Source organism: Mesorhizobium sp. M3A.F.Ca.ET.080.04.2.1 (genome assembly GCF_003952525.1).
Lineage (GTDB): Bacteria > Pseudomonadota > Alphaproteobacteria > Rhizobiales > Rhizobiaceae > Mesorhizobium.
Genome location: NZ_CP034451.1, coordinates 1,681,410 through 1,796,752, shown reverse-complemented (window position 1 = coordinate 1,796,752; position 115,343 = coordinate 1,681,410). Strand labels below are relative to the sequence as shown.

Sequence of the window (115,343 nt, the reverse complement as noted above, 5' to 3'; positions counted from 1 at the left end):
AGGCGACGGCCTGATGGACGAAATCGGACGCTGGGTGATCGAGGAAGCCTGCCGCCAGGCATTGTCCTGGCCTGCCTCGCTGACGGTCGCGGTGAACCTGTCGCCGGCTCAGTTCCTTAGCGGTTCGCTGACGGACACCGTTGCTCAGATCATTGACGATGTTGGAATTCGGGCCGAACGGCTCGAGCTTGAGATAACAGAAACGGTCCTCCTCGAGAAGACGATCGACAATATCGATACACTAAATACGCTCAACGTGTTGGGAATACGCATCTCGCTCGATGATTTCGGTACGTATTACTCATCGTTGAGCTACCTTAAGAACTTCCCGTTCGACACATTGAAGATCGATAAGTACTTTATCGCTGACCTGGAGACCGATCGCAAAGGCCAAACCATCGTCCGGTCGATCATAAATCTGGCGCACGGCCTGGGAATAAGCGTCACCGCCGAGGGCGTCGAGAACTCGGCGCAGGCAAAATGGCTGATCAAGGAAAACTGCGATTGCCTGCAGGGGCATTTCCTCGGACGGCCGCTCGGTGCGGAGGCGGTCGGCGAATTCATCCAACGGTCCCCGCTGAGGATGGGACGAGCGATGGAGGAGACCAACGGGGCGGGCTAGCGCTTGGCGCCCCGATGAAGTCGAGAGTCATAGAAACGATCGGGGCAGGTGCCGCGCCACTCATCCAGTGAGGCGGGACTTGCGGCGCCCGCCAGGGCTCGAATTCTAATGGAACAAGTGAGAATGTCGATGGGACCCGTTCATGACCTGGCTGGCGAGCCGACTTTTGATCCGATGATCCAGATCGACATGGAGATGGGAGCCTTTGTCTCCGCCTGGAAACACTGCGACTATGTCTCGACCTACATGGCCCGCATGATCAGCCAGAACAGATCGGATTCGGTTCGGCACTCGAATCTCTTTTCCTCCGCCGTCAACGAATTGCTGGAAGTCGCCTTTCGCACGCGCCATGCCGACGGCGAACTGGCATGCAGGGTCTCCCGCCAGGGCGCGACGGACAGGATCGAGCTGACATTCCCTTGCGTGCCGGAGGAGCGCCAGTTCTATGAAGAAGCCGTGGCGCAGGTCGCGGGATCCGAGATCAGGGAGCGATACCTCAACTCCGTGTCTGGCGATCTCGCTCCCAACCGGGAGGTCGTGCTCCTGGAACTGGCCATCGACTACAACGCGACACTCAGTGTGGAGGAGGTCGACGGTGATGCCATCAAGCTAGTCGTCGATCTTCCGCTTGAGGGCCTGTAAAATTGAGCCCCTACGACCTTCTCCCGCGTTTCAGGGCGCACTACGACGCGAACAACCAGGAGTTCTCCCTGTCGGGGGTGGTCCGACCTCAGGCGATCGATGAGCTTGGGTCCAGCCTGTCTTTGCTCCGCGATGCGATCAGCCGCGTGCGCGGCGTTCTCTACATCAATGTCAGGCGCCTGACGCAGATGAACAACGCCGCGTTCCACGCCTTTTCGCGCATCATCATCGACGCCTGCCGAGCACGGCCCGATCTCAGATTCGTCGTCGTCACTTCCAGCGTCGTTGGATGGACGTCACGAAAATTCGGTCGCTTGAGCAGGATCGAACCGAACATAGCGGTCGAGGAGTACGACACCGTATTCTATCCGGGGCAGAGCTTCCTCGAGGAAGGCGGATTCGTTCCCATCCTGCGCACGCAGACCAAGATGACCTGGCGCCACGAGCGCACCATTTTGCCGCGGCACGGCATGAAGCCCGGCATCGTCATGGCCGACATTTGCTGCGGGATCGGTGATTTCGCCGTGCTCGTGCAGAAGGAGTTCCAGCCCTCGCGGATCGTCGCCCTCGACCATTCCATGTCGAGCCTGGAATATGCCCGGCGCATGATGCGGGAGTTCGACATCCGCGGCATCGAATATACCTATGGCGATGCGTCGGAAATGCTGCTCGACGAAGCGCAGTTCGACCTGGTCACCTGCCGCCATTCGCTTCAGATCTTCAACCGACCCGAACTCATCCTCAAGGAGCTGTACCGCATTTGCAAACCGGGCGGGCGGGTCTACATCACCAATGAGAAGAATTCCCATTGCCTCGGCGAGCCGCGCGCCGAAAGCATTCGCTGGACCTACAACGAAGTGGCGGAGTTGTTCGCGCATTTCGAGATGGACGTCGAGCTCGGACCCAAGAGCCGGCGATACCTGGTCGAGGCCGGGTTCGAAGACATACGGGTCGAGACCTTCATGGTCACCAACCTGGACGGTGATCCGCAAGACTTCGCCGATATCATTGCAGCCTGGGCGGATGTCTATGCGGGCGACATGGCGACCAGACGCGGTGACGGTCCGGAGTTCGTCGCGCGGTTCCGGCAGGGTTTTCAGGACCATATCTTCGCTGCCCTCCATCCCAAGGGTTACGCGGCTTGGCCGATCTGGGTCGCGTCGGGGCGACGACCGCAATGACCGATGAGCGGACATCGCGCTTCGGCCTGCGCTCCTTTCGAGCGAAATTCGTGTTGGTCGTCGGTGGCGCGGTCCTTTTCGACCTTCTGGTGAGCGGTGGTCTGGCGCTTTGGAACGTCCAGAAGCTGTCGCGCGACGCCACGTCGGAAGTCGGTGAAGGCCTGACGACGGCAAACCAGGAATACATACGTTCCTACGCTCGATCGACAGCGTTGCGCGTCGACCTGCTGCTCGACCGGGTTCATGGGGACGTCAAGGCATTGGCCGGCGTGCTGCAGGCCCAGATCGACGATCCAGCCAGACAGCAGCAGGTCGGAGCGACGCTGGCGCAGCAATCGCCCGGTTCCGTGAAGGTCGTCTACGACGCGCACGGCGATTGGGCGCAGAACCTGCCGGGCGCGCCGTCGGTGGTAAGCGTGTGGGGCTACCTGCTGGGCGCCGACCACACGCCGCTGCCAAGCGTTCAGCAGGAAATCGATGACAGCACGGTGCTCGATCTCGTCGCGCCGACCCTCATGGCCAGCGGCTCGTCCAAACTGCAGATGTATTATATTGGTCCGAAAGAACGGCCGATCTTCAGGACTGTGCCGTATACCGACCAGGCGCAGACCTTCGACCGCCTCTATCCGGGCCACAACAAGGCGGAATTCTGGGAGTTCTTCTTTCCCGGGATCTACGGGTCGTGGCAGCAATGGGCCCGGGATCCGGCCTCGCGTCCGGTCCCCGACGACATTACCCAGACAGCGCCTTACACCGACGCGATCACGGGAAAGCTGATCGTCAGCTTCTTCCACCCGTTGTGGACGCGCGATCGCAGCGGCGTCGCCGGCACGGCGGGGGCTGACATCACGCTCGATCAGCTCGCGGAAGTCGTTCAAAGCGTGAAGATCGCCGAGACCGGCTTCGGCTTCCTGACGATGTCGAATGGCAACGTGGTGGCGATCAATCCGTCGGGGCAGGCGATCATCGGCCTGAAATCGTCGAGCGATGCGGGCACGCAGGGCGTCACCGGTTTGGAGCGGTCACTGAGGGGAAGCTCGCAGCCGGCGATCGCGTCGCTGCCTCTCGACCAGAAGAATGACGGCGTCATTCAGCACATCATGCTCGACAACAAGGGCGAACGCGTGCCCTACATCGTCGTCCTCAAGCAATTGAAGCCGACCAATTTGTGGAGTTCGGGCCCGATCAAGTCCGAGACGATGTCGGTCGGGATCGTCGTTCCCGAACGGGAGATCTATGCCGCCCTGTTCGCCGCGCAGGACAGCATTTCGCGCGCGACCAATCGCATCCTGCTGTTCCAGATCGCCGCGATCATCGTTTCGCTTCTGATAGTCTTTGCGGCCGTGCTCGGAATCTCGAAGCGGATCACCGCCGGCCTCAGGGCGCTTGCCAGCGCTGCCCAGCAGCTCCGCTCCAAGGACTATTCGGTGCGCGTGAGCATTCCGACGCGTGACGAGGTTGGAGCGGTGGGAGTGGCCTTCAACCGCATGGCCGAGCAGATCAGCTTCCACACGGAAAACCTCGAGCAACTCGTCGACGAACGAACCCGCGAGCTCGGCGACGCAAATCAGGAGATATCCGCGCTCAACGAAAAGCTGCGCGACGAGAACGTCCGCCTGGGCGCCGAGCTCGCGGTGGCCAAGCAGATCCAGATGATGGTCCTGCCGAAACCCTTCGAGCTCGAAGCGATCCCGGGACTGGAGATCGCGGCCTATATGCGGCCGGCCGACGAGGTCGGCGGCGACTATTACGACGTTCTGCAGAACGGATCGCGGGTCAAGATCGGCATCGGCGACGTGACCGGGCATGGTCTCGAGAGCGGCGTGCTGATGCTGATGGTCCAATCCGTTGCCCGCGCGCTGCAGGAGACCAACGAAGGGGATCCGCACCGGTTCTTGGATCGCCTGAACAGAGCGATCTACAAGAACATCGAACGGACCAACACCGGCAAGCATCTGTCGCTCGCCTTCCTTGACTTCGAGGATGAGCGGGTGACGCTGTCCGGCCAGCACGAGGACGTTCTCGTCGTCCGCGCGGCCGGCGAAGTCGAGCGTATCGACACGATCGATCTCGGGCTGCCGGTTGGCCTGGAAAACGACATCTCGCCGTACATCGCCACGCGTGACATCCTGTTCGGCAGTGGCGACGTGATCGTGCTGCACACCGATGGTGTGACCGAGGCGGAGGACCAGGACAAGAAACTGTTCGGCTTCGAGCGCCTCTGCCAGAGCGCGCAAAACCGTTACGGCGGGAGTGCGGAGGAAATCAAAACCGGGATCATCGAGGATCTGATGGCCCACATCGGCATGCAGAAGATCCACGACGACATCACTCTCGTGATCATAAGGCGCACATAGACATGACAACGCTGTTCGGTACCCCAGACATTGCAATCGGGATGAAGGAGAGCGTCAGCCGGGTGCGGCTCTTCGATGGCCCGCTCGACCTGAGCTGGCGTCACTGCGCGACCACGTCGGACTTCATCGCCGATCTCTTCGCGTTGCGCTTCCGTTCCTCCCGCAACGACTACATGGAAGTGCGGCACAGCATCGGATATCTGGTCAACGAGCTCATCGAAAATGCCGTCAAGTTTCGCGCGCCGGGCGAGATCGTGATCGAGGCGTCGATGGATCCGGATTGCTTCAAGCTCAAGGTGTCGAACGACGTCGTCTGCGAAGTCGCCTCTCAGTTCCAAAGCCTCCTGGCGGACATCACGGTTGGCGATCCTGGAGACTTGCTGATACAGCGCATCGAAGCGAACGCCGCGAATCCCGACTTCGGAGGCTCCGGACTGGGATTGCTGACATTGATGAGCGATTATGGCGCACGACTTGCTTGGATATTCAGCGCCGCCGACGAAAGCGATCGGATTTGCCTGGAGACGTATGCCTCCATACCGATCTCGCAAACTCACAACTAGATGAGATGAAGCCACTCAATGGAAATCAAGACGGACGATTACCGGGTTTGGAATGAAGGAAGCGATATCTTTTTCGACGGTGCGATGCGGCTTGCCAGTTCCGAGGCCGGGGCACCGGTCATGGCCTTGGCGAGCAGCGTTCTTGCCGCCAATCCCCTGTCCATTACGCTCAACCTGAAGGACCTTCATTTCCTCAACTCGTCCGGCATCAACATGCTGGCGAAGTTCACCATCGAGGTGCGCAAGCATCCCGATGTTCAACTCATCGTGCGCGGAACGCCCGACATACCCTGGCAATCGAAGTCGTTGCCGAATCTGAAGAAGCTGCATCCGGCCCTGGTGCTTTTGATGAACTGACCTGCGGTCGAAGACGCGCATCCAACCGGCACCTGAGGAGGTGTGCAGGCCGTCCTAATTTTCCGGGGCGGTCGCCGGCGCCGTGTAGCGGCGGCGTACGGCGTCGAGCACGCGCTTGCGGCTCTCCTCGGCCGAGAGCGCCTCGTCCTTCTCGGCCTCGGCCGTCTCGCGGGCGAGTTCCTTGTCCCTGATCTGCTGGCGGAACCATTTGGAATAATCGCCGGCGCGCAGATGATGCATCCACGTCTTGTCGTCGATCCCTTCCGCCATCTGCGCGAAGATGATCAGATTGTGGGCTCGCAGGTTCATCGCCTTCTTCGGCCCGGTGAAATAGAAGCTCCCGGCCTCGTCGAGCTCGCCTTCGGCATATTTGCGGCTGTGCCGCTTCAGCGACTGGCTGGGCTCGACCGCCTTGACGGTAAAAGGCTTCTTGCCGTCATGCGGCCGCCAGAGCAGCACGCGATCGCCCTTTGGCGCGGGAATGCTCTTGGGCGCATCCAGTCCGGTCTCCTTGCAGAAGGTCTTGATGACGCCCTTCGCCTTCGGGCCGAGTGCGATCACGGCCGTCACCAGGCGCAGTGCGTCCGTCGAGATCGCCTCCGGGTGCACGGTGATCAGGACGGTGCCCGGCAGCTCCAGCGAGAGCACCGCGCGGGTGTCCTCGCGCCGCTTCGGCAGCAGATGGTGCGCCTCGTCGATGATCAGCCAATGCGGTCTCGCGGTGCGGTAGCGAGCACTGCCGAGCCCGGGCAGCAGCTCGGCGAAGAAATCCGGCCGCTCGTCGACCTTCAGCGCCAGCCCTTTGACCACGACATTGGTGTCGGGCTTCTCGATCAATTCCAGCAACTGGTCCTTGCTCGGCGCGCTCGACCCGTCGCCCAACGGCACTGCGCCCTGCAGGCCGTCATAATCGCCTTCCGGGTCGAAGATGCAGAACTGCAGGCCCTGTTCCATGAGCCGCTCGGTAAGCGCCGTTGCCAGGGTCGATTTGCCGATGCCGGAGCTGCCGGCGATCAGGACCGTCTCGACGGGCGACAGGTGGACCTTCTTGCCGCGCGCCGTTCCCAGCAGGATGCCGCGCAAGCGTTTTCGGGCGATCAGATGATCGAGCTTGACCAGCTTGCGGATCAGCTCCTCGACCCCCTTTCCGCGGGTGCCCTTCGTGACGAGGTCGGCCGTGTCCTTGACAGCCGGCAGCGCATTGGCGACCGCGACGCTGCAGCCCGAAGCTTTGAGGAAGGCATGGTCGTTCTCCGCATCGCCGACGCCGACCACATTGTGCGGCGAGAGCCTGAGGTCCTGAAGCGCGGCCGCGAGCCCCGTTGCCTTGTTGATGCCGCTGGGCAGGATCATCACCGCGCCCTTGTTGAAGATGATCTCCAGCTCCAGCCCGAGGTTCTTGATGACGTCGAGGACCGTGGCCTGGTGCGGTTCCCATGTGGCAACGATCGAGCGCCCGACCGAGAGCGGCTTGACGCCGCGCTTCTTGAGCCTGTCGACGAGATCGGTGGACGGAGAGGGGCAGATCGTGCGCTCTTCCTCGCTCGCCGGCGTGTAGATCAGCGCCCCGTTTTCGGCGACGACCTTGTCGAATAGGCCGATCTCGGGAAACACCTCCTTGAGATCGGGCAGCTCGCGACCGGTGACCAGGATGAGCTTGCGGCCCGATTTCTTCAGCTTCTCCAGCGCCGAGACGGTGCTTGCGGTCACCAGCCCGTCATGCGCCAGCGTGCCGTCATAGTCGGTGGCCAATGCCATGAAATACATCGGTTTTGCCCTCTCCGCTGGCCGCGCTCGAAGAGCCGGCAGGAGCCGGCCTGACGAACAACAACGCCTATCTGCGGAAAAGGTTTAGGCCGGGGGGCGCATTCCGCACGTGCCCAGCAGGGTGCACCGAAATCGGCAGCTCATTCGAGCAATTCCGGGCAGAATGCGTAGCGGCTTTCCGCAAACCACGCGGTTAGAGCGCAGTCACGGCCCGGCGTTCAAGCGACGCTTCATGAGGAGAAGATCGCCGTCCTTACCGGCGGAATGCTCCTCGACGGTTACATCCTCGGGGTCATCGGCCCAGTGACGGCATCGATGAAGGCAGACATGGGCATGTCGACCGCCGACATGGGCCTGATCGCGTCGGCCGCTCTGTTCGGCATCCTGATCGGCTCGCCGCTGAGCGGCTGGGCCAGCGACAAATACGGCCGCAAGCCGCTGTTCATGATCGACATGGCGCTGTTCCTGATCGCGTCGGCGGCGCAGTTCTTCATCAACTCGGTGGAGATGTTGTTCATCGTGCGCCTGCTGATGGGCGTGGCCATCGGCGCCGAATACTCGGTCGGCTGGCCGCTGATGTCGGAGTTCGCGCCTGCCCGGCTGCGGGGGCGCCTTATGGGCGTCACGAACGTTGCCTGGTACTTTGGATTCATGGTCGGCTATACGGCGGGCTACATCCTCAATCTGCCGGCGCCACTGCCGTGGCGGTTCATCATCGGCACCAGCACCTTCATCGCGGCAGTCCTGTTCGTCGCCCGGCTCGGCCTGCCGGAATCGCCGCGCTGGCTGTGGAGCAAGGGCCGCAAGGACGAGGCCCGCGCCATCGCGCACAAATATCTGGAAAGTGCCGAAGACATGGCGGACATGGAGAAAGAACATGTGCGACAGGGCCGGTCCATGGATCTGTTCTCCACGAAATATTGGCGGATGACGGTCTTCGTGTCGTGGTTCTGGTTCTGCGTTGTCATGCCCTATTTCGCCATCGCGACCTTCGCCGACAGCGTGCTGGAGAAGTACGGCCTCAATGGCGGGCTCGCCGGCGGCGTCGGGCTGTCGATGGTCGCTATGGTCGGGTGCGCGGTCACTGTGGCGATGATCGACAAGGCCGGCCGCCGGCTGTTTACGGTACCGCCGCAGTGGATCACCATGGCGGTCTTCCTGATCATCGGCCTGTGGTCGGGTGCGCCGTCGGCCCTCGTGCTGGGTCTCTTCCTCGTCTTCTCGTTCTTGAATGCGATGAACGGCGTGCTGACGAGTATCTACCCTGGGGAGGTGTTTCCCACCGAGATCCGCGGTGTCGGCACCGGTTTCGCCGCCGCCGTCAGCCGTATCGGCGCCGGCATGGGGACCTTCCTTCTGCCACTAGGAGTGGAGCAATTCGGTGTTTCGACGGTAATGCTGATCGCGGCGGCCGTCGTCTTCAGCGGGGCCTGGGTGTCGCAACTGTGGGCTCCGGAGACAAAGGGGAAAAGCCTCAGCGAGATCGCCGCCACCTTTTCGCACTAACTCACGTCGGCTGGTCCCACGAACTGGGGCCGGGCTCTTCGCCAAATGGCCGCGGGGACATGTCGTCCTCGCGGCCGCCGGTAGGGCGAGAGCGGGTCAGCTTATGTCGCTGACCCGCTTCAAGTGTTTGTCCTTATACAGTTGCGGACGGAAAAAGCCGCTCCGCGCTTTTCCTGGAACTGTTCCAGCGTCACAGGGCCCGCGAAAGAGCAGATCAGCCGGCACGCGTCGGCGGCCTTCCGCGTCATTCAGCGGTCACGTTCGCATTTCTCCATCGTCGCTGCCTTGGCCCGCTCAGGAGGCCCCAGGCACAACGACCGTCATGAAGCGATAGCGTCGGAAGATGTTGGCTGGGGCGCCAGGATTCGAACCTGGGAATGTCGGTACCAAAAACCGATGCCTTACCACTTGGCGACGCCCCAACAGCCGGGGCATGCCCGCTGCGCGCGGCCTTATAGGACGTGCCGCAGCAAAGCTCAATGCTGTGATGACAATTGCACAGGCTGATTTGCGGTCAGAATGTCGCTTTGCCGCCGCAAGGACCTGATCTTCTATTCTCCCCACACGGCCAATTCATTGCCGGCCGGGTCGGTGAAATGGAACCGCCGGCCGCCGGGAAAGGAAAAGATCGGCTTGACGATCGTGCCTCCGGCACTCTCGACCGCTTCCAGCGTCGCCTCCAGGTTCTCGGAATAGAGGACCGGCAGCGGTTTGGCCGGTGCCTCGCCGGCGTCGGCCTGGAAGCCGCCGTCGAGCCCCTCGGCGAAGGCCGAATAGGTCGGACCGTAATCGGTGAAGGACCAGGAAAACGCGGCGCTGTAGAAGGATTTGACGCTGTCCAGCGTGCTGCCGGTCGCCGGCAGTTCCAGATAGTCGAGTTTTCCGTTGAGCTTCATCACGCCACTCCAACTATGTTCCTGTTATGTTCTATATCGTGCCTTTTTCGCCGGCAAGTCTTTTTGACGCAGCTTTTGATTAATCGATTGTAGTTGCGACGCCGGTTCGGCGACGCCTTGCCTTTCGCACTGCAGCATCCTATCGCTCGCATCGGAAGGGCGGGGAACCGGGCCTTGGTCCGGATGTTGTCTATTCCAGGGACTTGGAGGGCGTGCATGACCAAGTGGGTTTACTCCTTCGGCGACGGTGCTGCCGAAGGCCGTGCCAGCGACCGCAACCTTCTTGGCGGCAAGGGCGCCAATCTGGCCGAAATGTGCAACCTGGGCCTGCCGGTGCCGCCGGGCTTCACCATCACCACCGAAGTCTGCAACGCCTACTACGCCAACGGCCGCAGCTATCCGGACGGGCTGGAGGCGAACGTCCTGTCGGCGCTCGACCATATCGGCAAGATCACCGGTCGCCGATTTGGCGATCCCTCGAAGCTGCTGCTAGTGTCTGTGCGTTCCGGCGCCCGTGCGTCCATGCCCGGCATGATGGACACCGTTCTCAACCTCGGGCTCAACGACGAGACCGTCGAGGCTTTGGCCGCCGATGCAGGCGACGCCCGCTTTGCCTATGACAGCTACCGTCGCTTCATCCAAATGTATTCTGACGTCGTCATGGGGCTCGACCATGAAGTGTTCGAGGAAATCCTCGAGGACCAGAAAGCCAGCCTCGGCCATGAGCTTGACACCGAGCTGAGCGCCGTCGAATGGCAGGGCGTGATCGCGCTCTACAAGGCCAAGGTCGAGGAGGAGCTCGGCAAGCCGTTCCCGCAGGACCCGCATGAGCAGCTCTGGGGGGCGATCGGAGCGGTCTTTTCAAGCTGGATGAACAACCGCGCCATCACCTACCGCCGCCTGCACGATATCCCGGAAAGCTGGGGCACGGCGGTCAACGTCCAGGCCATGGTGTTCGGCAACATGGGCGACACCTCGGCCACCGGCGTCGCCTTCACCCGCAACCCGTCGACCGGCGAAAGGCAGCTCTACGGTGAATTCCTGGTCAACGCCCAGGGCGAGGACGTGGTCGCCGGCATCCGCACGCCTCAGAACATCACCGAAGCGGCGCGCATCGCCGCCGGCTCCGACAAGCCGTCGCTGCAGAAGCTGATGCCGGATGCCTTCCAGGCTTTCGTCGACATCTCCGACCGGCTGGAGAAGCATTACCGCGACATGCAGGATCTCGAATTCACCATCGAGCGCGGCAAGCTGTGGATGCTGCAGACCCGCTCCGGCAAGCGCACCGCCAAGGCGGCGCTCAAGATTGCCGTCGAGATGGCCAAGGACGGGCTGATCACCAAGGAGGAGGCGGTCGCCCGCATTGATCCGGCTTCGCTCGACCAGCTCCTGCACCCGACCATCGATCCAAAGGCCGCGCGTGATGTCATTGGCATGGGCCTGCCGGCCTCGCCTGGGGCCGCCACCGGCGAGATCGTCTTCTCATCGAGCGACGCGGAGGACGCCAAGGCGCAAGGCCGCAAGGCGATCCTGGTCCGTATCGAGACCAGCCCCGAGGACATCCATGGCATGCATGCGGCCGAGGGCATTCTCACCACCCGCGGCGGAATGACGAGCCATGCCGCCGTGGTGGCGCGCGGCATGGGCAAGCCCTGCGTATCGGGCGCCGGCTCGCTGCGCGTCGACTACAGGGCCGGCACCATGACCTCGATGGGCCAGACCTTCCGCAAGGGCGACGTCATCACCATCGACGGCGGCAACGGCCAGGTGCTGAAGGGCGCCGTCGCCATGCTGCAGCCGGAATTGTCGGGCGATTTCGCCGCCATCATGGACTGGGCGGATGCCGCGCGCCGCATGAAGGTGCGCACCAATGCCGAGACTCCGCTCGATGCGCGCATGGCGCGCTCGTTCGGCGCCGAAGGCATCGGGCTTTGCCGTACCGAGCACATGTTCTTCGAGGGCGACCGCATCGTCGCCATGCGCGAGATGATCCTGGCCGATACCGAGAAGGATAGGCGCGGCGCTCTCGGCAAGCTCTTGCCGATGCAGCGCTCGGATTTTCTCGAATTGTTCGAGATCATGGCCGGCCTGCCGGTCACCATCCGCCTGCTGGACCCGCCGCTGCATGAATTCCTGCCGAAGACCGAGGACGAGCTCGCCGAGGTCGCAAGGGCGATGAACGTCTCGGCGGACAAGCTCAGGCAGCGCACCGAGGCGCTGCATGAATTCAACCCGATGCTCGGCCATCGCGGCTGCCGGCTCGCCGTCTCCTATCCCGAGATCGCCGAGATGCAGGCTCGTGCCATCTTCGAGGCGGCGGTCGAGGCCGGCCGCAAGGCCGGCGCGCTGGTCGTGCCCGAAATCATGGTTCCCCTGGTCGGTCTCGTAAAGGAACTGGAATACGTCAAGGCGCGCATCGATGCGGTCGCCCAAAGTGTCATGCAGGAGACAGCCACCAAGATCGACTATCTCACCGGCACGATGATCGAGCTGCCGCGCGCCGCCATCCGCGCCCATATCATCGCCGAGGCGGCGGAATTCTTCTCGTTCGGCACCAACGATCTGACCCAGACGACCTTCGGCATCTCGCGCGACGATGCAGCTTCGTTCCTTGAAACCTATCGCCAGAAAGGTATCATCGAGCAGGATCCCTTCGTCTCGCTCGACGTGGACGGCGTCGGCGAATTGGTGCGGATCGCGACGGAGAAGGGCCGGTCGACGCGGTCCAGCATCAAGCTCGGCATCTGCGGTGAACATGGCGGCGATCCGGCCTCGATCCGTTTCTGCGAAGAGGTAGGCCTCGACTATGTGTCATGTTCACCCTATCGCGTGCCGATCGCCCGGCTGGCCGCAGCGCAGGCCGCCGTGCAGGTCGCAGGACAGGCATCGCAGCGTCGCTGAGAGGCCGCGGCGCGCTTACGCTTTCCTGGACAAAGTCACGCGAACCTGCGCGTGACGGCCCCGATGTCGACACTGTCTCCGCCCAGTTCTGCGGTCTCCAATCCGCCCGGTGAAAAGGAACAGACGTTGCAGGCTCCCCCCACCACCGTGCGGTCGATCCTGATAGTGCAGACCAAGTTCATCGGCGACCTCGTGCTTGCCTCGACGTTGGCGCGGAACCTGCAGCTCGAATATGCCGGTGCCCGGATCATCTTCCTTTGCGAAGCCCGCTTCGCCAGTTTTCTAACGGCCCACGACATCGCTGCGGAGGCCGTGACCTTCCGCCGCTCGCATATACGCGGCACCCCGTTGCGGCGCGCGCAGGAACTCGTTCGAACGGTGCTCAAACTGCGCCGCTACCGCTTCGACATGATCATCGACATCTCCGATTCCAAGACGTCGCGGTTCATCTCAGGACTGGTCAGCGCACCGATCCGCGTCGGATATCACCCACCCGAAAGGCCGTTGCGTTGGTTCGAGCGCCAACGTGCCAATGTCAAGGCAAAGCCGTTCGGCTATGGCGAGCAGCACTTTCTCTATCGCTATCTCTCGCCGCTGGAGGCGCTTGGCGTAGACCTGCGCGTTCGGGTTCCTGCCATCCAGCCGCTGCCGCTTGAGACAACACGGGCCTTGGCGTTGCTGGACACGTTCCATCTTCGGCCCAACGCCTATGTGGCGGTGCATGCCGGCGCAAGCTTCCCCGGGCGCCGATGGCAGCCTGAACGCTTTGCCGCGGCAATCGACAGGATTGCCGACGACAGCGGACTGGCCATCGTTCTGGTCGGCGGCCCCGACGAGAAAGACACGGCCGAGCAGATCGTCGGGGGCACCAAGACCCCGATCGTCAATCTCGTCGGTGCCCTCTCGCTCGAAACGCTCCAGGCTCTGCTCAAACAAGCGCGGCTATTTCTCGGCAACGAGAGCGGCCCGATGCACATGGCGGCTGCGGCAGGCACGCCCGTCGTCGGCCTGTTCGGCCTGACCAACCCTGTCCGCTGGGGACCGGTGGGCGCTCCCAGCATCTCCTTGCAGCCGCCCATGCCTTGCGACTGCGTCGGCGGCGACCTGTGCCGCCGCAAAGATCCAAGCCGGTCGTGCTGCGTCTGGCGTCTCGAAGTGGATCCCGTGGTCCAAGCGGTGGGCGAACTTCTGTCGCGAACCCCCGTTGCCGTGCGGCAGGCGAGCTGATCGCCGGGCAAATCGCCGCGTCGGCTCCTTTTCAGATATGAACCGTCCCGATTTTTGCCTAGATGCCGGTCTTGTTGACGGCCTCTTGCGGTCAGCGGCGCGACGAGCCGGGGTTTGGGAAGAATGACGGGTCTGCTTCGGAAATATCTGTGCGCGCTCGCGCTGTCGCTCGCGGTGGTGTCGGCCGGCAAGGCCGGGACGCTGCTCGAGCCGACCTTGCACGTGAAGCCGCAGGGCGGCGGCGGTCGTGTCGCGCTGACGCTGGACGCCTGCGGCGGCAAGACCGATACGCGCATTCTCTCCGCCCTGGTAGAGAACAAGATTCCGGCAACCATTTTCGTCACCGGCATCTGGCTGAAACGCAATGCCGCCGCTGTCGAGATCATGCGGGCGCACCCGGAGCTGTTCGAACTCGAAAATCACGGCGGCCGCCACATACCGGCGGTCGACACGCCGCAAAAGATCTACGGCATCCGCAGCGCCGGCAGTCCCGAGGCCGTTCTGGCGGAAGTCGAGTCCGGCGCCGCCGCGCTGGCGAGCGCCGGCGGTCCGGCGCCAAAATGGTTTCGCGGCGCCACTGCCGAATACAGTCTTTCGGCGATCGCCATGATCCGCAAGCTGGGTTTCAGGATCGCCGGCTTCTCGATCAACGGCGACGGCGGCTCCCTGCTGGGAGCGAAGGAAACCACCCGGCGCATCGCCGCCGCCAAGGACGGCGACGTCATCATTGCTCACATCAACCAGCCGATCCATGCGGCCGGCGAGGGCGTCGTGCAGGGCCTGCTCGCCCTGAAACAGAAGGGCATGACCTTCGTTCGCCTCGACGATGCCGAGGACGTGGGCAATGACGGCACTACCGACTGACCAGTTCCCTTCAGCCGGCCCGCGAACAGTCGCCTGTCATTGCGGCGTGGCTTCCACCGTCACCTTGCTCGCGTAGAACGCGCCATGATTGCGGATATCGAGCACTTCGTCGAAGGGCTGCTCATAGGCCCACATCGCATTCGTTCCGTTCTCTCCGGCGGGCACAATGCTCCAATAGCTGGCATCGCCCTTGTAGGGACAATGCGTCGAGTGCCCGGTCTTGGCGAGGTTGCTGAAATCGATATCGTCGAACGGAATGTAATAGACCGGGGCATAGGGCGGCTCCGACAGCAGCCTGGCCCGTGTCGACCTGGCGATGACCCTGCCACCTGCCAGCACCGTAACGCTGCCCCGATAGGTTTCGATGGTTATCAGTTTGTCGGGATTGCGCTGAAAGCCGGGTGCCGGATTGGCGCGCTTGTCCATGACGATCTCCTTTCCCGGCATAAGCTGTGTCGGACAAAGGACTTGCACAAGCCCGAGCCCCCTTCTTGCACCCGACGCGACGTCAGGCGGCGGCCTTGAACGCATCCATCAGGCCGGCATAAGCGGCTGCGATGCCGGCCACCGGGTTGGTGCTTCTCGCCGCCGTCTCGACCTTCAGCGCGCCGCCTGCGGTCGGCAGGGTGAGCAGGAGGAACTGGCGATTGCCGGCGTCGCCGATGCAGGCGGCGGCGACATGCTCGGTTTCGCCGGCGTTGTCGACGCACATCTTGAACAGCAGCGTGCCGCCGACGGCCTCCAGCGCACCGCCGACGACTTCGGCAAATTGGTCGTCGGAAACGGCTTTAGGGTCCGGCGTCAGATCGGCCAGGCTTTCGGCAAGCGAGCTTTCCAGGGTTTGGTCGTCGAGCTGCGGTTCCATGCGAACTTCTCCATTCGCCAATCTCACCCAGCCCGTTAACAAAACTTGACGTCGACGATGGCCGGATTATGGCGAATCCCGGGATGCTTCGATCCTGCCGCAACCTTGGACTTATGGCGGCTGGACAATCCGCCGGTTCGTCCCACAATGCGTGAAACAACGACGCAAAAGCGCAAAGGGGAGAACCGCGATGCTTGGATTGATGCAGGAATGGCCGCTGCTCTGCCATAAGCTCATCGACAATGCCGAACGGCAGCATGGTCGCCGCGAGATCGTGACGCGCTCGATCGAGGGTCCCGTCGTGCGCACCACCTACGCCGAGATCCACCATCGCGCCCTGAAGGTCGCGCAGCGGCTGGAGCGTGACGGCTTCAGCCTGGGCGACCGGATCGCGACCCTCGCCTGGAACACGGCCCGGCACATCGAGGCCTGGTACGGCATCATGGGCATCGGCGCGATTTATCACACCCTCAACCCGCGTCTCTTCCCCGAGCAGATCGCCTGGATCATGAACAACGCGGAGGACAGGGCGGTCTTCGTCGACCTTACCTTCGTGCCGTTGCTCGAAAAGATCGCCGGCCAGGTCAAGTCGCTGAGGCAGGTGATTGTGCTGACCGACGGGGCGCACATGCCGCAAACTTCATTGCCGAATGCGGTCGCCTATGAGGAATGGCTGGCCGAGGCCGACGGCGCCTTCGCCTGGAAGAGCTTCGACGAGAACACTGCCGCCGGCATGTGCTACACCTCCGGCACGACCGGCGACCCGAAGGGGGTTCTCTACAGTCATCGCTCCAACGTCCTTCATGCCATGATCGCCGCCATGCCGGACGCCATGGGCATATCCGCGCGGGACGTGATTCTTCCGGTGGTGCCGATGTTCCACGCCAATGCATGGGGCCTTGGCCAGAGCGGGCCGATGATCGGCGCCAAGCTGGTCATGCCCGGCTGCAAGATGGATGGCGCTTCGATCTATGAATTGCTCGACACCGAAAAGGTCACCTTCAGCGCCGCCGTGCCGACGGTCTGGATGATGTTGCTGCAATATCTGGAAGAGACCGGCAACAAGCTTCCCCATCTGAGAAAGGTCGTGATCGGCGGCTCCTCCTGCCCGCGCGCCATTACCAGGAAATTCCAGGACAACTACGATGTCCAGGTCGTGCACGCCTGGGGCATGACCGAAATGTCGCCGCTCGGCACGCTGTGCACCATGAAGCCGGAGTATGAAGGGCTCTCCGGCGAGGCGCGTCTGGATGTTCAGGGCAAGCAGGGCTATCCGCCCTTCGGCGTCGAGATGAAGGTGACCGACGACGACGACAACGCGCTGCCTTGGGATGGCAAGACCTTCGGGCGACTCAAGGTGCGCGGTCCGGCAATCGCGCGCGCCTATTACGGCGGCATCGGCGCCGAGCAGTTCGACGCCGACGGCTGGTTCGACACCGGAGACGTGGCGCATATCGACGCCAACGGTTACATGCAGATCACCGATCGCGCCAAGGACGTCATCAAATCGGGCGGTGAGTGGATCTCCACAATCGATCTCGAGAATCTTGCCGTCGGCCATCCCGACGTGGCGGAGGCCGCCGCGATCGGCGTGCCGCATTCCAAATGGGGCGAGCGGCCCCTGCTGGTGGTCGTGCGCAAGCCGGGCAAGGAGCCGAGCAAGGGCGACATCTTGGCCTTCATGAACGGCAAGGTCGCCAAATGGTGGATGCCGGACGATGTTGCCTTCGTCGGCGAAATTCCCCACACGGCAACCGGCAAGATCCAGAAGACCGCATTGCGCCAGCAATTCAGGGACTATCGGCTGCCGACGGATTGAGGATTGTTCATTCGTTCGCCTTCAAGCCCGAGCCAAGAGTGCGCGGCGGTTTTCAGTCCGGAGTTGCGTGAAAACAGACAGTTAGCGCAGTTCAGCAATTCCACGAAACGCTGAACTGCGCTAAGTCTCGACGCGGACTGGGGTGATGCGGCAGACGATGGCTACAATTCCTGAACGGCAGACGTCGAGAGCGGCCGGCTGGTCGCGGCGGATCGGAGCGTTCTCGCTCGTCCTGTTGCTGACGGTGGTTGCCGGCTACCGCCTCGACCTCGTCGACACACCGCCCTTTCTGTGGGTGCTGGCGCTCGTCGCGCTGCTTGCCGCGTTGGCGTTCCTGCTCGCGGGGCTTGCGCTGTCGAGGCTGTGGAATTTCGGCGATCGCGGCGGCCGCGATCTCAGCGTCGGCGCGCTGCTGGCGCTGCTGGTGCTGGCGCCATACGGCATCGCCGCCTACTGGGCGACGATCTATCCGCCGCTGCGCGACATCTCGACCGATCTCGAGAATCCGCCGGTGCTGGACACCAGCGACCGGACGAGCGACATGAACGCGCTGTCGTCGCCGACGCCCGGCGAGCAGGCCTTGCAGGCCGAGGCCTACCCGCTGGTCACCGGGCGCAGCTACAACCTGCCTTTCGAAACCGTGGTCGACGCCGCCGAAACCGTGCTCGACCGGCGCGACTGGCAACTGACCGCTCCCTATCCCGATATCAACGGCCAGAGCGAGGCGACGATCAACGCGGTTGCCAGGGGCTTCGCGATCGGTCTGCCCGCCGACGTCGCCATCCGCGTCACCGACGATGGCGATTCGGTCGTCGTCGACATGCGTTCGGCCTCGCGCTACGGCCGATACGACCTCGGCGACAATGCCGCCCGCATCACCGATTTCCTTGCCGAACTCGACCAGCAGGTCGCCGGCCAGGTGGGTGCCGCGCCGGCCGAATAGGCCAGCCGCGCAAAAATTGGTCAGCCAGGCTCGAAGATGCCGTCGATCGCCGGGTCGCCCGCGGTAGCGACCAGGCCGCGCGCCACCAGGTCCTCGAGATGGGCCAGCACCGACAGGCCGGCTGCTCCATGCAGTCGCGGATCGGTGTCGCGATAGATCGCCGCCACCATGTCCTTGATCGTTCGGTCGCCGTCGCGGATCCGTTCGAGGATCGCTCGCTCACGCATCTTGCGATGCGTCTTCAGCCCGCGCATGAACTTGCGCGGCGCGACGACAGGACCGCCATGGCCGGGCAAAAGCAGGCGGTCGTCGCGCTCGATCAGCCTGTCGAGCGATTCCATATAGTCCGCCATTGCGCCGTCGGGCGGCGCGACAATGGACGTCGCCCAGGCCATGACATGGTCGGCCGAAAACAGGATGCCGGTGCCTTCCAGCGCAAAGGCCGCGTGGTTGGCCGCGTGGCCCGGCGTCAGCACCGTTCGTATCGCCCAGCCATCGCCATGGGTGAGGATACCGTCGGCCAGCGCGACATCGGGAACGAAAGCCGTGTCGGCGCTGGCATCGAGCGGGTTGATCTCGCCGATGCGCAGCGCCCGCGCCGGGCGATGCGGTCCTTCGGCAAGCACGGTCGCGCCGGTGCGCGCCTTCAGCCGTGCCGCGAGCGGCGAGTGGTCGCGATGGGTGTGGCTGACGAAGATATGGCTGACCGGCCTGCCGCCGATCGCGGCAAGCAGCGTTTCGAGATGGGCGTCGTCGTCCGGTCCCGGATCGATCACCGCCAGTGTCTCGCGCCCGACAAGATAGCTGTTGGTGCCGTGGAAGGTGAACGGACTGGGGTTTCTGGCGGTGACGCGCAGCACATGCGGCGCGACGGTGACCGCCTGGCCGTAGGCCGGATCGAAGCGTGTCTCGAGTTCGAGCGTCATGCCGGGGCCCTGCTGCTGCGCGGCAAAATGATTGCCGCTCGGTACGGAAGCCAATATAGGAAAATCACAGCCAGCAAATCAGCCACTACGGGGAAGACCATGGCAACTGCAACCACGATGCGTCCGCTAGTTTCTCTCGCTCTGCCAGAGCAGGGGGCTGCAAGGCTTGGGACACAGCTCTTTCTGGCCATTGTCGGAACCATCCTCCTCACACTTTCGGCCAAGACGAAAATTGTGCTCGGCCCGGTGGATCTTTCGCTGCAGACGCTGGCCGTCCTGCTGATCGCGTCGGCCTTCGGGATGCGCTTGGCGATCGCGACGCTCATCCTCTACCTCGCCGAGGGCGCTTTTGGGTTGCCTGTCTTCCAGGGCACGCCGGAAAAAGGCCTCGGCATTGCCTACATGCTGAGCTCCACCGGCGGCTACCTCGCCGGCTTCGTAGTGATGGCCGCTATTGCCGGCTGGGCCGCGGATCGCGGCTGGGACCGCCATCCGGTCAAGCTGTTCGGCGCCATGCTGGTCGCCGAGATCGTAATGATGGCGATGGGTTTCGCCTGGCTGGCGACGCTCATCGGGCCGGAAAAGGCATGGCAGTTCGGCGTCCTGCCGTTCGTCGTCGGCGACCTGATCAAGGTGGCGCTTGCCGCCAGCCTGGTCCCCGCCGTCTGGTCGCTGCTCAAGCGCGCCTGAGATAAGGCAAAACCATCAAAAGGCCGGCGGGCGCTCTGTCCGCCGGCCTTTTTCATGGCGCGACGCGACGGCTTGTCCGCGCGGGTCGAAGAATCAGGGCGGACAATTGACAAGCCGGTGCGTCACTCCTAAGCACGGGCGACTTGATGGCTGGGCGGGGGCTTCGGCAGTTCAAGGAGAGCTTGTTGAAAGGAATTATCCTGGCAGGAGGCAGCGGAACACGCCTCTATCCGCTTACATTAGCGATTTCTAAGCAGATCCTGCCGATCTACGACAAGCCGATGATCTATTACCCGCTGAGCGTGCTCATGCTCGCGGGAATACGTGAAATCCTGGTCATTTCAACTCCGCGCGACTTGCCGGTCTTTCGCGACTTGCTTGGCGACGGCTCGGAGTTCGGTCTGAGCCTGGCCTATGCCGAGCAGCCGCAGCCCAATGGCCTGGCGGAAGCCTTCATCATCGGCCGCGACTTCATCGGCAGGGACGGCGTGTCGATGATTCTGGGCGACAACATCTATTTCGGCGACGGGCTGTCGCAGCTCTGCCGCCTAGCGGCGGCGCGTGAAACCGGCGCCTCGGTGTTTGCCTACCATGTCGACGATCCGGAGCGCTATGGCGTGGTCTCGTTCGACAAGGCGACCGGCAAGGCCCTGACCATCGAGGAAAAGCCGCAGAAGCCCAGGTCCAACTGGGCCGTCACCGGGCTCTACTTCTACGACAACGATGTCGTCGACATTGCTGGCTCGATCCGCCCTTCGGCGCGCGGCGAACTCGAGATCACGGCGGTCAACAATGTCTATCTCGAGCGCGGCGCGCTGCAGGTGCATCAGCTCGGCCGCGGCTACGCCTGGCTCGACACCGGCACGCATGACAGCCTGCACGAAGCTTCCTCCTTCGTGCGCACCATCGAGCACCGCCAGGGCATCAAGGTCGCCTGCCCGGAGGAGATCGCCTTGGAACAGGGCTGGCTCGGCGCCGACAAGGTTCTGGAACGCGCCGCGCGCCTGGGCAAGAATGACTATGCCGCCTATCTGCGCAAGCGGGTCGCCGACCTGACGGAGGAACGTGGTGCTTGAGGTCAGGCCGCTCGGCCTCGATGGCGTGCTGGAGATCGTGCCGAAGCGGCACGGCGACGCGCGCGGCTATTTCAGCGAGACCTGGAATGCCGAGCGTTTCGCGGACGCCGGCATCGCCCTCGATTTCGTGCAGGACAACCACTCCTATTCGGCTGCCGCCGGCGTGCTTCGCGGGCTGCATTATCAGCTGCCGCCGCGCGCGCAGGACAAGCTGCTGCGCGTTATCAGGGGCAGCCTGCTTGATGTCGCGGTCGACATCCGCCGCTCTTCGCCGACCTTCGGCAAATGGCTGGCGCTGGAGATATCGGCCGAAAAGGGCAACCAGATCCTGGTGCCGAAGGGCTTCGCGCATGGCTTCGTCACTCTCGAGCCGGATACCGAGGTGCTCTACAAGGTGACCGACACCTATTCGCCCGAGCATGACCGGTCGATCCGTTTCGACGACCCGGCAATCGGCATCGAATGGCCCACTGTTCCAGGCGGGTTCCAGCTTTCGGACAAGGACCGAAAGGCGCCGTTGCTCGGCAACGCGGAGGTGTTTGCGTGAGGAAGGACGGCGGCATGAACTTTCTGGTGACGGGCGGTGCCGGCTTCATCGGCTCGGCCGTATGCCGGCATCTGTGCGCGAATCCGGCCTACCGCGTCACCAATTTCGACAAGCTCACCTATGCCGGCAACCTCGCTTCGCTCAGGCCGATCGAGAACGCGCACAACTACCGCTTCGAGCGGGCCGACATCTGCGACGAGCGCGCGGTGCTGGAAATCTTGCGCCGCGACGACATCGACATCGTCATGAACCTCGCCGCCGAGAGCCATGTCGACCGCTCGATCGACGGGCCGGGCGCCTTCATCGAAACCAACATCGTCGGCACCTATCGCATGCTGAACGCCGCGCTCGACTACTGGCGCGGCCTGCCGGAGACGCGAAAGGCGGGCTTCCGCTTTCACCATATCTCGACCGACGAGGTGTTCGGCGATCTTCCCTTCGATACCGGCATGTTCGTGGAGGAGACGCCCTATGCGCCGTCCTCGCCCTATTCGGCGTCCAAGGCGGCGTCGGACCATCTGGTGCGGGCCTGGCATGAGACATACGGCCTGCCGGTGGTGCTTTCCAACTGCTCGAACAATTACGGCCCCTACCATTTTCCGGAAAAGCTCATCCCGCTGGTCATCCTCAACGCGCTCGACGAGAAGCCGCTGCCGGTCTACGGCGCCGGCGCCAATGTGCGCGACTGGCTGTTCGTCGAGGATCACGCGCGCGCCCTCGAGCTTGTCGCCACGAAGGGCCGGCCGGGCGAGAGCTACAATATCGGCGGCAACTCCGAGCGCACCAATCTCGGCGTCGTCGAGGCGATCTGCGACCTTCTCGACTTGAGGCGGCCGCGGGCCGGCGGCAAAAGCCACCGCGACCTGATCAGCTTCGTCACCGACCGCCCCGGCCACGACCGGCGCTATGCGATCGACGCCTCCAAGATCGCCCGCGATCTCGGCTGGACGCCGAGGGAGAATTTCGACAGCGGCCTGGCCAGGACGGTCGACTGGTACCTCGACAACAAATGGTGGTGGGGGCCGATCCGCGAGCAGCGCTATGCCGGCGAAAGACTGGGGCAGGTCGAAGCCAGGAAGGGGGCGGCGTGAGGCTTGCCGTCACCGGACGCGAGGGCCAGGTTGCCGCCAGCCTGATCGAGGCGGCGCGCAGCCGCAGCGACGTGGAAGTGGTTGCCGTCGGCCGCCCGACGCTCGACCTGACGCGGCCCGACACGGTGTTTCCGGCGCTCGAGGCGGCACGGCCGGACCTCGTCGTCTCGGCCGCCGCCTACACCGCCGTCGACCAGGCCGAGGACGAGAGCGACCTGGCCTTTGCCGTCAACGCCGTCGGCGCCGGCAAGGTGGCAGAGGCTGCGGCGCGGCTCGGCGTTCCCGTCATCCAGATCTCGACCGACTATGTCTTCGACGGCACCAAGGACGGCGCCTATGTCGAGACCGACGCGACCGCACCGCTCGGCGTCTACGGCGCCTCCAAGCTCGCCGGCGAGCAGGCGGTCGCTGCCGCCAACCCGCGCCACCTCATCCTGCGCACCGCCTGGGTCTACAGCCCCTTCGGCAAGAATTTCGTCAAAACCATGCTGAGGCTCGCCGCCGAGCGGGAGGAGATTTCGGTCGTCGCCGATCAAACAGGAACGCCGAGCTCCGCGCTCGACATCGCCGACGCGATCCTGCACGTGGCGGCAAGGCTGCGCGACGACCAGAATTTCGCCGCCTGGGGCATCTACCATCTGGCCGGCAGCGGCGAGACCAACTGGAGCGGCTTCGCCCGTCATATCCTGGACACAAGCCGGGCGTTTGGTGGCCCGCACGCGCGGGTGCGCGACATCGCGACCACGGACTATCCGACCAAGGCGAGACGGCCGGCCAATTCGCGGCTGTCGAGCGAGAAGTTTGCAATCACATTTCAGTGGACGAAATCGGAATGGCGCCACTCGGCGGAGTCGATCATCCGGCGGCTTATGCCAAGTTGATTGAGCTGCAATGTCGAATGGAACTTCGGGAAGAACCAATATCCGATATTTGGGGGTATTAGTGAACGAGATTATGAAGATTCTGCGAGAGCGGGTTTCTTTGCGGAATAGCGTGAGGATTATTCGGCAAAGCGGCCTTTTTGACGACCGATACTACCTTGACCAACTCGGCGAGGGAGAGCGGTCTGGTGACCTCATAGCTCACTACGTATCAGTTGGCGAAAACCTAGGATTCCGGCCATCCGAAAAGTTCGATCCGAGATTTTACGGCGGGCGGTATCCCGATGTCGCGTTAAGCGGGCGCAACTTGTTGTCACATTTTGTTACCTACGGCATTCGAGAGGGACGACTCGGTCGTGCCCAGACAGAAGAGTTTGAGGCCGCGACAGTCGCTCTTGAGAAAACAAAGCGTACGATTCTTCTGCTTGTTCATGAATTGTCGAGAACCGGTGCTCCGATACTAGGGTGGAACATCGGATATTACTTAAAGAGAAATTTTGACTACAATATTGTTGTTATATCACTTTCATCTGGGGACATTGCGGAGAGATTTCATGATGAATTTAACATTGTGATACCATTTAATGGTATAAGTCATAATGACGAGCCGCAGTTACGCAGCATAGCGACATCAGCAATTTCACAGTTTAAGCCAGATTACATTTTGGCGAATAGTATGATAACATTCCCTCTCGCAAATGAATTTTTTAAACTTGGGGCCCCTGTCATTGGCCTGGTTCACGAGTTCGCTACTTTCGCCGTCCACATGCGGGAGATCGCCAAGACAATGCAAAATCTGTCAGAACTCGTTTTTCCCGCAGAAGTCGTGCGCCGATCATCCTTCGACAAATTTCCTTCGCTCAAGATGAGGCCGTCGCACATTATAGCACAGGGGAGATCGGAAGTGCCGCACACCAAAAACGCTGCCAAAAGAGGCGTGAACGCCTTGGCTGAGTTTCGCAACGGCGCCGACTTTGTCGTGATTGGCGTGGGTACACTCGAATGGCGCAAAGGGGTGGATCTGTTCGTTTGTGCGGCCGCTGCCGCAAAAAAAAGAGCTCCTAAAATCAAACTTAGATTCACTTGGATCGGAAGCGTGCACGGCAGCGGGTACGAATTGAAGGAATTCTTGAATGAGCAAGTCGTTCGGTCAGATGTAACCGACGTCGTTGAGTTCCTTGAGGCAGTTCCAGATCTCGATTGGGCTTATGCAAGCGCCGACGCATTTTTCCTAAGCTCGCGGCTTGATCCACTCCCAAACGTCAGCATTGAAGCCGTCTCTCGCGGGTTGCCTCTAGTTTGTTTTGAGCACGGAAGCGGCATGGCAGAGATTATGTCGGGGGATATCGATGCCAGACAACTGGTGGTGCCTTATCTGGACGCATCTGCTGCAGCGGATGTTTTCGTAAAGATGGCATCCGACCAGGTATGGATGAGAAAAAAGAAATTCGCGATGCAACGGATCTCAAATCAGCGGTTTGACATGGATGCATATGTAAGGAAACTTGACACCTTAGGCCGGAATATTGCGAGGATAGGCACTTAAGCGAAAATGACTGTTGCGGTGTTTGGAAGTACTGGATTCATTGGTCGTCATGTTATAAAAATACTTGACGCCTCAGGAATCGCTCATAAAAGATTTTCCCACAAGGTAAACTTGGGGGATGTATCTGCAATACCCATTGAGTTCGAAAACCCCGTTTCCTACCGCGACCATCTGACAGATGTGTCCGCAGTTGTATTGCTGGTTAGTCAATCGAGCCCGGGCTCGTTTGCCAATCGGGCCGAATCCGAGGTTGTCCATAATCTTCTACCTTATGCGCGTTTCCTTGAAGTGGTGCCCTCTTCCTCAATCAGGCACATAGTGTTCGTGTCGTCCGGCGGAACCGTCTATGGCCAACAAACCGGGCTGGTGATCAATGAGGATCACCCGACTCGACCAATAAGCTTTTACGGTGCTGGTAAGCTTATGGTCGAAACTATGTTGCAAACAGCACTTGCTGAATTGAGCATTCCCTTGACTATCTTGCGTCCAAGCAACCCCGTTGGCGTTGATCAGGATGTCGGCCGGGTAGGATTCGTCAAGAATGCTGTGCATGCAGCGATGACAGGATCTACGTTGGAGGTATGGGGAGACGGATCTGCTATCAGAGACTATTTCCAAGTAGAAGATCTTGCCAAGGCAATTGTGCTCAGCATAAACAACGTACTTGCGTATAATAAAGTTTTTAACGTCGGATCTGGGGTTGGAACGAGTATAAATGAGGTGGTGTCGCTTATTGAGCGAGTGTCTTCGAGATCGATAGAAATATCCTACCGGCCATCTCGATATGTCGATGTTCGATCGAATGTTTTGTCATACAAACTGATCGCCGATACGCTTGGATGGTATCCGAGCAGAAATCTCTTTGAAATCATTGAGGAGCTTGTCCGACCTTAACCTGTGGTCTGTACCCGAGTTTTTCTGGTCAATTGGTGGTCAAAAGGAGTCCAACCTTGCCATGAGCCCGGGCACGTCGACCTTAAAGGGGACATGGGGTTTGCCGCTGGTATCCAGAGCTAAGCCTTCGTATACGCCAAAGTTCAGCCCCCGCGAGGCAAATATCCGAACATGCCCGTTAATCCAATGAGGCTCACTTTCTATATCGATGAAGCGGGTTCCTGGATAACAAAAAGCAGCATTGTAGATTGCTGAACCAGCTGCGGAGACAATCGTCTCGGCGGAGGAGAATGTTCCGATTTGCTCTACCGCAGTCATTTGTTCCGGTAGGACGACCTCGAACCCTCTTGCGACAAGCGCATCAATCAACTCAGGCTCGTTGACCATTTTGCGAGGATGACCTTCGATCGCTTTTCGAGAAAGATATACTTTGCGACCTCCGTGCGGGCGGCCATGTCGCATCCGCATTCCGTCGAAGAGGCCGATCGTTTCATCGTCGAACCACACGTCCCGATTCCTTATGCTTGGAACAAAGACACGCTTTAAACGATACCAGTGGTCTACCAACCAATGCGGGATGATACGAGAATCGTCAATTCCTGCCGCAATAAGGAACTGCCGAAACGTTTCATGATAGAGCGGTGCTAGAATTTTTATCTTGTTGTCCATGCGTGCCAAAGCGGTGACCTTTGGCAACATTCGATAGATGAACGCTCCGAAGTTCGGTCCTTCAGACGAGGATAACAGCGCAATGGGTTCGTCTATTTCGATGATCGGCTTTTCCTCACGGAGTTGATAGACACCGGGTCGGCCCACAGAAGAAAAACCCATCCACTGGTTGAGATGGTACTCGGGCTGCCCTAGTCTTGAGGTCTCTATACTTTGAATGTCTAGCGTCGGGAAATTCTCGTCAAAGCAGTACCGGCTGTCGCTCGTTACAAGGCCCCGGGTACCTGTCAGAAGAACGTCGTCCAAGGTTGCGATGAAAACTGCTGGTCTGATCGGTGGCATGCCGAAGGCCATGTTGGTAATGCCACCAGACGCGCGGTCATAAAAGGCAGGAGCCGTGCGGGGAGACGGATACGGGCCTGCCTCTCGCTCGACCCACACGCTATTCGTTGACGATTCGAGATCGCCAAGTTCAACTCGGGGGAGTTGTAAGGGATCACGATAGGTGAGGTCCCGAAACATCAATTTGGACTTCGGGTCTGAGAGTCGAGGCGACGTTCTCTGTGGCCTCGATCTATTAAACGGCCAGATCATTAAACTGCCCCGACGAACCTAGACGATTCCGTCCGCTGTTATGTGCCATCTTGCAGCTCTCCCAGGGAATTAGGTGCGGAAAAATCGTGTATTAAGTTTGGCCTCGCAACTTCAGCAAAAACACGGTTGAAGAATGATTCTTCCATATTTGGAATCAGTGGCGAAAGTTTTCTGTATAGGTAAGGCGCATCTGTGGCACTTCGGGGAAAAGAGAGAAGCGTCATTGGTATATCGTGTCGCACCAAAGCCTCTATTAGACTCGTTAACTTTCTTCGCAAAACCTCAATCTGGGCTTCGGGGACCTCAGTGTCCCACAAGCCCCCTTTGACATTCTTCCCTGGGGTAGCCTGCTGGACAAGAATTCGACTCGCCGCAGCGTCCTCCAAGCGCCTAATTGGTATAATGACGTGATCGATTGCCACGCCTGCGGCCAGAACTGCGTCGACTTGCTCGCAGAGAAAAGGACTCTTCACTATCTGAGGTGCATTCAGGTCGAAGATGTGTCTTTCTAGGCCAGCGCGCGCATTTGGGAAGTATTCGTCGTCGGTCCACGTTCCTGTATCAAGTCCCAGCTTTGTCAAAAGTTGAACAAGGTACGTGGTGCCTGCCCGGCCCGTTCCGCTGATGAAGATTCGTTTTGTATGCAGTTGCTGGTGGCTGGCCTGCTCCAGGCCTGCGTCTGGTTGCGGACGTCCACGTCGCACCAGGAGGTTGGCAATCGAGAACATCAAGCCCTCACCCAATCGATGCAGCTTTACTGGGAACAGCCAACCACCCCATTGAAAAACGCGGAGCGGGGGCGAACCTGCGGCGACTACCAAGGGATGTTCTCACCATCGCCCGAGATGTTCCAGCGACCGAGCGACACGTCGAGCCAGATATCCCCACCAATGTCACTGTGGACGGAGCCGACTGATCTGAACTGCATCCCCGATCAGTGTCAAAAGTCACCGCCATCGCGCGTGCCCCCATTGCGCGACCAAACCAATGCGGGGCGCCAATCCAGCGCCGATTGCTGAGGCCCGGCCCGTCAAATCGCCAATTCCAGCCGACCTGGCATCTAAAGACGAAACTTTGCGGCCAGCGACGCGCTGTCCAAGAGGCGTTCAGCTGGTGTAATTGCCACGCTATTCCAGTAGGCATGAAGCCGATCAGCGCCGAAATCATATGCGTTGTCCTCGACGAGAACTTGGCTATTGTCGGCAAGGACAGTGCTATTTGGATCGAGATTAGTCACGAGGACCAAACCTGTACCCACACAATCTATGACGGTGATTGACAGATCCGGGCGATATTTCTGCAGCGCCGGAACAATTTTCCAAACGTCGCCTGTCCAATAACCTTCATAAGCTGTATTTAGCCGAATGGGATCATCCGGCGATCTTACCGTCATGTAATGGTCTAAAGGAAGGCAATCATGGAGCGCTATAATTGAGCCATTTTCGCACTGCTTCTCAGTATTTATGAAATCTCTCAACAGGAATTCAAAGAGGTGCATTCCATCTAAGAAAGCAAAGTCGACTGGTTCACCAAATAGCTCAGTTAAGTTCTGCTCGGCGAAGAAATCATCGCTCGTTTGCTGGTACAAGTGACATGTCGGCTTTTCTGCCATAACGTCTGTTTGGAGCCGGAAAACCGGATCAACAGCGATCGATGGGCATTTCGCGTTCGCCAATGTGACGCCGTGCAAGGTTCCGATCTCGAAATAGTTTCTCGGGTTCAAGTGCTCATGCATGTTTCTCAGAAATTCATGGTAAATCAACCCCGTGACCCTGTGTCCAAAATCTAGGCTTTCGTTTGTGGAGGTACTCATGGTTGGGCTCCGTCCCTTTTCGCTGAAGCTTTAACTACCAAAATATTGGGCGGCAACATCCGGTGCTGGCCCATCCGACCTGACGTGCCCATGCTCCAGCCAAACAATCCGATTGCAGTTTTGGAGCAACAGTTCTCTGGAGTGGCTCGCCAGAACCAGAATCTTTGTCGAACTCACAATCTCTCGCAGGCGCCTATTAGCGCGCTCTTTGAAATCTTCGTCGCCGGTCGAAAGCCACTCGTCCATAATGAGAATTTCCGGCCGGATCGACGTTGATGTTGCGAACGCCAACCTCAATTGCATGCCGGATGAGTATGTGCGGAAAGGCATTTCCAAAAAATCCCCAAGCCCGGAGAATTCGGCGATTTCGTCGAGCCTGGCGCGTAATTCAGACGGCGTAAGCCCCATCATAGCGGCACGCAAACGAATGTTTTCTCGACCCGTCGCCTCGGGGTCTATCCCAAGACTGATATTGATGAGCGACACGCACTCACCGTCGATAGTGGCGCTGCCAGACGTCGGTGCGTAAATTCCAGAAAGTACGCGTAGCAGCGTTGTCTTGCCCGAACCATTGTGCCCGATCAGGCCGACCCGCTCTCCCTCTTTGATATCGAGATTGATATTCTCGAGACCCTTCACGACGATATTTCCGTCATGACGCCGCTCGATGGCCCCCCCCGTTGCAACGCTCAGGACACGATTTTTGAACGATCGGCTCGCCGCGTTGTATACGGGAAACGCTACGGAGACATTGTCGAGATGAACGTGGGACATTTTCAAAGCCAGTAGGCAATGCGTTGACGGTAGCGGCCAAAAAACCAAATCGCGAATACCCACCCGCATGCCATCATGGCAACAACAACGCTCCAGCTCATTGCCGCCGGCGCCTCGCCGAGCAATGGCTCGCGTACGATTGTAACCAAATGATAAAATGGGTTGAGATCAAACAGATAACGAGAAGCGGTCTCCGGAAGCGTCTTGATCTGCCACATGACGGGAGTGATATAGAAAAAAACTTGCAATAGGTTTTGTATAACTTGGGTAAGATCGCGATATCTAGCGCAGACAACGCCAAGAACAAGCATCATCCAAAGCAAATTCAAAGAGACAAAAATGAATCCAACGATTGATAGCATAGTACATAAGGAAAAGTTGCGTCCAAGAACTAAAATCACAATCGGAAAAATAACAAGATTATGAGCAAATATAACCATATTCCGAAATGCAGTTCTTAAAATATGTGTAAATAATGGCATGCGAACCTGAAGAATTATGGCTTCGGCGCTGATAAAACTTGTGCAGCCTTCGTTGAGGCAGGAGGAGATGAAGCCCCAGATGATCACGCCGCTGCAGATGAACGGAAGGTACTCCTGCATAGGAGACCTAAACAAGTTTCCAAATATAAGGCCCAAGGCGCCAATGAGCACGCCCATATTGATCGTTAGCCAAAAGGCGCCGACGCGCGACCTGCGATAACGTTGAGCCACATCCTGCCACCCGAATGTCGTCGCAAGGTGATGCTTGTCGATCGCTTCGGCAATGTCACGCAATGCGTCCTGGGCTTTAGTTATGCTTTCGGCCGCCAAAACCAACGGATACCTCATCGACGTTCAATCGGCAGCGAATAAAACATTTGGATCGGAATAGGAAGCCGAAGCCCCGCGACCAATGTGCGCGGCAACCGGCACGCCGGCGATCCACGTCGTACCGGTGAACATGCCACGGTGAGGTCAAAACGGGGAAGTGCTGCTTTTATTTGGCGGCGTAGGGGTGACTGGCAGAAACCGATGACGGCACGTGTGCGGGCCCAATCCCCCTGGAGAACTTTCTGGTAGGGTTCCTTATATCATCTGATAAGAAGCTGGCCTGCGTGCTGATTTCACGGTGTAGGATCCTGTACGTTGTCCGATCTGTCGGTAGGCGGACAACTGCAACCGCTGTCTGATGGATACCAGCGGGCCTTGACGGCTCTCATGCTGTGGTGAAGGAGGTATCAACGAGCGATTTCCCGAGTTACCCGATATCCAATAAGAAGGTTCAGAATGCGCATGGCGCTCTCATTGGTAACCCGCGCTCTCCATATCCTTAAAACCGAAGGACTGCAGTCTACCGGGGTAAGAGCGCTCCGCTTCCTCGCAAGAAGGCGTTCCCTTATTCGGGTTGGAAAGCCGCGTCTCAGCCCCGCCTTTTTATTTTTCAACAAGGATGGCGCGACGAATGCGCGGCGCCCTTTTCCTGAAGATGATCTCGCCCTCCGGATACCGCTTCCGAATACCGCTGCCGTTCCGATGCCGGAAAATATTGCAGTGATCGTCCATGCGTTTTATACAGATGTTTTTCAGGAACTAATCCCGTATTTTAAGAACATTGAGCAAAAATTCTCTCTATATATATCAACGTCGGACGAGGTGAAAAAAAGGGCAATACTAGATATTTGCATTCGAAACGGATTCCGCAACGTGGAAGTTCGAGTTTTTCAGAATAGGGGCCGAGATATTGCGCCGAAAATCGTTGGATTTCGTGATGTATACGATACCCATGAGATATTTCTCCATCTGCATACGAAGAAATCGCCGCATTTGGATTCACTGAAAGGATGGCGAGAATATTTACTTAGGAACCTTATTGGATCAAAAGAGATCGTTAGGTCGATTTTGGCGCTCTTTTCTTCAGATGCGAATCTAGGCGTTGTATTTCCTCAGCATTTTGGTCCTATACGCGGAATGCTGAATTGGGGGTTCGATTTCGAAGCTGCGCAAGCTCTTCTGGCGAAAGCTCATTGGAATCTTAGTAAGGATAGCTTCCTAGAATTTCCATCCGGATCCATGTTTTGGGGCCGGTCTGCGGCTTTGAAGCCGCTCCTTGAGTTGGGTTTGACGTTCGATGATTTTCCAAACGAGGTAGGTCAGGTCGACGGCACATTGGCGCACGCGATTGAGCGAACTTATCTCCATTTTGCCGAATGTGCCGGATTTCATTGGCTGAAGGTCCAAAACAATGCTGATGTTCGATCAAAAGGCCTTCTTACAGTCGAAAACCCAGGGGAATCGAGTATCCTGCAAAAGGTTTACCTACCGCTTTTCGAGGAGCCTGGGCGATCAGATCTTTTGATGAGCAGAGAATACCCAGAACTTCGGCCATTGAGGTTGGTAAAGTCAAATATTCATAGACCGAGAATAAATTTACTGTTGCCTACCATAGATCCGCTATGGGTGTTTGGCGGGATCTCGACGGCCATCAAGACGTTTGACGAACTGTCTGCCCAGCTATCCAGCTTTGACAAGAGAATTGTTGTTCTCGACTCAGCAGTCGAGCCGAATCACCTTGGTAATTTTCAAGAGTTTACGCTGAATGCAGTTGATAGTCAGGCAGTCGTTTTCGAGGCGTTCGACCGTACGCGTCGCATGGATGTGCGTAGAGACGATGTGTACATCTCAACGGCCTGGTGGTCCGAATATCTGCGCACTTCGATTGCGCAGTTCCAGGAGAAGGCCTTTGGGAGGCGCGCCAAGGCTGTGTATTTCATCCAGGATTATGAGTCGAACTTCATACAGTGGTCTTCGCGGTGGGCTATTGCGGAATCGACATATCAGTTTGACGAGAGGGTGGCATGGCTCGTTAATTCGGAAGAACTCTCCTCTTATATAAGTCGGAGGTTTGGACGTACCGACCAGATGGTTATTCCATTCCGCATAAACGAGACGATCAGGCGCAGCGTAAGGCTTGTGCCAAAAGAGAGGATCATTCTTTGTTATGGCAGGCCCACCGCAGCCAGGAATTGTTTCGAGATAATTGTGGACGGCCTATCGCTATGGCAGCAAAGGAACCCGATTGAAGCTAGCAAGTGGCACGTCGTGTTCTTGGGGGAGAACTTTGATGAGAACAGGATTTGGCCGATTCAAAATGGCTCGGTTCCCGGAAAAGTCAGCCTTGAAGAGTACGCGAAATATTTGAGCCGATCATGCGTTGGAATTTCTCTGATGATTTCGCCGCATCCCAGCTACCCGCCTTTAGAGATGGCCTATTCTGGCTTGATCACCGTCTCGAACAATTATGATGCGAAAGAAATTGTCCGTCGCAGTGAGAATTTTGTAGCTCTCGATCAGGTAACGCCTGATACACTTGCCTTGGCTGTAGCTCGATCCGTAGAGCTGGCGGAAGAAAAAATTGGGTTAATATGTGAGCATAAGGAGATCATCGAGATTCCATTCGTTGGAACAAAGTATGATCCTACGGACCTAGCGGCGTTTCTCACAAATTAACTACCCGGTTAGATGATTGTTCCCGTCAGACCGTGATGTAGCGAGGTCGGCTTGTAGTAGCCGGGTATCAGGTAGCACTCGGCGCTCTGCTGGCCGTCCTCCCGAAAAAAACCTAGCCCTCCCTCCAACTCCGCGCTAATTGCGGTACCTGGGCGACAGGCTTGGGGAATGCAATCTGGAGTGGCGGCGGACGATTTTCGGTTCGTCGCCGTTCTGGTAGTAATGTCCCTGCGCCTGGAGTTTAGTACTACCCAATGACTTTCTACGTAGAAGCCGTATCGGAACTCCGACCGAGGATGCGGCGCGCCATCATCATGATCCAGGACCTCGTCATGGTTCTGGTCGCTGTGGCGCTGAGCCTCGTCCTGTCGCAGTCGCGGCTCTCCTTCGAGGCGCTTTCCTATGGCGGGCTGGTCTGCTGGGCGCTCATCGTGCTGGTGGCGCATGTGCTGTTCCGCTCCTGCGGGCTCTACAACACGGTCTGGCGCTTTGCCTCCACGCCCGACTTCTTCAACATCCTGAAGGGCTGCGGCAGCCTCACTGTCGTCCTCTATCTCGCTTCGCTGGCCTTCCGCTTCTTCGAGCCTGTCGCCGGCCTCAACGAACGCCAGTTCATCGTCTTCTTCCTGGTCTCGTTCACCATCATCTCGGCGCCGCGGCTCTACTACCGGTTCCTGCGCGACGGCGCGAGCTGGCGCATCCTGCGCCGCGCGCCCGGCGACGCCCCGGTCAAGCAGGCGCTGTTCATCGGCCGGCTGAGCGAGGCCGACGTCATCGTCCGCTTCACCCGCACCGCAGTGCCGGCCGAATATGCCATCGCCGGCATCATGGCGACGGGGAGCGACGCGCCGCTCGGCACGCAGATCCAGGGCGTGCCAGTGGTCGCGGTCCGGCCGCGCCTGGTCGAGGTGCTGGAGGATTATGTCAACGGCACGGAGAACCTCGACCTGGTGATCTTCGGCAACGGCGCCGAGCGCGACATCGAGGACTACGCCGAGCTGGTGCGCATCGCCCGCCACAGCGGCATCGCCGTCGTCCAGTTCTCGGGCCTCTCGGAGCTGGGGCAGGGCGGCAAGCTGGTGCTCGACGCCGTCGAGATCGAGACCATCATGCGCCGCTCGGCCGTCGCCACCGACATCGAGCGCATTTCCGCCTTTGTCGGCGGCAAGCGCGTGCTGGTCACCGGCGGCGCCGGCTCCATCGGCCGCATCCTGGTCAAGCGGGCGCTGGAACTCGGTGCCGAAGCGGTGCTCGTCGCCGACCTCTCGGAATTCGGCATCTTCCAGCTCGACCAGCTGATCGAGGAGGAGGATCGCGATCGCTTGACCAGCCGCATCGTCGACGTCACCGACCGTCGCCACATGATGCGCCTCGTGGGCGAGTTCAAGCCGGCGATCATTTTCCACGCGGCTGCGCTCAAGCATGTGCCGCTGCTCGAGGAGAACTGGGAAGCGGCGATCCAGACCAACATCTTCGGCACGCTCGCCTGCGCCGAGGTCGCCGCCAAATGCGGTGTGCCGCAGTTCCTGCTGATTTCCAGCGACAAGGCCGTTGACCCCACCTCCGTGCTCGGCATCACCAAGCGGGCGGCCGAGCAGATCGTGTCCTCGCTGCACGAGGTCCATGCCGCCCGGCCGGCGTCGCAGGCCGGCGAGGCGAGTCACGCCGCCGCCCCCGGCACCAAATTCATCGCCGTGCGCTTCGGCAATGTCTTCGGCTCCACCGGCTCGGTGGCGACCATCTTCCAGGCTCAGATCGAGGCCGGCGGTCCGGTGACCATCACCGACCGGCGCATGACCCGCTATTTCATGACGGTGTCGGAGGCCGTCGACCTGGTCATCATGTCGGCCGCCGATGCCGAGCAGCGCCAGGGTGCGGACGACTACGCCATTTACATGCTCGACATGGGCAAGCCCGTGCCGATCCTCGAAGTCGCCGAAACCATGATCCGCATGGCCGGCAAGAGCCCCTACACCGATATTCCGATCCGCTTCACCGGCATCCGGCCCGGCGAGAAGCTGCACGAGACGCTGCAGGGCGAGGGCGAGCAGGTCGTCAAGCTCGATATCGCCAAGATTTTCGGCCTGAGGACCGATGTCGTCGAATGGCCGCGCATCCAGGCCGCGCTGACGGCGCTGCAGGCCGCCATGCGCGACCAGGACAAGGCCGCCGCCCTTGCCGTCCTGGCGGGGCTGCACCGGGTCGAGCAGGCTGCCGGCGGCGCGCGCGACCAGGCGCTGCCGAAAGCGGTGGGACGCTCGGGCTGATTGGGTCTGTGCTGCCGGTCCATGTTCGGGTATTTGAAGCCCGTCCGAACGCCCTTAGGTGAGTGATTCCGAAGCCGTGACCAGACCTGACCAGCGCGTCGCCGTCCTGCTGGGCACCAAGGACGGCGCCGCCTTCATCGACGAGCAGCTCTCATCCCTGCTGGCGCAGTCCTGGCCTGCAATCGATCTATGGGTTTCCGATGACGGCTCCGCGGATGGCACGAGGTCCATCATCGAGGCGTGGCGGCCGCGTTGGAACAAGGGCTCGCTCACCATGGTCGACGGTCCGCGAAAGGGCTTCGCCGCAAATTTCCGCTCGATGATCGTCGATCCCCGCATTGACGCCGACTACTACGCTTTCTGCGACCAGGACGATATCTGGGAGGCAGACCGGCTGGAGAGCGCCATCCGCTGGATGGAGGCCCTGGACGCAGAAATGCCGCTTCTGTTCTGCTCGCGCACTGCGACCATTTCGGAGACCGGCGTCTCGGCCGGCCATTCGCCTCTGTTCCGGCGGCCGCCGTCGTTTCGCAACGCGCTGGTGCAGAGCATCGCCGGCGGCAACACGATGCTGCTCAACCGCGCGGCGCGCATGCTTCTGGCCAAGGCCTCGGCAAGGGCTGAATTCGTCAGCCACGACTGGTGGGCCTATCTGATCATTACCGCGGCCGGCGGCAAGGTCCGCTACGAGCCGCGGCCGCTGGTCAGATACCGGCAGCATGGGGCGAACCTCGTCGGCGCCAATGTCTCGTGGAAGGCGCGGCTCTCGCGGCTCGGGCGTTTGTTCCAAGGCCAGTTCGCCACCTGGACCGACAGCAACCTCACTGGGCTCGCCGCCAATCGGGATCTGCTCACGCGCGAGGCCGCGCTTTGCCTTCGCCTGTTCATCAGGGCGCGCAAAGGCAACGTTTTCAGGCGTTTCAGCCTGCTCAGCAAGAGCGGCGTCTACCGGCAGACCTTGATGGGCACGCTGGGACTCTATCTCGCCTTCCTCTGGCGCCGGATCTGATGCCGTGACGGCAAAGCGGGCTTTTGACGTGATCGTGGCGGCTGGCATGCTGGTGCTCACATCACCTGTCCTGTTGGTCGCCATGCTGGCGGTCCGTCTGACGTCGCCCGGGCCCGCCATTTTTTCGCAGCTTCGCGTCGGCCGCGGCGGCGTCTCGTTTGCCTGCCACAAGCTGCGCACCATGTATGCGGGAACGCCGTCCCTGCCGACCCATGAGGCGCCGTCCAGCTCGGTCACCGCCGCCGGCAAATTTCTGCGCAGGACCAAGATCGACGAACTGCCCCAACTCTGGAACGTGTTGAGGGGCGAGATGAGCTTGGTCGGCCCGCGTCCATGCCTGCCGACGCAGACGGAACTCATCGAGCGCCGCCGGCAACTCGGCGTGCTGGCCGCGCTCCCCGGAATCACCGGCCTTGCCCAGATCCGCGGCATCGACATGTCCGACCCGAAGATCTGCGCCGAGACCGATGCCGCCTATCTGCAGGCGACCTCGATCGGTCTCGATGTCAAGATCTTGCTCGGCACGCTCTACCGGGATTGACCAGCCCGTCGCGCCAGTTCCTCGAGCCGGCCGAGCGTGTCGGCTTGCGGTCTCCAGCCCTCCGAGACCAGCAGCGATGGGTCGCAGGTCTGCGACGCGGTCCAGGCCCGCCATGATGCCTGCTTGCCGAGCAGCCTTGCCGCCAGCATGAGCGGCCGGGCGGGCAGGGGCAAAAGGCGAGCCGGGCGCCCGAATCCTTGTCGAAACGCTGCGATGATGTCGGACGTCGCGACAGGAGAAGCATCGCTCGCGACATAGGCCGGGTGCAGCGATCCAGGTCGGGTCAACAGATGCACCGCTGCACCCGCCGCTGCGTCGGCCGAGATCAGCGAGCGGAGCCCGGTGAGGGCACCTGTCGGCACCGGCAGGGCAGTGTCGGCAAGCCGCATCAGCGTGGCCAGGTTTCCTTTCATGCCTTCGCCATACACCGGTGGCAGGCGCAACGCGGCGGCGCGGCCCACTGACGCGAAGGCTGCCTGCACTTCGATCTCGCCCTGGCGCTTAGAGCGGCCATAGGCGCATTGCGGGGCAGGGGACGTCGCCTCGCTGATCGTGCCGCTGAAGCCGGGGCCGGCGACGGCGCGGATCGACGAAAGATAGACGAAACGCCCGTCGGCGCGCCCGGCCGCGGCTTTCGCCAGCCGTCCGCTTAGCGTCGCGTTGGCGGCCAGATAGTCCCTCTCGCCGGCGGCGCGGTCGTTGTTGAGCGCCGCGCAATGGACGACATGCGTCACATCGCGCATGAGCGCCAGGAAGTCCTCGTCCGAAGCCTCGGCTTCCGGTAGTCGGACCACGTCGTTACCGCTCGCTGCCTCCGGGCGGTGCGAAGCAATCCGGACGTCGAATTGCGCTTCGCGCAGCCGGTCAACGAGCCTACGTCCGATGAAGCCGGTCGCGCCGGTGACCAGAACCTTCATCGCAGCTGGCCGGCGGACGGCGCCACGGCAGGCGCGCTTTTTCCGGTCGGCGACACCGTTCGCCCACAGGCCAGATAGGTGCCGGAGACCAGAAACACCATCAGCGTCGCGTCGAGAATGTCATGGCCGAGCAAGATGCCGGTCAGCCCGCCGACAAGGTAGGTGATGACGGTGACGATCACCATTGTCGCGCCGAGCCGCTCCGTCGCCTCCGCGCTGGCCCGCAGCACCCGCGCCGCATTCCACGCCGCGACGACGAAGATCGCCGCCAGGGCGATGGCGCCCAGCAGGCCGGCCTCGACCAGCGCGGTCAGAAAACCGTTATGGAAATGGTTGAAGCCTTGCTCCATTGCGAACTGGTCGTGAAAACCCTGTTTCATCAGCTCGCGGCTGGCCGTGATGCCGTGTCCGAAGATCGGCGCGTTGCGGAACGCCTCGGCGCCGATCTGCCACATGGCCACGCGCAGTCCTAGCGCTGTCGAGTGATCGCCCTTCGTGGCCAGTGCGGTCCAGTCGCTGAACAGGAAGTCCGCCCGATCCATGAAGACGGGAAAGCCGATGGCGGCGACAGCCACGCCGGCCGCCCCGGCGATCATCGCCAGGCGCCTTAGCTTCGGCCCGCCCAGCCTGCCTCGGTTGATCAGGACCACGGCAATCACCGCCAGCAGCAGCGCGAGCCAGATGATGCGCGACCCTGAATAGAGGATCGCGACGGTGCCGGCGAGCGCCGCGACCGCCAGCCGCTTCCAGTTCCGCCTCTCGATCCCGGACAGCGGCCCCGCAAGGCTCGTTGCCACGGCAAGGCAGGTGACCGTTGCGAACACGATCGCATTGCCGGCGCCGCCTTCGGCCCTGATGCCGATGCCGTAATACTGCACGATGGCGAGCGCCAGGGCGCCGATGCAAGCGGCAGCACTCGCGAGCACCGCGATGCGGGCAAGCGTCGTCTTGTCGGTGATACTCCATGTCGAATAGGAGATCGGGAAGAACATCAGCGTGACCAGCGGCAGGAAGAACCTGAAGTCCGCTTCAAGCGTGCCGTTGACGATCGAGGCGAGCACCACTGCCGCGCAATAGGCATAGATCGCGATCGTCATGGCGAGCATTGGCCTGTCGATGTTGAAGCGCCGCCGCTTCAAGGCGAGCAGCATCACCGACCACAGTGCGCCGCCATGGAAGACGAAGCTGACCGCCGATCCCAGCACCGGCGGCGAGAAGAAGCAGCCGATCGAGAAGTAGATATTGATCTGTGCGGGCGTGAAGTGCCGGCGGAGGGATGAAAGCGCGTTCAATACTCTGCTTCGCAGTTTGGATTAAGCTGCCCTGCCGCTGGTGTTGCCAGGTCCCCGGGCCGGTATAGCGGCTGCCACAGCTCTGCGATAGGGCGGCTGGCCTTGCCCGGAACCAAAAGATGGGCGGCATGACCGCACAGCGACCTCCAAAAATGCGGAAGATTGCGGGCGCGGCAACAAGTTTTCTTCGCTCTTTTGGCCCACTCACTCCGCGGGCAGGATTTTTCGCAACGTAAGGCTTGCGTGGAAAATTCATTCCGTAACTGGTCGCCGGCTGGCCTCTCTGGCATTGTTCTAAACCAGAGCGATCTGCTAGAACGCCCGCCAAAAGGGTCCAGGGTTTGCCGGGCTGTTTCACGAAAACGGCGCCAATGTCTCATGCAAGTCCGCCCGGCACGAAAGAACGTTCAACAGTCCATGAATATCGCGCTTACGCACCTGCAGCGGCTCGAGGCCGAATCCATCCACATCTTCCGTGAGGTTGCGGCCTCGTTTTCCAAGCCGGTGATGCTTTATTCGGTCGGCAAGGATTCTTCCGTGCTGATGCACCTGGCGATGAAGGCCTTCTATCCAGCCAAGCCGCCCTTTCCCTTTCTGCATGTCGACACGACGTGGAAGTTCCGCGAGATGATCGCCTTTCGCGATCAGATGGCGCAGAAGCTCGGCTTCGACCTGCTGGTCCACGTCAACGAGGACGGCGTGCGCGACAACATCAACCCCTTCGACCATGGATCCAACACCCACACCCATGTGATGAAGACGGTGGCGCTGCGCCAGGCGCTGGACAAATACGGCTTTGACGCGGCCTTTGGCGGTGCCCGCCGCGACGAGGAGAAGTCACGCGCCAAGGAGCGCATCTTTTCCTTCCGCAATGCCCACCATGCCTGGGATCCCAAGAACCAGCGGCCGGAAATGTGGAAGATCTTCAACACTCGCATCGCGCCGGGCGAATCGATCCGCGTGTTTCCGCTGTCGAACTGGACCGAGCTCGACATCTGGCAGTACATCTTGCAGGAGAACATCCCGATCGTGCCGCTCTATTTCGCCAAGCAGCGGCCGGTGGTCGAACGCGACGGCATGCTCATCTTGAAGGACGACGACCGCATGCAGCTGCGTCCCGGCGAGACGGTCGAGAACCGGCTCGTGCGCTTCCGCACGCTGGGCTGCTATCCGCTGACCGGCGCCATCGATTCGGATGCCGACACGCTTGAAGCCATCGTCGGCGAGATGCTGACCGCCCGCACATCCGAGCGCCAGGGCCGCCTCATCGACCGCGACGAGGCGGGTTCGATGGAAAAGAAGAAGCGCGAGGGGTATTTCTGAACATGCGCCACATCATGGCCAAGAGCCTTGCCCCGACCGATGGCATCCGCGACTACATGGCCGCGCAGGAGAAGAAGTCGCTGCTGCGCTTTCTCACCTGCGGCTCGGTCGACGACGGCAAGTCGACGCTGATCGGACGGCTGCTGTCCGACACCAAGCAGATCTTCGAGGACCAGCTCGCCGCGCTCGAGCGTGATTCGCGCAAGCACGGCACCACCGGCGATGATGTCGACTTCGCGCTGCTGGTCGACGGGCTGGAGGCCGAGCGCGAGCAGGGCATCACCATCGACGTCGCTTACCGCTTCTTCGCCACGCCGAAGCGCAAGTTCATCGTCGCCGACACGCCTGGCCACGAGCAGTATACGCGCAACATGGCGACCGGCGCCTCGACCGCCGACCTCGCCATCGTGCTGATCGATGCGCGCCAGGGCGTGCTGCGCCAGACCAGGCGCCATTCGATCATCGCCTCGCTGCTCGGCATCCGCCACATTATACTTGCGGTCAACAAGATCGATCTCGTCGGCTTCGACGAGAGCGTCTTCGATCGCATCGTGGCGGACTACAGCGAGTTCGCCAAAGGACTGGGCTTCACGAGCATTGTGCCGATCCCGATGTCGGCGCGCTATGGCGACAACGTCACCAATCGATCGGAGCGCACGCCCTGGTATTCCGGGCCGTCGCTGATCGAGCATCTGGAGACCGTGTCGGTCGACGAGGCCGCCGTCGAACTGCCGTTCCGTTTCCCGGTGCAATATGTGAACCGTCCCAACCTCGATTTCCGCGGTTTTGCCGGCACCATCGCTTCCGGCACCGTCTCGCAAGGCGACGAGGTCGTGGTCGCCAAGTCGGGCAGGGCCACCCGTGTCAAGCGCATCGTCGCGCATGGCGGCGACCTCAAGCAGGCGGTTGCCGGCCAGGCCGTCACGCTCGTCCTCGAGGACGAGGTCGAGGTGTCGCGCGGCAACATGCTGGTGTCGCCGGCCGCACGTCCGCAGGTCGCCGACCAGTTCACCGCCAACATCGTCTGGTTCGACGAGCAGGCGCTGCTGCCCGGTCGTTCCTACATCCTGCGCACCGAGACCGACCAGGTCAGCGCCACCGTCACCGACCTGAAGTACCGGGTCAACGTCAACGATTTCGCGCATGAGGCGGCGAAGTCGCTGGACCTCAACGAGGTCGGGGTCTGCAACCTCTCGACGCGGGCGCCGATCGCCTTCGATCCCTTCGGCGAGAACCGCACCACCGGCGCCTTCATCCTGATCGACCGCATCAGCAACGCCACCGTCGGCGCCGGCATGATCCTCCATTCGCTGCGCCGTGCCGAGAACATCCACTGGCAGTCGCTGGATGTCGGCAAGCGCGGCCGCAGCGACCTGAAGAACCAGCGCCCGGCGGTGTTCTGGTTCACCGGCCTGTCCGGCTCGGGCAAGTCGACCATCGCCAATCTGTTCGAGAAGAAGCTGTTCGCGTCCGGCCGTCACACCTACATTCTCGACGGCGACAATGTCCGCCATGGGCTGAACCGCGATCTCGGCTTCACCGACGCCGACCGCGTCGAGAACATCCGCCGCGTCGCCGAGGTGGCGAAGCTGATGGCCGATGCCGGGCTGATCGTCATCGTCTCCTTCATCTCGCCCTTCAGCGCCGAGCGGCGCATGGCACGCGAGCTCATGGCCGAGGGCGAGTTCATCGAGGTGTTCGTCGACACGCCGTTCGAGGAATGCGCCCGCCGCGACCCGAAGGGCCTTTACGCGCGTGCGCTGAGCGGCGAGATCAAGAACTTCACCGGCGTCGATTCGCCCTACGAGGCTCCGGAAAACCCCGAAATCCGTCTCGAGACGCTCGGCAAGAGCCCTCAGGAGATGGCGGAAGCCCTGGAACGCTGGCTGGATGAGCGCGACATTGCTGAAGACCAATATGACAATGGCGGCGGTATCTGACGACGAGGCCATGCTAGGCGTCTTCGAGCGCTTGGCCCTGGACGCCGGGCGCGAGGTGATGCGCGTCTTCCACGAAGGCTGTGCCGTCGACAGCAAGTCCGACTCTTCGCCCGTGACCGAAGCCGACCGCGAAAGCGAGAAGATCATCCTGGCCGGCCTGCGTGCAGCCTATCCGCACATTCCCTGCGTGGCCGAGGAAGAGGTGGCGGCAGGGGTGGCGACGCCGGACCTCGACAACGCCTTCTTCCTCATCGATCCGCTCGACGGCACCAAGGAGTTCGTCAACCGCCGCACCGATTTCACCGTCAACATCGCGCTCATACGCCACGGCGTGCCGGAAGTCGGCGTCGTCTTCGCACCCTGCACGGGCCGTTTCTTCTCCGGCCGGCCGGGCAAGGCGGAAATGCTCGAGATCGACGGCGAGTTTCATATCACCGGCCGCCAGCCGATTGCGGTGCGGGCCGGTGGAATGCCGCTCGCGGTCGTCGCCAGCCGCTCGCACAACACGCCCGAGACCGACGCCTTCATCCGCGATCTCGGCACTGCCGACATCGTCTCGGTCGGTTCGTCGCTGAAATTCTGCCTTGTCGCCGCCGCCGAGGCGGATGTCTATCCGCGCTTCGGCCGCACCATGGAATGGGATACGGCGGCGGGCGACGCGGTCCTGCGCGCCGCCGGCGGCATGACCCGCACGCTGGACGGCCAGCCCCTCGTCTACGGCAAGCGTAACCAGGCGGGCGATAGCGATTTCGCGAATCCGCATTTCATTGCGACGGGGAAGCGGGCGACGGTTAATCTCCCCCCTTGAGGATGTCGCCGAAGGCGACGGAGGGGGTCGCGTCGCATAGAGCGCCGACCCCGTTCGTCTGTGATAAAGGGCCGAGCCCCTCTGGCCTGCCGGCCCTCTCCCCCTCAAGGGGGGAGATCATCAAGCCGCCGCGACGCTCGCCGAGTTCGAGCCGATATAGTTGCGGATCGTCTCGATGATCCGGTCCTGGTCGGCCTCGCTGAGATAGGGATGCATCGGCAGGCAGAGGATCTGCTTCGGCAGTTCTTCCGAAACCGCAAGGCCGGCCGGCGAGCGCGGATAGTCGCGATAGGCGACCTGGGCATGCAGCGGCTTCACATAGTAGATGACCGACGGGATGCCCTTTTCCGTCAGATGGGCCTTCAGCCCATCGCGCTTCGGCGTCTCAATGGCATATTGCGCCCAGGCCGAGCGGCCGTGGCCCAGGTTGCGCGACGCCTTGACGATGTCGCCGAGGCCGTCGGCATAGCGTTGCGCCACCGCTTGGCGGGCCACCATCTCGTCCTCGAGAATGGCGAGCTTCTCGATCAGGATCGCCGCCTGCAGCGTGTCGAGGCGCGAATTGATGCCGACGAGGATGTTGTCATACTGGGTCTCTCCCTTGCCATGGAAGGCGAAGGACCGCAGCTTGTCGGCCAGCGCAGCGTCATTGGTGAACATAGCGCCGCCGTCGCCGTAGCAGCCGAGCGGCTTTGCCGGGTAGAAGCTGGTCGAGGCGACATGGCCGAACGAGCCGCACATCTTGCCGTCGGCGGAGCCGCCGATCGACTGCGCAGCGTCCTCGATCACCAATAGCCCTTCGCGCTTGGCGATCGCCGTGATCGCCTCGTAGTCGGCGGCAAGTCCGAACAGGTCGACCGGAATGATCGCCTTCGCCTTCAGCCGGCCCTGCTTTTTGATTATTTCGATTGCCGCCTCGAGGCTGGCAATGTCGATGTTGTAGGTGCTGGGATCGACGTCGACGAAGACGGGCTCGGCCTTGGCGAGCGCCACCACTTCCGCCGTGGCGGCGAAGGTGAAGCTCGGCACGAACACGGCGTCGCCAGGGCCGATGCCGGCGGCGAACAGCGGCAGGAGCAATGCATCGGTGCCGTTGGCGCAGGCCACCACATGCTTGACGCCGACGAAAGCTGCGAGCTTGTTTTCGAACTCGGTGACCTGCGGCCCGAGGATATAGCGGCCGTCCTCGACCACATGGTCGATCGCGGCCTTGAGCCGGTCGCGGATTCGTTCGCGCTGCGCGCCAAGATCGATGAACTGCATGTCGGCCTCAAGATGCTGCCAGTAAACCGGCCCGCTGGTACCAGACTTGACGCGGCCGAGAAAGCCGGCCACGGCCAAGGCGAATTGCGCAAGTGTCGCAGGCTGTTACCGTGTTTTGCCGGCGCTTCGTCCGAACAAGCCGGAAAAGCGGCCTTCAAGGCGCATTTTAACGCCCGCTTTTCGCACAGTGCGGGCGATGGAAATATAAAGTGATCGGTTCGGGCAGGGAGGCCCAGCCGGCGCCGACGGCCGATCAGTCGATTTCGTGCCGCCATGGCGGGTTGGCGCCGGCCCTTGAAACCGTCACCGCGGCCGCCTTGGCGCCGAGCGCGAGCGCCTTGCGGATCGCGTCCTCGGAGAGGCTGCCGATCCCTGCCTTGGTGAGCAGGCCCTGTTCGTGCAGCGACGCGAGAATGCCGGCATTGAACGTATCGCCGGCGCCGACCGTGTCGACGACCTGGACCCGTTCCGGCACAACCGTGACCTTGTGCTCCTTGCTGTAGCCGACGGCGCCTTCGCTGCCATGGGTGACGACGATCAATTTCGGTCCGCGCTCCAGCCAGTTGCGGATGACGTCCTCATGCGAGCCCGCTTCGTCGAACCAGTTGAGGTCCTCGTCCGAGAGTTTGACGATGTCGGCCATCGCCATCATCTCCCGGATGCGCCTCAGATGCTTTGCCTTGTCGGGGATGAAGTTGGGCCGAATGTTCGGATCGAGCATCATGACCCGGCTGTTGTGCTCACGCCGCATGAACTCCTCATAGGCCGATCCAGCCGGCTCGGAGATCAGGCTGATGGCACCGAACAGCATGGCTTCGATTTCGGCCCCGAGCTTCGGCAGGTCCTCGATGGTCAGCATGCGTCCGGCAGTGTTCTCGTCATAGAAAGTGTAGGTCGCCTGGCCGTTGGTGAGCCGCACGAAGGCGAGCGTCGTGGGCTTCGGCGACGTGTGCGCATAGGTGGAACTCACCTTGCTCGCCCCGAGCGCCTCGCGAAGCTGGCCGCCGAACAGGTCCGAGGACAGGCCGGAAAAGAACCCGGCCGGCGCGCCCAGCCGCCCGAGCGCGATCGCCGTGTTGAACACCGCGCCGCCGACATAAGGCGCGAAGGCCGCTTCGCCTTCCGTCGTCGTGCGCGGCAACATGTCGATAAGGGCTTCGCCACAGCAGAGGATCATGTCTTGTCGGTCTCCGGCGGATGGATCACGCCCTTGCGGATGATGATGTTGGCGTAGAGTCTGGGTTCGCTGGTCGCCACGATGGCGTGCGCGGTCTTGACGCGTGCATAGAAGTCGGGGCCGGCGAGCGCAATCACCTTGCGTCCGGGCGCACGTCTTGCGCAGACCGCCTCCATCTCGTGATGCACCGGATCTGCAAGCGCCGGATCGCCCTGGACCGAAGCGCGAAACAGCGCCTCCGGCACCGCCTCGTCGACGGGCAGCACGCTGAGGATCGCGTCGAGCACGGGGATGAGATGATGGCCGTCGGCGCGGATCAGCCGCCGCGCCTGTTCCTCCGCAGGATAGTTACCGTCGACCAGCGCGACCTCGTCGCCGTGACCCATCGCGCGCAGCGTCGCCAGAAGCTGCGGGCCGAGCAGCGACGGAATGCCGATGAGCATGTCAGGCGCTCCTGGAAATGGAGGTCGGACCGACGAGGAAGCGTTCGGACAGCGGCAGGCTGGCGCCGCCCAGCGCCCGCGCATGGATGCCGACGGTTCCTTCGCGCACGATGGGCAGCTTCAGTCCCTCTGCATCGATGCCGGCGAGCGCATCGGTGACTGCGTCGACCAGTCGCCGCCTCACGCTGAGCGGCATCCAGCCGTCGATCACGGCGGCCTCGAAATCGATGACTGACGAGGCCGCCACGATGGCATAGGCCAGCGCCTGCGCGGCGCCGGCGATCCAAGCGTCGAGCTCAGCCCCGATCTCGCCCCATTCCTGCGGCGAGGTCCAAAGATAAGAACCATCTACGCCTTTCGCGCTGAGCGCTTTTTCTAATATGGCGATCGAGGCGACGTCGATCAGCTGCGTCGGCTTGCCGTCGGGTCCTGGCACCGGCATCGAGCCAAGCGCGCCGGCATTGCCCGTCGGTCCGCCGAACAGGCGTCCGTTGAGCACGATGCCGCCCCCGGCAAAGGCGCCGATGTAGAAATAGACGAAATCGCGCGCGCCTCCCGCCTGGCCGAAGACGAGCTCCGCCCCGCAGGCCGACGTCGCGTCGTTCTGGAGATAGACCGGAAAGTCGCACTGCCCCTGGATGTCGGCGCGGATGTCGCGGTGGCGCCATTCGTCCATGACGTCGCGCGGCGCGCCGGCAGTGTCGGCCCAGTTCCAGAGCTCGAACGGCATGGCGATGCCGAGCCCGGCAATGCGCTTGTCCTGCGCCGGCGTCAGCTCGCCGCGCATCTTCTTGATGCCGGCGGTGACGAACTCGACCGTCTCGCGGGGCGCCGGGTAGCGGTAGGAATTCTGCAGCATTGCGCGCACGTTGCCGAGGAAATCGATCAGCACCAGCTCGGCGCTTCGGCGGCCGATCTTGAGGCCGATGAAAAAAGCGCCTTCCGGGTTGAGCGCCATCGGAATGGACGGCTGGCCGATCTTGCCGCGCAACGGCGCCTGGCGCAGAAGCAGCTTGTCTTCCTCGAGTTCTCGCATGATGACGGAGACTGTCTGGGCCGAGAGCCCCGTCATGCGCGCAATGTCGGATTTGGCGAGGCTGCCATGCTGGCGCACCAGCGACAGCACGAGCCTTTCGTTGTGGTCGCGCATGCCGCTCTGGTTGGTGCCGCGATGCATGCGGCTCTCCAAAGCTTCGGGCGAACCGTGCCTCGCAATGCCGGTCTCCACCCTGTTCCTCCGTCGGTTTCCCCTCACTGCTTTTCGTTCAGAATGAGTGAACGGCGCACCGCTGTCAATAATAAATAAGAGTGATTTAATTATTGACACGCGTCTCGGACTGGTGTCTGTTGGGCTGGCGTCCACGCTGGGAAAAAGGTTGGATGCGCTCGAGGCGCCGGGCTGGCCGGCGCCCGCAAAGGTTCCACTGGGAGGATATCGTGACCAAGAAATCGCTGCTGAAATCCACCGTCTTCGCGGCTGCCGGGTTGGGCTTGATGGCGTTCGCCTCGTCCGCGTCTGCCGCGGGCGTGGGCGCCTGCCTGATCACCAAGACCGACACCAATCCTTTCTTCGTCAAGATGAAGGAGGGCGCCACCGCCAAGGCCAAGGAACTCGGCGTCGACCTCAAGACCTATGCCGGCAAGATCGACGGCGACAGCGAGAGTCAGGTTGCGGCGATCGAGAGCTGCATCGCCGACGGCGCAAAGGGCATCCTGATCACCGCCTCCGATACCAAGGGCATCGTGCCGACGGTGAAGAAGGCGCGCGACGCCGGCCTGCTGGTGATCGCGCTCGACACGCCGCTCGATCCGATCGACGCCGCTGACGCCACTTTTGCCACCGACAATCTGGAAGCCGGCAAGCTGATCGGCGCCTGGGCCGCCGCCACGCTCGGCGACAAGGCCAAGGACGCCAAGATCGGCTTCCTCGATTTGACCCCGTCTCAGCCGACCGTCGACGTGCTGCGCGACCAGGGCTTCATGATCGGCTACGGCATCGATCCCAAGGACCCGAACAAGATCGGCGACGAGGATGACCCGCGCATCGTCGGCCACGACGTCACCAACGGCAACGAGGAAGGCGGCCGCAAGGCGATGGAGAACCTTCTGCAGAAGGACAACACCATCAACGTCATCCACACCATCAACGAGCCCGCCGCCGTGGGCGCCTATCAGGCGCTCAAGGCCGTCGGTCTCGAAAAGCAGGTGCTGATCGTCTCGGTCGACGGCGGCTGCCCGGGTGTCAAGTCGGTTGCCGAAGGCGTAATCGGCGCCACATCGCAGCAGTATCCGCTGCAGATGGCGGCGCTCGGCATCGAGGCGATCGCCGCCTATGCCAAGGACGGCACCAAGCCGAAGCCGACCGAAGGCAAGAACTTCTTCGACACCGGCGTCAACCTGGTGACCGACAAGCCGGCCAACGGTGTGAAGTCCATCGACACCAAGGAAGGCCTGGCCAAGTGCTGGGGCTGATGCCCGCCTGACCGGTGCGCAAAAGCTTGCGGCTGGGGACTTGATCCCCGGCCGCTTCGGGTGGACGATGCATTTTCGTATGCGCTGATAAATCCCGGCGGAAGACCGGAAGCTAGACGCGGCACGGAGCCATGACGAAGCTCCGTGAGACGGGAGGACAAATGTCGCAAATCCAGGAATTCGAGAAGGTACTCTCGGGCAGCGACACCAGCGTCGCCAGCTTTGACGAGCACGGCAAGTCGTTCGTCAAGCGCGCCCAGCATTTCCTGCATTCCACGCCGGCCGCCGTGCCGCTGATCGTGCTGGTGCTGTCGATCATCATCTTCGGCGTCGCCATCGGCGGACGGTTCTTTTCGTCCTACACGCTGACGCTGATCCTGCAGCAGATCGCCATCGTCGGCATCCTGGGCGCTGCCCAGACGCTTGTCATCCTGACCGCCGGCATCGACCTTTCGATCGGCGTGGTGATGGTGATCTCGGCCGTGGTCATGGGCAATTGCGCCGTCAGCTACGGCATGCCGACCATCCTCGCGGTGGCGCTCGGCCTTGCCGCGGGCGCGGCCTGCGGCCTGCTCAACGGGCTGCTCGTCGCTTACATGAAGCTACCGCCCTTCATCGTCACGCTGGGCACCTGGAACATCGTCATGGCCACCAACTTCATCTATTCGGCCAACGAGACGATCCGTGACGCCGATGTCGATGCCCAGGCGCCGCTGCTGCACTTCTTCGCGCTGAGTTTCAGGGTCGGCTCAGCCGTGCTGACAGCCGGCGTCATCGCCATGGTCCTCTTGGTGATGCTGCTCTGGTATGTCCTCAACCACACCGCCTGGGGCCGCCACGTCTATGCCGTCGGCGACGATCCGGAGGCGGCGAAGCTCTCGGGTATCCAGACCAAGAAGGTGTTGATGGCCGTCTATACGCTGGCCGGCCTCATCGCCGCCTTCGCGGCCTGGGTATCGATCGGCCGCAACGGTTCGATCTCGCCCTCGGCCGCCGTCACCGACTACAATCTTCAGGCCATCACCGCGACGGTGATCGGCGGCATCTCGCTCTTCGGCGGCCGCGGCTCGATCCTCGGCACGCTGTTCGGCGCCATGATCGTCGGCGTCGTCTCGATGGGCCTCAACATGCTGGGCGCCGATCCGCAATGGAAAGTGCTGCTCACCGGCGTGCTGATCATCGGCGCCGTCGCGATCGACCAGTGGATCAGAAAGGTTTCGGTGTAACCATGACTCAGCAGCCTGTCCTCACCGCGCGCAATCTCACCAAGCGCTATGGCCGAGTCACCGCGCTCAACGCCTGCGACTTCGATCTCTATCCGGGCGAAATCCTGGCCGTGATCGGCGACAACGGCGCCGGCAAGTCGACGCTGATCAAGGCGATCTCCGGGGCGGTGATCCCCGACGAGGGCACGATCGAGCTCGACGGCAAGCAGGTTCTGTTCCGCTCGCCGATCGAGGCACGCGAGGCCGGCATCGAGACCGTCTATCAGAACCTGGCGTTGTCGCCGGCGCTGTCGATCGCCGACAACATGTTCCTCGGCCGCGAGATCCGCAAACCCGGCCCGCTTGGCAGCTGGTTCCGCATGCTCGACCGGCCGGCGATGGAAAAGCGCGCCCGCGACAAGCTCACCGAGCTTGGGCTGATGACCATCCAGAACATCAGCCAGGCGGTCGAAACGCTGTCCGGCGGCCAGCGGCAGGGCGTGGCGGTGGCGCGGGCCGCCGCCTTCGGCTCGAAAGTGGTGATCATGGACGAGCCGACGGCAGCCCTTGGCGTCAAGGAAAGCCGGCGCGTGCTTGAACTCATCCTCGACGTCAAGAAGCGCGGCCTGCCCATCGTGCTCATCTCGCACAACATGCCGCATGTCTTCGAGGTGGCCGACCGCATCCACATCCACCGGCTGGGACGGCGCCTCTGCGTGGTCGATCCCAAGCAGATCTCGATGTCCGATGCCGTCGCCCTCATGACCGGCGCCAAGAAACCGCCCGAAGACGCATTGGCGGCCTGACGACGGAGGGCAAATTGCCGCAAGCCAACCGGGTAGCTTCGCAACCTAAATCGATTGAGGGTATGCTGCGTTGCAATAAAATGGGGTAGGACGATCGGCGAAAGCCGGTATGATCGGGCCATGATCACGAGAGGCAGCATGACGCGTGCAATGACATCCGAAGCCCCCGCTCTCGACCATCCCGATCCCAAGACGCTCGCCAACGAGGTGCTTCTCGCCCTCAAATACCGGCTCGGCAAGGACACCACCGTTGCTACGCCCTATGACTGGCTGACAGCCTCGATCAAGGTCGTGCGCGACCGTGTCGTCGATCAGTGGATCCAGGCGACCAAGGAGGCCTACGACAAGCAGGAAAAGCGGGTCTATTACCTCTCGCTCGAATTCCTGATCGGCCGCCTGATGCGCGACGCCTTCTCCAATCTGGGCCTGATGGAGAACATGCGCGAAGCGCTGGCCTCGCTCGATGTCGACCTCGACCTCATCGCCGCGCTCGAACCGGACGCGGCCCTCGGCAATGGCGGCCTTGGCCGGCTCGCCGCCTGCTTCATGGAAAGCATGGCGACCGTCGACATTCCCGCTCACGGCTACGGCATTCGCTACGCCAACGGCATGTTCCGCCAGGAAATCCATGACGGCTGGCAGGTCGAATTGCCGGAGACCTGGCTTGATCACGGCAATCCCTGGGAGTTCGAACGGCGCGAGCGCTCATTCGAGGTCGGCTTCGGCGGCTCGGTGGAATCGATCACCTCCAGGGACGGCCGGCTCGAACGCCACGTCTGGAAGCCGACCGAGCATGTGCTTGCCGTCGCCTATGACACGCCGGTCGCCGGCTGGCGCGCCAAGCGCGTCAACACGCTGCGGCTCTGGTCCGGCATGCCGATCGACCCGATCCTGCTCGACAAGTTCAACGCAGGCGACCACATCGGCGCGCTCGCCGAAAGCAACAAGGCCGATGCGCTGTCGCGAGTTCTCTATCCCGCCGATTCGCATATGGCCGGGCAGGAGCTCAGGCTCAGACAGGAATATTTCTTCTCCACCGCCTCGCTGCAGGACATCGTCCAGCGGCATCTCAGCCAGTATGGCGATCTGAAATCGCTGCCGGACAAGGCCGCCATCCACCTGAACGACACCCATCCCGCTGTTGCCGTGCCGGAACTGATGCGGCTCTTGATGGATGTCCACGGCATGGATTTCGACCAGGCCTGGGACGTCACCAAGCGCACCTTCGGCTACACCAACCACACCCTTCTTCCCGAAGCCCTGGAGAGCTGGCCGGTGCCGCTGTTCGAACGGCTTTTGCCGCGCCACATGCAGATCGTCTACGCCATCAACGCGCAGGTGCTGCTCGAGGCCCGCGCCACCGGAAAGTTCTCCGGCGACCAGATCGCCAGAATCTCGCTCATTCAGGAGAACGGCGACCGCCGCGTGCGCATGGGCAATCTCGCCTTCGTCGGTTCGCATTCGATCAACGGTGTCTCGGCGCTGCACACCGATCTGATGAAGGAGACGGTGTTTGCCGATCTCCACAAGCTCTACCCCGATCGCATCAACAACAAGACCAACGGCATCACGCCGCGGCGCTGGCTGATCCAGTGCAATCCGGGACTGACCGCGCTCGCCCGCGAGGCGATCGGCGACCGCTTCATGGACGACATCGAGGCGATCAAGGGCCTCGATGCGTTTGCCGGCGATGCCGCCTTCCGCGAGAAGTTCGCCGCCGTGAAGCGGCAGAACAAGACGCGCCTCGCCAATCTCGTCGCCGACCGGCTCGGCATCAGGCTCGATCCTTCGGCGCTGTTCGACATCCAGATCAAGCGCATCCACGAGTATAAGCGCCAGCTGCTCAACATCCTGGAGGCGATCGCGCTCTACGATCAGATCCGCTCGCATCCCGAGCGGGACTGGATGCCGCGCGTGAAGTTCTTCGGCGGCAAGGCGGCGCCCAGCTATCACAACGCCAAGCTGATCATCAAACTGGCCAACGATGTCGCCAAGGTCATCAATCGCGATCCGGCGGTGCGCGGCCTGCTGAAGGTGGTGTTCCTGCCGAACTACAATGTCAGCCTGGCCGAGGTGATGATGCCGGCCGCCGACCTGTCGGAACAGATCTCGACCGCCGGCATGGAGGCGTCGGGCACCGGCAATATGAAGTTCGCGCTGAACGGCGCCCTGACGATCGGCACGCTTGACGGCGCCAATGTCGAGATCAAGCAATGCGTCGGCGACGACAACATCTTCATCTTCGGTCTCACCACCGCCGAGGTCGCGCAGCGCCGCGGCAATGGCTATGATCCGCGCGGCGTGATCGAATCCTCGCCCGAACTGGCGCAGGCGGTGGCGGCGATTTCCTCCGGCGTGTTCTCGCCCGACGATCCCAACCGCTATCGCGAACTGATGAACGGCCTCTATCAGAGCGACTGGTTCATGGTGGCTGCCGATTTCGATTCCTATGCCGCCTGCCAGCGCGAGGTCGACGCCGTCTGGCGCAACAGTCCCGACTGGCAAGCCCGGGCCATCCGCAATGTCGCCCGCGTCGGCTGGTTCTCGTCCGACCGCACCATCCGCCAATATGCGAAAGAAATCTGGAACGTACCTGTCTGATATGATTGCATGAGGCCACGAACAATGTGGCCGTCCGGTGCATGTCGCCCAAAAATGCGCAGCGGTTTTGGGATTGCGGCATGCACCAGAACAAAGTCGATGCATGTCGCCCAAAAGTGCGCAGCGGTTTTGGGATTACGGCATGCACCAGAACAAAGGTGCCCAGGGAGGGCGACCGCCTGATGAGGAAGCCGCGCGCGACCGCTGCGACAAGCGGGCCGGACGGACTGGCGCCAGCCGGCGATGTCGCGGCGATTGTTGCCGGCACGCATGGCGATCCCTTTGCAATCCTGGGCGTGCATGAAGCCGGCAAGGGCTTCGTCGCTCGCTGCTTCGTGCCGAATGCCGAATCCGTCACCGCCTACACGCTGGCCGGCAAGGAGGCTGGCGAACTCGTCCGCAGCAACGACGCCGGTTTTTTCGAAGGCAGGCTTTCGATCCGCAAACGCCAGCCGCTGCGCTACCACGCGAAAAATGCCGGCGCCGACTGGTGGCTGACCGATCCCTATTCCTTCGGCCCGGTGCTCGGCCCGATGGACGACTACTATATGGCCGAGGGCTCGCATCTGAGGCTGTTCGACAAGCTCGGCGCCCATATCATCGACCATGAGGGCGCCACCGGCGTGCATTTCGCCGTCTGGGCGCCCAATGCGAAACGCGTCTCCGTCGTCGGCGATTTCAACGAATGGGACGGTCGCCGGCACACCATGCGCGACCGCAAGGACACCGGTATCTGGGAACTGTTCATTCCCGATCTAGGCGCCGGCCGGCCTTACAAGTTCGAGATCATCGCTCCCGATGGCGTCAGGCTGCCGCTCAAGGCCGACCCGTTCGCCTTCGAGTCGGAGCTGCGCCCGGCGACGGCCTCGGTGACGGCGCCGCCGATGGCGCATCGATGGGGCGACGAGGCGCACCGCAGCTTCTGGCAAAAGGCCGATCCGCGCCGCGAGGCGATCTCGATCTACGAGGTCCATGCCGGCTCGTGGCAGCTTCGCGACGACGGCACGTTCTTGAGCTGGGACGAGCTTGCCGAGCGGCTGATCCCCTATGTGGTCGACACCGGCTTCACCCACATCGAGTTCCTGCCGATCTCGGAACATCCCTTCGATCCGTCCTGGGGCTATCAGACGACCGGCCTCTATACCCCGACCGCCCGCTTCGGCGACCCGGACGGCTTCGCCCGCTTCGTCGACGGCGCCCACCGCGCCGGCGTCGGCGTCATCCTCGACTGGGTGCCGGCGCATTTTCCAGTCGACGAGCACGGGCTCGTGCGCTTCGACGGCACCGCGCTTTACGAGCATGAGGACCCGCGCCAGGGTTTTCATCCCGACTGGAACACCGCCATCTACAATTTCGGCCGTCGCGAGGTGGTGTCGTTCCTCGTCAACAACGCGCTGTTCTGGGCCGAGAAATACCATGTCGACGGATTGCGCGTCGACGCCGTCGCCTCGATGCTTTACCTCGACTATTCGCGCAAGGCGGGGGAGTGGATCCCCAACGAGAAGGGCGGACGCGAGAACCTGCAGGCCGTCGACTTCCTGCAGAAGATGAACAAGGAGCTCTACGGCCACCACCCCGGCGTGATCACCATCGCCGAGGAATCGACCTCATGGCCGAAAGTGTCGCGCCCGGTGCATGAAGGCGGGCTCGGTTTCGGCTTCAAGTGGAACATGGGCTTCATGCACGACACGCTGGAATATCTTTCCAAGGAGCCGATCTATCGCAAGCACCATCACAACGAAGTCACCTTCGGCCTGATCTACGCATTTTCCGAAAATTTCGTGCTGCCGCTCTCCCATGACGAGGTCGTGCACGGCAAGGGCACGCTGCTCCACAAGATGGCCGGCGACGACTGGCAGAAGTTCGCCACGCTGCGTGCCTACTACGCCTTCATGTGGGGTTATCCCGGCAAGAAGCTCCTTTTCATGGGCCAGGAATTCGCCCAGCGCCGCGAATGGAGCGAGGCGCGCGCGCTCGACTGGGACTTGCTGCAACACGGCCCGCATCGCGGCGTCCGCCAAGTCGTGCGAGATCTCAACTATCTCTACCGTTCGCGCCCGGCATTGCATGCGCGTGACTGCGAACCGGAAGGCTTCTCCTGGCTGATCGTCGACGATCGCGACAACTCGGTCTTCGCCTGGCTGCGCAGCGCGCCCGGCGGCAATCCGATCGCGGTCATCTCCAACTTCACGCCGGTGCCGCGCGAGAACTATCGCGTGCCGCTGCCGAAGGCCGGCGAATGGCGCGAGATCATCAACACCGATGCCGGCGATTATGGCGGCTCCGGCATGGGCAATGGCGGCATGGTCGAGGCGAGCGGAGAGGAGGGCACATCGGCGACGATGCTGTTGCCGCCGCTGTCGACGATCATGCTGGAATTCGTCGCGGACTGAAGCAGATGATATCTTATCTCGCCGCATCATCGGTCCGGGCAGCTTACTTGGGAGGGTACTGATGGCAGACACGAAACGAACCCAGCCGCTGGCACGCGATGCCATGGCCTATGTGCTGGCCGGCGGGCGCGGCAGCCGCTTGAAGGAGCTGACCGACCGGCGCGCCAAGCCTGCGGTCTATTTCGGCGGCAAGACGCGCATCATCGATTTCGCTCTGTCCAATGCGCTCAACTCCGGCATTCGCCGTCTCGGCGTCGCTACCCAGTACAAGGCGCATTCGCTGATCCGACACCTGCAGCGCGGCTGGAATTTCCTGCGGCCGGAACGAAACGAGAGCTTCGACATCCTGCCGGCCAGCCAGCGCGTCTCGGAGACCCAGTGGTACGAGGGCACGGCGGACGCCGTCTACCAGAACATCGACATCATCGAGGCCTACAACCCCGAATACATGGTCATCCTGGCCGGCGACCACATCTACAAGATGGACTACGAGCTGATGCTGCGCCAGCACGTCGACGCCAATGCCGACGTGACCGTCGGCTGCCTCGAAGTGCCGCGCATGGAGGCGACGGGCTTCGGCGTCATGCATGTGGATGCGAAGGACAACATCATCTCCTTCATCGAGAAGCCCGCCGATCCGCCCGGCATCCCCGACAAGCCGGATTTCGCGCTGGCCTCGATGGGCATCTATGTCTTCAGGACCAAGTTCCTGATGGACCAGCTGCGCCGCGATGCGGCCGAGCCGGGATCGAGCCGCGACTTCGGCAAGGACATCATCCCCCATGTCGTCCAGCACGGTAAGGCTGTCGCGCATCGCTTCGCCAAGTCCTGCGTGCGCTCGACGGCCGAGAACGAGGCCTACTGGCGCGATGTCGGAACGGTCGACGCCTATTGGGAAGCCAATATCGACCTCACCGACGTTACCCCCGAGCTCGACCTTTACGACCGCGACTGGCCGATCTGGACCTATGCCGAATTGAAGCCGCCGGCGAAATTCGTGCATGACGAGGACGGCCGGCGCGGCGAGGCGATTTCCTCGCTGGTTTCGGGCGACTGCATCATTTCCGGCGCATCGCTGCGCCGCAGCCTGATCTTCACCGGCGCGCGCATCAATTCCTATTCCAAGCTGGAAGAGGTGGTCATGCTTCCCGACTGCTATGTCGGGCGCAACGCGCATCTCAAGCGCGTCGTCATCGACCATGGCGTGCGCATTCCGGAGGGGCTTGTGGTCGGCGAGGACCCGGTGCTCGACGCCAAGCGCTTCCGCGTTTCGGAAAAGGGCATCTGCCTGATCACGCAGGACATGATCAACAAGCTGTCAAGCTGACCAGCAAGCTGTCAACCTGATGAGGTTGATCAACAAGCTTTCACTTTAAGTTGTTTTTGTGCATCTCGCTTTCCCCGAACCGTTTCACACTTTTGGGCGACATGCATTAGCAGTGGATCGTTAGCGTATGCAGGTTCTGTCGGTCACGCCCGAAATCTTCCCGCTGATCAAGACCGGCGGGCTTGCCGACGTGACCGGCGCCTTGCCGATCGCGCTCGCCGGCAAGGGTGTGGCAATGCGCACGCTCGTTCCCGGCTATCCTGTGGTGATGGACGCCTTCAAGAAAAAGAAGGCGCTCTATCAGTATCCGCTGCTGCAGGGTGGCAAGGCTTCGGTCCATGCCGTCAGGATCGGCGAGCTCGACCTCTTCGTGCTCGACGCGCCGCATCTGTTCGACCGCCAGGGTGGACCCTATGGCACCGTCTCCGGCTCCGACTGGCCGGACAACTGGCGGCGCTTCGCGGCGCTGAGCCAGGTCGGCGGCGACATCGCCGGCGGCGCCATCTCCGGCTACCAGCCCGACCTCGTCCATGCCCATGACTGGCAGTCGGCGATGACGCTCGCCTACATGCGCTACGGCAAGGCGGTCGGCGTGCCGTCGCTGATCACCGTGCACAACCTTGCCTTCCAGGGCCAGTTCGGCGCCGGCATTTTTGGCGAGCTCGGCCTGCCGGGCCCGGCCATGCAGCTCGACGGCGTCGAATATTATGGCGGCGTCGGCTATCTCAAGGCCGGGCTGCAGGCCGCCTGGGCGATCACCACGGTCAGCCCGACCTACGCGCAAGAGATCCGCTCGCCGGAGTTCGGCATGGGCCTCGACGGCCTCATCAACATGCGCGCTGTCGATCTCTACGGGATCGTAAACGGCATCGACGTCGACATCTGGAACCCCGAAACCGACAAGCATCTTGTCGCCAACTATTCGGCCGAAAAGCTCGATGCGCGCCGCCCCAACCGCAAAGCCGTCGAGGACCGCTTCAATCTCGAGAGCGACGACAGCCCGATCGTCTGCGTCATCAGCCGGCTGACCTGGCAGAAGGGCATGGACATATTGGCCGCAGTCGTCGACGGCATCGTTCAGCGCGGGGCGCGGTTGGCGGTGCTGGGTTCGGGCGATGCCGGTCTGGAAGGCTCGCTGCTAGCCGCCGCGGCGCGGCATCGCGGCCGCATCGGCGTGGTCATCGGCTATGATGAAGCGCTCTCCCACGTCATGCAGGGCGGCTGCGACGCGATCGTCATCCCGTCGCGCTTCGAGCCCTGCGGGCTGACCCAGCTCTACGGCCTGCGCTATGGCTGCGTGCCGATCGTCGCGCGCACCGGCGGGCTTGCCGACACCATCATCGACGCCAACCAGGCGGCACTTTCGGCCGGCGTCGCCACCGGCTTCCAGTTCGCGCCGAACAATGGCGGCGCGCTGCTGCATGCCATTCGCCAGTTGGTCGAGGTGCATGCCAGGCCCGCGGCCTGGGCATCGATCCAGCGCCAGGGCATGAAGGCGGACGTCTCCTGGGACAGGAGCGCCGAGAAATACGTCGAACTCTATCGCTTGCTGCTTTCCAAAAGGGTTGCCTGAGCATGATACGGACCGTCCCCACCAAGCCCTATCCCGACCAGAAGCCCGGCACCTCCGGCCTGCGCAAGAAAGTGCCGGTGTTCCAGCAAGAGCACTATGCCGAGAACTTCATCCAGTCGATCTTCGACGCGCTGGAAGGTTTTGAGGGCAAGACGCTGGTGATCGGCGGCGACGGCCGCTACTACAACCGCGAGGTCATCCAGAAGGCCATCGCCATGGCCGCCGCCAACGGCTTCGGCAAGGTGATGGTCGGGCAGGGCGGCATTCTCTCCACGCCCGCCGCCTCCAACATCATTCGCAAATACAAGACCTTCGGCGGCATCATCTTGTCGGCCAGCCACAATCCGGGCGGCCCGCACGAGGATTTCGGCATCAAGTACAATGCCGGCAATGGCGGCCCGGCGCCGGAGAAGATCACCGACGCGATCTTTGCCAAGACCAAGACGATTTCGAGCTTCAAGATCGCCGATATCGGTGAGATCGACATCGATACGGTCGGCACCGTCAGAGCCGGCGACATGACGGTCGAGATCATCGATCCGGTTACCGACTATGCCGAGCTGATGGAAAGCCTGTTCGACTTCGACGCCATCCGCGCCAATTTCAAATATGGCTTCCGCATGCGCTTCGACGCCATGCATGCGGTGACCGGGCCCTATGCCAAGGAGATTCTCGAACGCCGTCTCGGCGCGCCGAACGGCACCTGCCGCAACTTCAAGCCGCTGCCGGATTTCGGTGGCCACCATCCGGACCCGAACCTGGTCCACGCCAAGCATCTCTATGACGAGATGATGGGATCGGACGCGCCCGACTTCGGCGCCGCCTCGGACGGCGACGGCGACCGCAATCTGATCATCGGCAAGGGCATCTTCGTAACCCCGTCGGATTCGCTCGCGATGCTGGCCGCCAACGCGCATCTGGCGCCGGGCTACAAGGAAGGGCTGAAGGGCATCGCCCGCTCGATGCCGACCAGTGGCGCCGCCGATCGGGTCGCCGAGAAGCTCGGCGTCGGCATGTACGAGACTCCGACCGGCTGGAAGTTTTTCGGCAACCTGCTCGACGCCGGCATGGCGACGATCTGCGGCGAGGAAAGCGCCGGCACCGGCTCGAACCACGTGCGCGAGAAGGACGGGCTGTGGGCGGTGCTTTTGTGGCTCAACATTCTCGCCGTGCGCGGCGAGAGCTGCAAGGACATCGTCACCAAGCATTGGGAGACCTATGGTCGCAATTACTATTCGCGCCATGACTATGAGGAGGTCGAGACCGACCGCGCGAACGCATTGGTCGACGAACTGCGCGCCAAGCTCAGCTCGCTGCCCGGCACCAGCGTACGTGGCATGAAGATCGCCAGCGCCGACGACTTCGCCTATCACGATCCCGTCGACGGCTCGGTGAGCAAAAACCAGGGCATCAGGATTCTATTCGAGGGCGGCTCGCGCGTCGTCTTCCGCCTCTCCGGCACCGGCACGTCCGGAGCGACGCTGCGCGTCTATATCGAGCGCTATGAGCCCGACAAGAGCCGCCACGGTCTCGATACCCAGGAAGCGCTCGCCGACCTCATCGCCGCCGCCGACGACATCGCCGGCATCAAGAGCCACACCGGCCGCAACAAGCCGAGCGTGATTACTTGAGGGTGGTGTTGCGCGGCTCCCCCTTCTCCCCTTGTGGGAGAAGGTGTCGCCGAAGGCGACGGATGAGGGGTGCTCCAGCTTGGCGCAACCCGGTGGTCGGACTGCCGGTGCTTCATTTCTTCCAACACCCCTCATCCGTCTCGGCGCTGAGCGCCGATCCACCTTCTCCCACAAGGGGAGAAGGGGAGGCGCTTGCTTGACCAACCTCGGCGCAACCATCACTCCCGAAGGCACCCGCTTTGCCGTCTGGTCGTCGTCGGCGAGGCGCCTGTGGGTCTCGATTTTCGACGATGCCGGCGCGCGCGAGATCGAGCGACTGGAACTGAAGCCGGAAGGCGAAGGCCTGCATGCGCTCTTTGTCTCCGGTCTGGCCGAAGGCACCCGTTACGGTTTGCGCGCCGACGGCGACTATGCGCCCGAGCGCGGCCTTTGGTTCGATCCGGACAAGCTTCTCGCCGATCCTTATGCCGCCGAGATCGACCGGTCCTATCAATACCACTGGCGACTTGCCGCCAAACGCAACGAGGGTGCCGATACGGCACCATTGATGCCGAAGACAGTAGCGTGTGCGCCTCCGCAGCCGCTCCTCGCGGGCCCACCATTGTTCCAGCCCGGCGGCCTGATCTACGAGCTCAACGTCCGCTCCTTCACCAAGCTGCATCCGGACGTGCCGCAGGCGCAGCGCGGCACCATCGCGGCGCTCGCCCATCCGGCCGTGATCGAGCATCTGAAGCGTCTCGGTGTCTCCGCTGTCGAGCTCATGCCCATCACCGCTTCCATCGACGAGCGGCATCTCCCGCCGCTGGGGCTCAGCAACGCCTGGGGTTACAACCCCGTCACCTTCATGGCGATCGACCCACGGCTGGCTCCCGGCGGCCTGCAGGAGTTGCGCGACACCGTTGCCGCGCTGGGCGAAGCGGGCGTCGGCACCATCCTCGACCTCGTCCTCAACCACACCGGCGAAAGCGACAGGTTGGGCCCGACGCTGTCGCTGCGCGGCCTCGACGCTGAGGCCTATTTCAGGCACCAGCCGGACGGCCGATTGGTAAACGACACCGGCACCGGCAACACCGTCGCCTGCGATCATCCGGCCGTGCAGCAGATGGTGCTCGACACGCTGCGCCATTTCGTCCGCCATGCCGGCGTCGACGGTTTTCGCTTTGACCTTGCGCCGGTGCTTGGCCGGGTCGACGGCGCCTTCGACCCGAGTGCGCCGCTGCTCCAGGCCATCGCTGGCGATCCCGTCCTGGCCGACCGGGTGCTGATCGCCGAGCCGTGGGATATTGGTCCTAACGGCTACCAGCTCGGCAATTTTCGGCCGCCATATCTGGAATGGAACGACCGCTGCCGTGACGATGTCAGGCGCTTCTGGCGCGGCGATTCCGGCGCAGTCGGTGCTTTAGCCACCCGGCTTGCCGGCTCCTCCGACGTGTTCGGCAAGGATGGGCAGCCGGTGAGCCGCAGTGTCAATTTCATCGCCGCGCATGACGGCATGACGCTGGCCGACATCGTCGCCTATGAACGCAAGCACAACGCGGCCAATGGCGAGCAGAACCGTGACGGCCACAATGACAATCTGTCCTGGAACAACGGCGTCGAGGGCGAGACCGATGACACCGCGGTCGCCAAGGCTCGCTTCAATGACCAATGCGCGCTGCTTGCCACGCTCTTTGCCTCGCGCGGCACCATCATGCTTACCGCCGGCGACGAGTTCGGCCGCAGTCAGAAAGGCAACAACAACGCCTATGCGCAGGACAATGCCGTCACCTGGGTCGACTGGGCCGGCCGCGATCAGGCGCTGGAGCAGTACACGGCAGCGCTGTCGGCACTGCGCCGCGCTTTTCCGGTGCTCTCGGATACGCGATTCCTGACCGGAAAGCCGGCAGATGGTTCAGACATTCCGGACGTCGTCTGGCTGACCGAGACGGGCGCGCCGCTTGGCGATGGCGACTGGCATGATCCGGCGCGACATCGCCTCGTCATGCTGCTCGGCGACAGCGGTGGCGGCCGCCTTGCCGTCATCATCAATGGCGACCGCCGGCAATGCCTCTTCACCTTGCCGGTCCGGGATGGTTTCGAGTGGCGGCCGGCGATCGAAGCGCAGCCGGTCGATATTGCGCGGCCGCTCGCCGGCCGCAGTGTGAGTTTGATGATCGAGCAGCGGGCCGAAAAGGCCCGCGCCAGGAAGGGTTCGTGATGGCTGCGGGCAATGCCGAACGAGAGGCCGAATGGTGGCGCGGCTGCGTCATCTACCAGATCTATCCGCGCTCCTTTCAGGACTCGACCGGCGACGGCAGCGGCGACCTCAAGGGCATCACCGCGCGGCTCGCCCATGTCGCTTCGCTCGGGGTCGATGCCATCTGGCTCTCGCCCTTCTTCAAGTCGCCCATGGCCGACATGGGCTATGACGTGTCGGATTACCGCGACGTCGATCCGATGTTCGGCACGCTGGAGGATTTCGACGCCTTGGTTGCCGAGGCGCACCGGCTCGGCCTGAAACTCATCATCGACCAGGTGATCTCGCATTCGTCGGACAAGCACGAATGGTTCGTGGAGAGCCGGGCCGGCGACGACAGTGCCAAGGCCGATTGGTATGTCTGGGCCGACGCCAAACCGGACGGCAGTGCACCAAACAACTGGCAATCTCTCTTCGGTGGCCCAGCCTGGGAATGGGATGCCACGCGCCGGCAATACTACATGCACAATTTCCTGGCCGCGCAGCCGGACCTCAACTTCCACAATCCGGAAGTGCAGGACGCGCTGCTCGACACCGTGCGCTTCTGGCTGGAGCGCGGCGTCGACGGCTTCCGGCTCGACACGGTCAACTATTATTTCCATGACCGTTGGCTGCGCGACAACCCGCCGCTCGCCGCGAGCGTCGCCGGCACCAATGGCGCAACCACTACCTATGCCTTCCAGGAGCATCTCTTCGACAAGACGCGGCCGGAAAACCTCGATTTCCTGAAACGCTTCCGCGCGCTGCTGGACGAGTATCCCGATCGCGCCGCCGTCGGCGAGGTGGGAGATGAGGACCGATCGCTGCAGACGCTTGCCGCCTACACGTCCGGCGGCGACAAGCTGCAGATGTGCTACACCTTCGACCTGCTCGGTCCGCAATTCTCGGCCGCGCATGTGCGCGGCTGCGTCGAGGCGTTCGAGAATGCGGTTGCCGACGGTTGGGTTTGTTGGGCCTTCTCCAACCACGACGTTGTCCGCCACGTCAGCCGCTGGACGCGGCCAGGAGAAAATCCGGATGCGGTGGCTAAATTCTCGATAGCTCTGCTTGCCTGCCTGCGCGGCTCGATCTGCCTCTACCAGGGCGAAGAGCTTGGGCTGGACGAAGCCGAGCTTGCCTATGAGGACCTGTGCGATCCGCTGGGCATCCGCTTCTGGCCTGGCGTGAAGGGCAGGGACGGCTGCCGCACGCCGATGGTCTGGGAAGCGGGCGCCGAGAACGGTGGCTTCTCTACCGCCAAGCCATGGCTGCCGGTTCCGCAGGCGCATCGTGACCGCGCAGTCTACGTGCAGAACGGCGAGGAGCGGTCGGTCCTTGCCGCCTATCGGTCGATCCTGGCCCTGCGCAAGCGCCATGCTGCGCTGGTTGGCGGCTCGATCCGTTTTCTCGACGCCGAGGGCGATGTGCTGGCGTTCGTCCGCGAGCGCGATGGTGAAAGTCTGTTGTGCCTCTTCAATTTTGCCGCCGCGGACGCTGGCTGGGCTCTGCCGCCCGATATTGCTGTCGTCGAACCGATCGAACTCGCGGTGGATGCTGGCGGAGTTCTTGACGAGGGGGTGCTTGCGCTGCCGGCCTTGGGCTGCTTCCTCGGACGGATCGCCTGATCACGCCGCCGGAGTAGATTTCCTGGGCCCATGCCGGCGACAGCGCGATGAAGACCGATCAGCATCGCGAATTCGACCCGTCGACGTTCCTTCGGGATGGTCAGGACTATGACCAAACCTGCCTGCAAAAATCATAAACGGCTGAAGCGGCGAAAGCTGCGCCAAGTTGAGCCGCAAGCTTAGGCATTAGATATCGCTGTTTTAGCGAGGTACTGCTTACTCAACGTCAAGCAGCGGGTGGTTGAAATAAGGTTTCGCTCTATCTAGTCTCCAGCCACCAGTCGCCGGGGGGAACCGGCGGCACGCTCAAAAAGGGCCCATTGAATGGCTCCGGGCGTCAACACGTAAAAGGCGTGGTTGAGGGGCTGCGCCGAAAGGGAGAGACTTCATGCTCAAAAATATGCTGAAGGCGACCGTGTTCGCCACCACCCTGGTCTTGGCCACCGGCACCTTCTACACGCCGGCCTTCGCCGAGACCGTCTACAACCGCGGATCCGCCGCCGAGGCGGAGACGGTCGATCCGCACAAGACGTCGACGGTCTACGAAGCCGATATCATACGCGATATGTTCCAGGGCCTCGTCATGCATGACCAGAAGACGAACCTCATTCCGGGCGCCGCCGAAAGCTGGACAGTGTCCGACGACGGGTTGGTCTACACCTTCAAGCTGCGCAAGGACGGTCTCTGGTCGGATGGCAGCCCGGTGACGGCGGAAGACTTCGTCTATTCGTTCCATCGGCTGGAAGATCCGGCCACAGCGGCCGAATACGCCTCGATGCTCTACCCGGTGAAGGGCGCCGAGGACTTCAACACCAAGAAGGGTAAGCCGGAGGACATGGGCGTCAAGGCGATTGACGCAAATACCCTTGAGGTCACGCTCAAGGCGCCGACGCCCTACTTCCTGGAAATGCTGACCCATCAGGCGACCTATCCGGTCAACAAGGCCTCGATCGACAAGCTCGGCGCCGACTGGATCAAGCCGGGCAAGCTCGTTTCCAACGGCGCCTACACGCTGGCCGAATGGGTGCCCAACGATCATCTCAAGCTGGTCAAGAATCCGAAATTCTGGGACGCCGGCAGCGTCAAGATGGATGTGGTCAACTATATCCCGACCGAGGACCGCTCGTCGGCGATGAAGCGCTTCGAGGCCGGCGAACTCGACTCTTATGGTGACCTGCCGACCGAACAACTCGCCGATCTCAAGACCAAATTCGGCGACCAGGTCCGCGTCGGGCCATATCTCGGCACCTACTATTATGCGATCAAGACCGACAAGGCGCCGTGGGACAATGTCGAGCTGCGCAACGCCATCTCGATGGCGATCGATCGCGACTTCCTCGCCGAGAAGGTCTGGCAGAACTCGATGCTGCCCGGCTATTCGATGGTGCCTCCGGGGATCGAGGGCTACACGCCGGCACTGGCCAAATATGCCGACATGTCGCAGATCGACCGCGAGGACGCTGCCAAGAAAATCCTCGAGAAACTCGGCTATACGCCCGAGCACCCGCTGAAGATGGAGATCCGCTACAACACCTCGGAGAACCACAAGAACACGGCGGTCGCCATCCAGGAACAGCTGAAGCCGCTCGGCGTCGAGGTGACGCTGCTCAACACCGACACCAAGACCCACTACAGCTTCCTCGAGCAGAAGGGCAATTACGACGTCGCCCGTGCCGCCTGGATCGCCGACTACAAGGATCCGGAGACCTTCCTCGGCATCTCGCGCAAGGCGAGCGGCAACAACTACTCGGACTATAACAGCCCGGCCTATGAGGCCGCGATGGACAAGGCAGCCGCCGCCGGCGGCAAGCCCGAGGAGCGTATGAAGGACCTCGCCGAGGCCGAGCGAGTCCTTGTCGACGACGTCGGCCAGATACCGCTTCTCTACTACAGCTTCCACGACATCGTTTCGTCGAAGCTGCATGGCTTCGACGACAATGTGATGGACATCCATCCGTCCCGCTTCATCTCCAAGGACTGACGAGAAACCTTGGCCGTGCCGCCGCTCCCTTTCGGGAGCGGCGGCTGCGGTCCGTCGACGTACCGCGCCAAAAGTCTGGTTGGATTTTCAGGCTACCCGGTGCGAAGATTGAAGATGCCAGCGCGCCACGGTCTCGTCTGGAGAGCTGTCGCCCTGGCTGAAGCGGGGCGCCGATGCTGCGTTATGTCTTCCGGCGGCTTCTGACCGCCATCCCGACGCTATTCGTCATCGTGACGGTGGCGTTCTTCCTGATCCGTGTCGCGCCAGGCGGTCCGTTCAACCAGGAGCGGGGCCTGAGCCCTGAAATCAGGGCCAATCTCGAAGCCCAGTTCGGCCTCAACGATCCGCTCTGGCTGCAATATGTCCACTATCTCGGCAATCTTTTGCGCGGCAATTTCGGCCCGAGCTACAATTTGCCTGACTTCACCGTCACCGAACTCTTCGCCAAGGGCCTGCCGATCTCCGTGCAGCTCGGCTCGTCGGCGCTGGTGCTGGCTCTGCTGCTCGGGAGCATCCTTGGCACGATCGCGGCGCTTAACCAGAACAAGATAGCCGATTATTCGGTGATTGCTCTAGCCACCGCCGGCAGCACCATCCCGACCTTCGTCATCGCGCCGGTGATCCAGCTCGTCTTCGGGCTTTCATGGAAGCTGTTGCCGATCGGCGGCTGGGGCGACGGCGCCTTCATCAACAAGGTCGGCCCGGTGCTGACGCTGGCCCTGCCGCAGATCGCCATCGTCGCGCGCCTGATGCGCGGCTCGATGATTGAAAGCCTGCGCTCCCACCACATCCGCACTGCCCGCGCGCTCGGTCTCTCCGACTGGTCGGTGGTGGTCAAGCACGCGCTGCGCGGCGCCGTGCTGCCGATCGTCTCCTTCACCGGCCCGGCGGCGGCGGCGCTGCTGACCGGCTCGATCATCGTCGAGACGATCTTTTCCATCCCGGGCGTCGGCCGCTATTTCGTCGATGCCGCGCTCAACCGCGACTATACGCTGGTCATGGGCACCGTGGTGGTGATCGCGCTCTTCACTATCGTCTTCAACCTGATCGTCGATCTTCTTTACGCGGTCGTTGATCCGAGGGTGCGCTATGACTGACCTTGCAGCAGCCGTTCCGGAGCCGATCGTCGGCCGCTCGCTATGGGGCAATGCCTGGGCGCGGCTGAAGCGCAATCGCGCCGCCATGCTCAGCCTTTATTACCTGGCGTTGATCGCTGTCATCAGCGTGTTCGGTCCGTGGTTCGTGCCGCATGAATACACCACCATCTACGGCGACTACGTGCGCACGCCGCCGAGCCTATCGGCCTATCCGAAACCCGACATGATCCAGGGCGCGCTGACCGACGCGATCAAGCGCATGCGTGTCGACATCAAGGACTGGCACCAGGACGGTGACCGCATCATAGTCACCGTCACGTCCAAGAAGCCCATCGACGATCGCAGCATCCGCTATCTCGACCGCTCCGACGCCTTCGACGGCACCAGGATCGAGAGCAAGTCGCCTGACGGGCTCGAAGCCACGATGAGTTCTGCCGTCAAGCAGCAATATTTCGTCTTCGGCACCGACAACACCGGACGCGATCTGCTTTCGCGCACGCTGATGGCCGGGCGCATTTCGCTGGCCATCGGCCTGCTTGCCGGCGTCGTCGCCGGCGTCATCGGCGTCATCTACGGCGCGACGGCCGGCTTTGCCGGCGGCAGGATCGACGAGGTCATGATGCGCATTGTCGACGTGCTCTACTCGCTGCCTTTCATCTTCTTCGTCATCATGCTGGTGGTGTTCTTCGGCCGCAACTTCGTGCTCATGTTCCTGGCCGTGGGGGCAGTGCTGTGGCTCGACATGGCGCGCATCGTGCGCGGCCAGGCGCTGTCGATCCGAAGGCAGGAATATGTGCAGGCGGCCGAAGCGATGGGCGTCGGCCAGCGCGGCATTCTGCTGCGCCATGTCATCCCCAACCTGCTCGGCCCGGTGGTCATCTACATGACGCTGCTCGTGCCGCAGGTGATCATCCTGGAAAGCTTCCTCTCCTTCCTCGGCCTTGGCGTGCAGGAGCCGATGACCAGCTGGGGTGTGCTGATCTCGGTCGGCGCCAAGAACATCGGCACCGCCAACTGGCTGCTTCTGTTTCCCGCCTTCTTCCTCGTTTCGACGCTGTTTGCGCTGAACTTCGTCGGCGACGGCCTGCGCGATGCGCTCGACCCGAAAGATCGATAAGGATGGGGATCGCTGACATGGCTTCCGAAACGATTCTCAGCGTCAAGGACCTGCGCGTCCGCTTCCAGACCCTCGACGGCACGGTCGAGGCGGTGAAGGGCATCAACATCAAGGTCAATGCCGGCGAGACGGTCGCCGTCGTCGGCGAATCCGGCTCCGGCAAGAGCCAGACGATGATGGCGGCGATGAGCCTGCTCTCTTCCAACGGCGAGGCCACGGGCGCTGTCGACTATCGCGGCCAGAACCTGCTGACCATGACCAAGAGTGAGCTCAACAAGGTGCGTGGCCGAAAGATCAGCATGATCTTCCAGGAGCCGATGACCTCGCTCGACCCGCTCTATACCATCGGCAACCAGCTGATCGAACCGATCCGCCGGCATCGTGGCCTGGACGCTCAGGCGGCCCGCGAAGAAGCGCTGAAGCTGCTGAGGCTGGTGCACATTCCCGATCCCGAGCGGCGGATGAAGTCCTATCCGCATGAAATGTCGGGCGGGCAGCGCCAGCGCGTCATGATCGCCATGGCCTTGGCCAACGATCCCGACATCCTGATCGCCGACGAGCCGACGACCGCGCTCGACGTCACCATTCAGGCGCAGATCCTGATGCTGCTCGCCGAGCTGCAGCGCAAGCTCGGGATGGCGATCGTCTTCATCACCCACGATCTCGGTATCGTTCGCCGCTTCGCCGATCGCGTCTATGTCATGCGCCAGGGCGAGGTGGTGGAGGAGGGCGAGGCGGAAGCGCTATTTGCCAATCCGCAGCACGCCTACACCAAGATGCTGCTCGCGGCCGAGCCGAGCGGCACCAAGGGCCCGCCGCCCGCCAACGCGCCAGTGCTGCTCGAAGGCCGCAACGTCGAGGTGGTTTTCAAGATCGGCGGCGGCTTTCTCGGCGGCGAGCCGCTGATGCTGCGCGCGGTGGACAAGATCTCGATCCGGCTGAGGCGCAACCAGACGATCGGCATCGTCGGCGAGTCGGGCTCCGGCAAATCGACGCTCGGCCGCGCGCTGCTCCGGCTCCTGCCCAGCGACGGCGTCATCCGCTTCGGCGACCGCGACATCTCCGAAGCGGACCGCCGGGCGATGCGGCCGCTGCGCCGCGAACTGCAACTGGTCTTCCAGGATCCGTTCGGCTCGCTGTCGCCGCGCATGACGGTCGGCCAGGTCATCACCGAAGGGCTGTTGGTGCATGAGCCGTCGCTCACCAGCAAGCAGCGCGACCAGCGCGCGGTCGAGGCGCTGCGCGAGGTCGGCCTCGACCCCAACGCGCGCAATCGCTATCCGCACGAATTCTCCGGCGGCCAGCGCCAGCGCATCGCCATCGCCCGCGCCATGATCCTGAAGCCGAAAGTCGTGGTGCTGGACGAGCCGACCTCGGCGCTCGACCGCTCGGTGCAGAAGCAGATCGTGGAGCTTTTGCGCAAGCTGCAGGCCGACAATGAGCTGTCCTACCTCTTCATCAGTCATGACCTCGCCGTGGTGCGCGCCATGGCCGACTACATCATCGTGATGAAGCAGGGAAAAATCGTCGAGGAAGGGCCGGCCGAGGAGATCTTCGGCAATCCGCAGGCCGCTTACACCCAGACGCTGATGAACGCTGCGATCGATACGACCAGGTTCAGGATGAGCGCCTGAGGCGGGCGCCACGTGGCGCCGTGCTGTTCATTTTCGCGCTGCGCCGCTCATCGCGAGGACGGGCACCTTTGCTTCCGCGCCGCGACAAGAGCGTGCTGCTGTTGCTGCAGCCGTTCGATCCGGGCCGTCTCGCGATTGGCGACCACCGTCTTCACGCTCTCGCCGCCGAGCAGCCAGTGCGGCACGCTGGTGTTGGCGACCTTGCCGCGGGTGATCGCGACCTGCGAGATCTCGGTGGCGGTCTCGCCAAGCGCGCTGTTGAGCTCGGTGCAACTCATCCTGTCGTATTTCGCCGGGCTGATCGACGCGACAGTGGAGGAACAGCCTGCTGCAACAAGCAGCATGGCGGTCATCGGCAAAATGGCCGTTCGCGTCAATTTCATATCGCACCCGGTCTCACTTGTTCCGATGGTTCTGCGCACGCATCGCGGTCGATCGCGCCCCATTAGGCCAAAGTGTGGGTCTGCTGTCGAGCACTATGGGCGACGCAAGCGACCACGGCTTGCATTCCGACCCCGCGAAGCTCGCGCGAAAACACTTGAGACGTAATAGGTTTTCAGCCTTATGTGCCAGTTCAATAGGTCCAACCCCTGTGTTTCTGTTCAAACGCAACTTCACTCAACGAGGTATGCAAAATTTCTCCGCGCAGGCGAAGAAGTCGCTGCTCGGCATAACCTGCGTGGGAAAACAGGACGGCGGCGGCGCACAGGTCCATGCCGTGATGTCTGCGCTTCTTTTCTCGCGGGTGACCGGAATTCCTTATTTCCATTCGCCGTTCAGACGCGTCGAGCATGGTCGTGACGCGGAGGCTTTCGCGGCCGAATGGGAAGCGGCTTTCAATCTAGGCTTCAGCAAGCCTTGCGTTCCCCACGGTGTTCCGACCATCAGCGCAGGCGCATTCAACAAGGAGTATCGGGGGGTTCCGGCTGTTGTTGCCGAGCAGCACTTTCACAATTTCGCCGAGCGCCATCTCGGGATGTATCCGGCGCTTGCCGAGGAGTTGCGCGCTCGTCTCCTATTGCCGCAACGAACATTTGAAAGACCCACCATTGCGGTTCACATCAGGCGTGGCGATGTGGTCGGCAACCCGGCGGCCGCTCAGCGGCTGACGAGCAACGCAACCGCGCTTGACAACATCAAGCGCGTGCTCGCCGATCGCCCTGGACATCGGGTCGTCGTCTTTTCCCAGGGAGAACCGTCCGACTTCGGGATGCTCGCCGAATTCTGCGAGTTCGAGCTGAATTCGGATATCTTCGCGACCGTTTCAGGGATGATCGCGGCGGACTGTTTGATCATGGCCAAAAGCTCGCTAAGCTATGTTGCCGGCCTGTTATCAAAGGGGGCGGTGTATTACGAACCATTCTGGCACGGGCCGATACCATCTTGGCATGTCCTGCCGAGAGCCGGCGCAGCCCATGCGCGGTCGCCTGTGAGCTTCGCGGCGCCGGCGCTAACCGCGTGGCGATTGCGATCGCGCCGGAGCAAACCGTGGGACTGATCGCCTGCCGTGACTTGGGCGTTTCAGGTAGGTCGGATTTTGCGGGAAAGCTAAGTGCTTGTTTTTTCTGGTCGGAGTGGCAGGATTTGAACCTGCGACCCCATCGTCCCGAACGATGTGCGCTACCAGACTGCGCTACACTCCGTGACCAGACCGCGGGCTTATAGCCGCCACTTTCCGATCCTGCAAGCGTCAATGGCTGCAGTTGTGTCGCATTTCCTTGCTTTCCCGAAACTTGCCCTGAAGCCGTGGGATTTCGCCCTCCGATAAACACCGACTTAAAACCTTGTGTGATAGGCCGTCACCTCGATAAATCGTCCTTTCGGACCTGTGGAGTTTCAGATTTTGTCCCTGACGATGATCGGCGAAGCCCGCCCCAACAGCTTCGAATTCGAGACCTCGGCGCTGATCAAGGCGTCGGGCTTCCGCGAGTATGACGCGCGCTGGTGGTTCGGCCATCCCGGCTCGACACAAGCGCCGGAACTCAACCTGATCGGCGTCCAGGCGCTCGGCATGGGCCTGGGCACGCTGATCAGACGCCTCGGCGGTGGGTCGGACATCGTCACCGGCCATGATTTCCGCTCCTATTCGCTATCCATCAAGCTGGCGCTGGTCTGCGGCCTGATGGCGGCGGGCGCGCGGGTGAAGGATATCGGCCTCGCTTTGTCGCCGATGGCCTATTTCGCTCAGTTCGCGCTCGACACACCCTCCGTTGCCATGGTCACCGCCTCGCACAACGAGAATGGCTGGACCGGCGTCAAGATGGGCGCGGCGAGGCCGCTGACCTTCGGTCCCGAGGAGATGAGCGCGCTCAAGAAGATCGTGCTCGAAGCCGACTTCGACCTAGCCGGCGGCGGCGCCTATGAATTCGTCTCCGGCTTCCGCGCGACCTATCTCGATGACCTCACTCGGGACAAGCACATATCGAGAAAGCTCAAGGTCGTCTGCGCCTGCGGCAACGGCACCGCCGGTGCCTTCGCGCCGGGAGCGCTGGCACGCATCGGCTGCGAGGTGGTCCCGCTCGATGTCGAACTCGACCACAGCTTCCCGCGCTACAATCCGAATCCCGAGGACATGCAGATGCTGCATGCCATCAGCAAAAAGGTGCGGGAGACGGGCGCCGATGTCGGGCTGGGCTTCGACGGCGACGGCGACCGCTGCGGCGTCGTCGACAATGAGGGCAACGAGATCTTTGCCGACAAGGTTGGCCTCATGCTTGCGCGCGACATCTCCAGTCAGCGTCCGGGCTCGGCTTTCGTCGTCGACGTCAAGTCGACGGGCTTGTTCAATACGGATGAGGTGCTTCGCAACAACGGTGCCAGGACCGACTATTGGAAAACCGGCCATTCCTACATCAAGCGGCGCGTTGCCGAGCTTGGTGCCGTCGCCGGCTTCGAGAAGTCCGGCCATTTCTTCTTCAATCCACCGATCGGCCGCGGCTATGACGACGGGCTGATCACCGCGATCGCGGTTTGCCGGATGCTCGACCGCAATCCGCAAAGCTCGATGGCCGATCTGTACCGTGCCCTGCCATTGACCTTCGGCACGCCGACCATGTCGGCCCACTGTGCCGACGAGGTGAAGTATGGCGTGGTCGAGCGCGTGGTCGCTGCCTTCGAGGCGATGCGGCACGGGGGCGCCGAGTTCGCCGGCCAAAAAATTGCCGCGCTCATCACCGTCAACGGTGTGCGCGTCGTCGCCGAGGACGGCACCTGGGGTTTGGTGAGGGCCTCCTCCAACAAGCCGGAGCTTGTCGTGGTGGTTGAGAGCCCGATATCGTCGGAACGGCGCCGGCAGATGTTCGATGCTGTCGACGCCGTGCTGCGCCGAAATCCGGAAGTCGGCGTCTACAACCAGACTTTTTAGCAAGGCGCGTCCATGAGCCAGCGCATCGTCAGTTTCGTCATGAGCGGCGGCGTTGGCTCGCGGCTGTGGCCGCTGTCGCGCGAGGACAACCCCAAGCAGTTCCACGATCTTTCCGGCGACGGCTCGATGCTGGCCAAAACCTTGCGCCGGCTGGCGGCACGGCCGGAAGGGGAGACGCCGATCTTCCTCATCGCCTCCGAACGCCATGCCGAGCGCGTCCGTGCCGATCTCGCCGTTTTCGATCTTGCCGGCGGTGGCCCGCTGTTCGAGCCGACGGGACGCAACACCGCCGCCGCCGTGGCGCTGGCCACGCTGCGCACGCTTTCCGAATATGGCGACGAGCTCATGCTGGTGGTGCCCTCCGACCACGAGATCTCGACCGCGAAGCAATTCTGGCAAAGCGTCGAGGCCGGCGCTGCGGCGGCCGACGCCGGCCGTCTGGTTGTGTTCGGCATCAAGCCGACGCAGCCCGAGACCGGCTATGGCTATATCGAGGTGGCCACCGAGAGCGCTGGTGTGTTCGACGTCTCGCGCTTCGTAGAGAAGCCCGATCTCGCCACCGCGAAAGCCTATCTGGAGGCCGGTACCTTCTACTGGAACACCGGCATCTTCCTGTTTCGCGCCGGCGCCATGCGCGATGCCTTCGCGGCTTTCGAGCCCAGGATCTGGCAGGCGACGGAAGCTGCATATCAGGCAGCGACGTCGGATCTCTCCGGCCTCTATATGCCGCTGGACCTCTACTCGGCCATTCCCTCGACCTCGATCGACTATGCGGTCATGGAGCGGGCCAGGGACATTGCCATGGTGCCGGCCGGCTTCCGCTGGAACGATCTTGGCTCCTGGCAGTCGCTGCTCGATGTCGGCCCCTCCGACAAGCACGGCAATGTCATTCTCGGCGATGTCGTCGCCATCGATTGCGAGAACTCCTACATCCGCGGCGACGGCCGCCTGCTGTCGGCGATCGGCATGAAGGACGTCGCCATCGTCTCCACCGCCGACGCCACCTTCGTCGCGCCGGTCGGCCACAGCCAGCACGTCAAGAAGATCGTCGAGCAGTTGGAGAAGTCCGGTCGGCTGGAGACGCGGTTCACGCCGGCGCATGATCGTGTCATCGAGAGCGGCGCCTGGCGGCGGCGCGTGCGGCATTGGCTGTTCGAGGAGACGCTGCCGCTGTGGTCGACCATCGGCGTCGACGAGCGCCACGGCGGCTTCCATGAGGCACTGGGCTTCGACACTGCGCCGCTGATGAAGCCGAAGCGCATGCGCACCCAGGCGCGCCAGGTCTACGCTTTCGCCGTCGCCAAGGAGCGCGGCTGGGACGGTCCCGCCGACCGGTTGATCGCCCATGGCATCGACTTCATGGCAGGCCGGGGCCGCACCGAGAGGGGCGGCTGGGTGCGCACGCTCAATGTCGACGGCTCGGTCGCCGACCCGGTCGAGGACGCCTACGATCATTCCTGCGTGCTGCTCGCGCTGGCGCATGCCCATATGTCGGGCCATGCAGACGCGTTGCGGCTCGGCGAAGAGACCTTCGCCTTCCTCGACGCCCATCTCGAGGACACCCGCATGACCGGCTTTCTCGAAACCTCGAACGGCGAAGGCGAGCGGCGCTCCAACCCGCACATGCATCTGCTCGAGGCCTTTCTGGCCTGGCATCGGGCGACCGGCGAGCGTGCCTATCTGCGCCGTGCCTCGCGCATCATCGATCTGTTCCGCAGCCACTTCTTCGATGCCGAAAGCTGGACGCTCGGCGAATATTTCGACGACGACTGGAAGCCGGTGGCGGGTGAGAAGGGCAGCTGGACCGAGCCGGGCCACCATTTCGAATGGGCCTCGCTGCTCATCGACTTCGCCGCCCGCAGCGGCCAGACCGACTTGAATGGATTCGCCCGTAAGCTCTACGCCTCGGCCGTCGCCAACGGCCTGAACCGCGCGACCGGCCTGTCCTACGGCGCCGTCTCTCGCCAGGGGCTGCCGCTCGACACGGTCTCGCGCAGCTGGCCGCAGGCCGAAGCGGTTAAGGCGGCCATCGCGCTCGACGGCTCCGGCGGGCCCGACCTCAAGCCCGAGATCGAGGCCCGCGTCGGCCGCCTGTTCCGCTGGCACATCGATCCGGCGCCGCTCGGCCTCTGGATCGACCGCATCGACGAGCGCGGCCGCTCGCTCGCCACCGACGTGCCGGCCAGCATCTTCTACCATCTGGTCTATGCGCTGACGCAGTATTTGGACGGGACGGCGGAGAAGGGGTGACGTTAGGAGCAGACGCGCGGACGCCTCGTTCCTTCGCGCCCCCTCTGTCCTGCCGGACATCTCCCCCACGAGGGGGGAGATCAGATGTCGCCGATGGATTTCGCCAATCGCCAACATCGTAGAAGAGAGTGAGGCGCCCAAGCTGCCAATCTCCCCCCAAGTGGGGGAGATGTCCGGCAGGACAGAGGGGGGCGCTGTCCCGCCGGCGTTCGTGATCTGTCAATAAGGCGCTACCACGTCCCCGGTCTCCACATAGACCGCCTTCAGCTGCGAATACTGCGCCAGCGCCGCCAGCGAATTCTCCCGCCCGATGCCGGACTGCTTGACGCCGCCGAAGGGCATTTCCACCGGCGTCAGATTGTAGGCGTTGATCCAGCAGGTGCCGGCCTGCAGATCGGCGATGACGCGGTGGGCACGCGGCAGGTCGCGTGTGAACACGCCCGCCGCCAGGCCGAATTCGCTGTTGTTGGCGCGCTCGATCACCTCGTCCTCGCTGTCGAATTTGAGCACGCTCATCACCGGCCCGAAGATCTCTTCGCGCGCGATGCGCATGTCGTCGGTGACGCCGGTGAACACTGTCGGCTCGATGAAGAAGCCGCCTTCGAAACCCTGCAGTGATGGCACGTTGCCACCGCAGGCAAGTGTCGCCCCGCCCTGCTTGCCGACGGCGATGTAGGAAACGACCTTGTCTTGTTGGACCTTGTTGACCAGCGGTCCCATCTGCGTTTCCGGATCGAGCGGATCGCCGATGCGGATCGACTTGGTGCGCTCCACCAGCCGCTCGACGAACCGGTTGTGCAGGCCCTTCTGCACGAAGACGCGCGTGCCGTTGGAGCAGATCTGGCCGGTCGAGTAGAAGTTGCCGAGCATGGCGCCGCCGATGGCATTTTCGAGATCGGCATCATCGAAGACGATCAGCGGCGACTTGCCGCCGAGTTCCATCGTCGCATGCTTCATCTTCGAGCCGGCCAGCGACAGCACCTTGCGGCCCGTCGGCACCGAGCCGGTGACCGACACCTTTGCCACCACATCATGACCCACGAGGCCGGCGCCGACATCGCCGTAGCCCTGCACGACGTTGAACAGCCCGTCGGGCAGGCCCGCCTCGCTGTAGATCTCGGCCAGGGCCAGCGCCGAAAGCGGCGTGTTCTCGGACGGCTTGAACACCATGGCGTTGCCCATGGCTAAAGCCGGCGCCGACTTCCAGCCGGCGATCTGGATCGGATAGTTCCAGGCGCCGATGCCCACGCATACGCCCAGCGGCTCGCGGCGCGTATAGGCGAAAGGGCCGCCGAGGTCGATCATCTCGCCGTTGAAGGCTGCGACCGCGCCGGCGAAATATTCGAGGCAGTCGGCGGCCGATGGCGCATCCGCCACCAGCGTTTCCTGGATCGCTTTGCCGGTGTCGAGCGTCTCCAGCCGCGCGAGGTCGGCATTGCGCGCCCGCAGGATGTCGGCGGCGCGGCGCAGGATGCGCCCGCGCTCGACCGGCTTCAACCGCGCCCAGGCCGGCTGCGCGGCGCGGGCAGCCTCGATCGCGAGTTCGATCACGTTCGGTGTCGCCGAATGCAGCGTGGCGATGGTCTCGCCCGTTGCCGGATAGATCACCGGCAGCGGCGCGCCGCCTTCGTCCTCGATGTAGCGGCCGTTGACATAATGCGATGCCGTTGGCTGGGCGCGCATGGTTCTTCTCCGATTTGCTGTCGCGGCCTGGGGACCTTGGTCCGCGAAAATGGCCTATCTGTCCGCCACCTGCCAGCGCGGATTGATCCAGGGTTCCTGGTTGGACGGCGCCAGTGGCGTGCGCCCGAGGATATGATCCGACGCCTTCTCGCCGGTCATGATCGATGGCGCGTTGAGATTGCCGTTGGTCACCCGCGGGAAAATCGAGGAGTCGGCGACGCGCAGGCCCTGGACGCCGATCACCCGGCATTCCGGGTCGACGACACTGGTGAGGTCGTCGGCGCGGCCCATCCGGCAGGTGCCGCAAGGATGGTAGGCGCTTTCGGCGTGCTCGCGGATGAAGTCGTCGAGCTCGTCATCGCTCTGCACGTGGCTGCCCGGCGAAATCTCCTTGCCGCGGAAGGCGTCGAAAGCCTTCTGGCCGAAGATCTCGCGCGTCAGCCGGATGCAGTGGCGGAACTCGCTCCAGTCATCCGGATGCGACATGTAGTTGAAGCGGATCACCGGCTTGGCCTTCGGATCCGGCGAGCGCAGCGTCACCGAGCCGCGCGACTTCGAGCGCATCGGCCCGACATGCGCCTGGAAGCCGTGCGATTTCGCCGCCGCCTTACCGTCATAGCGCACCGCCGCCGGTATGAAATGGTACTGGATATCAGGGTAGTCGATGCCGGCCTGCGAGCGCACGAAGGCTGCCGCCTCGAAATGGTTGGTGGCGCCGAGACCGGTCCTGAAGAACAGCCACTGCGCCCCGATCAATGCCTTGGAGAATGGGTTGAGCACCGAATTGAGCGTGATCGGCCTGGTCGATTCCTGCTGGATATAGAGTTCCATATGGTCCTGCAGGTTGCCACCGACGCCCGGACGGTCGGCAATCACCTGGATGCCGTTTTCCTGCAGATGCGCGCCCGGGCCGATGCCGGACAGCATCAGGATCTTCGGCGAATTGATCGACGATGCCGCGACGATCACCTCACGTCGCGCCTTAACGACCTGAATCTTTTTGTTAGCTTCGATCTCGACGCCGACAGCGCGTTGATTCTCGATCACCACGCGGCGGGCGAAGCCTTTGACCAGACTCACATTCTTGCGCTTGAGCGCCGGCTTCAGATAGGCGTTCGCGGCCGACCAGCGGCGGCCCCTCATTATAGTCTGCTCCATCGGCCCGAAGCCTTCCTGCTTCGAGCCGTTATAGTCGTCGGTGAGCTCGAACCCAGCTTGGCGGCCGGCCTCCATGAAGGCGCCGTAGAGCGGATTCCTGCGCGTGCCGCGCTGCACATGCAGCGGGCCGCCATGGCCGCGCCACCCGTCCTCGCCGCCTTTCGCATCCTCCATGCGCTTGAAATAGGGGAGCACGTCGGCAAAGCCCCAGCCGGCAGCACCTTGTTCGGCCCAGTGGTCGAAGTCGCGCGCATGGCCGCGCACGTAGACCATGCCGTTGATTGAGGACGAGCCGCCGATCACCTTGCCGCGCGGCGTGGCGAGCACCCGGCCGCCGAGATGCGGTTCCGGTTCGCTGGCGAAACCCCAATCATAGAGGCTCATGTTGAGCGGAATCGACAGCGCCGACGGCATTTGGATCAGCGGCCCGATATCGGTGCCGCCGAACTCGATGACGATCACCGAATGCTTACCGTCTTCCGACAGGCGATAGGCCATGGCCGAACCGGCGGAGCCGGAGCCGATGATGACGAAATCCGCTTCAAGCATTGTTCACATGCGCCATAAAATCGGCGAGCGAGACATTGCCGCCGGTAGCCACCACGAGGACGGTTTTGCCCGCCACATTCACCTTGCCGCCGAGGAGCGCCGCGAGCGAGGCCGCGCCCGACGGCTCCAGCACCAGCTTCATCCGCTCGAAGGCGATCTTCATCGCCCGCCGCACCAAGCCGTCGTCGACGGTGACGCCGCGAACCCCAGCCGTACTGACCGCCGCGAAGGGCGCCTCGCCGGGCTTCCTGGCCATCAGTCCGTCGCAGATCGATTTCGGTCCGATCGGCATGGTTTCGATCGCGCCATGCGCGAGTGAGGAACCCATGCCATTGAAACCTTCGGGCTCGACGGCGATGATCGCGGTCTTCGGCGACAGATAGTGGAAAGCGAGCGAGACGCCGCCGATCAGCCCGCCGCCACCGACCGAGCAAAACACCAGGTCGGCGTGCACCTGCTTTGCCGCCAGTTGGTCGAGCGCCTCCAGCCCGGCGCCGGCCTGGCCGGCAACGATTTCGGGATCGTCGAAGGGATGAAGCAGGGTGAGATGCTCCGTCTCGGCGATTTCGCGCGCCTTGGCGGCGGCCACCTCCTCGCGGGCGCGATCGCCATGCTCAGTCAGCACCACGCGGGCGCCATAGCCGGCGGTTGCGTCGCGTTTCGCTGCGGGGGCGTCGATCGGCATCACGATGGTGACGGGAATGCCGAGCGCCTGGCCGGCCGCCGCCAGCCCTTGCGCGAAATTGCCGGAGGAATAGGCGACGACACCCTTCTTCGCCGCGTCCGGCGAAAGCCGTTTCAGCCGCCAGTAGGCGCCGCGCACCTTGAAGGAGCCCGCCCATTGCAACGACTCCGGCTTGACGAAGACGCGCGCCGCGCCGGTTTCCCGGGCGAGGGCGGCCGACTCCAGCAGCGGCGTCACCTGCGTGGCCGCAGACGTGACGGCATAGGCCTGTTTGAGGTGGTCCAGGCTAGGAACGAGAACGCTTGCCATCATTCGCCTCGCGGATACCGTTTGCTCTCCTCGAGATTGTCGAGGTTCATGTGATTGCGCATGTAGCGCTCCGAGGCCTTCTGCAGTGGCTGGAAGTCCCACGGATAGTAAGCGCCGTTGCGCAGCGCCGGATAGACGACCCAGCGGCGCGCCTGGCTCTCCCGAACCGCGGCGTCGAAGGCTTGCATGTCCCAGCGCGCCCGGACCTTTTCCATGAAGGCCGCGACCAGGGCGGCATTCGCCTGATCCTCGGCGAGGTTGTCGCGCTCGAGCGGGTCGGCTTCGAGATCGAAGAGCTGCGGCGCATCGAGCTCGCAATGGACGAATTTGTGATTGCCGTCGCGGATGGCGACCAGAGGCGCGTACGAGCCTTCCGCCGCATACTCCATCAGCACCGGCGCGGTGCGCGCCTCGCCGTCCAGCAGCGGCCGCAGCGACTGGCCGTCGGTCCATGGCGCGATCGCTGCAATGTCGATGCCGGCAAGGTCGCAGAGCGTCGGCGTCACGTCGAGGTTCGAGACCGCGGCCTCGACAAGTCCGGCCGGCACGCCCTTGCCGGCGATCATCAGCGGCACTCGCGCCGAACCCTCGAAGAAGCTCATCTTGAACCACAGTCCGCGCTCGCCCAGCATGTCGCCATGATCCGAGCAGAACAGGATGATGGTGTCGTCGAGCATGCGGGTGCGGTTCAGGACATCCACAAGCTCGCCGAGCTTGTCGTCGACATAGGAGATGTTGGCGAAGTAGCCGCGCCGCGAACGGCGCACCTGCTCGGGCGTGATCTCGAAGGCCGCATAGTCGCTGGCGCGGTAGAGCCGCTGCGAATGCGTATCCTGCTCGTCATAGGGGATGAATGGCGTTTCTGGATCGAGCGCCTGGCAGTTCTCGTAAAGATCCCAGTACTGTCTGCGCGCGACATAGGGATCGTGCGGGTGGGACAGCGAAACGGTGAGGCACCACGGCCGGCGGTCCGCATCGTCCTGTTCGCGCGAAAGGTGGTAGAGTTTTTGCGAGGCCAGGAACACGACCTCGTCGTCATACTCCATCTGGTTGGTGGTCTCCGCAACGCCGGCACCGGTCACCGAACCCAGATTGTGGTACCACCAGTCGATGCGCTCGCCGGGCTTGCGGTAGTCCGGCGTCCAGCCGAAATCGGCGGGATAGATGTCGGTGGTCAGCCGCTCCTCGAAGCCGTGCAACTGGTCAGGTCCGACGAAATGCATCTTGCCGGACAGGCAGGTGTAGTAGCCGGCGCCGCGCAGGTGGTGGGCAAAGGTCGGGATCGAGGAGACGAATTCGGCCGCGTTGTCATAGACCCCTGTGCGCGAGGGCAGCTGGCCGCTCATGAATGAGGCGCGGCCGGGCGCGCAGAGCGGCGAGGCGGTGTAGTTGTTGGCGAAGCGCGCCGAGCGTTGGGCGAGCGCCTTCAGATGCGGCACATGCAGGAAGCCGGCCGGTCCGTCGGGGAAAAGCGTGCCGTTGAGCTGATCGACCATGACGATCAGGAAATTGGGTCGTCTGCTCGTCAAGGCAGGCTCCGTCCGCTGAGCTTGGTTTCGAGATAGTCTTCGACGAGCGCTATGGCCGTTGCCGCGTGCGGCACGCCCTCCTTCAGGGCGCGCCGGATGTAGAGCCCGTCGATCAGAGCCGCCGTCGCTTCGGCGACGCGGTCGGCCTCGGCCCTCGTCAGGATGCCGGTAAGCCCGCTCATCAGGTTGGAATGCAGGCGCCGCGCATAGACGCGAAGCAGCCGCCGCAAGGCAGACGACTTTTGCGCCTCGACATAAAAGGCGAGCCAGGCAGCAATCGTCTCCGGCTGGAACTGCTCGTCGGAGAAGCTGACCGCGACGAGGGCCGAAACGCGCTGGCGGGCAGTGCCCGCGAGGCGAAGCGCGCGCCTCGTGTCGGCGTTGAGCTCGGAAAGGATGTGCCGCATCGTCGCGAAGAGCAGCTCGTCCTTGGCGCCGAAATAGTGATGTGCCAGTGCCGAGGAGACGCCGGCGCGGCCGGCGATCTCGGACATGGTCACGTCCAGCGAACCGCGCGCGCCGATCGCCGAGATCGTCGCATCGATGAGCGCCTTGCGGCGCAAGGGTTCCATTCCGATTTTCGGCATGCGGGGGTCCAGTTTGGAGGAGAGATTATTTTTTATTGACGGATCAATCAATCAAAATCGCCGCCCGGCTCAACCGATCGTCCCGCTCTGGCCCATAACACGCACTGGAAAACGGTTCATTGTTGAACAATATTGAGTCACGTGCCGCGGCAGGACGTGCTAGGCTTGCGGCAAAAGGAGGCTGCCATGACCGCATGCATCGTCGGCTGGGCGCATTCGCGCTTCGGTAAGCTCGAAGGCGAGACGCTGGAGGGCCTGATCACCAAGGTCGCCGTGGAAGCGCTCGACCATGCCGGCATCGGCCCGGACGATGTCGACGAGATCGTGCTCGGGCATTTCAACGCCGGCTTCTCCCCGCAGGACTTCACCGCGAGCCTTGTGCTGCAAGCCGACGACCGGCTGCGCTTCAAGCCGGCGACACGCGTCGAGAATGCTTGCGCCACCGGCTCGGCCGCCGTTCGCCAAGGCATCCGCGCCATCGATTCCAACGCGGCCCGAATCGTGCTGGTGGTCGGCGCCGAGCAGATGACGACCACGCCCGGCCCGGAGATCGGCAAGAACCTGCTCAAGGCTTCCTACCTGCCCGAGGACGGCGACACGCCGGCCGGTTTTGCCGGCGTCTTTGGCAAGATCGCGCAGGCCTATTTCCAGCGCTATGGCGACCAGTCGGACGCGCTGGCCATGATCGCCGCCAAGAACCACAAGAACGGCGTCGACAATCCCTATGCGCAGTTGCGCAAGGATTTCGGCTATGAATTCTGCCGCCAGGAAAGCGACAAGAACCCCTTCGTCGCCGGTCCGCTGAAGCGCACCGACTGTTCGCTGGTTTCGGACGGCGCGGCGGCGCTGGTGCTCACCGACACCGCGACGGCGCTGAAGATGCGCCGTGCCGTGACCTTCCGCGCCAACGAGCACGTCCAGGATTTCCTGCCGATGTCCAAGCGCGACATCCTTGCCTTCGAAGGCTGCGAGCAGGCTTGGGAGCAGGCGCTGAAGAAAGCCGGCGTCACGCTCGACGACCTCTCCTTCGTCGAGACGCATGACTGCTTCACCATTGCCGAACTCATCGAATACGAGGCGATGGGCCTGGCCAAGCCCGGCGAGGGCGCGAAACTGGCGCTGGAGGGCGCAACGGCGAAGGACGGCCGCCTGCCGGTCAATCCCTCGGGCGGGTTGAAATCCAAAGGCCATCCGATCGGCGCCACGGGCGTCTCGATGCATGTGCTGACCGCCATGCAACTGACCGGCGAGGCCGGCGGTATCCAGGTGCCGGGCGCCAAGCTCGGCGGCATTTTCAACATGGGTGGCGCCGCCGTCGCCAACTACGTTTCCATACTCGACCGGATCAGGTAGAAGCACCTCGCATTCTTGCGGGTGATCTCATGACAAATCCGGTTCTGGTCGAGGTTTTGCGCGGCGCGGTGGTCGAGAGCGCCCATCGCGGCGCCGTCAGCGTCTTCGATGCCGATGGCAAACCGGTCTGGGAGATCGGCGACACGGCGCGCCCGGTGTTCCCGCGTTCGGCGGTGAAGGCGATCCAGGCGCTGCCGTTGGTCGAAAGCGGCGCGGCCGATGCCTACGGCTTCGGCGATCGCGAACTGGCGCTGGCCTGCGCCTCGCATTCCGGCGAACCCGAGCACGCCCAACTGGCCGCGGCCATGCTTGCCAAGGTTGGGCTGGACAAGACGGCGCTCGAATGCGGCGTGCACTGGCCGTTCGACCACAACGCGACAGTTGCGCTTGCGCGTAGCGGCGGCGCGCCGAGCGCCCTGCACAACAACTGTTCCGGCAAGCATGCCGGCTTCCTCTGCACCTGTGTGCACTCCGGCATCGCCCATGCCGGTTACGTCAAGGCGGGTCATGCGCTGCAGGACATGGTGCGCGATGCCGTGCAATCCGTGACCGGCGCCGCACATGACGTCGACCATTGCGGCATCGATGGCTGCTCGATCCCGACCTATGCCGTGCCGCTGAAAGCTTTCGCGCTCGGCTTCGCCCGCATGGCGACGGGCAGGGGCTTTGCGCTGGAACGTGCCAAGGCCGCCAAGCGCCTGCTCTCGGCCTGCATGGCTGAGCCCTTCCTTATCGCCGGCACCGGCAAAGCCGATCTCGCGCTGATGCAGGCCGCACCCGGCCGCATCTTCGTCAAGACGGGCGCGGAGGGCGTCTATTGCGCTGCCTTGCCGGAACTTGGCCTCGGCATAGCGCTCAAATGCGATGACGGCGCCGGCCGTGGGGCCGAGGTGATGATCGCGGCCGTGCTGGCAAACTTGCTTCGGTCCGATGAACCGCTGGCGGCAAAGCTCACGGAACTCGCCCATCCAGCGATCGAAAGCCGCGTCGGCGCCAAGGTAGGTTCGCTGAGGCCGACGGCGGCGCTGAGCTAGCGCGGACAATGCGAAACGCATACGCTATGGCCGCCTTTCGGGCGAGCCATGACCAGCCCGTTGCGTCGTCTGCAGGTAGCCGTTTCAGCTGACCTTGTTGCGCTCGACGGTGAGATGCGCGTAGCCTGTGTCGGCTGATCGGGCCAGATCGCCGGTAACCGGATCGGCCCAGCGCTGGCCGACAATGGCCCCATTCTGCGCGCCATCGATGACATTGTCCGAGATGACCGCACCGCCCGCACCCTCGACGACGCTGACCACGATGCCGGTACCCGCCTTGCGGATGATGTTTCCTGTGGCCACGACATTGCGCAGGTAGGGCCCCCAGCCAAGCTGCATGCCGTAGAGCGGCGCGTTCTCGACGACATTGCCTGAGACCGTCGTGTCGGCCTCGGCGCTGATGCCGACGCCGAAGCCTGGCGGATCGGCGCTGTAGGGGCCGGTGGTCGTCAGGTTGCGCACGATGTTGTTCGAGCATACCGCCATGCGGCCGCCCTCGTTGAAGTTGACGATCGAGATGCCGTTGGCGGCGCCATCGACCAGATTGTTGCTGAGGATCGCGCCTTCGAAGGAGAACTCCGAATAGATCCCGGTCTCGCCCGAGCGCGAGCAGGTGTTGCCGGTGATCTGCAGATTGCTGGAGCTGTTGGCGCGGATCGCCGAGAACGCGCAGTCCGAGACGATATTGCCTGAAATGATGACATTGCCCGCGCGGAACGCGTTGATGCCGTTGCCGTTCTGGCCGGTGCCGCCGCTGTTGGCGCCGATGCGCTGCACGCGATTGCCGCTGACGATGGTGCCGTCCTCGGCCGCCTGCCAACGATGCGCCAGGATGCCGCCATTGCCGCAATCGGACACGCTGTTGCCCGAAATCTCCAGCCCGCCGGCCTCGACTGAATAGATGCCGGCGTCCGCCGCACCGGAAATGTCGGAGCTGCCGACGCGGCCGGTCACACGCTCCAACGCCAGGCCATTCTTGCCGCTGCCGATGGCCTGGCAATTGTCGATGACGAGATGCGCGACGCGGCGCAGGTCGAGCAGCCCTTGCGCATAGTCGGCGAGCCAGCGGTTGCTTCCGTCGAGCACCAGCCCGCTGAGCTCGATATGCTCGGCCTGTTCGGCCATCATCAGATGACCGTCGCCGCCATAGACGATACGCGTCGCACCGGGCACGCCCGACAGGCGTACTCGGGGCGGCAGCTTCAGATTGGAAACGACATAGGTGCCGGGCGGCAGGAACACCGGCGCGTCGCGGTCGCTGGCCGCGCTCAGCATCTTGGCAAACGACTTGCTCTGGTCGTCCAGCGCGCCCGGTTGCACGCCGATCTCGATGGCATTGATCGAGCCACGCATCGAGGCCGTTTCGATGCCCGGCAGCACCTTCGCGGATGCCCTGCCGGCCAAAATGCCGGCGGCCGCCAAACCGGCGGTTTGGGCAAGCAGCATTCGTCTGTTCCACATCGGCACAGGTCCTGGCGTTTGCCTGGCCCCTCGCAGGAATCATGCCAACACTGGCTCGTCGGCAAACCGCTTGTGCAGTTGCCGTACCAAGCCTAAGTTCATTGTATGAGCAGAGCTTTTACTCGCGAAGAAGACAGCGAAAATGCCATTGCCGGCATCGGCGAACGGCCAATCAGCACGCACCGCAATCTGGTGACGGCGCGAGGCTTGGCGATGATCGAGCAGGAACTCGAGGGCCTGCGCGACGAATTGGGCAAGGCCGAAAGACGGGCCGACCGCGAACGCATCGCGGTCGTGTCGCGCGACTTGCGTTACTGGACCGCACGGCGCGAGAGCGCTGAGCTTTCCGTGCCGGAGCCGGGCAGCGATGTGGTGCGCTTCGGCATGGGCGTCACGCTGGAAGGCGATGACGGCAAGAAGGTGCATTGGCGCATCGTCGGCGAGGACGAAGCCGATCCCTCGAAGGGCAGCATTTCCCATGTCTCGCCCATGGCCATGGCCCTGTTCGGCAAGAAGATCGGCGAGGTCGCTGCCGTCAACGGCAGGGAATGGGAGATCGTAAAACTCTCGGACAAAGCCGAGAATTAGTCTTCCAGCTTGACCGTATGATCGCGGAAAAATGCCGCGGCGCCCGCTTCGTCGATTTCGCCGGCGGCGACGCCCATAACAAATTCGTAGACCGTGCCGTTGTCGGCCGTAAGACCGTAGCCATTGATCAACAGGAAAGCGCCGGCAGCGACGATAGCCGTACGCTTGTTCCCGTCGACGAAGGCGTGATTCCTGGCAATGCCGAAGATGTAGGCCGCCGCCAAATCCTCGATCGATGGATCGTCGTAGCTGGCTTTATTCTCAGCGCGGGCAAGAGCGGATTCAAGGGCATTCTCGTCCCTCAAACCTTGCGCGCCGCCATGCCGCAGCAACTGCTCAGCATGCATTGCTTCAACGGCACGACGCGACAGAAACTGCCAGCTCATTCGGCAAGCTTCTGAAGCGCGACCTTGTACTTGTCCATGACCTTGCGGGCTGCTTCCATCTGCCGCTCGAAACTGTCATCCACCGGCTCAAGTGCGATGCCTTTGTCCGTCTCGACAATTTGAAGCTGGTCACCCGCCTTCATGTTCATGCGATCGAGGAGTTCTTTAGGCAGGATCACGCCTTCGGAATTGCCGATCTTGCGAATGGTGGTGTTCATAGCGGGATGTCTCTGTTGCAACGCGGATTATAACGCGCCATCTAAGGCGTTGCAACGGAAATTATAACAGACCTAACCAGCCGCCAGCAGCCGCTCCATCAGCCGGTCTGCCGCCTGCGGGATCACCGTGCCGGGCGGGAAGATTTCGGCCGCTCCCGCCTTCAGCACCGCATCGTAGTCCTGTGGCGGGATGACGCCGCCGGCGACGATCAGCATGTCGCCATGGCCGAGCTTTCTGAGCGCTTCCTTGAGCTCGGGGATCAGCGTCAGGTGTCCGGCGGCCAAAGAAGATGCGCCGATGAGGTCGACATCCTGCTGGACCGCTAGCTTTGCGATCTCTTCCGGCGTCTGGAACATCGGCCCAACGGTGACGTCGAAGCCGAGATCGGCAAAGGCGCTGGCGATCACCTTCTGGCCGCGGTCATGGCCGTCCTGTCCCATCTTGGCGACCAGGATGCGTGGCTTGGCGCCGAATTTCTTTTCAAACGCTTCGATCTTTTCCTTCAGCCGGTCTGCAGCCGGGTTGTCGCCGAGCGCGTCGCGATAGACACCGGAGATCGTCTGGACGGTCGCCGCATGGCGGCCGAACACCTTCTCCAGCGCCAGCGAGATCTCGCCGACGGTGGCATTGGCGCGCGCGGCGCGGATGGCGAATTCGAGCAGGTTCTCGTGGCTTTCGGCCGCACGGGTCAGCGCCGCCAGCGCATCCTCTACCGCTGACACATCGCGCGTGCCCTTGAGCCGCTGCAGCTTCGCCAATTGCCTGGCTTTCACCTCGGCATTGTCGATCTTGAGCACGTCGACCTCGATATCGGCTTCCGGGCGATGTGCGTTGACGCCGACCAGCACCTGCTCGCCGGAATCGATGCGCGCCTGGGTGCGCGCCGCGGCTTCCTCGATGCGCAGCTTGGGGATGCCTTTTTCGATCGCCGCCGCCATGCCGCCGAGGTTTTCCACCTCCTCGATATGGGTAAGCGCACGCGCCGCCAGGTCATGCGTCAGCCGCTCGACATAGGCCGAGCCGCCCCACGGATCGATCATGCGCGTCGTGCCGGATTCCTTTTGCAGGATGAGTTGGGTGTTGCGGGCAATACGCGCAGAATGGTCGGTGGGCAGCGCCATCGCTTCGTCGAAGGAGTTGGTGTGCAGCGACTGCGTGTGGCCTTGCGTCGCCGCCATGGCCTCGATCATCGTGCGGGTGATGTTGTTGTAGGGATCCTGCGCCGTCAGCGACCAGCCGGACGTCTGGCAATGGGTGCGCAGCGACAGTGAGCGCTCGTCCTTCGGCGAAAAATTCTTCTCCATCAGGCTCGACCAGAGCAGCCGCGCGGCGCGGAGCTTGGCGACCTCCATGAAGAAATTCATGCCGATCGCCCAGAAGAAGGAGAGGCGAGGCGCGAAGCGGTCGATGTCGAGCCCGGCGGCAACACCGGCGCGCGCATATTCGATGCCGTCGGCAATCGTGTAGGCAAGCTCGAGATCGGCCGTCGCGCCGGCTTCCTGCATGTGATAGCCGGAGATTGAGATCGAATTGAACTTCGGCATGTGCCGCGAAGTGTAGGCGAAGATGTCCGACACGATCCGCATCGAGGGCTTCGGCGGATAGATGTAGGTGTTGCGGACCATGAACTCCTTCAGGATGTCGTTCTGAATGGTCCCGGCGAGATCCTTCTGCGCGACGCCCTGTTCCTCGGCCGCCACGATGAAGAGCGCCATGATCGGCAGCACCGCGCCGTTCATCGTCATCGAGACCGTCATCTCATTGAGCGGGATGCCGTCGAAGAGCTGGCGCATGTCGAGAATGGAATCGATCGCCACACCCGCCATGCCGACATCGCCGGCGACGCGCGGATGGTCGCTGTCATAGCCGCGATGGGTGGCGAGGTCGAAGGCCACCGACAGCCCCTTCTGGCCGGCCGCGAGGTTGCGCCGGTAGAAGGCGTTGGACTCCTCCGCCGTCGAGAAGCCGGCATATTGCCGGATCGTCCAGGGCTGCTGGACATACATGGTCGGGTAGGGGCCGCGCACGAAGGGCGGCAGGCCGGGATAGGTGTCGAGATTTGCAAGGCCCTTGAGATCGCCCTGGCCGTAGAGGTGCTTGACCGCGATGCCTTCCGGCGTCATCCGTTGGCCCTTGAGCTCGATCGGCGCGCGGCGTGGCGCCGACCAGCCGATCTGGCTGAAATCCGGGATCATGATCCGGCTCCGATCGATTGGTCGATGCGCACCGGAAACAGCGGCTCGCATGTCGCGACACCTTCGGTGAGCGCCGGCCGGCGCTCGGCTGGCAATGTCTCGACCGGGCGCTCGCTGCTTGCAGGGAACAGGGTGGTGCCGATGATTCCGCGTTCGCCCCCCCTGTATGCGGCATTGCGCTTCGCTGCGGCGGTCTGCACGCGGTTCTGGATGTAGCCCTGCTGCAGGCTGTGGAGCACGCCGCCCTCGGCCTCAATGCGCTGGAATTCCTCCCAGGCGGCGGCGCAGAGATCGTCGGTCAGTGCCTCGACCGCGCCCGATCCGCTGGCCGGATCGGCGACGTAGTGGATATGACTTTCCTGCGCCATGATCAGCTGCGCGTTACGGGCGACGCGGCGGGCGAACCCGGCCGGCAGTCCGTGCGCGATCGTGTGCGGCAGCACGGAGATCGAATCGGCACCGCCGCTGGCTGCGGCGAAGGCGGCGATCGCGGTGCGCAGTATGTTGGTCTCGGGATCGGCAACAGTCATCATGCGATAGGAGGTCTCGGCGTGAATGTTTGCCGTCGAAGCCGGGATCGAGCAGACCTCCTGGATCCGAGCCCAAAGCTTGCGCAGCGCCCGAAGCTTGGCGATGGAGACGAACTGGTCCTGGTCCACGCTGAGCGCAAAACCGATATAGGGAGCGGCATAGACCAGCGGCTGGCGTGCCTTCTCGAACATTCTGAAATAGGCGACGGCCGAGGCCATCATCGTGCCGAGCTCCTGCGCCTCGGTGGCTCCGGCATTGTGGAACACGCGGCCGTCGGCTTCGAGAAGCACCCCCGGCACGCCCATCGAGAAGAAATGCGCCAGCGATTGCGGCATCGATTCCTGCAGCGCCTCGATCGACATGCGCAGCCGGCCGGTTCCGGCGAAGATCGCCGCCGGGTCGATGCCGAAGGAGAGGTTCAGCTTCGTCGGATCGGAGCGGCGGCGGGTCAGGAAGGCGAGCAGCCAGTCGGCCACCGCGCGGCTCCAGGGATGCGCATCGATGCGCACCTGCACGCGGTTGAGCGGCACGCCTTCGAGCACCGTTTCCAGCGCCTCCGCGGTCCTGGGCAGGCCGTAGCCGAAGGCATTCGGCGCTCCCTCGAAAACCAGAGAGAGGCCGGTCGCGCCCTGCGCGATGTCCTGCAATGCCTGGGCGCTGGCGCGGGCAATGTCCGGATCGTCGATCCGCTGGCTGACAATCCAAGGGGCTTTGGGGTTGGTGCGCAGCAGCGGCTCGGCGGCGACCGAGCGTTCGCTCAGAGGCTCGATACGAATGCCGTCATCCGTGTGCGAAACAAGCTTCTGCTCGAAGGAGCCGCCGGCAAGTGCCTTTTCCGCAAGCGCCAGCCAACGCTTCGCCTCCGCGTTTGGAAGGTCGACATCCTTGGTCAAGGCGCCCGCGCCCATCGCACTCCTCACTTCTCGCCCGCATCGGCCGGTCAGGCCAATCTAGGGCGCTGTGTCCGATATCACAATGCGCCATCCGTCCGGTCGCGGCACTAAGCGATTGCCAAACATGCTCGCAATCCGCAAGCTTCATTGGCGGACCAAATTCGCTGGCGGGCATTGTGGCTCGGGGATACCGTTACTATACCTCGGATGAGGCTGAGCGATTTGACGAAACGGATTTGCGGAGACCGCACCTATGGTTGACGACACCAGCATCTTCATCGGCGCCAGCCGCAAGCCCGACGATTCTTACCAGCGCGCCGAGCAGCTCCTGCTGCGCTACGGCAATCGCCATGGCCTGATCACCGGCGCCACCGGCACCGGCAAGACGGTCAGCCTGCAGGTGCTCGCCGAGGGCTTTTCGAACGCCGGCGTCCCGGTCTTCTGCGCCGACATCAAGGGTGATCTTTCCGGCATCGCCATGATGGGCGAGGGCAAGGATTTCCTGGTCAAGCGCGCCGAGCAGGTGAAGCTCGATCCCTACCGTTTCCAGGAATTCCCGGTCATCTTCTGGGACCTGTTCGGCGAGCAGGGTCACCCGATCCGCGCCACCGTGTCGGAAATGGGGCCGCTGCTGCTCTCGCGGCTGATGAGTCTCACGGAAGCGCAGGAAGGCGTCATGAACATCGCCTTCCGCATCGCCGACGAAGAGGGGCTGCTGCTGCTCGACCTCAAGGACCTGCAGGCGCTGCTGGCCAACATCGCCGAGCGCGCCGACGAGATCAGCGCCCGCTACGGCAATGTCACCAAGCCTTCCGTCGGCGCCATCCAGCGCACGCTGCTGGTGCTGGAGCAGCAGGGCGCCGCGAACTTCTTCGGCGAGCCGGCGCTGCGCATCGCCGACATCATGCGCACCACCCGCGACGGCCGCGGCGCCGTCAGCGTGCTCGCCGCCGACAAGCTGATGATGAATCCCAGGCTCTACGCCACTTTCCTGCTCTGGCTGATGTCCGAACTGTTCGAGGAATTGCCCGAGGTCGGCGATGTCGAGCGGCCGAAGCTGGTCTTCTTCTTCGATGAGGCGCATCTCCTGTTCGAAGACGCGCCGAAGGTGCTGGTAGACCGTGTCGAGCAGGTGGTGCGGCTTATCCGCTCCAAGGGCGTTGGCGTCTATTTCGTCACCCAGAACCCGCTGGATATTCCGGAGAAAGTGCTGGCTCAGCTCGGCAACCGCGTCCAACATGCGCTGCGCGCCTATACGCCGCGCGAACAGCAGGCGGTGCGGACCGCGGCCGACACCTTCCGGCCCAATCCCGATTTCGACTGCGCCACCGCGATCACCCAGCTCGCCACCGGCGAGGCGCTGGTCTCGATGCTGGAAGACAAGGGCGTGCCGGCGATGGTCCAGCGCACGCTGATCCGGCCGCCCTCCTCACGGCTCGGCCCGATCTCCCCGGACGAGCGGCGCAAGCTGATCGCCGAGAGCCCGGTCGCCGGCCAGTACGACCAGATGGTCGATCGCGAATCGGCTTTCGAGATCCTGCAGAAGAAGGCCAAGGAGGCGCAGGACGCCGAGGCTGAGGCGCAGCAGGCCGACAGCGGACGCTCGCGCTGGGGTATTCCGGGCTTGGACGATGTGCTTGGAACGGGCGGCAGGCGCAGCTCCAACCGCCAGACTGTGGCCGAGGCCGCGATCAAATCGGTGGTGCGCTCGGTCGGCTCCTCCGTCGGCCGCGCCATCGTGCGCGGCATCCTCGGCAGCCTGGCGCGAGGGCGCTAAACGGCATCCCGTTGGAAGCGTCCAACTAAAAGGGGAGTTTGGTTTCACCCACCGACGATTGCCGATCGCTCTGCGACGACCTGTTCGACGTATCCATCCCGCGTGCCGTGTCCAGAAGGCCCTTCAAGAGCGTGTCCAAGGATATTGTGCCTGCGCCGCTGAGCGCGAGGACGAACAGGCCGCCGGCGATGGCGAGGTCCTTCTCGAAATGCAGGAGTTCGTTTTGGCTGGCGAAGTTGGTGTGGAAGAGGCTCGCCGTCGTCAGGCAGAACAGGCCGAGCCCGATGGCGCCGAGTCGCGTCAGGATTCCCACCGCCACCGACAGGCCGGCGCCGAGTTGCAGGGCAATCGTGGCCAGCAGCAGCGGCGCGCCGACGCCGAGCGCGGCCATGGCCTTCTCGGCGCCCTCGAAATGGGTCGCAAGCTGCAGACCCTCATGCACGAAGATCAGGGCCAGCAGAAGCCGCCCGACAAGCAGGATGACGTCCTTCGCGTAGGAGTTCTCGGCAAGTTTGGTCGATGTCATGGTGGCTTCCAATCTTTCGAAAAAACGCGCGCGTCTCGCCGAATGCGCAAGACGCGCCGAACGCGTTTGATGTCGAGCGGAACCGACGCGAGGGAGGATAACGCCGGCTCCGCTGCAGGGCGCCCGCCGGCGCCCTATTTGGTCACCCACCCTATTTGGTCACTTTGGTGTCGATGGCATGCTTGAGGTCGGACAGTTCCTCGCAGCCGGCCGGGCAGAGCTTCTGCAGCGAAGCCAGCTGCTCGTCGGCCTTGGCAAAGTCGCCGGTCTCGACATAGAGCTCGCCCAGATATTCGCGGGCCGCCTTGTGGTCGGGCTTAAGCTCCAGCGCCTTGGTGTAGTAGGTGAGCGAGCTCTGGTAATCGCCGGTCTTGCGCAGCGTGAAGCCGAGGAGATTGTAGACGTCGGCTTGCTGGGTGTCCTGTGCCAGGTCGCGGAGATCGGCCAAAGCGCCCATGTAGTCCTTGGCCTCGATCTTGGCCTTCACCGCCGTCAGGTCAGGCGCATCGGCGCCTTCGATGTCGTCGACGGCAAAGGCCGGCACAGTGATGGCGATCGGGGCCGCGGTCAGCACCGCTATGGTGCCGAGTACCGCGAAAAGTGGATGTTTCATTGGAGTTGTCGCTTTCTGTTCGTGATCTGGTTCAGATCCGGGTCGGGGTGAAGGCATAGGCGTTGCCGTCCTTGACGAAGCTGCCGGTGCCAGGGAACGGGAAGTGCGAGCCGCAGATGCGAAGCTTGTCGGCAATCACCTGGTCCATGATCTTGTGGCGCGTGGAGATCGCCATCGGCCCGTCCTGGTCGTAAGCGCCCTGCCATTCGGGATGCGGTGCGAGCAGCGCCGGCACGTACATGGTGTCGGCCGAGACGAGGAACTGCTCGGCGCCGGCGTCGACATGGTAGACCGAGTGGCCAGGCGTGTGGCCGGGCGCCGCCATGATGCGGATGCCGGGCACCACTTCCGTGCCGTCCTCGACGAGCTTCCAGTTCTTCCATTTCGGGAAGTTCTCGGCGATGCGTTTGCCCGCCGGCTTGCGCCCCTCGGGCAGCTTGGCCAGCCGGCTCGGATCGGTCCACCAGTTGTATTCGGCGGCGTTGACGATCAGCTCGGCATTCGGGAACACCGGCCCGCTGGTGCTCTTCTCCATCAGGCCCCAGACGTGGTCAGGGTGGAAATGCGAGATCATGATGGTGTCGATCGCCTTGTAGTCGATGCCCGCGGCCTTCATGTTGGCCGGCAGATGCGTGGCGTTGGCTTGCCACTGGCCGACGCCGGAGCCGGCATCCATCATGATCGTGCGGCCCTTCATCTGCAGAACGACCACGGTGAGCGGGATCGGCATGAATTCGGTGGTCAGCCCGGCCTTGGCAAGCGCCGCCTTGGTCTCGTCGACCGAGACGTCCTTGATGAAGGCCGGATCGTGCGGCTTGCGCCAGATGCCGTCATAGATGGCGGTGACCTCGAGGGAGCCGACCTTGTATTTGTAGAAGCCGACCAGCGGCTCGACCGGGGTTTCTGCGATGGCGGCGGGTGCGAATTCCAGTTTGCCGGCGATGCCGAAGGCGGCCGCGGCCGCCGCGGATCCAAGCACCATGCGGCGTGTCATGTTGAACATCGGAAGTCTCCTCTAGTGTCTACAAATTCATGGGTGCGAGAGATGGCGAAGGGCCCGTCTTGCCGGGTCCCCCGGGCCTAGCGGCCCCAAATGCCCTGACCGGGCTCTTCCGGAGCAGGCTTGACCGCCGTCGTCGGGCGGTGGCGGGCAATTTCAGGCTTCGCGAGGGAACCTGTACGGGTGGTATCGACCGCCGCAACCGGCTGGGCGTTGTTGGCGTCATAGTGATCGCTGCCGGCAAGGGCGCTGCCGGTGGCGAAGATGATGGCGGCAAGGGTGAAGACGGTTCTCTTCATAGTCGTAATCCTTCCGGGTTGGGTTGATGCGGGCCTTGGGAGGATGGCCGCGCTACACAGCAAGACCCGGTCCGGCCGTCGCTTATTCCCGGGATGCTGCGAAAAATATTTTGGACTGGCGGAATTCGGGGGTACCGATGGCCGTATTGGGCCTCGATCGGCGCAGGGCCGGGGCAGCCGGACCTCCGCGCGCGGCATGGCAGACACGCTTCGCGGCTTGAGGGCTGCTCCGACGTCCGCTGCCTGGCTGGTGGGATAAAGTCAGCTGCCGGCGACCGCAGCGCGAAAGCGGGCCGCGAACGCGTCGAGCTCTGGCCGTTCCATGTCGGAGATCGCCCAATACGAGAACGCGCCGTCGCTCCATTGCACCAGCGAGAAGCCACCGGCCGAAAGGTCGACCGGGCTTGTTGCCGTGCCCCCACTTTGCGGCTCGGTGGCCACGGTGATCAGATGCTCGCGGTGGCGGTAGACGAGCGCCGGCACCGGCCGGCCGTCGATGACCTCTACTCTACCGCCGACAAGCGCAAATCCATCCTTCGCGAGGTCCGGCGCGGGTGGGGAAACGCCAAGCCTCGCGTCCAGCCAGGGCTTCACCGTGTGCCGGTCCGACGAGACGACATCCACGGGGCTTTCCGCCAAGAGGCTGCGCCGATGGCCGCTGGCTACCCCGGCGGCGAAGCTGTCGGGCGCACCGCGCTGCATTGCCCACTGTGTGGCGCCGCTGGCCAGCACCGCGCTGACCATGATCGAGGCAGCCATGGCTCGCCAATCGAATGAGCCGAAGCCGCGTCTTGACCAGCTCGGTCGAGAGGCTTTCTGCCGTGTCTGCGCGGCCTGTGGCCGCAACGCGTGCACATTGCTCCCCGCGCCGATGGCCGCGATGCGGGCGTTGAATCCCTCGCTGACGACCGGTTTTGCGAGGCCGCCAACCGCTCCCCGCACGGCAACGATGCGGGCATGCTCGGCAGCCAGAGTTGGATCGGCGGCGATGCGTCGCTCGACAGCCATCGCCGAAGCTGCATCAAGCTCGCCATCGACTAGTGCGTTCAGCATCAGCTTCATTCCGGCGGCATCCTCGGGCAATCCGTCATTGTGGGTGCTCATTGCGCCCTCCCAAGGTCAGAGATCAGCAGGCTGCGTGCTCGTGCCAGCCGCGACATGACCGTTCCGATCGGCACACCGAGCACGGCTGCCACGTCCCGGTAGGCGAGGCCATTGATATCACGCAGAACGAGTGTCTCGCGGAATGGCTGCGGCAAGGCGGCGATTGCCGCTTCCAGGGCCGCCGTATCGGCCTTGGCGATCAGACTCGCCTCCGGGCTTTGACTGTCAGCTACATCGGTGGCGTGCGCGGCGCTCACCTCGTCAAGATCGCCGAGGTCGCCGACTGAGACGATGCTGTGGGGACGATTGCGTGCCAGCCACGTATAGGATGAATTGCGCACGATCGTCAGGAGCCAGGCGCGAGCATTGCCGCCGGCAAAGGTGGCAATGCTGGCATGGGCTTTCATGCAAGCGTCCTGCACCACATCCTCGGCGTCCGTGCCGTTACCCGTCAGCCAGCGGGCAAGTGCAAGCGCGTCGGAAAGATGCGGGATCACGACCTCGCTGAAACGAGCGGCCCGCGCATCATTGTTCAGCATTGCTGCACCGTCATGAGCGCCTCGCGCCGAATGCTCATAGGGCGGTTCTGCCTCGCGAGCGTACCCGCCAGGAACGCGCCTGGTCGCCAGCGGCGAGGAATGTGAAGGCACATGTCTCATCAATGTCAATCGCACTGGACCAGAACAATGCATCCATGCCGATGCGCTCACGAGAACCCAGCTGGAATATGGCGGTCGCGCGGCCGGGTGCGCGCGGACGCCTCATCAGCCCTATGACATGGCGACCTGGCAACGTGACGTTCCTTCGACCTCGACCGGCAGGTCCTCGACAACAGAAGACCGAGGCTGATGGCGATTTATTCCCGAAGGCAGCAAAAATTTTTTTGAGGCAATAGGCCTCAGCAAGACCGGCCGTTTGGTTGGCCAGGAGGGAGGGGAACCTCGGTATTCATTTCTGCGGTGGTGGCAATCAAAGAGCGGGGCGCCTGGCGATCGCAAGGCCGACGCCGAGTGCGATCATCGCGCCGCCGGAAGCCTCGCGCAGCCGTCGGATGACGCCGGAGCGTCCGGCCGCGCCTTCCCGGACGCGGCTCGCCACAAAAGCGACCACCACGTCGACAAGGGTGTTGAGCGTTACCGAGATAAAGCCGAGAAGCATGAACTGCAACGCAACGCGGCCTGCCTCCAGACTCACGAATTGCGGAATGAAGGCCAGGAAGAAGGCGGCCGTCTTCGGGTTCAGCGCTTCGACCAGCACCCCTTCGCGAAACGCCCGCCGCGCGCCGACCGCCGGCGTCGGCGCGCCGCCGTCAAGCGCTGTTTTCGCCTCCTGGCGGGCGGACTGGAAGGTGCGGAAGCCGAGCCAGACGAGGTAGACGGCACCCATCAGCTTCAGCGCCGTGAACAGCTCCGCGCTTGCCAGCACGATCGCGGAAACACCAAGGCTGCCGGCCAGCACGTGGACCATGCCGCCGAGCCCAGTGCCGAAACTGGAGGCAATGCCTTCCGCGCGTCCTCCGGCGAGCGTGCGCGCGGCGACGTAGAAAACACCCGGGCCAGGCGTGACGGCGAGCAGGAGCGCGGCCGCGAAATACAAGGCGAACTGGGTCAGATGCGGCATGATAGATTCGCTTGGGACCCGGCGTTCATACTGGGATCAGTGGCGCGACCTCACGGTCCGAAGGCCGGTCGCTCGCTGCCAGGCCCGCGAGGACGCCGGCGCGATCGGCCGCGTTGCGGTTCTGGCTCATCTTGCGCTTGCCTTCCAGCCTGGTGATCGGCATGCGCAGCCCGACAATCCCGCGCAACTGCGACTGAATGAAATCCGCCGGCGCATCCGATACGGCCCACGGCGAGGCGCGCCCGCTCTCATGCAGATCGGTCAGGCGGGTGACGATGTCGAGCAGCCTGTCGACATCCTCGAAGAATTCGATCGGGCCGTAAGCGTGGACGGCGACATAGTTCCAGGTCGGCACCACCTTTCCGGTTTCCTGCTTGGTCTGGTACCACGCCGGCGTCACATAGGCGTCCTGCCCCATGAAAATTGCCAGGCCGTCGCCAAGCGGCGGAACGCGCCATTGTGGATTTGCCTTCGCGACATGGCCGTAGATCGTGCCTTGTTCACCCTCCTTCTCGGCGAGCAAAAGCGGCAATGGCGTCGCCAGCGGCCCGTCCGCCGTGGCGGTGACCAGCGTCGCCAGCCGCGCCGCGCGGATCGTCGTCCTGAGGCTCTCGCTGTCGTCGTCGCGGAAGGCAGGCGGTGTGTACATGACGAAACTCCTTGCATTGCCAGTGAAGATGCCCGAAGGCTGGCTTGCTGAAAATATCCAGTTTCGAAGGATTTCGGTGGTCCAGTTGCAGCAGGACGGCGGTGTCGCGCGGCGTATCATCGCGGCGATCAAGCAGCAGATCCACGGCGGCGGCTACCGGCCCGGCGACCGGCTGCCGTCGACACGGGCTTTTGCGGCCGAATGGGGCGCGTCCCGAACCACGGTGACGGCAGCCTATGGCCAGCTCGCCGCCGAAGGCTACCTGATCGTCCGGCATGGAGCGCGAGCGATCGTGGCTCCGGGACTGGAGATGCCGTCGTCGGTGGAAGCGCCCGCCGCGGCCGCCCAACCCCGCAACGTCTCGGCATTCGCGCGCCGACTGCTGGCCTTGCCTGCGCCGGCCGAACAGCAGCCGGCCAGAGTTGCGGATTTCCGCTATGGCGACCTGTCCGGAGCGGACTTCCCGGTGCTGGCCTGGCGGCGGGCGTCGAACAAGGCCATTCTCCGGCGCGGTGCGCGGCTGCGCTACGGTGATCCGCGGGGATCCGCCGTTCTGCGCAACGCGCTGCAGGGCTACCTCTGGCGAGCCCGCGGCATCAGTTGCACGCCGGACAGGATCGTCGTCGTCAACGGCTCGCAGCAAGGGCTCGACCTTTGCGCGCGGCTGCTGCTCGATCCCGGCGATTCGTTCGCGATTGAGAACCCAGGCTATCTGCTGGCCCGAAATGCCTTCGTGGCGGCGGGTGGCTGCGCTGTTCCCGTTCCGGTGGACGGCGACGGGCTAAGGACGGATGCCTTGCCGCCGGCCCGCCTGGCCTATGTGACCCCTTCGCACCAGTTCCCGATCGGCGGCGTGCTGTCGGCGACGCGACGGCGTTCCCTCCTGGCCTGGGCAAAGGCAACGGGCGCCTACATCGTCGAAGACGACTATGATGGCGAATACCGTCACGACATTTCCCCGATCCCGCCGCTGCAGACGCTCGACGCCGACGCAGTCATCTATGTCGGCACGCTGTCGAAGACGCTTTCGCCCACTCTGCGGCTCGGCTATCTCGTCGTCCCGGCAAGCCTGGCCCGGGCGTTCCCCGAGGCGAAGCGTCTGACCGACCGGCATGCGCCGATGCTGGAACAGGACGTGTTGGCCGACCTTCTGGCGAGTGGCGCCTATGAGCGCCACGTCCGCAGCATCCGCAGGAAGAACGCCGAGCGAAGGGCGGTCCTGCTGCAGGCTCTGACCGATCATCTTGGTGCGGGTGTTACGGTCGCCGGAGCCGACACAGGCCTGCACGTCGTGGCCTGGATGAACGGCATCGATTCCGCAGGCGAGCCAGCGATCATGGCCGACGCACGTGCTGCCGGGATCGGGCTCTATCCGGTATCGCCGCTCTATGATCCGACCGAGCCGCGGCCCGAGACGGCGGGCTTCATCATGGGATATGCGGGTCTCGACGCGGAAGCGTTGCGGCGCGGCGTTGCGGTGTTGGCGGACATCCTCGCCAAGCACCGCTGACGAACTCATGCCCGTCGCCCAAAATGGCTAAAAGCGCAGCGCCTGATCAGCGCGCGCTTTAGGGGCTCAAAAGATCTCGTCGCTCTCCTGCGGCACCGGCCCCAGCAGGACAGAGTCGTCCGGCACGCCGTTGTCGATCGGAATGGCCCGGCGGTCAGGCATGTCGGCCATCGGCTCGCCGACACTGGCAGTTACGACCACCGGCGTCTTGTTCGGCACGCGATTGTAGAGATCGATGATGTCCTGGTTCATCAGCCGCACGCAGCCCGACGAGACCGACTTGCCGATCGACCACCATTCGGGCGAGCCATGCAGGCGATAGAGGGTGTCTTGGTTGCCCTGGAACAGGTAGAGCGCACGGGCTCCCAGCGGGTTCTTCAGCCCGCCCGGCATGCCGCCGTTCTTGGCGCTGTAGTCCTGCAGTTCCGGCTGGCGGGCGACCATCTCGTCCGGGGGCGTCCATTTCGGCCATTTCTGCTTCCACTGGACGACGGCGTCGCCCGACCATTCGAAGCCGGCGCGGCCAAGGCCAACGCCGTAGCGGATCGCCTGGCCGCCTTCCCGGACCAAATAGAGGAAATGATTGGTGGTATCGACGACGATCGTGCCCGGTCGCTGGCCGGTCGGATCGGGAACGATCTGGCGCAGGAACCTGCGGTCGATCTTCTTGATCGGGATGGCGGGCAGTTCGAAGCCGGAGTCGGACATCGGCCCGTACATGGTCTCGTAATCGCCGAGCGGCGGCTCCTCGTAGGCGGGGGGTGGCGGCTGCACCGGCTGCCGCCCGGGACCGGTGGTGGAACAGGCGGAGACCGCGACAGACGCAGCGCCAAGGGCAGTGAAATTGAGGAAGCCGCGGCGGCTGAGGCGGAAGGGGTCTGACATGGTTGCCTTTTCCAGGGACTTAGTTCGCAAGAAGCATGCACCCGCAGGCTGGCCGCGGCAGCTCCATAACAGTCGGCGGCGATAGGCGGTTCCAATTCTGGCCTCAGGGTGGACAAACAAAGGCGAAGCTGTGACCGCGATGCCTCTGTTGCGCTCCAGCAACAGCATGGTCAGGCGCCTGCCAGAAGACCTTCGAGCGAGGGCAGGATCAGCCCCGGCGGGAGGTCGCGATATTCATCCGGCTGGTCGGCGCGATTGATCCACACCGTGCGGAAGCCGAATTTGGCGGCACCCGCAATATCCCAGCGGTTGGAGGATTGGAACGACACCGCTCCCGGATAGAGCCGCCATCCGGTGACCACCATGTCGTAGACCGACGGGTCGGTCTTGAAACGCTTGATCTGGTCGACAGAGAAGACGTCGTCCAGGATCTGGTCGAGCGCAGCGGATTTCACTGCCGCCTGCAGCATTTCCGGCGAGCCGTTGGACAGGATCGCGAGCTTGGCCCCCGAGGCCTTGAGCGCCTTGAGAACGGCGGGCACTTCCGGATAGCAGTCCAGCCGCCAATAGGCCTCCAGAAGCTTCGTCTTCAGCGCGGGATCGGCCGAGGGAACCTTGCGGAAGGCAAAATCGAGAGCCTGCTCGGTCAGCTGCCAGAAATCGGCATAGGCGCCCATCAGCGTCCTGACCCAGGAATATTCGAGCTGCTTGGCGCGCCAGATATCGGACAGCAATTGTCCGTCCGGTCCGATCTCGCCGGCATGGCGGCGAACGGCGGCGTGCACGTCGAACAGCGTGCCATAGGCGTCGAAAACATAGGCTGCATGATGCATGATCGCTGTTTTGCGGCGTGGCGGCGCCGTGCGCAAGCACTGATTGCGCTGCAAGTGCCTCTGGCCTCAATCAATTTCGCCGATGTCGGTTGACGCCAGCCGCCAGGCATCTTCCAATGGCGCCCCGAAAATCAACCACACGGAAGCGAGCGATGACACTGGCAGCAGCGGCGCAATCCGCGACATGGACTTATGTGGACGGCGACTGGTACGAAGGCAATGTCGCCATCCTCGGACCGCGCAGCCACGCCATGTGGCTCGGAACCAGCGTGTTCGACGGTGCCCGCTGGTTCGAGGGCGTGGCGCCCGATCTCGATTGCCATGCCGCGCGCGTCAATGCTTCGGCAATCGCGCTCGGCCTGAAGCCCTCCATGAGCGCCGATAAGATCGTCGGCCTGACCTGGGACGGGCTGAAGAAATTCGACGGCAAGACGGCGGTTTACATCCGGCCGATGTACTGGGCCGAGCATGGCGGCTACATGGGCCTGCCGGCCGATCCGTCCTCCACCCGTTTCTGCCTTTGCCTCTACGAATCGCCGATGATCCCGCCTTCCGGCTTTTCGATCGGCATCTCGCCGTTCCGGCGGCCGACCATCGAGACCATGCCGACCAACGCCAAGGCCGGATGCCTTTACCCCAACAATGGCCGCGCAATCCTCGAGGCCAAGATGCGCGGCTTCGACAATGCGCTGGTGCTGGACATGCTCGGCAACGTCGCCGAGACCGGCACCTCCAATATCTTCCTGGTCAAGGACGGGCATGTGATGACGCCGGCGGCGAACGGCACCTTCCTGTCCGGCATCACGCGCTCGCGCACGATCAACCTGCTCGGCGACTACGGCTTCAGGACCACGGAGAAGGCGCTGTCGATCCGCGATTTTCTCGAGGCGGACGAGATCTTTTCGACCGGCAACCATTCCAAGGTCGTGCCTATCACGCGCATCGAGGACCGCAATCTGCAGCCCGGGCCGGTGGCCAAGAAGGCGCGCGATCTCTATTGGGACTGGGCGCATTCGACTTCCGCCGCCTGAGCGGCTAAAAAGGCGCCCGGCGCTTCGTTCCGGAGTTGCCCCAGCCCATTCCAGTCCTATCTTAGTCCGGTAGTTTCACCGGACTTTTTCCTGAGGGAGTACCATCCATGGCTTTTGAGTTGCCCGCTTTGCCTTACGACTACGAGGCTCTGCAGCCTTATATGTCGAAGGAGACGCTGGAGTATCACCACGACAAGCACCACAAGGCCTATGTCGACAACGGCAACAAGCTGGCCGCCGAGGCTGGAATGGGCGACCTCTCGGTCGAGGAGGTCGTCAAGCAGTCCTTCGGCAAGAATGCCGGACTCTTCAACAATGCCGCCCAGCACTACAACCACATCCATTTCTGGAAATGGATGAAGAAGGGCGGCGGCGGCAACAAGCTGCCTGGCGCTTTGCAGAAGGCCATCGACAGCGATCTCGGCGGCTACGACAAGTTCAAGGCGGACTTCGTCGCCGCCGGCACCACCCAGTTCGGCTCCGGCTGGGCCTGGCTCTCCGTCAAGGACGGCAAGCTCGCCATCTCCAAGACGCCGAACGGCGAGAACCCGCTGGTTCACGGCGCATCGCCGATTCTCGGCGTCGACGTGTGGGAGCACTCCTATTACATCGACTACCGCAACGCGCGGCCGAAATATCTCGAAGCCTTCGTCGACAGCCTCATCAACTGGGACTACGTCCTGGAGCTTTACGAGAAGGCGAAAGGCTGACCAAATCGACGGAAAAGCCCCGGCATGCCGGGGCTTTTCTTTGCGCCGATGCAGGAGGGCCAACCGACCTCATCGACAAAACCGTTGCGCCGCCGAGGAATAATCCCGCCGCGACGCCCGTTAACGCTTAGTCCTGAAAATTCTTCCCGTGGAGCCATTAATGAGAAAGCTAGTCCTCGCCATCTCTATGCTCGCTGTTGCCGGTTCGGCCGCCTTTGCCGATCCGATCCAGGATCGCCAGGCCCTGATGAAGGAGCGCGGCAAGCTCGCCGGCCAGTTGTCGAAGGTGGTCAAGGGCGAGGACGATTTCGATGCGGGCGCAGTGCTGACGACGCTGAAGGCTCTGCAGGCCAACGCCGAGAAGTTCGATGCCGAGAAGCTGTTCCCGGCCGGCAGCGACAAGGGCGACACCACCGCCGCGCCGAAGATCTGGCAGGATATGGCGGGCTTCAACTCGGCCGAGGACAAGCTCCTGGCAGATCTCAAGGCCGCTGTCGCTTCGCCGCCGGCCGATGTCGATGCGCTGAAGACGCAACTCAATACCATCGGCGGCGACTGCGGCAACTGCCACCAGAACTACAGGATCAAGAAGGGCTGATCGCCGGCCATGGCCTGGCTGAAGAAACTTGTCGGCGCCGCCATCGTGCTGGGCGGCGTCGGTGCTGGCGCCGGCTGGGTTCTCTCGGCGCCGGTCAGGCTCGACGCCGCGGCCCTCGCTCAGCTTGCGCCGGGCGACGCCGCCCGGGGCAAGCGCATCTTCTATGCGGGCGGCTGCACCTCCTGTCATGCCAAACCGGGATCCAAGGGTGACGCCCGCCTCGAACTCGCCGGCGGGCTCGAACTCAAGACTGCCTTCGGCATCTTCGTGCCGCCCAACATCTCGCAGGATCCCAAGGACGGCATCGGCGCCTGGAGCGAAGAGGATTTCGCCAATGCCATGCTGAAGGGCGTCTCGCCCTCCGGCGAGCAATTCTACCCGGCCTTTCCCTATGCCTCCTACGCACGCATGAAGCCGGCCGATATCGCCGATCTCTACGCCTTCATGAAGACGCTGCCGGCCGTCGCCGGCAAGGCGCCTGACCACAGGCTGGGCTTCCCCTTCAACATCCGTCGCGGCGTCGGCCTGTGGAAGCGGCTCTATCTCAGCCCTGAGCCGGTGATCGCCCTGCCGCAAGGCACGCCGGACAAAGTGCTCGCCGGCCGCTACCTGGTCGAGGGGCCCGGCCATTGCGGCGAATGCCACACGCCGCGCGATTTCGCCGGCGGCGTGAAGAAGGCCGAGTGGCTGGCAGGCGCCGTGGCCGCTGAAGGCACAGGCATCGTGCCCAACATCACGCCAGCCGGACGCGGCATCAAGGACTGGTCGGAGGCAGACATCGCCAACTATCTTGAGACCGGCTTCACGCCCGATTTCGATTCCGTCGGCGGCGCCATGGTCGAGGTGCAGCGGAACATGGCCCAGCTGACGGCCGACGACCGCGCCGCGATCGCCGCCTACCTCAAGGCCGTCCCATCGCACCCCAACGGCTATCCGGCGCGCAAGCCGGCGAGCTGACAGGATGGCGCGTGCGCGGCCGCGCTCCAGGATGCGTGCGTTGAGCCACGCCAAACGCTTCCCGCATCGCTGCTGATGGCATATTAGTTGACATTGATACTCATGTATTATAGCCGCTTCGGCCAGTTTTCCTGGCTGACCGAAGCTTGCCATGTCCTCGATTGACCTCGTGTCCGCAGCCGCCCGTGGCGGGCAGCGCGCCGCACTTCTCGTTGCCGGCGGACGGACGCTCTCCTATGCGGAGCTCGACGGTCTCGCGCGGCGCTTCGCCGCGCAACTCGGACAGGGAGAAAAGCAGCTCGTGGCCATCTCGGCCGAAGCGTCCGAACATGTGGTCGCTGCCTATCTTGGTGCCCTGCAGGCCGGCCATGCCGTGGCCATGTTGCCGCCTTGCGACGACAGGCAGTGGGAGGATTTCCTATCGGCCTTCCAGCCGGATTTCACCTACCGGCCGGCCGGCGGCCGCTGGCGGCTGGTCAAGGAAGCTTCGCCCGCGAGAAAGGTCGAGCCGCTGCACCCCGATCTCGCGCTGCTGCTGATGACGTCCGGCAGTTCGGGCGCCGCCAAGGCAGTCAGGCTTTCCTATGCCAACCTTGAAGCCAACGCGCGGTCGATCGCGACCTATCTGGAACTCTCGTCCGCGGATCGGGCCGCACTCGTGCTGCCGCTCCATTATTCCTACGGACTGTCGGTCCTCAATTCGCACCTGATCGCCGGAGGCAGCATTCTATTTCCCGGCGTCTCGGTGATGGATGGCGATTTCCTCGGCACGATCGCCGACGCAGGCTGCACGAATCTGTCAGGCGTGCCCTATTCCTTCGAACTCCTGGAGCGGGTGCGTTTCCGCGACGCCGAGCTCAAGGCGCTGCGCATGATGACGGTGGCCGGCGGCCCGCTCAGCCCCGATCTCATCCGCCTCTACCGGGACCATATGCGCGCCCGGGGTGGCCGCTTCTTCGTCATGTATGGCCAGACCGAGGCGACGGCGCGCATCGCTTTCGTCCCGCCGGAGAGCCTTTCCGATAGGGAAGAGCGGATCGGCGTGGCGGTCCCAGGCGGCAGCCTCGGCATCGTCGATGTTAACGGAGAGCCCATCGACGGGCCCGGCATTCCTGGAGAACTCGTCTATCGCGGTCCGAACGTGATGATGGGTTACGCGACGCGGCGCTGCGACCTCGCGCGCGGCGCCGAGGTCGGGGCGCTCAACACCGGTGACATTGCCATGCAGGACGAGCGGGGCTTCTTCCGCATCGTCGGGCGCAAGAGCCGCTTCGCCAAGATCGCCGGCCTCAGGATCGGCTTCGATATCATGGAGCAAGCGCTGGAGCGGGCGGGCATTGCCGCTGCGGTGCTCGGCGACGATCGGGGGCTGCAGGCCTATGTGACGGACTCCGGTTCGAGGGGCAGAGCACAGCGCATTCTTGCCGAGGCCAGCCGCCTGCCGGCCAATCTGGTTCGCGTTGAGGCACGCAAGGACTTTCCCAGGCTTGCCTCGGGCAAGGTCGATTATGCTTGCCTGGACAGGGAGAGGCTGGAAGCGCGGGCGGAAATCCGATCCGAAACGGGCGGCGTGCTTGGCGCCTATGCCCGCGTGTTCTATCCGCTCGCCGTCGGCCGCAACGACAGCTTTGTGTCGCTGGGCGGAGATTCGCTTCGCTTCCTGCAACTGGTGCTGGAACTCGAACGCCTCGGCCTGGAGCTGCCGGACGGCTGGGAACGCCTGAGCGTCGCCGAACTGGCTGGTCGCAAGGGGACGATGCGGCCTCTCAGGCATGGGCAGGCAAGCGAGATTCCCGTCGATCTGGTGCTGAGGGTCATCGCGATCCTGCTCGTGGTCGTGCATCACGAGACGCTATGGCCTATCCCCGGCGGCTCCGGCGTCATGATGCTGCTCGTCGGCTACAGCCTGGCACGTTTCCAGTCGGACCATTTCCGCGCCGGTCGGATTCGGCAGGCGCTGAGGCCCGCGATCGATGTCCTGATCCCGTATTTTCTCATTGTCGCCGCTTATGCTGTTGCGTGGCGGGCGATCCCATGGGCCTCGGTGACGCTGACCGGCAACCTCGGCTATGCCGAACCGGAGCGCCATGAGATGATCCCCTATCTTTACTGGTTCATCGAGGCCTACGCGCAGACACTTCTGGTCTTCGCCCTGATCTTCGCGATTCCGGCTGTGCGCAAGCTCGCCTTGCCGCGGCTCTTCGTTTTCTCGCTCGGCCTGCTGGTGTTTGCGGCTGCAGCGCGCTTTTCGGTGCCGCTGTTCTTCGACTGGGGCAACCGCCAGATATTTGCAATCCATTGGGTCTTCCACGTGGCCGTCTTCGGTTGGTGTGCCGGGCTTGCCGACACTTTCGAAAGAAGACTTGTGGTGACCGCGTTGGCCGCCGCAGTGCTGGGTTACCTCGCTTTCTGGGAGTCGGTCTGGCTCGGCACGACGGTCAAATACGCGATGATCTTCGCAGCGCTTCTGGCCCTTCTTTACCTGCCACGTGTTCGCCTGTCAGCCGGGGCGGCGCGAGTGGTCACGCAGATCGCCGTCGCGGCATTTCCGATCTACCTCTTCCACCGCTTCGTGCCGGAGCAGTTGATGGCGCCCGCCGCGGACTTGTTGCCGGCTCCGGTGTTCAAGCTGCTGGCGATTGTGGGCGGCATCGCTATCGGGATCATCGCCAGCAAGGCCCTGGCAGGCATCCGAACCCTGCGCGGCAGATCTGCCATGGGGCGCCAGCCGCAATTGCGCTCTGCCTGAACGCGTCGTCTATGGTCGTGCTGAAGCGGCTATGCGTGGCGATCGCCCAGGAAGTCGAAGCCGTTCTCGAAAAAGTGGTTGTAGTCGCAGGTCAATTCCTCGCCGGGAGCGATGTCGCGCAGCGCGTAGGTCTCCTCGGGGGAGGACACATCGCAATTCGGCTCGTCCGCGTGGTTCATGTAGCGCGCGTCATCCGCCTCGAAGACAATGAAGTTGGGATCGCGCCGGTCCGGGTAGGAATAGCGGTCGAGATAGGTTTTCACCGGACCGGATTCATTCTCGTAGGTCTCCACGGGAATGCGCCGGTCGAACCTTGGATCGAGCTTCCAGATCAGCGTGCCCCGCGCAATGCGGTGCTTGGCGAAGACGCCGATGCCCTGGATCGGCGATTTGTCGAGATAGACGTCGACGAGCAGCATGACGGACCCTTGAGAATTCCACGGCGTGCGGCGAAAAAGCCGCGCATTGGGTAACGCGCGGCTGTCGCAATTGCGAGTGGAAAATCAGGCCTTGCCGGTCACTTTCAAGGCAAAGGCGTAAGTGTACGCGATCTCCTCCAGCCGCGAGAACCGGCCCGATGCGCCGGCGTGGCCGGACTCCATGTTGATCTTGAACAGCACCGGGTTGTTGCCTGCCTTGCGCTCGCGCAGCCGCGCCACCCATTTGGCGGGTTCCCAATAGGTGACGCGCGGGTCGGTGAGCCCGGCCAGCGCGAGGATCGGCGGATAGTCAAGCGCCGCGACATTGTCGTAGGGCGAATAGGCCGCGATCGTCCTGTAGTCGCCGGCCGAAGCGATCGGATTGCCCCATTCCGGCCATTCCGGCGGCGTCAGCGGCAGGCTGGCGTCGAGCATGGTGGTGAGCACGTCGACGAACGGGACTTCGGCTACGATGCCGCCGAAGCTTTCCGGCGCCATGTTGGCGACCGCCCCCATCAGCATGCCGCCGGCCGAGCCGCCTTGAGCGACGATGCGGTCGTGGCGACTGTAGCGTTCGGCCACCAGATGGCGCGCGCAGGCGATGAAATCGGTGAAGGTGTTCATCTTGTGCCGACGCTTGCCGTCGTCGTACCAGCCATAGCCCTTGTCCTTGCCGCCGCGCACATGGGCGACGGCATAGACGAAGCCGCGGTCGACCAGCGACAGGCAGTTGGTGTTGAAGGCGGCGGGAACGGTGATGCCGTAGGAACCGTAGCCGTAGAGCAGGCAGGGTGCCGAGCCGTCGAGCGGCGTGTCGCGATGATGCATCAGCGAGATCGGCACCAGTTCGCCATCCGCGGCTGGCGCCATCAGCCGGCGGGTGACGTAATGCTCCGGATCGTGGCCGGAAGGCACTTCCTGCGTCTTCAGAAGCACCCGCTCGCGGGTGCGCATATTGTAGTCGAAGATCTGCGCCGGGGTCGTCATCGACGAATAGGTGAAGCGCATGACCTCGGTATCGTATTCATAGGAGCCCGACAGGCCGAGCGAGAAGGCCTCCTCGTCGAAAGAGATGAAGTGCTCCTCGCCATTCGAGCGGTCGCGCACGACGATGCGCGGAAGGCCGTCCTTGCGCTCCAGCCTGACCATGTGATGCTTGAATCCCAGCACCGACAGGATCAGCCGGCCGGGTTCGTGCGGCACCAGTTCTTTCCAATTGGCACGCACCGGGTTTTCGACCGGTGCCGTCATGATCTTGAAATCCTTGGCGCCGTCGGCATTGGTGAGAATGAAAAAGACGTCGCCGCCTTCTTCCAAGTCATATTGCAGGCCGGTCTCGCGCACTGCCACCAGCGTCGGCTCGGCAAATGGCTGTTCGGCGCGGAGCAACCGGTATTCCGATGTCTCATGATCGTTGATGCCGATCAGGATCCAATCGTTGGAACGCGTGCCGCTGACATCCATGAAGAAACCGGGATCGGTTTCCTCATAGATCAGGTGGTCGTTTTCCACGCTGTCGCCGAGGGTGTGGAAGAGCACTTTCGAGGGACGGTGGCTGTCGTCCAGCCGGGTGTAGAAGAACCCATCATCAGCAGCGTTCCACACGCCGCCGCCACCCGTATCCGGTATCTGGTCGGCCAGTTCTGCGCCGCTGGCGAGATCGCGCACCCGCAGCGTGAAGAACTCGGAGCCCTTGTCGTCGAAGGCCCACAGCAGCTTGCTGTGGTCGGCCGAGTGATCGACGCCGCCGAGCCGGAAATAGGTCTTGCCCTCGGCCTCCGCATCGCCGTCGAGCAGGATCTCGTCGGCGCCGCCGTCGCGCGGCGTGCGGAAGTAGCGCGGTTGCTCGCCGCCCAGCCGGAAGGACGAGCCATAGGCAAAGGGGCCATCCTTCATCGGCACCGTGGAATCGTCTTCCTTGATGCGCCCCTTCATCTCGGCGAAGAGCCTGGCCCGCAGGTCGGCTGTGTCCGACATCAATATCGCCTGATAGGCATTCTCTGCCTCGAGATGGCTGCGGATTGCGCCGTCGAGCAGGGAAGGATCCCTGAACATCGCCTGCCAGTTGTCGGCCCTCAGCCAGCCATAGTCGTCAGTCCGGGTGATGCCGTGATGCGTGTCGGTAACCGGCCGCTTCTCGGGCTGTGGCGGGCTGGCGGGCGGGAAAGCGGAAGGTCTGGTCATTACGTCTCGCTGTGGGAATTGCTTGAATGGCAAATGAACACGCCGCTCAGCGGCAGTTCAAGGGCAGGGGTGCAAGGTGGTCTGCAGAAGTAAGTTCAAGGGGGAAAAGATGAAGTCCTGTGTTCGCGCTGCCCTGGCCTTGGCTGTCGTTTCGACAGTCCTGGCCGTGTCCGGCCCGTCTCATGCAACCGCCTTCGCCGCCTGGCAAGTGGTTGGCGTGCCGTTCGGCGACACGCTCAACGCGCGCAAATATCCGGCAAGCACATCGCAGAAGCAGGCGGCCTATCCGAACGGCACACGCCTGCAGATGACAGGCCGCTGCACCGGCGGGGTCGACCTGCTCGATCTTTCCGGTCAGCCGCATTGGCAGCAGCGGCAAGCGATCCGCTATCGCTGGTGCGAGATCTGGCACGATCCGGCGCAGAATGGCCATTTCGTCACCGGCTGGGTCTACGGCAAGTATATCGCGCCTGCCGAGTGATCGGACACTTCCGCGGATGCTTCATAAGACGAGCGCAAAGTTGCTTTCGCAACCTGCGATATGCCGTTGCATCCCGTCGGATTTTCAAGCATTAGCCAAGCATAAGCGGTCGATTGGCGTGGTCGCTCTCTGGGTAAAGCTTGAGTGACGCCGCGTCACGTTATGCTGGTCTGGCCAGAAAAATCTCGCTAAGTTACATGGCGCACGGTTTTTTGAAGCTGAAACCGCAATATTTGATAGACAGCGCTCAATATAATTCTTTTTGTGAATTGACTTACTTGCGCCCCAGCGCCATTAAGATAACGCGACGCGAATCGTAGAGGCTTTCCTGCGTGAAATTCGCGCCATGCCCGATCTGAAAAAAGGGCGCAGTTATAAAACAACTCTCGTTGGGGCCTGAGCACAATGGATATCGTCGAAACACCTTCCAGAAATAGTGACGCACTGATCGAGCTAACCGCCGATGTCGTCGCCGCCTATGTCAGCAACAATCCAGTACCGGTCGGCGAACTGCCTAACCTGATCGCCGATGTCCATGCCGCGCTCGGTCGCGTCGGCGGCGCGGCCGAGCAGCCGTCGGCTGAGAAGCAGAAGCCGGCTGTCAATCCGAAGCGCTCCGTCCACGACGACTACATCGTCTGTCTCGAGGACGGCAAGAAGTTCAAGTCGCTGAAGCGCCACCTGATGACCCACTACAGTCTCACCCCGGAAGAATACCGCGAGAAGTGGGGCCTGGACGCCAACTATCCGATGGTCGCTCCCAACTACGCCGCGGCACGTTCGCAACTGGCCAAGAAGATGGGGCTCGGCCGTAAGCGCAAGGGGCGGTGATTGCGCATTTGCTTCAGCAATTCGACGGCGCCCGTGAGGCGCCGTTTTGCTGTTCGGGACCGCTAATGCATGTCGCTCAGAAGTGTGCAACGATTCTGAGACAACAACATGCATCAAAACAAACACTCAAAGCGCGTCGCCTGAATCCGTTTCAGCGCGGCGCGCTCAAGTATGAAGGCGCGTCAGGCGGTCTGCTTCAGGGCGACTTCCGCGTCGCGCTTGATGCGCTTGACCATCGAGCGCAGGCCGTTGGCGCGCTGCGGCGATAGATGCTCGTCGAGGCCGAGTTCCTTCAGCGTCGTCTCGGCGTCGGTTTTCTGAATTTCGCTCGCCGCCCGGCCGGAAAACAGCGCCAGCATGATGGCGACCAGACCGCGCACGATATGAGCGTCCGAATCGCCCTTGAAGCTGATCACGGGATCCACGCCCGGCCCCTGGTCGGTGGTGAGCCAGACCTGGCTGACGCAGCCCGGCACCTTGTTGGCGGCGGTGCGCTCTTCGTCGGGAAACGGCGGCAGCGCCTCGCCGAGCTCGATCACATAGCGATACCGGTCCTCCCACTCGTCGAGCAGGGAGAAGTCGTCGCGGATCGTCTGGATCGAGGTCGTCATTGCCCCGCATATAGTGACGCGGTGCGGCCACGTCACGGAAAAAGAAACCGCCGCGGGCGTCGAGAGGTCGGACGGGCCCGCGGCGTAAGCGCAACTCCAGGAAAAATGTGAACGGTTTTTCGTCCGGAATTGCCCAGAATCAATGAGGCCGAGTGAGCGGCTGAAACAGATCTCAGTTCTTCGCCGTCAGCATCACCGGGATGTCGACCTTGGCGGGCAGCACGATGTCTTCGGCGACGCCGCCGGTGGTTTCATCCGAGGTGTCCGCAACCTTCGCCGACCCCGCCGGTTGCTCCGACCCCTGATCGTCCAGCATCGCGGCGGCGATCTTGGCGGTTTCCTTGGCTCGGACCGAAATGGTGTGCATGGCCGACTTTCCGGTCTCGCATACATCCGGCTTGCGCTCGCAGATGCCGGCAATGTCGCCGACCGCTTCGCGCGCCGCAAACAGTGCCTGGATCGGCCCGACCGCCTGGCGCCCGTCCTCGTTGGAGCCGACGCTGAGCGGCAGCGCGAGCAGCACCAGCGAAAACCAGAAAGCCATCCTGATCAGAAAGCCCATCTCGATGCCCTCTCGTCCGTGACAGGATCATGCATCATCGGCATGACCTCTTTTATGGGCAGTATAGTGGCACATCTGCGCAAAAGTCGGCTTGCGCGAAAGCCGCGAATTTTCCTCAAATTTTACACGAATTCGAAACGATCGGAATTTGCAGCTGCCTTTTACTCAAAGGCCGCCGATGGTCTTAACGTCATGATAACCATCTATGCCATTGTTTCGAAAGCACGTTTTCGCAAGCGCGCTGGCGCTTGCGATGCAGGCCGCTCAATTTGTAGCGTCAGTTGCGGCTAACGCTCCATTTACCATGGCCGTAGATCGGCGGAGTTTGCGGCTTCGGCATACCAATATTTGTCGGGAGCGAGGCGATGACCTTGCCAGCCTTATCCATTCCTTAAACGCTGGATGCGAGTTTCAAGCCAAGCAAGAGTCACCTGCGTAGCAGGCAGTTCACGACCGGGTATGCGTGCATTGAGTTCGATGACGGCCAGATACGTTCAACTGCCTGGCGCAATGGCGGCCGGCTGTGAACGCATGGTGCATCCAACCGTGACAGGGGAGGCTGACCGCCAGCACCAGCGCCGCTTCATCGGTGTCATGCTCGCCGCTCCCTTCCTTGCCGCCGGCGCCGCGGTGACGCTGGTCACCTCGGGCCTCGGCGCGGCCGTCACGGTGGCCACGATCTTTGCTGCTTTTGGCCTCTGCTGGTTCACGGCGCTCCTGGTGGCGGCGTCAGGCCGCATGGTGTTCGCAGCGCAGGCCGCGCTCGCCGTCGGCGGGTTCGCCCTGGCCGGCGCCATTGCCGCGGCAGGCGGGCTTGCCTCCCCGGTTGCTCTGCTTGCCGTGGCGCTGCCGGTCGAAGCGTGGTGGATCGCTGGTTCCCGGCGCGCGGCGCTGTTCGGCGGGCTTGTGGCGGTTGTCGGCATTCTGCTGCAGTCATTCGCCGGCCACTTGCTGCCGCTGGGCGCGACTGCGATCGCCGCCTGGCATTGGCTGCTGCCGTTCGCCTGGGCATTGACGCTCCTGCCGCGCGCGGGCGCCGTCGCCAATTCGGCCGGAACGCGCCAGGCTGAGCCTGCTGCCGACCGTCTCGAAGACATTGTCGAGGCGGTCGTGCTGCGCGTCGGCCGCCAGGGCGAAGTGCTCGACGCCTCGGGCAAGGCCCGCTCCATCCTGAAGCTGGCGCCGGAGCTGCTGTTCGGGACCGGCCTGTTCGACCGCATCCACCTTTCCGATCGGGTCGCCTATCTCACCGCGCTCGCCGACATGCGCGAGGGCGCGCCGAGGCGCCGGCTGGACCTGCGCATCCGGCTGCCCCGCGACGGCGCCGGCACGGCCGACAACTTTCGTCCGTTTTGCCTGGAGCTGATGCACGGCGATGTCGACCAGGATGTCTTCACCTTCGTGCTGCGCGAAAACGATGTCGTCGCGACATTGCGCGAGGAACTCGCCGCAGCCAGGGAAGCGGCCGCGGCCGCCGAGGTGGCCAAGAGCCGCTTCCTGGCGGTGGTCAGCCACGAGCTGCGCACCCCGCTCAACGCCATCATCGGCTTCTCCGACATGCTGCTGCACGAGATGTTCGGGGCCTTTCGCGATCCGCGCCAGAAGGAATATGTCGGCCTGGTGAGGGAGTCCGGCCAGCATCTTCTGTCGGTCGTCACCTCGATCCTCGACGTCTCGCGCATCGAGGCCGGCGCCTATGCGACCGAAATGGAGCCGTTCCGCTTCATCGAGGCAGTCGAGATGTGCCGGTCGATGATGCAGCCGCTGGCGCAGGCAAAGAGCATCGCGCTCGACGCGCAGATCGCGCCGGACGCAGGCGAGATCAATGCCGACCGCCGCGCCGTGCAGCAGATCCTGATCAATCTCGTGTCGAACGCGGTGAAGTTCACACCCGACGGCGGCGACGTGGTGATCGGCGCCAAGCGCGTCGGCTCGCGGCTGCATTTCTGGGTAAGCGACACCGGCATCGGCATCGCGCAAGAGGATTTCGCCAATCTCGGCAAGCCGTTTACGCAGATCCAGAACGACTACACGCGCCGTTTCGAAGGAACGGGTCTCGGCCTGTCCCTGGTCAAGGGTTTGGTGGCGCTGCACGACGGCACGATGTCGATCGAAAGCGCGCCGGGCGAGGGCACCACGGTGACGATCAGCCTGCCGGTCAACGGGCCGAAGCGGCGATCGGATGCGCCTTCGAACGGCGTGCTGCCGATGCCGGCGGCGAAGCCGAAGGGGGAAGCGAATGGGGAGAGAAATGGCTCGCTCCGCAAGACGGCCTAAGGTGGTCGAACCCGAGCGCGGCGTACTGGGCGAGGGCGCCGTCGCGGTCGGCCAGATGATCTCGCGCAATCCCGTTCTGGTCGGCGGATCGACCGCCTTCCTGGTGACGCTCTTCTATGTTTCCGCCAATGCGCTCTGGTATCAGCCTTATCCGCACACCGGCGCTTTCTTCGCCACCCGCAGCATT

At 62.9% G+C, this 115,343-nt stretch carries 98 protein-coding genes and 2 tRNA genes (2 of these 100 cut by a window edge); 57 read left to right on the top strand and 43 right to left on the bottom strand.

Going from position 1 to position 115,343, the window contains the following annotated elements; all coding sequences use genetic code 11:
- From EJ074_RS08800 to EJ074_RS08775, 6 genes are all read left to right on the top strand, one after another.
- A protein-coding gene (locus tag EJ074_RS08800; protein WP_245454811.1) for an EAL domain-containing protein crosses the window boundary here: on the top strand, nt 1-622 show its 3' portion. It extends 1,028 nt beyond the left edge of the window; 622 of the gene's 1,650 nt are visible here — the last part of the coding sequence; the start codon falls outside the window, past its left edge; it ends in the stop codon at nt 620-622.
- Nucleotides 623-751: 129 nt separating this feature from the next.
- The gene (locus tag EJ074_RS08795; protein ID WP_129554015.1) at nt 752-1,264 is read left to right on the top strand and encodes a ubiquinone biosynthesis methyltransferase UbiE; all 513 of its coding nucleotides are present in this window, start codon (nt 752-754) and stop codon (nt 1,262-1,264) included.
- A 2-nt stretch (nt 1,265-1,266) separates the two neighbouring features.
- On the top strand, nt 1,267-2,445 hold the full coding sequence (locus EJ074_RS08790; protein ID WP_095805589.1) for a class I SAM-dependent methyltransferase: 1,179 nt from the start codon (nt 1,267-1,269) through the stop codon (nt 2,443-2,445).
- Entirely contained in the window at nt 2,442-4,802 is a 2,361-nt protein-coding gene (locus EJ074_RS08785) for a SpoIIE family protein phosphatase (RefSeq protein ID WP_129553037.1), read from the top strand. Before EJ074_RS08790 ends, EJ074_RS08785 begins: the two co-directional genes overlap by 4 nt.
- Before the next feature lie 2 nt (nt 4,803-4,804).
- Nucleotides 4,805-5,365, top strand: a complete 561-nt coding sequence (locus tag EJ074_RS08780) for an ATP-binding protein (protein ID WP_165349892.1) — start codon at nt 4,805-4,807, stop codon at nt 5,363-5,365.
- Between the two features lie 18 nt (nt 5,366-5,383).
- Nucleotides 5,384-5,722 (top strand): hypothetical protein, encoded by a 339-nt coding sequence (locus tag EJ074_RS08775; protein WP_095805592.1) that lies wholly within the window; start codon nt 5,384-5,386, stop codon nt 5,720-5,722.
- A gap of 54 nt (nt 5,723-5,776) precedes the next feature.
- Here the strand turns inward: EJ074_RS08775 and EJ074_RS08770 are convergent, their stop codons facing one another.
- Entirely contained in the window at nt 5,777-7,489 is a 1,713-nt protein-coding gene (locus EJ074_RS08770; protein ID WP_129553036.1) for an HAD family hydrolase, read from the bottom strand.
- Between the two features lie 264 nt (nt 7,490-7,753).
- Here EJ074_RS08770 and EJ074_RS08765 point away from each other — a divergent pair, with 264 nt between their 5' ends.
- Nucleotides 7,754-8,995 carry an MFS transporter gene (locus EJ074_RS08765; protein WP_129553035.1) on the top strand — a complete coding sequence of 414 codons (1,242 nt, stop codon included), beginning with the start codon at nt 7,754-7,756 and terminating at the stop codon, nt 8,993-8,995.
- Between the two features lie 347 nt (nt 8,996-9,342).
- Here the strand turns inward: EJ074_RS08765 and EJ074_RS08760 are convergent.
- Nucleotides 9,343-9,417: transfer RNA gene (locus EJ074_RS08760), tRNA-Gln, on the bottom strand.
- 129 nt (nt 9,418-9,546) lie between these two features.
- Nucleotides 9,547-9,891 carry a VOC family protein gene (locus tag EJ074_RS08755; protein WP_129553034.1) on the bottom strand — a complete coding sequence of 115 codons (345 nt, stop codon included), beginning with the start codon at nt 9,889-9,891 and terminating at the stop codon, nt 9,547-9,549.
- 216 nt (nt 9,892-10,107) lie between these two features.
- Here EJ074_RS08755 and ppdK point away from each other — a divergent pair, with 216 nt between their 5' ends.
- The 3 genes from ppdK (at nt 10,108) to EJ074_RS08740 (ending at nt 14,883) form a co-directional block, all read left to right on the top strand.
- Nucleotides 10,108-12,792, top strand: coding sequence for a pyruvate, phosphate dikinase (gene ppdK / locus EJ074_RS08750; protein ID WP_129553033.1), 2,685 nt, complete (start codon nt 10,108-10,110; stop codon nt 12,790-12,792).
- Between the two features lie 126 nt (nt 12,793-12,918).
- Complete coding sequence (locus EJ074_RS08745; RefSeq protein ID WP_245454810.1) at nt 12,919-14,019, top strand: glycosyltransferase family 9 protein; 1,101 nt, start codon at nt 12,919-12,921, stop codon at nt 14,017-14,019.
- Nucleotides 14,020-14,142: 123 nt separating this feature from the next.
- Nucleotides 14,143-14,883 carry a polysaccharide deacetylase family protein gene (locus tag EJ074_RS08740; protein ID WP_129553031.1) on the top strand — a complete coding sequence of 247 codons (741 nt, stop codon included), beginning with the start codon at nt 14,143-14,145 and terminating at the stop codon, nt 14,881-14,883.
- 36 nt (nt 14,884-14,919) lie between these two features.
- Here the strand turns inward: EJ074_RS08740 and EJ074_RS08735 are convergent, their stop codons facing one another.
- The gene (locus tag EJ074_RS08735; protein ID WP_095805801.1) at nt 14,920-15,309 is read right to left on the bottom strand and encodes a DUF427 domain-containing protein; all 390 of its coding nucleotides are present in this window, start codon (nt 15,307-15,309) and stop codon (nt 14,920-14,922) included.
- An 82-nt stretch (nt 15,310-15,391) separates the two neighbouring features.
- The gene (locus EJ074_RS08730) at nt 15,392-15,748 is read right to left on the bottom strand and encodes a hypothetical protein (protein WP_129553030.1); all 357 of its coding nucleotides are present in this window, start codon (nt 15,746-15,748) and stop codon (nt 15,392-15,394) included.
- A 190-nt stretch (nt 15,749-15,938) separates the two neighbouring features.
- On the opposite strand from EJ074_RS08730, the gene EJ074_RS08725 reads away from it, so the two are divergent.
- Together EJ074_RS08725 and EJ074_RS08720 are read left to right on the top strand one after the other, a co-directional pair.
- Nucleotides 15,939-17,567 (top strand): fatty-acid--CoA ligase, encoded by a 1,629-nt coding sequence (locus EJ074_RS08725; RefSeq protein ID WP_129553029.1) that lies wholly within the window; start codon nt 15,939-15,941, stop codon nt 17,565-17,567.
- A gap of 157 nt (nt 17,568-17,724) precedes the next feature.
- Entirely contained in the window at nt 17,725-18,510 is a 786-nt protein-coding gene (locus EJ074_RS08720) for a DUF1499 domain-containing protein (RefSeq protein WP_095805802.1), read from the top strand.
- A gap of 20 nt (nt 18,511-18,530) precedes the next feature.
- Here EJ074_RS08720 and EJ074_RS08715 read toward each other — a convergent pair whose 3' ends face one another.
- The gene (locus EJ074_RS08715; RefSeq protein ID WP_129553028.1) at nt 18,531-19,436 is read right to left on the bottom strand and encodes an MBL fold metallo-hydrolase; all 906 of its coding nucleotides are present in this window, start codon (nt 19,434-19,436) and stop codon (nt 18,531-18,533) included.
- A 99-nt stretch (nt 19,437-19,535) separates the two neighbouring features.
- Between EJ074_RS08715 and EJ074_RS08710 the strand changes: the two genes are divergently transcribed.
- The 7 genes from EJ074_RS08710 (at nt 19,536) to EJ074_RS08680 (ending at nt 26,161) form a co-directional block, all read left to right on the top strand.
- Nucleotides 19,536-20,126 (top strand): biotin transporter BioY, encoded by a 591-nt coding sequence (locus EJ074_RS08710; RefSeq protein WP_129553027.1) that lies wholly within the window; start codon nt 19,536-19,538, stop codon nt 20,124-20,126.
- A gap of 185 nt (nt 20,127-20,311) precedes the next feature.
- Nucleotides 20,312-21,202, top strand: a complete 891-nt coding sequence (gene rfbA / locus EJ074_RS08705) for a glucose-1-phosphate thymidylyltransferase RfbA (protein WP_129553026.1) — start codon at nt 20,312-20,314, stop codon at nt 21,200-21,202.
- Nucleotides 21,195-21,749 (top strand): dTDP-4-dehydrorhamnose 3,5-epimerase, encoded by a 555-nt coding sequence (gene rfbC, locus EJ074_RS08700; RefSeq protein WP_129553025.1) that lies wholly within the window; start codon nt 21,195-21,197, stop codon nt 21,747-21,749. The genes rfbA and rfbC overlap by 8 nt, the downstream gene beginning before the upstream one ends.
- A gap of 14 nt (nt 21,750-21,763) precedes the next feature.
- Nucleotides 21,764-22,840, top strand: coding sequence for a dTDP-glucose 4,6-dehydratase (gene rfbB, locus EJ074_RS08695; RefSeq protein ID WP_129554013.1), 1,077 nt, complete (start codon nt 21,764-21,766; stop codon nt 22,838-22,840).
- Entirely contained in the window at nt 22,837-23,721 is an 885-nt protein-coding gene (gene rfbD, locus EJ074_RS08690; protein ID WP_129553024.1) for a dTDP-4-dehydrorhamnose reductase, read from the top strand. The genes rfbB and rfbD overlap by 4 nt, the downstream gene beginning before the upstream one ends.
- A 61-nt stretch (nt 23,722-23,782) precedes the next feature.
- Complete coding sequence (locus tag EJ074_RS08685; protein ID WP_165349891.1) at nt 23,783-25,267, top strand: glycosyltransferase; 1,485 nt, start codon at nt 23,783-23,785, stop codon at nt 25,265-25,267.
- 6 nt (nt 25,268-25,273) lie between these two features.
- Nucleotides 25,274-26,161: an NAD-dependent epimerase/dehydratase family protein gene (locus tag EJ074_RS08680; RefSeq protein ID WP_129553022.1), complete on the top strand. Its 888-nt coding sequence runs from the start codon at nt 25,274-25,276 to the stop codon at nt 26,159-26,161.
- Nucleotides 26,162-26,200: 39 nt separating this feature from the next.
- On the opposite strand, the gene EJ074_RS08675 is transcribed toward EJ074_RS08680, so the two are convergent.
- The 5 genes from EJ074_RS08675 to EJ074_RS08655 all read right to left on the bottom strand — a co-directional run bounded on the left by EJ074_RS08675 (nt 26,201) and on the right by EJ074_RS08655 (nt 30,829).
- Complete coding sequence (locus EJ074_RS08675) at nt 26,201-27,352, bottom strand: glycosyltransferase family 61 protein (protein ID WP_245454864.1); 1,152 nt, start codon at nt 27,350-27,352, stop codon at nt 26,201-26,203.
- A gap of 110 nt (nt 27,353-27,462) precedes the next feature.
- The gene (locus EJ074_RS08670; RefSeq protein ID WP_129553020.1) at nt 27,463-28,152 is read right to left on the bottom strand and encodes a hypothetical protein; all 690 of its coding nucleotides are present in this window, start codon (nt 28,150-28,152) and stop codon (nt 27,463-27,465) included.
- Nucleotides 28,153-28,484: 332 nt separating this feature from the next.
- Nucleotides 28,485-29,237, bottom strand: a complete 753-nt coding sequence (locus EJ074_RS08665; RefSeq protein WP_129553019.1) for a class I SAM-dependent methyltransferase — start codon at nt 29,235-29,237, stop codon at nt 28,485-28,487.
- Between the two features lie 30 nt (nt 29,238-29,267).
- A complete protein-coding gene (locus EJ074_RS08660; RefSeq protein ID WP_129553018.1) occupies nt 29,268-30,011 on the bottom strand; it encodes an ABC transporter ATP-binding protein in 744 nt (247 codons plus the stop codon).
- Nucleotides 30,012-30,013: 2 nt separating this feature from the next.
- Nucleotides 30,014-30,829 (bottom strand): ABC transporter permease, encoded by an 816-nt coding sequence (locus EJ074_RS08655; protein ID WP_245454809.1) that lies wholly within the window; start codon nt 30,827-30,829, stop codon nt 30,014-30,016.
- Nucleotides 30,830-31,279: 450 nt separating this feature from the next.
- Between EJ074_RS08655 and EJ074_RS08650 the strand changes: the two genes are divergently transcribed.
- The 4 genes from EJ074_RS08650 to EJ074_RS08635 all read left to right on the top strand — a co-directional run bounded on the left by EJ074_RS08650 (nt 31,280) and on the right by EJ074_RS08635 (nt 37,316).
- Entirely contained in the window at nt 31,280-33,499 is a 2,220-nt protein-coding gene (locus tag EJ074_RS08650) for a rhamnan synthesis F family protein (RefSeq protein ID WP_129553016.1), read from the top strand.
- A gap of 254 nt (nt 33,500-33,753) precedes the next feature.
- On the top strand, nt 33,754-35,766 hold the full coding sequence (locus EJ074_RS08645) for a nucleoside-diphosphate sugar epimerase/dehydratase (protein ID WP_165349889.1): 2,013 nt from the start codon (nt 33,754-33,756) through the stop codon (nt 35,764-35,766).
- A gap of 58 nt (nt 35,767-35,824) precedes the next feature.
- Nucleotides 35,825-36,775 (top strand): glycosyltransferase family 2 protein, encoded by a 951-nt coding sequence (locus EJ074_RS08640; RefSeq protein ID WP_245454808.1) that lies wholly within the window; start codon nt 35,825-35,827, stop codon nt 36,773-36,775.
- 4 nt (nt 36,776-36,779) lie between these two features.
- A complete protein-coding gene (locus EJ074_RS08635) occupies nt 36,780-37,316 on the top strand; it encodes a sugar transferase (protein ID WP_281033656.1) in 537 nt (178 codons plus the stop codon).
- On the opposite strand, the gene EJ074_RS08630 is transcribed toward EJ074_RS08635, so the two are convergent.
- Complete coding sequence (locus EJ074_RS08630) at nt 37,304-38,233, bottom strand: NAD-dependent epimerase/dehydratase family protein (protein ID WP_129553015.1); 930 nt, start codon at nt 38,231-38,233, stop codon at nt 37,304-37,306. The genes EJ074_RS08635 and EJ074_RS08630 overlap by 13 nt on opposite strands.
- On the bottom strand, nt 38,230-39,525 hold the full coding sequence (locus EJ074_RS08625; RefSeq protein WP_129553014.1) for an O-antigen ligase: 1,296 nt from the start codon (nt 39,523-39,525) through the stop codon (nt 38,230-38,232). The genes EJ074_RS08630 and EJ074_RS08625 overlap by 4 nt, the downstream gene beginning before the upstream one ends.
- A gap of 417 nt (nt 39,526-39,942) precedes the next feature.
- Here EJ074_RS08625 and cysD point away from each other — a divergent pair, with 417 nt between their 5' ends.
- Genes cysD through cysQ form a run of 3 tightly spaced genes read left to right on the top strand, consistent with a single transcriptional unit; the run spans nt 39,943 to nt 43,596 of the window.
- Nucleotides 39,943-40,848, top strand: coding sequence for a sulfate adenylyltransferase subunit CysD (gene cysD, locus EJ074_RS08620; RefSeq protein WP_245420323.1), 906 nt, complete (start codon nt 39,943-39,945; stop codon nt 40,846-40,848).
- Nucleotides 40,849-40,850: 2 nt separating this feature from the next.
- Nucleotides 40,851-42,788 (top strand): sulfate adenylyltransferase subunit CysN, encoded by a 1,938-nt coding sequence (gene cysN / locus EJ074_RS08615; protein ID WP_165349888.1) that lies wholly within the window; start codon nt 40,851-40,853, stop codon nt 42,786-42,788.
- A gap of 10 nt (nt 42,789-42,798) precedes the next feature.
- Nucleotides 42,799-43,596 carry a 3'(2'),5'-bisphosphate nucleotidase CysQ gene (gene cysQ, locus EJ074_RS08610; RefSeq protein WP_165350060.1) on the top strand — a complete coding sequence of 266 codons (798 nt, stop codon included), beginning with the start codon at nt 42,799-42,801 and terminating at the stop codon, nt 43,594-43,596.
- Nucleotides 43,597-43,716: 120 nt separating this feature from the next.
- On the opposite strand, the gene EJ074_RS08605 is transcribed toward cysQ, so the two are convergent.
- From EJ074_RS08605 to EJ074_RS08590, 4 genes are all read right to left on the bottom strand, one after another.
- Nucleotides 43,717-44,859, bottom strand: a complete 1,143-nt coding sequence (locus EJ074_RS08605; RefSeq protein WP_129554008.1) for a DegT/DnrJ/EryC1/StrS aminotransferase family protein — start codon at nt 44,857-44,859, stop codon at nt 43,717-43,719.
- Between the two features lie 253 nt (nt 44,860-45,112).
- Nucleotides 45,113-46,036, bottom strand: coding sequence for a carbohydrate kinase (locus tag EJ074_RS08600; RefSeq protein WP_095805614.1), 924 nt, complete (start codon nt 46,034-46,036; stop codon nt 45,113-45,115).
- Nucleotides 46,033-46,479 (bottom strand): RbsD/FucU domain-containing protein, encoded by a 447-nt coding sequence (locus EJ074_RS08595; RefSeq protein ID WP_095805615.1) that lies wholly within the window; start codon nt 46,477-46,479, stop codon nt 46,033-46,035. Before EJ074_RS08595 ends, EJ074_RS08600 begins: the two co-directional genes overlap by 4 nt.
- A 1-nt stretch (nt 46,480) precedes the next feature.
- Nucleotides 46,481-47,707 carry an ROK family transcriptional regulator gene (locus tag EJ074_RS08590; protein ID WP_129553012.1) on the bottom strand — a complete coding sequence of 409 codons (1,227 nt, stop codon included), beginning with the start codon at nt 47,705-47,707 and terminating at the stop codon, nt 46,481-46,483.
- 266 nt (nt 47,708-47,973) lie between these two features.
- On the opposite strand from EJ074_RS08590, the gene EJ074_RS08585 reads away from it, so the two are divergent.
- From EJ074_RS08585 to EJ074_RS08520, 14 genes are all read left to right on the top strand, one after another.
- Nucleotides 47,974-48,951, top strand: coding sequence for a sugar ABC transporter substrate-binding protein (locus tag EJ074_RS08585; protein ID WP_165350059.1), 978 nt, complete (start codon nt 47,974-47,976; stop codon nt 48,949-48,951).
- Nucleotides 48,952-49,112: 161 nt separating this feature from the next.
- Nucleotides 49,113-50,177: an ABC transporter permease gene (locus EJ074_RS08580; RefSeq protein ID WP_129553011.1), complete on the top strand. Its 1,065-nt coding sequence runs from the start codon at nt 49,113-49,115 to the stop codon at nt 50,175-50,177.
- A gap of 2 nt (nt 50,178-50,179) precedes the next feature.
- The gene (locus EJ074_RS08575; RefSeq protein ID WP_095805619.1) at nt 50,180-50,962 is read left to right on the top strand and encodes an ATP-binding cassette domain-containing protein; all 783 of its coding nucleotides are present in this window, start codon (nt 50,180-50,182) and stop codon (nt 50,960-50,962) included.
- A gap of 138 nt (nt 50,963-51,100) precedes the next feature.
- Complete coding sequence (locus tag EJ074_RS08570; protein ID WP_129553010.1) at nt 51,101-53,563, top strand: glycogen/starch/alpha-glucan phosphorylase; 2,463 nt, start codon at nt 51,101-51,103, stop codon at nt 53,561-53,563.
- 182 nt (nt 53,564-53,745) lie between these two features.
- Entirely contained in the window at nt 53,746-55,956 is a 2,211-nt protein-coding gene (gene glgB, locus EJ074_RS08565) for a 1,4-alpha-glucan branching protein GlgB (RefSeq protein ID WP_129553009.1), read from the top strand.
- Nucleotides 55,957-56,017: 61 nt separating this feature from the next.
- Complete coding sequence (glgC, locus tag EJ074_RS08560) at nt 56,018-57,283, top strand: glucose-1-phosphate adenylyltransferase (protein WP_095805620.1); 1,266 nt, start codon at nt 56,018-56,020, stop codon at nt 57,281-57,283.
- A gap of 127 nt (nt 57,284-57,410) precedes the next feature.
- Nucleotides 57,411-58,856 (top strand): glycogen synthase GlgA, encoded by a 1,446-nt coding sequence (gene glgA / locus EJ074_RS08555; protein WP_129553008.1) that lies wholly within the window; start codon nt 57,411-57,413, stop codon nt 58,854-58,856.
- A 2-nt stretch (nt 58,857-58,858) separates the two neighbouring features.
- Nucleotides 58,859-60,487, top strand: a complete 1,629-nt coding sequence (locus tag EJ074_RS08550; protein ID WP_129553007.1) for an alpha-D-glucose phosphate-specific phosphoglucomutase — start codon at nt 58,859-58,861, stop codon at nt 60,485-60,487.
- Nucleotides 60,488-60,683: 196 nt separating this feature from the next.
- Nucleotides 60,684-62,684 (top strand): glycogen debranching protein GlgX, encoded by a 2,001-nt coding sequence (gene glgX / locus EJ074_RS08545; protein WP_129553006.1) that lies wholly within the window; start codon nt 60,684-60,686, stop codon nt 62,682-62,684.
- Complete coding sequence (locus tag EJ074_RS08540; protein WP_129553005.1) at nt 62,684-64,327, top strand: alpha-glucosidase; 1,644 nt, start codon at nt 62,684-62,686, stop codon at nt 64,325-64,327. The genes glgX and EJ074_RS08540 overlap by 1 nt, the downstream gene beginning before the upstream one ends.
- Before the next feature lie 388 nt (nt 64,328-64,715).
- On the top strand, nt 64,716-66,308 hold the full coding sequence (locus EJ074_RS08535) for a peptide ABC transporter substrate-binding protein (RefSeq protein ID WP_129553004.1): 1,593 nt from the start codon (nt 64,716-64,718) through the stop codon (nt 66,306-66,308).
- A gap of 173 nt (nt 66,309-66,481) precedes the next feature.
- Complete coding sequence (locus EJ074_RS08530) at nt 66,482-67,405, top strand: ABC transporter permease subunit (RefSeq protein WP_095805626.1); 924 nt, start codon at nt 66,482-66,484, stop codon at nt 67,403-67,405.
- Entirely contained in the window at nt 67,398-68,522 is a 1,125-nt protein-coding gene (locus EJ074_RS08525) for an ABC transporter permease subunit (protein ID WP_129553003.1), read from the top strand. Before EJ074_RS08530 ends, EJ074_RS08525 begins: the two co-directional genes overlap by 8 nt.
- Nucleotides 68,523-68,539: 17 nt before the next feature.
- Nucleotides 68,540-70,156 carry an ABC transporter ATP-binding protein gene (locus tag EJ074_RS08520; RefSeq protein ID WP_129553002.1) on the top strand — a complete coding sequence of 539 codons (1,617 nt, stop codon included), beginning with the start codon at nt 68,540-68,542 and terminating at the stop codon, nt 70,154-70,156.
- A gap of 47 nt (nt 70,157-70,203) precedes the next feature.
- On the opposite strand, the gene EJ074_RS08515 is transcribed toward EJ074_RS08520, so the two are convergent.
- Complete coding sequence (locus tag EJ074_RS08515; protein ID WP_095805628.1) at nt 70,204-70,539, bottom strand: hypothetical protein; 336 nt, start codon at nt 70,537-70,539, stop codon at nt 70,204-70,206.
- A 209-nt stretch (nt 70,540-70,748) separates the two neighbouring features.
- On the opposite strand from EJ074_RS08515, the gene EJ074_RS08510 reads away from it, so the two are divergent.
- Nucleotides 70,749-71,654 (top strand): hypothetical protein, encoded by a 906-nt coding sequence (locus EJ074_RS08510; protein ID WP_129553001.1) that lies wholly within the window; start codon nt 70,749-70,751, stop codon nt 71,652-71,654.
- Nucleotides 71,655-71,722: 68 nt separating this feature from the next.
- Here EJ074_RS08510 and EJ074_RS08505 read toward each other — a convergent pair.
- A tRNA-Pro gene (locus EJ074_RS08505) sits at nt 71,723-71,799 on the bottom strand.
- A gap of 200 nt (nt 71,800-71,999) precedes the next feature.
- On the opposite strand from EJ074_RS08505, the gene EJ074_RS08500 reads away from it, so the two are divergent.
- A complete protein-coding gene (locus tag EJ074_RS08500) occupies nt 72,000-73,520 on the top strand; it encodes a phosphomannomutase/phosphoglucomutase (protein ID WP_129553000.1) in 1,521 nt (506 codons plus the stop codon).
- A gap of 12 nt (nt 73,521-73,532) precedes the next feature.
- Nucleotides 73,533-75,770 (top strand): AGE family epimerase/isomerase, encoded by a 2,238-nt coding sequence (locus EJ074_RS08495; RefSeq protein ID WP_129552999.1) that lies wholly within the window; start codon nt 73,533-73,535, stop codon nt 75,768-75,770.
- A 219-nt stretch (nt 75,771-75,989) separates the two neighbouring features.
- Here the strand turns inward: EJ074_RS08495 and betB are convergent, their stop codons facing one another.
- Genes betB through betI form a run of 5 tightly spaced genes read right to left on the bottom strand, consistent with a single transcriptional unit; the run spans nt 75,990 to nt 82,270 of the window.
- Entirely contained in the window at nt 75,990-77,453 is a 1,464-nt protein-coding gene (betB, locus tag EJ074_RS08490; RefSeq protein WP_129552998.1) for a betaine-aldehyde dehydrogenase, read from the bottom strand.
- Between the two features lie 54 nt (nt 77,454-77,507).
- On the bottom strand, nt 77,508-79,160 hold the full coding sequence (gene betA / locus EJ074_RS08485) for a choline dehydrogenase (RefSeq protein WP_129552997.1): 1,653 nt from the start codon (nt 79,158-79,160) through the stop codon (nt 77,508-77,510).
- A complete protein-coding gene (locus EJ074_RS08480; protein WP_129554007.1) occupies nt 79,153-80,154 on the bottom strand; it encodes a threonine/serine dehydratase in 1,002 nt (333 codons plus the stop codon). Before EJ074_RS08480 ends, betA begins: the two co-directional genes overlap by 8 nt.
- Nucleotides 80,154-81,683, bottom strand: a complete 1,530-nt coding sequence (gene betC / locus EJ074_RS08475) for a choline-sulfatase (RefSeq protein WP_129552996.1) — start codon at nt 81,681-81,683, stop codon at nt 80,154-80,156. The genes EJ074_RS08480 and betC overlap by 1 nt, the downstream gene beginning before the upstream one ends.
- Nucleotides 81,680-82,270: a transcriptional regulator BetI gene (gene betI, locus EJ074_RS08470; RefSeq protein WP_129552995.1), complete on the bottom strand. Its 591-nt coding sequence runs from the start codon at nt 82,268-82,270 to the stop codon at nt 81,680-81,682. The genes betC and betI overlap by 4 nt, the downstream gene beginning before the upstream one ends.
- A gap of 186 nt (nt 82,271-82,456) precedes the next feature.
- Between betI and EJ074_RS08465 the strand changes: the two genes are divergently transcribed.
- Complete coding sequence (locus EJ074_RS08465; protein WP_129552994.1) at nt 82,457-83,623, top strand: acetyl-CoA acetyltransferase; 1,167 nt, start codon at nt 82,457-82,459, stop codon at nt 83,621-83,623.
- A gap of 29 nt (nt 83,624-83,652) precedes the next feature.
- Nucleotides 83,653-84,657 (top strand): asparaginase, encoded by a 1,005-nt coding sequence (locus tag EJ074_RS08460; RefSeq protein ID WP_129552993.1) that lies wholly within the window; start codon nt 83,653-83,655, stop codon nt 84,655-84,657.
- 84 nt (nt 84,658-84,741) lie between these two features.
- On the opposite strand, the gene EJ074_RS08455 is transcribed toward EJ074_RS08460, so the two are convergent.
- Entirely contained in the window at nt 84,742-86,118 is a 1,377-nt protein-coding gene (locus EJ074_RS08455; protein ID WP_129552992.1) for a TIGR03808 family TAT-translocated repetitive protein, read from the bottom strand.
- Between the two features lie 105 nt (nt 86,119-86,223).
- On the opposite strand from EJ074_RS08455, the gene greA reads away from it, so the two are divergent.
- Nucleotides 86,224-86,706, top strand: a complete 483-nt coding sequence (gene greA / locus EJ074_RS08450; RefSeq protein WP_129552991.1) for a transcription elongation factor GreA — start codon at nt 86,224-86,226, stop codon at nt 86,704-86,706.
- Here greA and EJ074_RS08445 read toward each other — a convergent pair.
- From EJ074_RS08445 to EJ074_RS08430, 4 genes are all read right to left on the bottom strand, one after another.
- Nucleotides 86,703-87,092 carry a type II toxin-antitoxin system death-on-curing family toxin gene (locus tag EJ074_RS08445; protein WP_129552990.1) on the bottom strand — a complete coding sequence of 130 codons (390 nt, stop codon included), beginning with the start codon at nt 87,090-87,092 and terminating at the stop codon, nt 86,703-86,705. The genes greA and EJ074_RS08445 overlap by 4 nt on opposite strands.
- Nucleotides 87,089-87,310 carry an AbrB/MazE/SpoVT family DNA-binding domain-containing protein gene (locus EJ074_RS08440; RefSeq protein ID WP_042641941.1) on the bottom strand — a complete coding sequence of 74 codons (222 nt, stop codon included), beginning with the start codon at nt 87,308-87,310 and terminating at the stop codon, nt 87,089-87,091. Before EJ074_RS08440 ends, EJ074_RS08445 begins: the two co-directional genes overlap by 4 nt.
- A gap of 72 nt (nt 87,311-87,382) precedes the next feature.
- Complete coding sequence (scpA, locus tag EJ074_RS08435; RefSeq protein ID WP_129552989.1) at nt 87,383-89,506, bottom strand: methylmalonyl-CoA mutase; 2,124 nt, start codon at nt 89,504-89,506, stop codon at nt 87,383-87,385.
- A complete protein-coding gene (locus EJ074_RS08430) occupies nt 89,503-90,945 on the bottom strand; it encodes a methylmalonyl-CoA mutase subunit beta (protein WP_129552988.1) in 1,443 nt (480 codons plus the stop codon). Before EJ074_RS08430 ends, scpA begins: the two co-directional genes overlap by 4 nt.
- Before the next feature lie 238 nt (nt 90,946-91,183).
- On the opposite strand from EJ074_RS08430, the gene EJ074_RS08425 reads away from it, so the two are divergent.
- Entirely contained in the window at nt 91,184-92,707 is a 1,524-nt protein-coding gene (locus EJ074_RS08425) for a helicase HerA-like C-terminal domain-containing protein (protein WP_129552987.1), read from the top strand.
- Between the two features lie 25 nt (nt 92,708-92,732).
- Here EJ074_RS08425 and EJ074_RS08420 read toward each other — a convergent pair whose 3' ends face one another.
- From EJ074_RS08420 to EJ074_RS08385, 8 genes are all read right to left on the bottom strand, one after another.
- On the bottom strand, nt 92,733-93,233 hold the full coding sequence (locus EJ074_RS08420) for a DoxX family protein (RefSeq protein WP_129552986.1): 501 nt from the start codon (nt 93,231-93,233) through the stop codon (nt 92,733-92,735).
- A gap of 151 nt (nt 93,234-93,384) precedes the next feature.
- A complete protein-coding gene (locus EJ074_RS08415; RefSeq protein ID WP_129552985.1) occupies nt 93,385-93,846 on the bottom strand; it encodes a tetratricopeptide repeat protein in 462 nt (153 codons plus the stop codon).
- 31 nt (nt 93,847-93,877) lie between these two features.
- Nucleotides 93,878-94,849 carry an MBL fold metallo-hydrolase gene (locus EJ074_RS08410; protein WP_095805644.1) on the bottom strand — a complete coding sequence of 324 codons (972 nt, stop codon included), beginning with the start codon at nt 94,847-94,849 and terminating at the stop codon, nt 93,878-93,880.
- A gap of 77 nt (nt 94,850-94,926) precedes the next feature.
- Nucleotides 94,927-95,145, bottom strand: a complete 219-nt coding sequence (locus EJ074_RS08405) for a DUF680 domain-containing protein (protein ID WP_129552984.1) — start codon at nt 95,143-95,145, stop codon at nt 94,927-94,929.
- A gap of 261 nt (nt 95,146-95,406) precedes the next feature.
- Nucleotides 95,407-96,249 carry an anti-sigma factor gene (locus EJ074_RS08400; RefSeq protein ID WP_129552983.1) on the bottom strand — a complete coding sequence of 281 codons (843 nt, stop codon included), beginning with the start codon at nt 96,247-96,249 and terminating at the stop codon, nt 95,407-95,409.
- Nucleotides 96,246-96,788 (bottom strand): sigma-70 family RNA polymerase sigma factor, encoded by a 543-nt coding sequence (locus EJ074_RS08395; RefSeq protein ID WP_095805647.1) that lies wholly within the window; start codon nt 96,786-96,788, stop codon nt 96,246-96,248. The genes EJ074_RS08400 and EJ074_RS08395 overlap by 4 nt, the downstream gene beginning before the upstream one ends.
- Nucleotides 96,789-97,218: 430 nt before the next feature.
- Nucleotides 97,219-97,869 (bottom strand): LysE family translocator, encoded by a 651-nt coding sequence (locus EJ074_RS08390; protein WP_129552982.1) that lies wholly within the window; start codon nt 97,867-97,869, stop codon nt 97,219-97,221.
- 25 nt (nt 97,870-97,894) lie between these two features.
- Nucleotides 97,895-98,518 carry an FMN-binding negative transcriptional regulator gene (locus tag EJ074_RS08385; protein ID WP_129552981.1) on the bottom strand — a complete coding sequence of 208 codons (624 nt, stop codon included), beginning with the start codon at nt 98,516-98,518 and terminating at the stop codon, nt 97,895-97,897.
- Here EJ074_RS08385 and EJ074_RS08380 point away from each other — a divergent pair.
- Complete coding sequence (locus tag EJ074_RS08380; RefSeq protein ID WP_245454807.1) at nt 98,517-100,028, top strand: PLP-dependent aminotransferase family protein; 1,512 nt, start codon at nt 98,517-98,519, stop codon at nt 100,026-100,028. The genes EJ074_RS08385 and EJ074_RS08380 overlap by 2 nt on opposite strands.
- Nucleotides 100,029-100,094: 66 nt before the next feature.
- On the opposite strand, the gene EJ074_RS08375 is transcribed toward EJ074_RS08380, so the two are convergent.
- Both EJ074_RS08375 and EJ074_RS08370 read right to left on the bottom strand, forming a co-directional pair.
- Nucleotides 100,095-100,913 carry a L,D-transpeptidase gene (locus tag EJ074_RS08375; protein WP_095805650.1) on the bottom strand — a complete coding sequence of 273 codons (819 nt, stop codon included), beginning with the start codon at nt 100,911-100,913 and terminating at the stop codon, nt 100,095-100,097.
- Between the two features lie 170 nt (nt 100,914-101,083).
- On the bottom strand, nt 101,084-101,746 hold the full coding sequence (locus EJ074_RS08370) for a haloacid dehalogenase type II (protein ID WP_095805817.1): 663 nt from the start codon (nt 101,744-101,746) through the stop codon (nt 101,084-101,086).
- Between the two features lie 152 nt (nt 101,747-101,898).
- On the opposite strand from EJ074_RS08370, the gene EJ074_RS08365 reads away from it, so the two are divergent.
- The 5 genes from EJ074_RS08365 to EJ074_RS08345 all read left to right on the top strand — a co-directional run bounded on the left by EJ074_RS08365 (nt 101,899) and on the right by EJ074_RS08345 (nt 107,791).
- Complete coding sequence (locus EJ074_RS08365) at nt 101,899-102,777, top strand: branched-chain amino acid aminotransferase (RefSeq protein ID WP_129552980.1); 879 nt, start codon at nt 101,899-101,901, stop codon at nt 102,775-102,777.
- 107 nt (nt 102,778-102,884) lie between these two features.
- Complete coding sequence (locus EJ074_RS08360) at nt 102,885-103,487, top strand: superoxide dismutase (protein WP_129552979.1); 603 nt, start codon at nt 102,885-102,887, stop codon at nt 103,485-103,487.
- A 160-nt stretch (nt 103,488-103,647) separates the two neighbouring features.
- On the top strand, nt 103,648-104,085 hold the full coding sequence (locus tag EJ074_RS08355) for a cytochrome c (protein WP_129552978.1): 438 nt from the start codon (nt 103,648-103,650) through the stop codon (nt 104,083-104,085).
- 9 nt (nt 104,086-104,094) lie between these two features.
- Entirely contained in the window at nt 104,095-105,042 is a 948-nt protein-coding gene (locus EJ074_RS08350; protein WP_129552977.1) for a cytochrome c, read from the top strand.
- Nucleotides 105,043-105,193: 151 nt separating this feature from the next.
- Nucleotides 105,194-107,791 carry an AMP-binding protein gene (locus EJ074_RS08345; protein ID WP_129552976.1) on the top strand — a complete coding sequence of 866 codons (2,598 nt, stop codon included), beginning with the start codon at nt 105,194-105,196 and terminating at the stop codon, nt 107,789-107,791.
- 29 nt (nt 107,792-107,820) lie between these two features.
- Here EJ074_RS08345 and EJ074_RS08340 read toward each other — a convergent pair whose 3' ends face one another.
- Both EJ074_RS08340 and EJ074_RS08335 read right to left on the bottom strand, forming a co-directional pair.
- Nucleotides 107,821-108,210 carry an SET domain-containing protein-lysine N-methyltransferase gene (locus EJ074_RS08340; RefSeq protein ID WP_095805656.1) on the bottom strand — a complete coding sequence of 130 codons (390 nt, stop codon included), beginning with the start codon at nt 108,208-108,210 and terminating at the stop codon, nt 107,821-107,823.
- Nucleotides 108,211-108,294: 84 nt separating this feature from the next.
- Complete coding sequence (locus EJ074_RS08335) at nt 108,295-110,394, bottom strand: S9 family peptidase (RefSeq protein WP_129552975.1); 2,100 nt, start codon at nt 110,392-110,394, stop codon at nt 108,295-108,297.
- Between the two features lie 109 nt (nt 110,395-110,503).
- On the opposite strand from EJ074_RS08335, the gene EJ074_RS08330 reads away from it, so the two are divergent.
- Both EJ074_RS08330 and EJ074_RS08325 read left to right on the top strand, forming a co-directional pair.
- Nucleotides 110,504-110,875, top strand: coding sequence for an SH3 domain-containing protein (locus EJ074_RS08330; RefSeq protein WP_129552974.1), 372 nt, complete (start codon nt 110,504-110,506; stop codon nt 110,873-110,875).
- A 405-nt stretch (nt 110,876-111,280) separates the two neighbouring features.
- On the top strand, nt 111,281-111,706 hold the full coding sequence (locus EJ074_RS08325; RefSeq protein ID WP_095805659.1) for a MucR family transcriptional regulator: 426 nt from the start codon (nt 111,281-111,283) through the stop codon (nt 111,704-111,706).
- A 182-nt stretch (nt 111,707-111,888) separates the two neighbouring features.
- Here the strand turns inward: EJ074_RS08325 and EJ074_RS08320 are convergent, their stop codons facing one another.
- Nucleotides 111,889-112,317, bottom strand: coding sequence for a SufE family protein (locus EJ074_RS08320; protein WP_095805660.1), 429 nt, complete (start codon nt 112,315-112,317; stop codon nt 111,889-111,891).
- 172 nt (nt 112,318-112,489) lie between these two features.
- On the bottom strand, nt 112,490-112,879 hold the full coding sequence (locus EJ074_RS08315) for a DUF5330 domain-containing protein (RefSeq protein ID WP_129552973.1): 390 nt from the start codon (nt 112,877-112,879) through the stop codon (nt 112,490-112,492).
- 531 nt (nt 112,880-113,410) lie between these two features.
- Here EJ074_RS08315 and EJ074_RS08310 point away from each other — a divergent pair.
- Together EJ074_RS08310 and EJ074_RS08305 are read left to right on the top strand one after the other, a co-directional pair.
- Nucleotides 113,411-115,156: a HAMP domain-containing sensor histidine kinase gene (locus tag EJ074_RS08310; protein ID WP_095805818.1), complete on the top strand. Its 1,746-nt coding sequence runs from the start codon at nt 113,411-113,413 to the stop codon at nt 115,154-115,156.
- Nucleotides 115,131-115,343, top strand: partial view of a peptidoglycan-binding protein gene (locus EJ074_RS08305; RefSeq protein ID WP_129552972.1) — the beginning only. It continues 558 nt past the right edge of the window; 213 of the gene's 771 nt are visible here — the first part of the coding sequence; it begins with the start codon at nt 115,131-115,133; its stop codon lies off the right edge, out of view. The genes EJ074_RS08310 and EJ074_RS08305 overlap by 26 nt, the downstream gene beginning before the upstream one ends.

Bases quoted from the DNA above. Each gene is read 5' to 3' on its own strand.
- EJ074_RS08320 (WP_095805660.1), bottom strand. From the start codon at position 112,317: ATGACGACCTCGATCCAGACGATCCGCGACGACTTCTCCCTGCTCGAC.
- EJ074_RS08660 (WP_129553018.1), bottom strand. From the start codon at position 30,011: ATGTCCCACGTTCATCTCGACAATGTCTCCGTAGCGTTTCCCGTATAC.
- EJ074_RS08425 (WP_129552987.1), top strand. From the start codon at position 91,184: ATGGTTGACGACACCAGCATCTTCATCGGCGCCAGCCGCAAGCCCGAC.
- EJ074_RS08480 (WP_129554007.1), bottom strand. From the start codon at position 80,154: ATGGCAAGCGTTCTCGTTCCTAGCCTGGACCACCTCAAACAGGCCTAT.
- EJ074_RS08765 (WP_129553035.1), top strand. From the start codon at position 7,754: ATGCTCCTCGACGGTTACATCCTCGGGGTCATCGGCCCAGTGACGGCA.
- EJ074_RS08445 (WP_129552990.1), bottom strand. From the start codon at position 87,092: ATGAGCTGGCAGTTTCTGTCGCGTCGTGCCGTTGAAGCAATGCATGCT.
- EJ074_RS08375 (WP_095805650.1), bottom strand. From the start codon at position 100,913: ATGTCAGACCCCTTCCGCCTCAGCCGCCGCGGCTTCCTCAATTTCACT.
- betB (WP_129552998.1), bottom strand. From the start codon at position 77,453: ATGCGCGCCCAGCCAACGGCATCGCATTATGTCAACGGCCGCTACATC.
- betA (WP_129552997.1), bottom strand. From the start codon at position 79,160: ATGCTTGAAGCGGATTTCGTCATCATCGGCTCCGGCTCCGCCGGTTCG.
- EJ074_RS08420 (WP_129552986.1), bottom strand. From the start codon at position 93,233: ATGACATCGACCAAACTTGCCGAGAACTCCTACGCGAAGGACGTCATC.
- EJ074_RS08350 (WP_129552977.1), top strand. From the start codon at position 104,095: ATGGCCTGGCTGAAGAAACTTGTCGGCGCCGCCATCGTGCTGGGCGGC.
- EJ074_RS08775 (WP_095805592.1), top strand. From the start codon at position 5,384: ATGGAAATCAAGACGGACGATTACCGGGTTTGGAATGAAGGAAGCGAT.
- EJ074_RS08650 (WP_129553016.1), top strand. From the start codon at position 31,280: ATGCGCATGGCGCTCTCATTGGTAACCCGCGCTCTCCATATCCTTAAA.
- EJ074_RS08465 (WP_129552994.1), top strand. From the start codon at position 82,457: ATGACCGCATGCATCGTCGGCTGGGCGCATTCGCGCTTCGGTAAGCTC.
- EJ074_RS08440 (WP_042641941.1), bottom strand. From the start codon at position 87,310: ATGAACACCACCATTCGCAAGATCGGCAATTCCGAAGGCGTGATCCTG.
- EJ074_RS08645 (WP_165349889.1), top strand. From the start codon at position 33,754: ATGACTTTCTACGTAGAAGCCGTATCGGAACTCCGACCGAGGATGCGG.
- EJ074_RS08515 (WP_095805628.1), bottom strand. From the start codon at position 70,539: ATGAAATTGACGCGAACGGCCATTTTGCCGATGACCGCCATGCTGCTT.
- EJ074_RS08340 (WP_095805656.1), bottom strand. From the start codon at position 108,210: ATGCTGCTCGTCGACGTCTATCTCGACAAATCGCCGATCCAGGGCATC.
- EJ074_RS08675 (WP_245454864.1), bottom strand. From the start codon at position 27,352: ATGTTTCGGGACCTCACCTATCGTGATCCCTTACAACTCCCCCGAGTT.
- EJ074_RS08370 (WP_095805817.1), bottom strand. From the start codon at position 101,746: ATGCATCATGCAGCCTATGTTTTCGACGCCTATGGCACGCTGTTCGAC.
- EJ074_RS08405 (WP_129552984.1), bottom strand. From the start codon at position 95,145: ATGAAGAGAACCGTCTTCACCCTTGCCGCCATCATCTTCGCCACCGGC.
- EJ074_RS08345 (WP_129552976.1), top strand. From the start codon at position 105,194: ATGTCCTCGATTGACCTCGTGTCCGCAGCCGCCCGTGGCGGGCAGCGC.
- EJ074_RS08495 (WP_129552999.1), top strand. From the start codon at position 73,533: ATGAGCCAGCGCATCGTCAGTTTCGTCATGAGCGGCGGCGTTGGCTCG.
- EJ074_RS08530 (WP_095805626.1), top strand. From the start codon at position 66,482: ATGCTGCGTTATGTCTTCCGGCGGCTTCTGACCGCCATCCCGACGCTA.
- EJ074_RS08720 (WP_095805802.1), top strand. From the start codon at position 17,725: ATGGCTACAATTCCTGAACGGCAGACGTCGAGAGCGGCCGGCTGGTCG.
- EJ074_RS08335 (WP_129552975.1), bottom strand. From the start codon at position 110,394: ATGACCAGACCTTCCGCTTTCCCGCCCGCCAGCCCGCCACAGCCCGAG.
- EJ074_RS08755 (WP_129553034.1), bottom strand. From the start codon at position 9,891: ATGAAGCTCAACGGAAAACTCGACTATCTGGAACTGCCGGCGACCGGC.
- EJ074_RS08395 (WP_095805647.1), bottom strand. From the start codon at position 96,788: ATGCTGAACAATGATGCGCGGGCCGCTCGTTTCAGCGAGGTCGTGATC.
- EJ074_RS08415 (WP_129552985.1), bottom strand. From the start codon at position 93,846: ATGAAACATCCACTTTTCGCGGTACTCGGCACCATAGCGGTGCTGACC.
- EJ074_RS08735 (WP_095805801.1), bottom strand. From the start codon at position 15,309: ATGGACAAGCGCGCCAATCCGGCACCCGGCTTTCAGCGCAATCCCGAC.
- EJ074_RS08355 (WP_129552978.1), top strand. From the start codon at position 103,648: ATGAGAAAGCTAGTCCTCGCCATCTCTATGCTCGCTGTTGCCGGTTCG.
- EJ074_RS08795 (WP_129554015.1), top strand. From the start codon at position 752: ATGGGACCCGTTCATGACCTGGCTGGCGAGCCGACTTTTGATCCGATG.
- EJ074_RS08330 (WP_129552974.1), top strand. From the start codon at position 110,504: ATGAAGTCCTGTGTTCGCGCTGCCCTGGCCTTGGCTGTCGTTTCGACA.
- EJ074_RS08310 (WP_095805818.1), top strand. From the start codon at position 113,411: ATGGTGCATCCAACCGTGACAGGGGAGGCTGACCGCCAGCACCAGCGC.
- EJ074_RS08630 (WP_129553015.1), bottom strand. From the start codon at position 38,233: ATGAAGGTTCTGGTCACCGGCGCGACCGGCTTCATCGGACGTAGGCTC.
- EJ074_RS08600 (WP_095805614.1), bottom strand. From the start codon at position 46,036: ATGATCCTCTGCTGTGGCGAAGCCCTTATCGACATGTTGCCGCGCACG.
- EJ074_RS08380 (WP_245454807.1), top strand. From the start codon at position 98,517: ATGACGAAACTCCTTGCATTGCCAGTGAAGATGCCCGAAGGCTGGCTT.
- EJ074_RS08400 (WP_129552983.1), bottom strand. From the start codon at position 96,249: ATGAGCACCCACAATGACGGATTGCCCGAGGATGCCGCCGGAATGAAG.
- cysD (WP_245420323.1), top strand. From the start codon at position 39,943: ATGAATATCGCGCTTACGCACCTGCAGCGGCTCGAGGCCGAATCCATC.
- EJ074_RS08360 (WP_129552979.1), top strand. From the start codon at position 102,885: ATGGCTTTTGAGTTGCCCGCTTTGCCTTACGACTACGAGGCTCTGCAG.
- rfbB (WP_129554013.1), top strand. From the start codon at position 21,764: ATGAACTTTCTGGTGACGGGCGGTGCCGGCTTCATCGGCTCGGCCGTA.
- EJ074_RS08325 (WP_095805659.1), top strand. From the start codon at position 111,281: ATGGATATCGTCGAAACACCTTCCAGAAATAGTGACGCACTGATCGAG.
- EJ074_RS08710 (WP_129553027.1), top strand. From the start codon at position 19,536: ATGGCAACTGCAACCACGATGCGTCCGCTAGTTTCTCTCGCTCTGCCA.
- EJ074_RS08525 (WP_129553003.1), top strand. From the start codon at position 67,398: ATGACTGACCTTGCAGCAGCCGTTCCGGAGCCGATCGTCGGCCGCTCG.
- EJ074_RS08740 (WP_129553031.1), top strand. From the start codon at position 14,143: ATGACGGGTCTGCTTCGGAAATATCTGTGCGCGCTCGCGCTGTCGCTC.
- EJ074_RS08680 (WP_129553022.1), top strand. From the start codon at position 25,274: ATGACTGTTGCGGTGTTTGGAAGTACTGGATTCATTGGTCGTCATGTT.
- EJ074_RS08780 (WP_165349892.1), top strand. From the start codon at position 4,805: ATGACAACGCTGTTCGGTACCCCAGACATTGCAATCGGGATGAAGGAG.
- EJ074_RS08365 (WP_129552980.1), top strand. From the start codon at position 101,899: ATGACACTGGCAGCAGCGGCGCAATCCGCGACATGGACTTATGTGGAC.
- EJ074_RS08785 (WP_129553037.1), top strand. From the start codon at position 2,442: ATGACCGATGAGCGGACATCGCGCTTCGGCCTGCGCTCCTTTCGAGCG.
- glgA (WP_129553008.1), top strand. From the start codon at position 57,411: ATGCAGGTTCTGTCGGTCACGCCCGAAATCTTCCCGCTGATCAAGACC.
- EJ074_RS08725 (WP_129553029.1), top strand. From the start codon at position 15,939: ATGCTTGGATTGATGCAGGAATGGCCGCTGCTCTGCCATAAGCTCATC.
- EJ074_RS08585 (WP_165350059.1), top strand. From the start codon at position 47,974: ATGGCGTTCGCCTCGTCCGCGTCTGCCGCGGGCGTGGGCGCCTGCCTG.
- EJ074_RS08575 (WP_095805619.1), top strand. From the start codon at position 50,180: ATGACTCAGCAGCCTGTCCTCACCGCGCGCAATCTCACCAAGCGCTAT.
- EJ074_RS08580 (WP_129553011.1), top strand. From the start codon at position 49,113: ATGTCGCAAATCCAGGAATTCGAGAAGGTACTCTCGGGCAGCGACACC.
- EJ074_RS08730 (WP_129553030.1), bottom strand. From the start codon at position 15,748: ATGGAACCGCAGCTCGACGACCAAACCCTGGAAAGCTCGCTTGCCGAA.
- EJ074_RS08390 (WP_129552982.1), bottom strand. From the start codon at position 97,869: ATGCCGCATCTGACCCAGTTCGCCTTGTATTTCGCGGCCGCGCTCCTG.
- EJ074_RS08315 (WP_129552973.1), bottom strand. From the start codon at position 112,879: ATGGGCTTTCTGATCAGGATGGCTTTCTGGTTTTCGCTGGTGCTGCTC.
- EJ074_RS08770 (WP_129553036.1), bottom strand. From the start codon at position 7,489: ATGTATTTCATGGCATTGGCCACCGACTATGACGGCACGCTGGCGCAT.
- EJ074_RS08665 (WP_129553019.1), bottom strand. From the start codon at position 29,237: ATGAGTACCTCCACAAACGAAAGCCTAGATTTTGGACACAGGGTCACG.
- EJ074_RS08460 (WP_129552993.1), top strand. From the start codon at position 83,653: ATGACAAATCCGGTTCTGGTCGAGGTTTTGCGCGGCGCGGTGGTCGAG.
- betI (WP_129552995.1), bottom strand. From the start codon at position 82,270: ATGCCGAAAATCGGAATGGAACCCTTGCGCCGCAAGGCGCTCATCGAT.
- EJ074_RS08570 (WP_129553010.1), top strand. From the start codon at position 51,101: ATGACGCGTGCAATGACATCCGAAGCCCCCGCTCTCGACCATCCCGAT.
- EJ074_RS08595 (WP_095805615.1), bottom strand. From the start codon at position 46,479: ATGCTCATCGGCATTCCGTCGCTGCTCGGCCCGCAGCTTCTGGCGACG.
- ppdK (WP_129553033.1), top strand. From the start codon at position 10,108: ATGACCAAGTGGGTTTACTCCTTCGGCGACGGTGCTGCCGAAGGCCGT.
- EJ074_RS08715 (WP_129553028.1), bottom strand. From the start codon at position 19,436: ATGACGCTCGAACTCGAGACACGCTTCGATCCGGCCTACGGCCAGGCG.
- cysQ (WP_165350060.1), top strand. From the start codon at position 42,799: ATGCTAGGCGTCTTCGAGCGCTTGGCCCTGGACGCCGGGCGCGAGGTG.
- EJ074_RS08605 (WP_129554008.1), bottom strand. From the start codon at position 44,859: ATGCAGTTCATCGATCTTGGCGCGCAGCGCGAACGAATCCGCGACCGG.
- EJ074_RS08550 (WP_129553007.1), top strand. From the start codon at position 58,859: ATGATACGGACCGTCCCCACCAAGCCCTATCCCGACCAGAAGCCCGGC.
- EJ074_RS08385 (WP_129552981.1), bottom strand. From the start codon at position 98,518: ATGTACACACCGCCTGCCTTCCGCGACGACGACAGCGAGAGCCTCAGG.
- EJ074_RS08520 (WP_129553002.1), top strand. From the start codon at position 68,540: ATGGCTTCCGAAACGATTCTCAGCGTCAAGGACCTGCGCGTCCGCTTC.
- EJ074_RS08430 (WP_129552988.1), bottom strand. From the start codon at position 90,945: ATGGGCGCGGGCGCCTTGACCAAGGATGTCGACCTTCCAAACGCGGAG.
- EJ074_RS08535 (WP_129553004.1), top strand. From the start codon at position 64,716: ATGCTCAAAAATATGCTGAAGGCGACCGTGTTCGCCACCACCCTGGTC.
- glgB (WP_129553009.1), top strand. From the start codon at position 53,746: ATGAGGAAGCCGCGCGCGACCGCTGCGACAAGCGGGCCGGACGGACTG.
- cysN (WP_165349888.1), top strand. From the start codon at position 40,851: ATGCGCCACATCATGGCCAAGAGCCTTGCCCCGACCGATGGCATCCGC.
- scpA (WP_129552989.1), bottom strand. From the start codon at position 89,506: ATGATCCCGGATTTCAGCCAGATCGGCTGGTCGGCGCCACGCCGCGCG.
- EJ074_RS08410 (WP_095805644.1), bottom strand. From the start codon at position 94,849: ATGTTCAACATGACACGCCGCATGGTGCTTGGATCCGCGGCGGCCGCG.
- EJ074_RS08540 (WP_129553005.1), top strand. From the start codon at position 62,684: ATGGCTGCGGGCAATGCCGAACGAGAGGCCGAATGGTGGCGCGGCTGC.
- EJ074_RS08670 (WP_129553020.1), bottom strand. From the start codon at position 28,152: ATGTTCTCGATTGCCAACCTCCTGGTGCGACGTGGACGTCCGCAACCA.
- EJ074_RS08455 (WP_129552992.1), bottom strand. From the start codon at position 86,118: ATGTGGAACAGACGAATGCTGCTTGCCCAAACCGCCGGTTTGGCGGCC.
- glgC (WP_095805620.1), top strand. From the start codon at position 56,018: ATGGCAGACACGAAACGAACCCAGCCGCTGGCACGCGATGCCATGGCC.
- greA (WP_129552991.1), top strand. From the start codon at position 86,224: ATGAGCAGAGCTTTTACTCGCGAAGAAGACAGCGAAAATGCCATTGCC.